Genomic DNA, 113,754 nt, shown 5'->3' with positions numbered 1-113,754 from the left:
GGCCAGTCCACACCTGATGCAGCATCGCGGTCGCGCGGTCGTATTCGAGGATATCGACGACTACAAGGCGAAGATTGGCGACGAGTCTCTCGATATCGATGAAACCTGCATCATGGTCCTGAAGAATTGTGGGCCGAAGGGCTATCCCGGCATGGCCGAGGTCGGAAATATGGGACTTCCGCCAAAGGTGCTCCGCAAAGGCATCAAGGACATGGTGCGTATCTCTGATGCCCGCATGTCCGGCACAGCCTATGGCACTGTCGTTCTGCATGCCGCGCCGGAAGCAGCCGTTGGCGGGCCGCTCGCCATTGTCCGTGACGGTGATATGATCGAGATTGATGTTGCGCAGCGGCGGCTGCACCTCGATATCGCGGAAGATGAGTTGACGCACCGCCTCACCGCCTGGCATCCGACCGTCGAAGCGCCTGCCGGCGGCTATCAGCGCCTGTTCCATACCCATGTCGGCGGCGCCGATACCGGAGCCGATTTCGACTTTCTTGTCGGCTGTCGCGGCAAGGCCGTTCCGCGCGACAGTCATTGAGCGCATAACCGGCATCTCGGTTCTGCCCGGCAACGCGTTTGGCTGGATCCATTACGCTTTCGTACCGCTCCGGCTGCTCACTTAAGCGGTCGTTCTTTCGAAAGGCAAGGGCTTTGTCGGGGGCGATGATGTATGCATCTCCAAAGTTCGAGCCTGATACTATTAAAATCAGGGGAGACTATCCACGTCTGCAAAGAACGTGGGTGATCGCAGGCATGGGATGATATCATCCGAACGCATATTATCGATGATCATATTGGCAATCCAGCCAGGGAAGAGTTTCTCGGATCGGCATAATTCTGGTGTTCATACTTGGAATCGGCTCACGGCAAGAAAGATGTCTCGCAGGTCTCGACACTTTTACACCTTCACTCAGCCTTGTCATACCCGCCACCGGTGCGTGACATCACGGTAGTGGCATCGCCTGCCTCCAGCGCCGTTCGATCGCAACCTTGCAATTCTTTTACCCGGCCGTTCCGACGGGTGACGGTGTTGCGATTGCATTCACCTGACCGTAGACGCTATTGGCATAAAGCGGGCGTGGAGAGATCTCCACGCCCGCATTTGTAATGTGTCAGGCCCCCACTTTACGAAGCGTATCGTCGACATATTTCTTGGCGCGCGGCACGTCGTCTTCGTCAAGGTGCTCGATGATCAGCGGGATGTTTGGGTTCAATTCCCGCAAACGGTCGACATAGAGCTCGTAGTTCAGGATACCGAGGCCGGCGGCCGGGAGTTCCACAGCCCCAGCGCCACGGAAGGTGTTGGCTTCCGGTCCGTCGATGGCGACATGCTTTTCGCTCTGGTCCTCGGCCACCTTGCAGTCCTTGGCATGAGCGATCTTGATCCTGTCGCCAAGCGCGTTGAACATCTTGTTGATCGTGCCGTCGACATCGTTGATCGTGGTCTCGTCGAAATAGTTGGTCGGATCCATCAGCATGCCGAGGCCGGGATGGCGCAGATCGGCAAAGAGCCGCAGCACCTCGTCCACCGAGCCGATGACATTGTTGACGTAGTTTTCGACCAGGAAGACCGCGCCGTGGTCATAGGCTTCCTGCGCCAGTTCGGCGATGACCTTCAGCGCTTCCTCGTAACCTTCCTCGGTCTTGTTGCGCGGGTCGTGCACCCAGTCGCTTTCGACATTGTAGGTGCCGGTTTCGGAAATCACGTAGGGCGTGCCGCAATCGCGGGCGTGGCGGATGATTTCCTTCAGATAGCCGACGCGCCGCGCCCGCTCATCCCTGTCCGGATGGATGATGTTGGTATAGCCCGAAATAGCGCAGATCGGCAGGTTTGCGTCACGAAAGGCATTGCGCACGGTGTGGCACTTTTCCTTTGTGATATTGCCGGCGGAAAAATCCATGTCCTTGAATGACAGATCGAGTTGCGCCGTCGAGAAGCCATGTTCCTTGATCTTGGCGATCACCGTATTGAGGTCATAGGGGAAATACCCGGAGAAGATACCGACAGGAATCATGATGTTTCACTCCCTTTTCTGATTGAATTCATGTCTGGCCCTCAGGCCAGAAATTCCGCTTCGATTTCGGCAAGAGGCACCGTTCGCTCCTCCTCGATCGAACGGTAGCAGGCTTCCACGCAGGCCAGTGTCTTGAGATTGTCGCGGCCCGAAATCTCCGGCTCGCCACCGGTCTCGACGGCGCGCAGAAGCTGGGCCATGGTTCCGGCAAAGGCATCGGGGAACCAAACGCGGCCAAGTGTCGGGCTTATCCATCCCTTGGGCATCTGCGCCGTCGTGAACCTGAGCGTCGAGGGAACGAGGATCGGATACCGGAACCAGCTGATCGTACCTTCGGCGAGCCCTTCCGTGCCGACAACGCGCCACTTGATATAGGGATCATCCTCGCAGTCACCGCCGGGACCGACCCAGACGTCATCGAGGCTCGTCGCCATGAAGTCGTCATCATATTTGAAGGTATATTGCGAGATCCCGTCACGGTGCGGAAAAGTCGTACGCGGGTCCTGGCGGACGACAGTCGTGATCTTTTCCGGATCGCCGAAGAGATAACGGAAGCTGTCGATGTGATGAATCCCCATATTGAGGATCTCGATGCGATCGTATTTCTGCAGGAAACCCTGCCAGTCCGGAATTGCCCGCATCTCGATCGTCGCCAGCACCCGCTCGCCGAGAAGCCTTCTGTCTAGCAGCGTCTTCAGCGCGCGGATCGACGGGTCGTAGCGCATATTGGAATTGACGCCGAGCGGAATACCGGCTTCCTCGCAAAGTCGAACGATTTCTCGGGCCTCGGCAAGGTTCATCGCAATCGGCTTCTGGCAGAGAATGCCCTTGATATGGCTCTTCTCTTTCACCGCCTCGCGGATGATCGCCAGTTGCTGGTCCGGTGGCACGGCGATATCAAGGATCTCGACCGCCGGATCGCGCACCACATCCTGCCAGCTGTCATGGACATTCGGGATGCCGCGAAGTTCTGCGACCGCCTCGCTGTTCTTTCTCTCAAGCGAGGTGATCGTGTACGGCGTGAACCCGGCCTCTGCATAAGAGACAAGATGGCAGTCCCGCATGATGAAGCCCGCACCGATGCAGCCAATGCGGAAATCCTTGCGAGTGGGAAGTTCAGGCTCGATGCCGAGATCGAAGGGCAGGATGGATCTCTGTGTCATGGCACTCAGTCCTTCAGTTCAGGAACGACATTTTCGCGCATCATGCGGCGGCGCTCGACGTAAGCAGGCAGGATGTCGATGTCCGGTTCGTTGAACCAGGCGAAGGGATCGGTGGCGGCCACCAGCGCGACATTGGCCCATGCGTTGAACGAGCCTGAGCGGATGATAACCTTGGCCTTGGGTGCAACGACCTCGACCAGTTCCTCATGCGACGTTTCCATGAAGGGCGCCCCGGCACCGGTATAAATTTCCTGAAACGTCTTGTAGAGATCGGGGTGGCGATCACGCACAGCCTTGTCGAAATGAACGGCTTCGACAAACATCTCCTTGCGCAGCACCTTCAGAATATCGATCACATCCGGAAGCCCCTCGTAAAAACCGAGGTCGACGCGGTTGGCGTCCTTCGGGATAGGAAAGCCGGCATCGGTCACCAGCACGATGTCGCCGTGGCCGATGGTTGCCATGGACTGCGCGAGGCCCGGATGCAGAATTCGGTTGGGGATCATTTTCTCCTCCTTATGGTGTGCGATGGATGGATCAGCTTGGCTGCGTCTCAAGGCTCAGGCAGGAAGGCGGCATGCCTGTGAGGACAGCCCGTTCTTCGACCTGAGATTGTTTAAGGAAAAGAAACCGTCAGAAATCGCATTGATGCGCGCGCCGTCCCCATTTTGGTGGTGTGGCGGCAAAGCAGCAACGTTGCGGCACGCGGCAAAAGACATGGCTTCCTCCCGAAATCTTTTGTTCCGGGCCATGGGTGCGGGACCTCCATCCCTAACCATGACCGTGTGCAGGAAACTAGCAGGATGGCCGCTTGCTGCCGATGGCACCGTCTCTCAAAAACATGGACAAAAATCTCATCGGCTTCGTCAGGAAAAAGCAAAGCCTTACCAGCTTTCGCTGACCCTGAAGGCACGCGGCGAAAGGCCGGCATGCTTCTTGAATTCGCGTGAGAAATAGAGAGGATCGGAATAGCCGACAGCCATCGCGATGGTAGACACCGGATCGGCGGTTTCGACCAGGAGGCGCTTGGCCTGCGCCATGCGATAGTCGCGCAACCATGCGAGTGGCGTCTTTCCGAAAGCCGTCTGGAAGAGGCGAAAAAGCTGCGCTTTGCTGACCCGGCAGGCGGCGGCGAGCTTGTCGATATCCCAGTGCTCGTTGTAGTGCGCGTGGATCTGCGCCATCAGGTCGCCAAGCCCCTTGTGGGTGGCCGCTTCAGGCTCCAGAAGGCGGTTCTCGCGGGCTTCCACCAGCGCTTCGACAAGCGCGGAAACATGCCGGTCGCAGGCCGCCTGAATGGCAAGTGACGATCTGTCGAGACGGTCGAGCAATTCGAGCAACAATGTTTCGACGACCACCGGTTCGGCAAAGTGAAACACCGGATCGTCATGCACCGTCAGCACCAACATCAGCCGAGACAGATTGGCGCTGTCGACGCGCAGCCACAGGAGTTCCCAGGGGTTTTCCCGTACCGGACGATGGGCATGCGGCTCGCGCACCGGCAACCACGCCATCTCACCGGCCCGCACGACATGCGTCCGCCCGCGAACGGTTACGACGCCTTCGCCCTTGATGCAGAAGAGGAATTCGTGGCCCGGAACATCCTGTCGCTCGATGCGGTGATCGGGACCCGTACGAATATGCCCAGCGCGCAGCACCTGATAGGCAAACAGACCCAACCACCCCTCGTGAACGGGGAAGTAGGAGCGAAGAATTCGGGTCTGTTGCACAGATGCAGGCGCCATGGCGCGGGCGGTCTCCGGTTTGTCTCTCAAAAGACTTATCACAGAGTTGTCGCCCGGCGTGAAGCGAACAAAGGGCTGAAATCAGAGGCAAATGCGCGTGACGTCACGCGGTCTGGTTCAGGAATGCCTCCACCTCGTCGCGTGTGTGATAGGACGGCACGGTTTCCCATCGTGTGCAGCAAAGCGCGGCAACGGCTGCGGCAAACCGGGCAGCGTCCTTGAGCGTCTTGCCCTCGGAAAGACCGACGGACAGTGCGGCGTTGAAGCTGTCGCCAGCGCCATTGCTGTCGACATGATTAACCCGGAAGGCGGGAATGGTGAATGTCCCCTCCGCCGTTGCACCGAAAACGCCATCTTCCCCGAGCGTCATCACCACGGCTCTGCATCCGGTTTCCATGAGCCGCCGCGCGATCTCCTCGTTCGGCGTCGGATCGTCCGGCGAAAGGCCAAGTGCGACACGCGCTTCCGTCTCGTTCGGTGTCAGGACGTCAACCATGGAAAGATCCTTGCCGACCAAATTCTGGGCAGGCGCGGGATTGAGGATGGTGCGTGCACCACCATCAACCGCCTTCTTCAGGCCGTAAAGCGCAGTTTCGAGCGGGATTTCCAATTGGGCAAGCGCGATATCGGCGGCTTGCGTGACCTCAAGCGCGTGATCGACATCGTCGGGCGAAAACAGTTCGTTGGCGCCCATGTCAACGACAATCACATTGCGTGCGGCATTGTCCTTGATGATCAGCCCCGCGCCTGTCGGTTTTTCTTCCGTCACCCTGAGGGCAGCAATGCCAATTCCCTCTTCCTTCATCAGGTCGATGAATTCATTACCGAAGACATCATTCCCGACAACGCCGGCGAATTCCACCGGGCAGCCGAGCCTTGCGATCTGGACCGCCATATCCGACCCCTTACCACCGAATGTCTGGCGGAAATCGCGGCCGAGCAGGGTTTCTCCCGCCAGCGGTATTCTATCGGCGGTCATGACGAGCGCCTTGGCATAGCTTCCCAATACAAGAACCGACATAATCTTTCCTCCCGAAATCTTTCAATACCAATATACGGGCGGGGGACAGACGATCTTGAGACCGCGCCCCCGCCTGTTCATTCAATCCGGCAGGCATCAGTAGTCGTTCGGATCACCTGCGATACCGTCGACGATGGCCGGACCGGAACTTGTGCCGACCAGTTCGGCACCGGCCGCAAACAGCGACTGCATTTTCTCGCGCGTGTTGACCTTGCCCGAAACCTTGACGCGGCAAGGCGATTTGATGTTGGCCGCGAGGATTTTCACGTCCTCTTCAGTAGCGGCGCAGCCACCCTTGCCCCAGCCGCTCGACTGTTTCACCCAGTCGATCCCGGCTTCATAGGCAAGCTGGGCTACGCGGGCCTTCATCGCATTGTCGGTGATGTAGCCGAATTCCAGCATGGCCTTGACCTGCATGCCTTCTTCATGGGCAACCCTTGTCACTTCCTGCAATTCCCTGGCATAGCCGGCCTCGTCGCCACCCAGCATCAGGCCGGGGTTCGGCGGAAAGTCGAACTGGTCGCAGCCTTCCTTGGCAAGCAGGCGCACGACGGCCAGCTTCATCTCAAGCGTGTCGTTGGCCATCGGGAAGTTGACGGTCGAGGCGACCTTTACACCGGTTCCAGCCAGCGCTTCCTTGGAAAGCTTAACCCAGCATGGTGCCACCATGGCGGCGTCGAAGCCGTATTCGGCGCATTTCCTGACATGGGCCAACAGACCTTCCCGGGTCAGATCCGGATTGACGTTGGTGTACTGGATCGCCTTTGCGACCTGCTCCCGGTTGTTAAAATCGATCATCTTCTTGTACTCCTCAGGGTGACGATGACCCGAATTTTAACGATGTTCCTTCAGCCGCTGGATGGCATGCTTTCTCAAAAACATGGACAAAGCTCTCATTTGGACGATTTCTTCGGATTCAAGAAAAGTTGTTGTTTTACAGATAGTAAAACCTTTCCCATTTCTGTTCTAAAGACGAGAGCAGGCCCGACACGGATGTGCCGGGCCTGCCGAACTCAGTCTCGAAATGAAGTAAAATATCAGGCGGAAAGCTTCTCTACGAGCTGGGACTGCTCCTCGATAGCGCCGGCGGCGACCAGCATGTCGTGGAGGGTCCGGATGCTTTCCGGTGATGCCGGCGAAGCTGGCGGTAGAACGGTGGTCGCGTCGGCGAAGCCGACCATCCTGATGCCTTCCTTGACGACCGCATAGAACGGCGCTTCGAGCGCGGTCATGTAGGAGGTGTGGACAAGCTTCTGCTGCCAGGCGACGGCCGCTGCATGGTCGCCACTGCGATAGGCCTCATAAAGCTCGACCGTCAACTGAGGCGCGAAATTAGCGGAGGCCGGCACGACGCCATCGCCCCCCATGATCAGCGTGCCATGGAGATATTCATCGAATCCGGCAAAAACCAGAAAGTCCGGACGCTGTGCCTTGATGACGTGAATGGCGCGGCGGATGTGGCTCAGCGTATCAACCGTATCCTTCAGACCGATGATGTTCTCGCAGTCGAGCGCCAGTCTCAGCACCAGTTCGGGACTGAGGTCCTGGCCGGTGACGACCGGGAAATTGTAGATCATCAGCGGCAGGTCGACATTGTCTGCGATTTCGCGGAAATAGCGATAGAGATTGTCTTCCGAAAGCCGTGCGTAGAAGGGGTTGATGGCGACCACGGCATCGGCGCCATTTTCTGCAGCGTGCTGTCCGAGCTTGATCGATTCCGTCGTGCTCGGCAGGCCGATGCCGATCAGTGTCGGCACGCGACCGGCAACGTGAGCGATGCAGAATTCGGCAATTTCCAGCCGCATCTCGAAGGGCATGTGCTGCGATTCACCATTGCTGCCCAGGAAGAAGAGCCCGTGCACACCGCCCTCGATCATCCGGTCGATCAGCTTCGCCTGGTTTTCGCGATCAAAGCGGAAGTCCGGGGTGAAAAGGGTGGAAACGGGCGGAATGACACCATGAAATTTCGGCATTTTGGTTCCAATCGGATGGGACCGACCGCGACCTGAAGATTTGGGGCGGCCCGACCGGTCATCTGTTATATTGTTTCAGAGCAGCGAGCGGTAGAGCGCCTTGACCTCGTCGATCTTGGCCTCGCGGGGATTACCGCCGGTGCAGACATCGGCCATGGCGGCTTCCGCCAGCGCATCGATATCTTCTTCCCGGACGCCGACATCGGAAAGTTTGGTCGGGATCTCGACGTCGATGGAAAGCTGCTGAACCGCTGCGACAGCCGCCTTGCGAACGTCTTCAAGGCCCATGGAAGCAGCGCCTTCGACCTTCATGGCGACGGCGATGTCGCGGTACTTCTCGCCGGTATAATCGGCGTTATAGGCCATCAATGTCGGCAGCAGGATCGCGTTGGCGACACCGTGAGGCGTGTCGTAAAAGGCACCGAGCGGATGGGCCATGCCATGGACAAGGCCAAGGCCGACATTGGAAAAGCCCATACCCGCCACGTACTGGCCGAGCGCCATTTCCTCGACGCCCTTCGGGTCTCCGGCGCAAGAGGCGCGAAGCGAGCCGGCGATGATCTCGATCGCCTTGATATGCAGCGCGTCGGTTAGCTCCCAGGCTCCCTTGGTGATATAGCCTTCAATGGCGTGGGTCAGTGCATCCATGCCTGTCGCGGCCTTGAGCGACTTCGGCATCGATTCCATCAGATCGCTGTCGATGATCGCGACCTTGGGAATATCGTGGGGATCGACGCAGACGAATTTCCTGCGCTTTTCCTCATCCGTGATCACATAGTTGATCGTGACTTCCGCTGCCGTGCCGGCGGTGGTCGCAAGCGCGATGATCGGCATGGTCGGTTTTTTCGTCGGCGCGACGCCTTCGAGCGAGCGGATATCGGCGTATTCGGGATTGGCTATGACGATACCGACCGCCTTGCAGGTGTCCTGCGGCGAACCGCCGCCGAGCGCGATCAGATAGTCGGCGCCCGCCGCCTTGAAGGCCTCGATGCCGGCCTGAACAGCGCTGATGGTCGGGTTTGGCATCACCTTGTCGAAGATCTCGTAGGCGAGTCCTGCCTCGTCCAGCATCCCGGTCACCTTGCCAACAACGCCGGCCTTGACCAGCGGCACATCCGTGACGATCAGCGCCTTCTTGAAGCCACGGCGCTCGACTTCACCGACCAGTTCAAATCGTGCCCCCGCACCGAAGTAGGAGGTTTCGTTCAGTATCATGCGGTTCATAATGCTTCCTTCCCTGTGGCGTCAGTCGTCGAGCCGGTAGGCTCTGGCGGCGTTTTCGCCGAAAAACCTTGTCTGCCACGTCGTGCCCCGCCGGTGCGTGGCCGAGATCAAGAAATCGATCCAGGCCCGCGAAGCCGTGCCAAGCTGGTTGACCGGGAAGTTCGAGGCGAACATCACCCGGTCATCGCCAAATCTATCCACAAGTGCATCGATGGCGCCTTGCGATATCTCAGGTGATGTGTGTTCCGGCAGCGTCATGCCGGATATTTTGCAGAAGACGTTGTCGCAGGCGGCGAGGCGCTCAATGCCTTGCAGCCAGTCGGCAAGCGCCAGACTGCCGGCTCCCTCCTTCAGGAAACCATCGCCGGGATTGCCGGCGTGATCGAGGACGATCACCGTTTCCGGAGCGGCTTCGGCCGCACGCGCCAGATCATCGAGTTCGCCCGGACGCATGCAGGCGTCAAAGGCAAGCCCGAGAGAGCCGAGCGTTTTCAGATTGGCAATGAAAACCGGCTCCACGCAAAGCCCGCGCGGGCAGGGTGGTATGTGCAGCACCTGCCGCACGCCCTTCAGCCCGCGTTCCCCAAGCCATGGCCGAAGCTGATCGGCAATATCGCCATCGCTGAGGCTTGCTGCAACCACGGCGCCCATAACCGGGTTCGATGGATCATTCGCCACCGAGAACGCCAGACGGTTTTCCGCTTCCCGGTCCTGCGGCGCAGCGTCGATTTCGACGTAGACGGCGCCGGCAAGCTGGAAATCCTCGCTTGTCCCGGCCGCCTGCCGCCATTCATTGAGGCCGAAGCTCTGATTCAGCTCCGGCACCTCGCGCACCCAGGGCGGAACGATTGTTTCGGGCGACCAGAGATGAATGTGAGAGTCGATAATGTCCAGCATGATGCGGCCCGCTCACTTGCCCGCCTTGCCGCCGCTGCCGGGAAGCACATCCCACCCGGCACCGATGACCGGCTCCAGAACCGCTTCGACATCCTTCAGCAGATCGAGGTCTATGTTTTCACCGGCATAACGGATGTTGCGCATGACATTTTCCGCGCGCGCCGTGCCGATGACGGTGGTGGCGATACCGAAATCGCGGGCTGTCGACAGGGCAAACTTGATCGCGAGCTCTGAAATGTCGCTGCAGCGCGCCTTGCAGAGCCGGGCAGCGGCATTGGCAAGCTCGATCACTCTTTCATTGCCAGGGTGCCAGTCCGGTGCGCCGCGCTCGGTCAAAAGTCCCATGCCGAGCGGCGAGGCGTTGAGAACGCCGATCCCGGCATCGGACAGCCGCTTTGCAACCGGCCCGAGACGGCGGTCCTGCAGCGTGTAGGTGCAATAGGCCATCACGGTGTCGACCTGCTGCTCCTTGGCCACGCTTTCCAGCACATCAAGCAGATAGCCGGTGATACCGATATTGCGGACGACACCTTCCTCCTTGAGCTGGCGCAGGGCCGGCAGCGCTTCGTGGATTAGCTGCTGCCGGTCGCCATATTCGATGTCGTGGCACTGGATGACATCGATATAATCTGTCTTCAGCCGCTTCAGGCTGGCTTCGATGGAACGGCGCGTCGCGTCGGCCGAGAAGTCCCATTCCGCATCGCCGTAGCGACCGATCTTGGTGGCGATGTGGAACGCGCTGCGGTCGCGGCCTTCAAGGGCTGCGCCAAGTGCGGTTTCCGCCGTCGTCATGCCGTAATATGGCGCCACATCGAAATAGTTGACGCCGTTTTCGAGGCCGACGGCAACAGCTTCATTGGCCTCGTCCTGCGAGACATCGAAATAGATACTGCCGAGCGAGGCGGCACCGAAGGTGATTTCCGGCACATCGATGCCGGTCCGGCCAAGCGGATGATACTTCAAGCTGAAATTCCTCCCATGAAACGACATGGTATTCCTCCCGTTCTTACGGCTCGGGAAAGCAGCCTCCGCTGCATTCAAAGCCGTGACATCGAAATATGGGCGGGATTGCACCCGCCCGGGGTTCAAGTTCTGGCCGGCGCCCCCGTGGAGAGGCCAGACTTTCCCGTACGCACATGCGGCCCGGCCTTGTCGGCCCAGACGCCATTGAGCTGACGCCTGGAAATGGCGACCTCATCCACCTCGAAACCGAAGCCCGGCTTGTCGCCAAGGATGATGCCGCCATCGGCAATCTCCTGATCGACGGCGATGCCGAAAGGCGGCGCGATGTTCTGGATTTCGCAGGCGATATGATTGGGCACTGCAGCCGCCGCGTGGGCCACCGGGTTTGCGTTATAGCCGACCGGGCTCACCGGCAGGTCGTGCGCATGAGCCAGATTGGCAACACGCAGGAAATGGCTGATGCCCCAGCAGCTGCCGGCCTGAACGATATCGACGGCGTTCTTCTCGAAGAAAGGTCGGTACTGCTCGAGGCCGGTGAGGTTCTCCCCAGTCGCGATCGAGGCGCGACAGGCACTGGTGAGCACCGCGTGACCATCGGCATCCCAGCGCCGCATCGGCTCCTCTATCCATGTCAGGTCAATCTGGTCTTCAACGGCGCGCATGTATCGAACCGCTTCCTTGCGCGACCAGCTCTCGTTGACATCCAGCATCAGCGAGGGGCGCGGCGCATTGACGGAAAGCACATCGCGCACCGCCTTGAGGCGGGTGATATCACGCGAGGGATCGCCGCCGCCCTTGATCTTGGCCGAAGAAAAGCCGCGCACGGCCCACTGGCCGTAGAAGGCGACAAGCGCCTGATCGTCGAGCGCATAATCGAGGCCCGACGCATAGCCGGGCACGAAGCGGTCGCGCGCGCCGAGAAGTCGCCAGAGAGGCTCGCCCGCAAGCTTTGCCTTGATGTCCCACAGCGCCATATCGGCAACACCGATGGCACCGAAGACCGAACCGCAATGACCGGATTTGAACACATAGCCCTGCATGCGATCGTAGAGCGCTGTGACGGCGCGCGGGTCCTCGCCTTCCAACGCCGGAAAGACCCTTTCAATGTCGCTGTGCCCGCCGAGACCGATGCCGGAAATCCCCTCATCCGTTTCGATGATCAGAACAGGAACGTCCGTGACGCCGTTTTCGATGATTCCATTGATATCGCCGACGGGGCGCCCCCAGTCGCAGACCGTCGTCAGACTGTGGTAACCGGTGATTTTCATCGTATTCCTCATGCCACACGAGCCAGGGCTCGCGGAAAAATCCATCATAAACATAATACGTAATACAAATTTTGCGATAATGCCAGTTGTTTTTGGCACCGGTTGCGATTTTCTATCGAAGTGGCGTGATTGCCCGTCCATCAGGGCTGTCCGGCAAGGGCCGCCCAAATTCTCGGATGTAAAAAAATGATAGAACATTTGCACTTCAAACCTGCGGCGCATATTGCTGAAGTCATGGCGCTTCGCCGCAGCGTTGGCGGACCTGCCCGAACGAAGAGGGCAGGTGGCCCCGGCGAACATGCTTGACTGAAGGAGTATCCGGGTGAGCGAAGAAACAGTGAATGCGGCAACACCCGGAATGCCTGACGGCTCATCCTTCTCAAAACGCGGCCGTCTTGCCGATGCCGTGATCGAGCATCTGACCAACGCGATCGTCACCGGCATCTACCCGGAAGGAAAGGCTCTGCCGACCGAGACCGCGCTTTGCGATATGTACAAGGTCAGCCGCACGGTCATCCGCGAGGTTTCCACCACTCTTGCCGAAAAGGGCCTGATCGTTTCCCAGCAAGGGCGGGGGACGACAGTACAGGAGCAATCGAAGTGGAACCTCTTGGACGCAACCGTGCTCGCCGCCCTGTTCCGCCGCGATGACGGGCTGACCTATCTCGACAGCCTGATCGAGATCCGCCTGCTTCTCGAATGTGCCATGTCTTCACGTGCCGCCGAGCGGATTTCCGATGACGAGGTGGCGGAGTTGCGCTCCATTCTGACACGCCTCAAGTCAGTTTCAGCAGATCCCGTCGCCTATGGCGCAGCCGACCTGGAGTTCCACGACTTCATCATGAAGGTTTCCGGCAACAAGCTCGGCCGCGCCATTATCAACGGTATTCAGGGGCAAGCGCTAGCAACGCGCGATTATCACGGGCATCCGACCCTGAGTGATATCGAGGCCACTCATCAGGCGCATGAAGCCATTGTCAATGCCATCGAGCAGCATGAGCCTGAGGCTGCAGCGCGGGCGATGCATGACCATATCGAAGGTTCCTGGAAGCATCGGCGGCGAACGGCCGGCTGAAATCAGCCCGTCATAAAGTAATGACGGCCGCCTCTTCCTTCTCAATTCTTGTGTTGTGCTGATCTGACGATCAGGCCGCCTTGGCTACCCGCGCGTTTGCGGCCGCACAGCCTCTGCTCCTTAGCAGGCTATCCGGCAGAGGCATGGGGCACACTTTTATCTCTCGCATGGCGCCTCCTTCACCTTGCCCGAAATATCCTCCTGTGCCGGCTTTGCTGCCTCTCGCCGCAATTTTTCACTGGAAGGCAAAAAAACGCTTGTGTCAGTACGCATAAAGGTAATACATATTACATATTATCTAGATTAAGTTCTGCTATCCACCATGGGAGGAGCGTAGCATGACTGTTGAAGTCGCCACTGATATCCCGACGGATCCCGTCCGGGAGGAGCCCGTCAACGACGCCCATGTCACCGGCAATGCGCGTCGAAGACTCCTTTTCTCGCTAATGCTCAACAACTTCGTGTTGCTGGCACTTTACTGCGGCGTTCTCGGCGTTCTTTTGCCGAACCAGATCGCCGCGCTCGATCCGACCAACAAAGCCGCCAATCTCGCGATCCTGTTTGCCATCACTTCGGTCTTTTCAACCCTGACGACACCGATCGCCGGGGCGTTCTCGGACCGCACGCGCAGCCGTTGGGGCCGGCGCACACCCTGGATCGCCATCGGTGCGCTTGTTGGCGCCGCCTGCTTGTTCGGTGTGTCCTTCATGACGACCTTCGTCTCGATCACCGTGATCTGGGTGATGGCCTCAATCGCGCTGAACTCGATGCAGCCGGCGCTGACGACCGTTGTGGCCGACCGTTTCTCCACCAAGCATCGCGGTATTGCCGGCGGCTTCGTCGGCGCAGGCATGACGGCAGGCGTTGCCGCCGGTCCGTTCGTCGCCGGTCGCCTCGCAAACCAGATGGTTCTGGCCTACGGTGTCTTCGCACTGGCCATCGCCGTCACCTGTGTCGCCTTTGTTCTTGTCAACAAGGAAAAGCCGTCGCTGGATGAAGTCCCGCGCGAAAAATTCCAGATCGGCGAATTCCTGCACGGCTTCTGGGAGCCGCTGAAAAGCCATGACTTCGCCTGGGCATTTGCCGGACGGTTCGTCATCTATCTGGGCTATCAGGGGATTGCCACGTATCTGCTCTACATCCTGATGGATTATATCAATCTCTCGAACGATGACGCCAACATCATGATCGGCAACCTTGCCTCGGTCACCTTTGTCTTTGTCGTCATTGCCTCGCTCGGCGGCGGTTATCTCTCCGACTGGATGCAGCGCCGTAAACCGTTCGTCTTCCTCGCCAGCCTGTTCATGACGGCTGCCATGGTCGTGCCGCTTATCATGCCAACCATCCAGGGCATGTATATCTATGCCGCCCTGATCGGCATCGGCTATGGTGCCTTCATGTCCATCGACCTCGCCCTGATGACCCAAGTCCTGCCGAAGACGGAGCGCGGCGACAACGGCAAGGACCTCGGCGTGCTGACCACGGCCGTCAACATCCCGCAGATCATCAGCCCGCCGATGGCCGCCGTTCTTCTCGGCGTTTTCAACGGGAACTATCAGGTCCTGTTCATCGCTGCCGTCATCTTCGTCGGCCTGGGATCCTTCTGCGTCCTGCCGATCCGAACGGTTCGCTAAGGTCGGTTACACACATGAACCGGCCGGGTTCCGGCGGGTTTTTCTTTCAACGGGAGGTCAATATGAGCACAGTTCGCAAATGCTTTGCCGTCGATCTGCACGATGACCCGGAGCTCATTGAACGCTACAAGGAATTTCATAAGCCGGGCGGTCCGCCCAAGGCAGTGACCGACGCCATCCGGGGTGACGATATTCGGGCGCTGGAGATCTACCTCGTCGGCAATCGCATGTTCATGATCATGGAACAGGGGGGTAATTTCGACGCAGAGGCGAAGGCTGCGAGCGATGCCAAAAACTCCGATGTCACGGCTTGGGACGAAATGATGAAATCAACCTACCAGAAACGCCTTCCCTTCGCCCCGGAAGGTACAACCTGGATCGAGATGGAGCGCATCTATTCACTCGACGAGCAATGACGTTGCGTGGACTTGCTCCGCAAAAGTGGAGAGGCGCCTGCCCGTTAGGCGGCAATTTGTTCGCACTGAGCTGGGCTCGGATAGTCGTGTGATGACGGCCTTCTGACGGGATTGTAAAAGCCTTCGATATATCGGGAAATGACTGTTTCGGCTTCCTGTCTGTCAACGGCGGTGTAAAAACCGGCCACGGGGCGGAGCAAAAGTCGGCCACTTTGGACGCAGGCATGAGGGCCGCGGGAGGGCGTAGCCCGAGCGGGGGTCTCATGCCTGCGTTGCGATTTTCTGAAGGGTTTCAGCCGGCCTTTCGGGCGCGGCTTTGGGCGAGACGGTAACTGTCGCCGTTCATTTCGAGAATGTTGACATGGTGCGTGACGCGATCGAGCAGAGCGCCGGTCAGACGCTCGGATCCCAGAATTTCGGTCCATTCGTCAAAGGGCAGATTACTGGTGATCAGGGTGGCACCCCGCTCATAGCGTTGCGAGATCAACTCGAACAGCAGTTCCGCGCCGGTCCTGGAGAGCGGCACGAAGCCGAGTTCGTCAATGATCAGCAGTTTGTAGGCTGCCATCTGCTTCTGGAAACGCAAGAGACGCCGCTCGTCACGGGCCTCCATCATCTCACTGACCATGGCAGCTGCTGTGGTGAAACCAACGGACAGGCCCTTCTGGCAGGCGGAAAGGCCAAGGGCGAGCGCTATGTGGGTCTTGCCGGTTCCGCTGGGGCCGAGAGCGATGACGTTCTCGCGACGCTCGATCCATTCGCAGCGGGCCAGCTCCAAGACCTGCATCTTGTTGAGCTTCGGGATGGCGGCAAAATCGAAACTGTCGAGGCTTTTGACGACCGGGAATCTGGCTGCCTTGATACGACGCTCGACCTTGCGACGATCCCGTTCGATCATCTCCCGCTCGGCAAGCCGGGTGAGGTACCCGATATGATCGACGCCTTCGGTGGCGCAAAGCCGGGCCAGTTTCTGATACTCCCGCTGGAAGGTCGGCAGCTTCAGGCTCTTGAGGTAATGGGCAAGCAGGATCTCGGGTGCTTCGGCGCTCATGCCGCTTCTCCCTTCCCCGATGACAGGAGGCCCATATACGCCTTCGCCGATGTCGTCTCGACGGTTGCTCTCGGCAGGTAGGGATAGATCGACAGATCCAGTCGAGGCGGCCGGCGCTCCACCTGGCAAAGAATCAGATGTTTGATGGCATCGAAGCCGATCGCGCCGAGATGAATGGCCTGCTTCACCGCCGCATGCAGGTCGGCCATATCGAAGCTTTCCAGCAGACGAAGAACCTGCACGTATTCCCGCCTGCCATGTTTTGCCATCTTGTCAATTTGGCGGCCTTCCATCAGGCGGCACAGTGTGGCGAACTCCTCCGGCAGATCCCAGCCCTGCAAAGGGGCTGCCTGATCCAGCGCATTGATCTTCCGCTCGATCAGCGGCAGGTAATGCACCGGGTCGAAGATGACATCTTCCCGATCAAAGCTCCTGGGATGGCGAGCGATGACCTCGCCGCGGCAACCGATCACCACCTTGTCGACATAGCCTCGGACCCAAACGTCCTGATGGCCATAGGCGACGGGTACGGAATAATCGTTCGTCTTGTAGCGAACGAGAGACTGTGCCGTGACCCTGGCGCTGGCCTGATCGCAGGCGTCAAAGGGCGACACCGGCAAGGACTGCATGGCAGCCAGATCGCGCTGCAGCCGTTCACCGATCGTCTCGCTCTCACCGCGCAACCTGTCGCGCTGGCGCTTGCGGCACTGTTCTTCCAGAAAGGCATTGAACGTATCCCAGGTCGCAAACTGCGGGATGGGGACCATGAAGTTACGCCGGGCATAGCCCACGAGGCCCTCGACATTGCCCTTGTCATTGCCCTTACCGGGGCGGCCATAGCGATCCCGGATCAGGTAGTGGGACAGGAACCCGCTGAACAGCGTCGCCCGCTTGCGCGTGCCATCAGGCAGGATCCTCGCCACAAGGCAGCGGTCATTGTCATAGACGATCGATTGCGGCACGGCCCCGAAAAACGCAAACGCATGGACGTGGCCATCGACCCAGGCCTCGGCTACCGCCGCCGGATAAGCCCGCACGTAGCAGCTGTCACTATGCGGAAGATCGAGCACGAAGAAACGGGCTTTCTGCTCGACACCCCCGATCACCACCGTCGCCTCGCCGAAATCGGCCTGCGCATGGCCGGGCGGATGAGAAAGCGGCACGAACACTTCCTGACGGCGTTGTTCCCGCTCCCGGATATAGTCCTTGATAATCGTATAGCCGCCAGTGAACCCGCACTCATCACGAAGCCGGTCAAACACACGCCTGGCCGTATGGCGCTGTTTGCGCGGTACCTTCGCGTCTTCATCCAACCAGTGGTCGATCGTCGAAACAAACGCGTCCAGCTTCGGCCGCCGGACTGGTGATTGTCGCCGATAGCCAGGAGGTGTCGAATACGACAGCATCTTCGCTACGCTGTCGCGCGAGATGTTGAAGTGTTTGGCTGCCTCACGTCGGCTCATCCCTTCCGAGACGGCCAGACGAACCTTCAGATAAAGATCCACGGTATAAATCCTCTGTCCCTCCTGCGCTCATTGCAGAAGGAAGATAGGTGGACGGATTTTACTCCGCCCGCGGACGGTCTATTCCGCCGCTTCCGTGGCCGACTTTTGCACCGCCGTTCTCACGGACGGACGCGGCGGGGTGCCGTCGACGTCTGGCCTGCCATCAGCAGCCCATCAGTATATGAATGCGTATCTATTTTCTAGTAGTGATATTCAATATTTTAGGCATTTTTATAAAATGCATAAAAAATAGTCAAAAAAGACCGATTTTAAGCACTTTTCAGACATGTTAAAAAATATCAGTATTCTAATATAGAAATGAATTTCGTGTTGTACGCGAAGCATCTGTGGCAATCGGATGGGCTTCAGGGATTCGAGCTGTGACACTGAGAATTGAGCGCGATTTCTGCGAATAATACCTATGAAATAAGGTGTTTTATGTTATTTCACTTAGTGAGTGGTGATAGCATGTCGCTGGTATGATGGGGGCGTTTTCGTAACGGATTTGGTTGAAGAAGCGGCAACTGAATTCAGGATAATTGGATTATTGATTAAATAATAGATATCGAATATTTTTTATGATATCTAATTTTGAGAAGATATGTCCGATGGGCGGCCCTTAGAAAACGACGCGCGGCAAATCAGGTTCTGTAAAACTTGAGATCGGAATGCTAATCAGCAATAAGCTGAATTGCTATAATGCCAACACTCAAACGGAGTGAAAATGGAATCCCTGCCCCCGCTGGAAGACAATTTTGTGGTGTTCGAACGTGGCATCAAGGAAGAAGTCGAGGCCGGCGCTACAGTCGAACTTATTTCAGTGGGAGAGCCGGGCTCTTGGGACGTCGAAGGCTGGTACATGATTGTGCGCCGTCCGGACGGGCGGGCATTGCTGCTTCTGACGACGCTCAACCCGAAAGCGAAGTTCATACGGACGACCAAGTCCATCATGCGCCTGTTGCGCCCCCTGCCGCTACGCAACATCAACTTTCCGATGACCCCGATGATCCACCACCATGAGGACATCTGGAATTATCATCACAAGGCCAATCAGCACAGACGCCCGATGAGTTAGCCTCTGTGTCTGTCCGTTGTCGAATGGTTATGGGTAGAATATGGTCTGGCTATCAGGAGCACATGGCTCGTTTGGTTTGTCGATTTAAGCGGCGTTTGCGTGATGGTGCAAGCGCCGGTTCAAAGTGGCCTGTTGCTCGATCCATTTTCTTCGCTCCAGGATTTCTTTCCCCTGCCGAAGTAGACATTCGCTGGCGTGAGGTTGCCGAGGCTCTCGTGGTATCGGCGGTTGTTGTAGGTTCGATGAATGCCCCGATTTGAGCTTCGAGGTGAGATCGGCGGTGCAAAAGTCGGCCACGGAAGCGGCGGAATAGACCGTCCGCGGGCGGAGTAAAATCCGGCCACCTATTTTCCTTCTGCAATGAGCGCAGGAGGAACAGAGGATCTACACCGTGGAACTCTATCTGAAGGTTCGTCTGGCCGTCTCGGAAGGGATGAGCTGGCGTCAGGCAGCTAGACACTTCAATATATCCCGCGACAGCGTAGCCAAGATGCTGATGTATTCGACGCCTTCTGGCCATCAGCAACAATCACCACTCCGGCGACCGAAGCTGAATACGTTCGTTTCGACGATCGATCATTGGTTGGACGAAGACAGGCAAGTACCGCGCAAACCGCGCCATACGGCCAAGCGTGTGTTTGACCGGCTTCGTGCCGCTTTCTTATCCGCCCGGTCACGCGCAGGCTGATTACGGTGAGGCGACGGTCGTGATCTGAGGTGTCGAGCAGAAAGCCCGGTTCTTCGTGATGGATCGTCCGTATAGCGATAACTGTTATGTACGGGCTTATACGGCGGTGGTATCGGAGTCCTGAGCCGATGGCCACGTCTAGGCATACGATCATGGATACGCATCTGCTTCTTCGAAACAGAGAGGAAGTGCTTGGCGTTCTAAAGGCCTTGATCAGAACGTTTCCCGATGACGAGATGGTCGAAGACGGCGTGGCGCCAAGCATTCGCAATACCGGCATTGTTCGCGGCAAATTCGGCTTCGTCGATGCGAAGACTTCGCCCTATCGAGATGCGATCACTCAATTTCCAGACTGATGGCGCGGTTTTCCGGAATGCTATCAGAATATTGCTCGAACGCGCAAAGCTAGCCCCGGCAGACGAATTGTTGGCCCAGGACGAATTCATCAAGATCTTGTTTCACGCGGCCAACTATCGCTTCGGCGTTGCGATGGAAATCACAATCGAAGCGATCGGTGAATGCCTCGGCAGGAAGCGGCGCGAAATCGACATAGGTGAATTTGCCTAGGCCTATGCTGTTCGCATGGACTGCGATGACGAGATGAATCCGTTCTGGGTGGAGGATTGGAGCGTCATCGATACCGATCTGGAGTTGCAGATTCATGAGGCCGATCGATCACTCGAGGAAGCGACGGCGGTCGAAAAATAGAGGTCCCAAAAATCGGGTGTTTGTTCAGGGCTGTTCCTTCGGAGTGGCTTTTTTTCGTGCGTATTTTCGGGCCGGAGGAATAGCTGTTCAATACAGGACGGATTTCAGATGACGGATTCCAAAAAAAACGACTTACCGCAAAACGATGTAAGTAATTGATTCTAATGACCCCGAAAATCAGTCAGAACGACGTTTCCGTGCCGCACGTCATTCATATGCTCGCTGAAGGTTCGATGTCCGAGGCCGCCAGGAGACGTTTGCGCCATTCGAGGAATGCAGGAGTGGCGAACCGCGGCCGGCAGGCCAGGTGGGTATCGACGGTCATCAGTTCATGTGCCTCGACGGAGCCGAGATGGGACAGCGTGTCGGCGACGCTTTTCGGCATGACGCTGACGCAGGATCCTGCCGCAGTGCAGGCGAACATGGCGTGGTAGGAGCCGACCTCCTGTATCTTCAAGCGCGAGCGGGCGGGGCTTCCGCCCATCAGCCACTCCTCCGCCAGCATCCGGTAGGTGCAGCCCGGCGCGAAGGCTGCCAGCGCCATCGGCTCCACGTCCGCTGGCGAGTGAACCGGGCGGTGCCCCTTTGGCACGAGCAGGACGAGCTCCTCGCGAAAGACGGGGATTGTTTCCAGCGCGTCAAGCGCGCTCCAGCTATCGTCCGCCGCGATGGCGATGAGGGCGCAGTCGATACGGTGGGCCTGAACCGCGTCGACAAGCTGGCGTGTCGGCGCCGTCGAGAGCTCGATCGTCACCTCTGGCCAGTCGCGGTTGAAGGCGGCAAGCAGTGAGGGGAGGCGGCTTGCGACTGTGCTTTCCATCGAGCCTATGCGCAGTGTGCCGCCGGGTCCTTCGGGATTGATTTGCTGGCGCGCCTCTTCGGCGAGATTGAGGATGCGTTCGGCATAGTCGAGATAGGTTTTGCCCTCACTGGTCAGCACCATGCGTCGCGTCTCGCGGGCAAACAGCGCCACACCAATCTCCGCCTCCAGCTGCTGGATCCGGGTAGTGACGTTCGATGGCACGCGACCCAGCAGTTCGGCAGCCCGGGTGATGCTCTCCTCTCTGGCGACGGCCCTGAAGACGGCGAGTGTGGCGAGGTCCATCGAAATTCTCCATTGCAGAACCAACAAGAATAATTATTCTTTAAGTGGAAATTAAGGTCAAGGTGCATTCTCCTTCGGGGAATTTGTGCCGACCCGATCGAAAGGAGATGCGAAATGCTTGAAGGACTCGGAATGAAGCTGCCAATCATTCAGGCGCCGATGGCCGGCGTCTCGACGCCGGCACTGGCGGCGGCGGTCTCAAACGCTGGCGGGCTCGGCTCGATCGGCATCGGAGCTAGCGATGTCGCTGGTGCCCGCGCGATGATCGACGAAACCTTCGCCCGAACGGACCGACCCTTCAATGTCAACGTCTTCGTGCATGGCCCTGCCGTGCACGACCCGGAACGGGAGGCGACATGGCTTGCGGCTCTCAAACCGGCCTTCGCCGAATTTGACGCCGCGCCGCCGGCCGGGCTGCGCGTCATCTATAAGAGTTTTACGGATGATCCGGAGATGCTGTCTCTTCTGGTCGAGAAAAAGCCGGCGGTCGTCAGCTTTCATTTCGGCCTGCCGCCGGCTGAAACACTTGCTGCCCTGAAAGGAGCCGGCATCCGGCTTTTTGCAACGGCGACGAATCTTGCCGAGGCTGAAGCCGTCGAGGCTGCCGGGCTCGACGCCGTCATCGCACAGGGGATCGAAGCCGGCGGGCACCGTGGTGCGTTCGATCCGCTTGCACCCGATGACGGCCTTGGCACATTTGCGCTGACACGACTTCTGGTCAGGGAAATCGGCATTCCCGTCATCGCGGCAGGCGGGATCATGGACGGCGCAGGCATTGCCGCCGCCCGCGATCTCGGCGCGAGCGCAACGCAGCTCGGCACGGCGTTCATCGCCTGTCCCGAGTCAGCCGCTGATGATGCCTATCGCGCAGCACTGAGGGGGCCGGGCGCATACCACACGCGGCTGACGACCGCGATTTCCGGACGGCCGGCGCGCGCGCTTGCCAACCGGTTCACGGAACTGGCGGAAACCGCACTTCGCGAAACCACACCGCCCGACTATCCCATTGCCTACGACGCCGGAAAGGCGCTGCACGCCGCCGCCAAAGCCTGCGGCGAAGCCGGTTACGGTGCGCAATGGGCGGGGCAGGGGGCGCCGCTCGTGCGTGCAATGCCTGCGGCGGAGTTGATGGCGACGCTCGTACGTGAATGCGGCTTGGGTGAAGAAACGCTCATCAATGGGCTACGCTAATTCGTGCGGTGCCTGCCTTGCACGCTTATCTGCTCCTTCCGTTACCATCCTCCCGAAAGAGCACGCACATGATTGCTTAGCCTAAAGAATGGGCCGGTTCCCCGGCCCATTCTCGTGTCATATTTCCGACTATCAGCCGATCCGGATCGACTTGATGTTGACGAATTCCTTCAAGCCTTCCGGTCCGTGTTCACGGCCATAGCCGGACGTCTTGACGCCGCCGAAGGGCAGGGTGGGATAGGCGACATCGAAGGTATTGATGAATACCATGCCGGTGTCGAAGTGATCTGCCGCCAGCTTGCGGGCGCGTTCGACATTCCGGCTGAAGATGCCACCGCCAAGACCGTAGCGGCTGCTGTTGGCGATCCGCATGGCGTCCTCGTCGTCTTTCGCGCGAATGATGGATGCCGCCGGACCGAACATCTCGTCCTCATAGGCAGGCTGTCCGGGGGCAACATCGGCGAGCACTGTCGCCGGATAGAACCAACCCGTGCGCTCCGGGATCTTGCCGCCGACCACAAGCCGCGCACCCTTGTCGATGCTCTCCTGCACCTGTTCGTGCAGCGTGTCGCGCTGCTTCTCCGTCACCATCGGCCCGAGGTCGGTGTTCTCGTCGGATGGGTCGCCGAGCCTGATCTCTTCGAAAGCCTCCGAATAGGCTTTGACGAAGGCATCGTAGTTCTTCTCGGTGACGATGAACCGCTTGGCGTTCACGCAGGTCTGGCCGTTATTATAGAGGCGGCCCTGGACGCAGGTCTTCACGGCAAGGTCCAGATCGGCATCATCTAGCACCAGATAGGCGTCGTTGGAGCCCAGCTCAAGCACGGTCTTCTTGACCAGCCCGGCAGCCTTGGCACCGACGGCGCGACCAGCCTTGTCGCTGCCCGTCAGCGTTACGCCGCGCACGCGTTCGTCCTCGATGATCCTGTCCGACTGATCGTGCGAGATCACCAGCACGCCGAAGAGCCCCTTGGGCAGACCGGCGCGCTCGTAAAGATCGCGCAGGAAAAGACCGCTTCCGGTGCAGGCCGAGGCATGTTTCAGCAATACGCCGTTGCCGGCCATCAGGCTGGCGATCGAATAGCGCACGGCCTGATAGGCGGGGAAGTTCCACGGCTGGATGCCATAGACCACGCCGATCGGGGAATGGGTGACATAGCCCTTGCCGCCTTCGACCTCGCGTTCATCGTCCGCCAGTGCATCGGGACCGATCTTCGCCGTGTAGTCGCAGATGGCCGCGCAGAGTTCCACCTCGTCACGACTGTCCTTCAGCAGCTTGCCGACTTCGTCGGTCATCAGCTGGGCGAACGCGTCCTTCGACTTGCGCATTTCCTCGGCAATTGCCGCGATCACTTCGGCACGTTCTTCAAAGCTTTTCAGGCGCCATTCGAGGAAGGCATTGTGACTGGCCTCGACGACAGCCGTCGCTTCCGCATCCGACATCTGCGGATAGGATTTGAGTTCCTGTTCGGTCAACGGATTGATGGTCTTCAGGGAATTGGTCATGTGAAAGGGTTTCCTCGTGTTTCTGTTTTTCGTTTGGCCGGAACATCAGCCGTGTGCGGAACGGTGTCTGGACAGTGTCTTTTCGACTGCGGCCAGTGCATCGGTCACCTCACGTCGCCAGCCGCCCTCCGGCAATTTGCGGATGGATGAGTGGGCCGCACACACGATCGGCGTGCCGGACCAGGCTTCGGCAAGGTCCCGTGCCCACCGGGCGTAATCGTCGGCAGCGCCTGCACGCTTTTGCAGCGCCTTGGAAAGCTGCGGATGGAATTTCAGTTTCGATTGCGGCAGAAGCCGGCCCAGAAAGCCGGGTGCGGCCAGCACATTGAGCGTGTCATCGACGTGGACAATGCCGCTCTGCCGGTCGCGAACGAGAACCGAGGCAACATGTATGCTCTCGTCGTGACTGATGAAATCGACGCCCTGTGGGATAGAGAATGCAAGATCTGCGGCAAACGCATTCTGGGTCTCGGGGTCCTCGATCAGTCCCGGGTCCCATGGTAGACCCGGGGCCTGCTCGTGGTGGCGGCGTGTTCCGATAAGGCGGGCCTGCGGAACAAGCGCATGAACAGCGGCGCAATGAAGCGTGTGGAACGGGTGAACGTTGATGATGGCCTCGATTGCCTGCCCTCCATCTGTCGTGGAAAGCAGGGCATTGCGGTCGTCCTCATCAAGGTCATAGCTGTCGAGAAGCAGGAACCTGCCGTTCGCCCGCCGCACAAGCGACATGTGTGTGCCGAGGTTGATCACCTTGGCGACTTTGAAATCGCCACGGAAAGTCCAGAAATTTTCAGCGAGCTGCTGCATCGTGTGGCGTTCCCTCAGAACCGGATGTTGGACCTGCGATCAGAACCAACGATTCTCAAATGGATGGAGAAGGGAATATGTTCCTGCACACAATGCGATGGCTGAACAGCACGAGCGTTCAGAACAGGTGCTGAGTGCAATACACCGCGCAAATAAAACGCCGTGCCATGCAGTAAAACCTCCGGCCAAAAGCCGGAGGCTTGTCGAGTGTCTGGGCAGCGCAAGAGCGCTTTCTTTGTGTCTTTGCGGGCTGAAGCTCAGCCGATCGGGCAGGAAACGCCGGTGCCTTTCAGGCCGCAATAGCCGGCCGGATTCTTGGCCAGATACTGCTGATGGTAGTCTTCGGCCGGATAAAACGCGCCGGCCTGTGCGATCTCGGTGGTGATCCGGTCGCTGCGGCCATTGTCGGTCAACGCCTGCTGGAAGCGGTCACGTACCGTTTCGGCCAGTTTCAGATCATCCGTGTTGTCGAGATAGATGGCCGAGCGATAGGTGGTGCCGATATCGTTGCCCTGACGCATGCCCTGGGTCGGATCATGCGCCTCGAAAAACAGCCGGAGCAGGCTTTCAAGGCTGACCTCTGCCGGGTCATAGATGACCCGCACGACCTCGGCATGACCGGTCAGGCCGGTGCAGGTCTCTTCATAGGTCGGGTTGGGGGTCAGGCCGCCGGCATAGCCTGCAACGGTCACATAAACACCGGGCGTCTGCCAGAGCAGCCTCTCCGCACCCCAGAAGCACCCCATGCCAAGCTGCACTTCCTTCATGCCGGCCGGATAGGGCGGGGCAAGCGGACGGCCGTTGACAAAGTGCCTTTCAGCCGTGGGGATCGGCGCCGAACGTCCCGGCAGGGCCGTATCGGGCGACGGCATTACGGTCTTTTCCTTCTTGAGGGCGGAAAGAAACATCGGGATCTCCTTTGGGCTGAGCGCAAACGGCGAAGGCGGTCACGAACGTCCGCACTCCAAAACGCGATCATCGTCAAGATAAGTATCGAAAGGCGTTGCGGCAAGGCGGGTTTCCGATGCCGCGCCAATCATGCCCGATCAGCTTAAGGGACGCATATCGACCGCGCAATTCGTCCCGGTAAAGACGTTGGCGGTGAATATGAGGCGAAACAATTCAAAAATCTGTCAGAATCGGGTTGATCATCGCCGCCGCATCGGTATATATCGCGCCGATCCCGCCCTTCGATTTCCCCGAAGCTGGCGCCGGATGGACAGGTGGCCGAGTGGTCGAAGGCGCACGCCTGGAACGCGTGTATACGGGTAACCGTATCGAGGGTTCGAATCCCTCTCTGTCCGCCATTACCTCGTCCCAAGATCATGATTTTATCCGGCTTTGCCGGCTGCTTCGTTGTGCGGGCATATCTTTCTTCATCCCATACAGGGGTCGGGCTTGTTGGTGCCGCGGCGGCGTATCCCATGGGGATGGTCATTGTTCCGACACGAATTACGGTTGTCATCCCGTGCGGGTTCGTTACCTTCCGCGCCAGAGAAAACAGACCGGACAGACCTGCTCCATGAGTGACAACAAGATCGCCCGTATCGTTGCCGATGAAATCAAGGCGCGGCCCGACCAGGTGAATGCAGCGCTGGAGCTGCTCGATGGCGGCGCGACCGTGCCGTTTGTGGCGCGCTACCGCAAGGAGGCGACCGGCGGGCTCGATGATACGCAGTTGCGGCTTTTGTCGGAGCGGGTGACCTACCTGCGCGAACTGGAAGCGCGGCGCACGACAATCACGGAATCGATCCAGAACCAGGGCAAGATGACGGATGAGCTGGCGGACAGGATTGCCGGCGTTGCCACCAAATCCGAGCTTGAAGATCTTTATCTGCCCTATAAGCCCAAGCGCCGCACAAGGGCGATGATTGCCCGTGAAAACGGCCTGCAGCCGCTGGCCGATGCGATCTTCGAGGATCGCGCGGCCGATCCGGAAGCGCTTGCGGCCGCCTATGTGAACGAGACGGTCGCCGATACCCGTGCGGCTCTTGACGGCGCCCGCGATATCCTTGCCGAGCAGTTTGCCGAAAACGCCGATCTCGTCGGCCGGCTGCGCCAGTATCTGCGCGACAATGCCGTGCTCTACGCCAAGGTGGTGGACGGCAAGGCGGAAGCCGGCGCGAAATTTTCCGACTATTTCGAGCATTCCGAAAAATTCGCCACCGCCCCCGGTCACCGTGTGCTGGCCATGCTGCGCGGCTGGAACGAGGAGGTGCTGACGGTGGCGATCGAAGCCGACCGCGACAACCCTTCGCCCGTCAAACCCGCCCAGCAGATGATTGCCCGTTTCTTCGATATCGGCCAAAAGGGCAAGGCGGACGAATTTCTGATGCAGGTGGCCGGCTGGTGCTGGCGGGTGAAGCTTTCCACCTCGCTATCGCTCGATCTGATGCGGGAAATGCGCGAGCGGGCCGAAGACGAGGCAATTCATGTTTTTGCACGCAACCTGAAAGACCTGTTGCTGGCCGCCCCTGCCGGCTCCCGCGTCACGCTGGGGCTCGATCCGGGCATCCGCACCGGCGTCAAGGTCGCCGCTGTCGATGGGACCGGCAAGCTGCTCGACACAGCCACGATCTACCCCTTCCAGCCGCGCAATGATGTTCAGGGGGCGACGGCTGCGCTGAAAGCGCTGATCGCCCGCCACAAGGTCTCGCTGATTGCCATCGGCAACGGCACGGCAAGCCGGGAGACCGAAAAACTGGTCGCCGATCTGCTGAAGGAGATCCCGGAGCCGAAACCGGTCAAGGTGATCGTCTCGGAAGCCGGCGCTTCGGTCTATTCGGCGTCCGAAACGGCAGCGAAGGAATTCCCCGGTCTTGACGTTTCACTGCGCGGCGCGGTTTCGATTGCGCGCCGTCTGCAGGACCCGCTTGCCGAACTGGTGAAGATCGAGCCGAAATCGATCGGCGTCGGGCAGTACCAGCATGATGTCGACCAGATCAAATTGTCGCGTTCGCTCGATGCCGTGGTCGAGGATGCGGTGAACGGCGTTGGCGTCGATCTCAATACGGCGTCTGCTCCGCTTCTGGCGCGCGTTTCCGGCCTTGGGCCTTCGATTGCCGAAGCCATTGTGCTGCATCGGGATGAAAACGGCGCATTCCAGAGCCGCAGGCAGCTTCTGAAGGTCGCCCGCCTCGGGCCGCGCGCCTTCGAGCAGTGCGCCGGCTTCTTGCGCATCCGCGACGGCAAGGAGCCGCTGGATGCTTCTGCCGTGCACCCGGAAGCCTATGATGTCGCCAAGAAGATCGTCGCAGCCTGCGGGCGGGACCTGCGTTCGCTGATGGGCGACAGCGCTGCGCTGAAATCGGTTGATCCGCGCGCCTTTGTTGACGAGCGCTTCGGCTTGCCGACGGTGCGCGACATTCTGGCGGAGCTTGAAAAGCCCGGCCGCGACCCGCGTCCGGAATTCAAGACCGCGAGCTTTGCCGACGGTATTGACGAAATCTCCGACCTGAAGCCCGGCATGGTGCTGGAAGGCACGGTCACCAATGTCGCCGCTTTCGGCGCTTTTGTCGATATCGGCGTGCATCAGGACGGGCTCGTCCACGTCTCCCAGCTTGCCGATCGTTTCGTCAAGGATCCGCATGAGGTGGTGAAGGCCGGCGATGTGGTGACGGTGCGCGTGGTCGATGTCGATGTCCGCCGCAAGCGTATCGGCCTTTCGATGAAGAAGGATGACGGCGCACCGGCCGCCAGAGGCCCGCGCAACAATGAGCGCAAGCCGCAGCGCGGTAACGGGAAAGACGGCGGGAAAAGCCAGGGCGCCTTTGGGGCGGCGCTGGCCGATGCCATGCGCAAGAAGTAGCGCCTGCCGCTCACTCCGGTTTGGAAAAACGGAGCCTGAAGGCGCTCACGCAGAGCGTCTCAATGCTGATTTCGGGGCGAAGTGCACATCCTTTGCGCCTCGAATCAATGCGGTTTTGTGTCCTGTACGATGGGATTTCGCGGCGTGCGGTTTACCGTTCTTTCATGCCGAATTTCCTGCAACTTATTGAAATTAAAGTATTTATCCGTTTTCAGGCAAATGCAGCAAACTGCCTTGTTTCTTGGCATAAAACGAATATTGTACGATTAATAATATGTGACATTAGCAGGCATTCGGGGGATTGTGATGGCTTCACCGCTGTTCAACCTGATCGAAAAGATCATTAAAACCGGGACACTCAAGGTCAAGACGGAAACAGGGGAAATCACCACATTCGGAGATGGTACGGGCGATCCGGTCAGCGTGCGCTTCACGGACAGGCAAGCCCAGGACCTGATTGCCAAGGACCCCGCGCTCACCCTTGGCGAGATGTACATGCAGGGCCGCTTCCTGGTGGAAGAAGGCGATATCTACGACTTCCTGTCGCTCGTCCGGCGCAATACGCTCGATATCGTCTTCAGCCCGTTTATGGCGGCCAAACTGTTCTGGCGCATCGGACTTGCGCAGCTTAATACGCATCTGCCGATCAACAGGAACCGCAAGAATGTTTCCCATCACTACGATCTGACGCCACCGCTTTTCAGCCTGTTTCTCGACGACGACTGGCAATATTCCTGCGCCTATTTCGATCCGCCGGACATTTCGCTCGATGAGGCACAGCTTGCCAAGAAGCGTCATATCGCGGCCAAGCTCAGGCTGAATGAAGGCCAGCGCGTGCTCGAGATCGGTTCGGGCTGGGGCGGGCTCAGCATGTATCTCGCCGAGATGGCCGGTGTGGACTGTACCGGGATCACGCTTTCGCATGAACAGCATGGCATTTCGGAAAGGCGTGCGGCCAAACGCGGGCTGTCCGACAGGGTCCGTTTTCAGCTCCAGGACTACCGCACGATGAAGGCCAAGCCCTTCGACCGGATCGTTTCGGTCGGCATGTTCGAACATGTGGGGATCGGCCGCTACCGGAACTTTTTCGACAAATGTTTCGAACTGCTCGATGATGACGGCGTCATGTTGCTGCATTCGATCGGGCGCGATGTTGCCGGCCACGGCCACACCAACCCGTTCATCGAGAAGTATATTTTCCCCGGCGGCTATATCCCTTCGCTGGCGGAAGTGCTGCCGGCGGTGGAAAAATCCGGCCTTCTGGTGCGCGATACCGAAATCCTGCAGATGCATTATGCCCACACGCTGCGGGCATGGCGGAAACGTTTCGTCGCCCGCAAGGAAGAAGCCATCAAGCTTTATGACGAAAAATTCTTCCGCATGTGGGAATTCTATCTGGCCGGTTCGGAAATGGCGTTTGAATGGGACAAGATGTTCGTGTTCCAGATGCAACTTTCCAAGAGCCAGTTTGCCACGCCGAACAACCGCCGTTATATGTTCGAGGCCGAGGAGAAGCTGAAGGCTGCGGAAGCCGGCAGGGCTCCTCTCGAACCGGTCGAATTCGACTAAGGCATTGCGTGCCCGCTGCGGCTCGCGCAGCGCTTTTTTCGGATTTTGCCAGACGGCGATGCATCGCCTTTGTGTGATGCGTTGGCTTCCAGCATGATGCGTTGAGGATTTATGGGCACTATCAGCGAGGATGACGGCCGCGTTTTCGATGCGCCGTCCGATAATTTCGTCTACAGCCTGCTGCCGCGCTGGCTTTGGCCCTATGCCCAGCTTGCCCGGTGGGACCGGCCGATCGGCTGGCAATTGCTGATGTGGCCCTGTTTCTGGTCGGCGGCGATGGCTGCCGGCGTGACGGCGAATGCCGGTGCGTTTCGGCCCGGCCAGTTCATTGCGCATCTGTTTCTGTTCTGGCTCGGCGCCGTGGCCATGCGCGGGGCCGGCTGCACCTATAATGATCTCGTCGACCACCGGATTGACGATAAGGTGGCGCGCACGCGCTCGCGGCCGCTGCCATCGGGTCGTGTGTCACGGCGGCAGGCCTGGGTCTTCATCCTGTTGCAGGCGCTGACCGGCCTTGCCGTGCTGCTGTCATTCAATTTGTTCGCAATTCTGCTCGGTTTCGCATCGCTGGCGGTGGTTGCGGTCTATCCCTTTGCCAAGCGGTTTACCGACTGGCCGCAGTTCTTTCTCGGCCTTGCCTTTTCCTGGGGTGCGTTGATGGGCTGGGCTGCCGTTTTCGGCACGGTGTCTCTACCGGCGGTTCTGGCCTATGTCGCGGCGATTTTCTGGACCATCGGCTATGACACGATTTATGCCCATCAGGACAAGGAAGACGATGCGCTGATCGGTGTGCGCTCCACGGCGCGGCTGTTTGGGGAGAAGACCAAGCCTTGGCTTATCGCCTTTTACAGCCTCGTGCTGTTGCTGCTGGCCACGGCGTTCAGCCTTGCCGGGCTGGGCTGGCCGGCCTTTGGCGGACTTATCGTTGCAGGTGCCATGCTGTTTTACCAGATCGTCGTTTTGAATATCGACGACGGCGACCAGTGCAAACGGTTGTTCGTGTTCAATAACTATGTCGGCATGGTGATTTTCGCCGGGCTCGTGGCCGCGATCTTCATTGGCTGAAACCGCCGCTCAGGCGGCGATCTCACGGCCCTTGACCTTCATCGTCACGCCGATCGGGCAATCGCGCAGGCGCATTGCAAGACGCTTTATGCCGTGCGCGGCGGCCCGTCGGGCAGGGCCGGCATCGTCATTGGCGGCAACCGCCTGGTGCGGCTTGAAGTCGACCGGGCGGGCAACGCCGTCGGCCTCGACCATCATCATCGGAATATCGTAAAGCAGCGCCCAGTTCTGCCAGTCGGCCACAATCTCGCTCAGATCATGGGCGACAAGCAGCGGAATGCAGAGTTCGGGATCGGCGTGGTGCAGTTCCAGCGTCACGGTGATGCCGCCATCGGCGTGCGCTACGGCACGGGCGGCAACGCCCTTGAAGGCGCGGCCCGGCAGCGCGATGGAAAACGGAAGGTTGCTGGAAGGCAGGTTGCGGCGGACAACAGCGCCGCGCTGATCGAGCTTGACGCCGATGCGGGTTTCGGCCCCCTTGGCGACGTAGGAGAATTTCTGCGGGAAATACGCGGGATCGATTCTGAGAACCGGTTCCTCACTCCCCCTCTTGACCTGCGAATTCGTCATCTGATCACCCTTTGGCTCTGTTGCCGGTATCCGGCTTTTTTCTGCGGACTTTTCCGTCCGTCTGAGGGCCATCATAGGCGCGGTTATTACCAGCCGCCTTAACAAGCAGGGTTAAGAAAATCCAACGCGCATGAATGGTTATCAAAATCCGATTTGTCAGGGTTGAGAGAGCGTGAACGCGTTGGTGAGGAAACGTTAACTGCGGCGCGTAGGGGCTTTGATAAAGATCACAGGAAGCCCCGGCATACTCCCCGTTTCCTTAAGCGCAAACCTCATCGCATAGCCCGCAAGTCTTCTCGCCCCGGAGGGGAGAGATGCCCCGAAAGGGGCAGTGAGGGGCGAGACTATCCCCGCGAGCGCCCTCATCATTCGAAATGCTGCATCACCCTCACTCCCCTTTTCGGGGGTATCTCTCCCGCAAGCGGGAGAGAATATCTGGAGCAAAACGCGGTTTTTCTGCGCATCCCAGGCAAGAAGGCAAAGAGCCTCAGCCGGAAAGCTTAGAGAAATCGGCCACCGTGCCGGTTGCCTCGCGGATCATCGCCAGCAGTGCCAGACGGTTGGCGCGCACGGCCTCGTCTTCGGCGTTGACCAGCACCTCCTCGAAGAAGGTGTCGACCGGGGCACGCAGGGCCGAAAGCGCCTCCATGGCGGAGAAATAGTCTTCTTTCACCGAGGCTTCGCGCGCTTTGGCAGAGGCGGAAACGATAGCCTCGTAAAGCGCCTTTTCCGCATCCGTTTCGAAAAGCGCCGGATCGACCTTTTCGGCCACCCTGGTTTTCTTCTTCTCTTCCGCCGCCAGAAGCTGACCGGCGCGCTTTTCGCCCGCCAGCAGGTTTTGGCCATCTTCGGAATCGAGGAATTTCGTCAGCGCCTCAACCCGGCGGGCGACCGTTTCCAGATCGTCGGCCTCGGGCGAAAGCACTGCGTCGATCAGGTCGTAACGCGCGCCCATGTCGCGCAGGTAAACCTTGAAGCGGTCGTGGAAGAAGGACAGCAGGTCGCGGTCGTCAAAGATGGAGAGCAACGGCAGACGCACGCCGCGTTCCAGAATGATGCGGATGACGCCGAGGGCTGCACGTCTCAGAGCATAGGGGTCGCCGGAGCCGGTGGGCTTTTCGTCGATCGACCAGAAGCCCGTCAGCGTGTCGAGCTTGTCGGCCAGCGCCACCGTCAGGGAAACCTTGCTGCGCGGCACGACATCTGAGGGTCCGAGCGGCTTGTAGTGTTCCTCGACTGCGGCGGCGACATCGTCGCTCTCGCCCTGAAGGACTGCGTATTTGCGGCCCATCAGGCCCTGCAGCTCGGGGAATTCGCCAACGGCTTCCGTGCGCAGATCGGCCTTGGCCAGCACCACGGCGCGGTCGACCGCAGCTGCATCCGCGCCGACGATGGGGGCGAGTTTTGCCGCCAATGCGCGGATACGGGCGACCCGTTCGCCCTGGCTGCCGAGCTTGGCGTGGAAGGTGACATTCAGCGCGTCGAGCTTGGCCATGCGCTGGTCGAGCGGCTTTTTCAGGTCGAGGTCGAACTTTTCGGCCGAGGCCGTCAGCCCGTCCATATCCGGCAGGTCGCGCTGGTCGACATGCCAGAAATGCAGCGCATCGGAAAGACGCGCGCGCACCACCTTGCCGTTGCCGTGGCAGATTTCCTTGCCGCCATCGGTGGCGGCGATATTGGCGACCAGAATGAACTTGTTGGTCAGCTTGTCGTCGCCGTGTTTGCGGGTGACGAAGCATTTCTGGTTGGTCTTGATCGTCAGCCGGGTGATTTCATCGGGGATCTGCAGGAAATCCTCCTCGAATTCGCCAAGCAGCACCTGCGGATATTCGACCAGACCGGCAACCTCGTCCAGAAGCCCCTCGTCCTCCACCACGTCCAGCCCATTGGCAAAGGCGAGATTGGCGGCATCGTCGCGGATGATGTGCTTGCGGCGCTCGGCGTCGAGAATGACTGAAGCCTTTTCAAGCCCCGCTGCGTAATCGTCGAAGCGCTTGACGGTGAAAGGTTCCGGCGCGTGAAAACGGTGGCCACGGGTGACGTTCGAAGCGACAATGCCGTCGATTTCGAAATCGATGACCTCTGTTTCCTCGATTTCGGTGCCGAAGGTGCAGACGATGGATTGCAGCGGGCGCACCCAGCGCAGCGAACCCGGCTCGGCGGACGCCGCCCCCCAGCGCATCGATTTCGGCCAGGGGAAATTGCGGATGATGCCGGGCATCACATCGCGTATGATGGCTTGTGCGTCGCGGCCGGGCTTTTCGATCACGGCCACGTAGAAATCACCCTTTTTCGGGTCCGACTGGATTTTCGCCTCGGCGATATCGGAAAGCCCCGCGCCGCGCAGAAAACCGGCAAGCGCCTTTTCCGGCGCGCCGACGCGCGGGCCCTTGCGTTCCTCGCGCACATCGGCGGAACGCGCCGTCAGCCCCTTGATGTTCAGCGTCAGCCGCCGTGGAGTGAAGAATTCCTTGGCGCCCTCATAGGTCAGCCCCGCATCCACCAGCGCATCGGTGACAAGCTTCTTCAGGTCGCCGGCCGCCTTGGCCTGCATGCGGGCGGGGATCTCTTCGGAGCGGAGTTCAAGCAAAAGGTCGGGCATAGGAGCGGGCTTCTATCATGTTCTGGTCTATGTGGCGCCGGTGTTAGCAAGCTCCGCGAAAAAAGTCATCCGGCAATACTCGTTTTAGCGCTGTCGCCGGAAAAGAACCGCGTTTGCGCCCGTACCCGGCCGTATTTGTCGATATGCTGATGCAACATTGAGGAGAACAATCTTGCGCACCCTGTCCCTTTTACCGCTCCTGCTTGTTGCAGGCACATCCGCTTCCGCCGACCCGCTGCTGCCGCAGGGGCATTTCAGAACCGAATGCCTGCCGATCGGCAAGAACGACCGGCACGGTTTCATCGCCGAGATCAGGATTGAAGGCCGCGATATTTCAGCTTTCGCGCAGAGCTATGCCCATAATGATTGTGACGTGCCGACGGTGCAGGTCGATTATCGCGGCACAATCACCGCCGCCACCGGCAAGGATGATCGCGTCGACTTCACGCAGGAGACCGGTCGCTTTCTCTATACGCTGCTCGCCGATGACGTGACCACCTATTACAACGCCAATGCCGATACCGCCGGATGCGGCATCGATGACTGGCAGACGGATGCACCGCGCGACGTTACCGGACGCACCTGCGCCCCCAACAGCTTTCCGGAAGCCGGAACGGTGCTGAAAGACAGCCTCTGGGGCGATGACGACGCGATCCATTTCGGCCGCATGCCGATGGTCTGGGATGCCGTCACCGGCTATCCCGAAGAACCATCGGCCATACGTTTCACCCGCGTGGAGTGAGCAGCCTACCAGCCGCCGCCGCCACCACCACCGCCGCCGCCGCCGGAGAAGCCGCCGCCGCCGGAAAAGCCGGAGGACGACGAGCTTTGTGTCGGCATCGACGACGACATGGTGGAGGCCATGGACGAGGAGAAGTTGCCGATGTCGCGCGACAGGCTGTCATGGCTGAACGTGCCATAATACCAGTAAGGCGAATAGTAGCCGGTCGTACCCGCCGCAACGGCTGCGGTCAGCCATTTGTCGAAGGTTCTCGACCACGGTTTTTCGACACCGAGCGCGATGGCATAAGGCAAAAGCGTTTCGAAATGCTGCGGCGACATTTCCGGCGTGCCGGTCATGTTCATCCGGTCGGCCTCGGCCAGCGTCAGATATTGTTTCAGCCCGGCAATCTCGTCCATCTTCTTGCGGCCTGCGGGCGTCGGTGCGCCCATGGCGAAGAAGAACAGCACGTTCATCAGCAGGATGCCGCCGAGTGTGCCGACCAGCATCCAGTCATTCGGGCCAAGATCGGGGTTGAAAACGGACATGATCAGTCCGCCGACGATATTGACGGTGAAAAGTCCGGCAAAGCCGATGAAGATCATCGTTCCGAGCACAGAGCCGACGGACCGGCCGCGCCGGCTGAACATCTTGGCAAAGACGCTTGAGAAAATGCCGATGAAAATGGCGGCGAAAACCGACATGAACAGAACCGGCACGATCGCCAGATTGACAGAGCCGAAGGTAAACAGCGCAACGGCCGCCACAACTGAAAGCGCGACCCCGCCGAGGGTGTAGCCCAGGTTGGAAACGAAATAATCGCCGCGGTGCTCGTTGGTGATGGCGGAGGTGAACTTGCTCGCCATCGATGAGACCTTGGAACTGTGCGCCTTGTCGACGATGAACACCCCGCCGGCATCATCGACCGATTTCAGAAAGGCCTTCTGTCCCGGCGGCAGGGTCGGGTCGAAAGGCTTGTCGGTGCGGGTGATCTTCATGCCCTTTTTCGGCTTGTCGATGGTGACGAAGCCCTTCACCGCCAGATCGACAGCCGTTGCGGCAATGGCATCAAAGCGCGACGTCCCGAAACCCTGATTTTCGATATAGGAGACGAGGGCGGGCGACAGGCCTTCCGGCGGGTGCCAGCGCGGCACGATCACGCCCGGTTTCGGGTCGCGGCCGACCGAGGACCATGACCAGTAATAATAGCCGAAGATCACCAGCAGGCCGATAATACCGATGAAATAGTTGCGATAGTCACTCAGGAACCATCCCGCGCTTTCGGAGACCGACGGTGCGTCAATCGCGCCTTTCGGCAAAGCCACGACCACGGAAAGTCCCTCTTGCGGTGCCAGTGGCGCCGTCGTCATGAAGGTAACGACATTGCCGTCGACCTGCGCCCGGGCGTCCTGTGCGGTCGAGCCATAGGCCCCGGTATAATAGGTCACGTCATCAGGCGCCACACCTTCCGGCAGGGTGATGCGGGCATAGGCCTTGTCGATCGGAAAGGCCCAGAAATTGCCGGTCGCGTTCCAGTAAACCTCGTCGTGATCGTCAAAATAACGGATCTGACGGTCGGTTTCGTAATTGATGACGAAGGAATATTCGCCGGGCGCCAGCCTCGTATCGGCGGAGCCGAGATAGATGCGGATGCCGTTGGTGATGCTTTCGGTGTGATAGGCCACCGGCTCGCCATCGAGCGAAGCCGATTTGAGCTTGAAGGTCACATCGCCGGTGCGCCCGTCAGCGGTTTTGAAGCGCAACGGAAAATCACGATAGATACCGCGCCGGATCTGATCGCCCTCGGCATGGACGGTGATCATCTCGCTGACATCGTAAACGCCCGATTTCTTGACGGTCACATCGGAGACGAACTGGCGGATATATTCCGCCGCATGCGCGTGGGAAAACGCGCCGAACGCCATGAAAAGAGCAAGAGACAGAATGGCAAACGCCATCCGTAGCGTGACTGTGACCCTCAGTTCCGTAAAACGGAGGCTTCGGTTCGCTGTCGCCATTATATTTCCTTCAGTCTTTGTATTCCACGCCGAGTGCGGCAAGCGCGTCCCAATAGCCCGGATAGGTCTTGCCCACGCAAAGCGGGTCCAGGATGGTAATGCCGGAAATCTTCAAACCGGCGAGCGCAAAGCACATGGCGATGCGATGATCGGCGAATGTGTCGATTTCAGCGGGCAGGTATTGCCCGGCAAGCGCGGGATCGGCATGGACGATCAGGTCGTCGCCGTCCTCCTCGGCAAGGCCCGCACGAATGTTGTTGAGGCCGAGCGACAGCGCACGGGTGCGGTCGCATTCCTTGACCCGCAGGTTCTCGATGCCGGTAAAGCGTACCGGGTTTTCGTTGAAGGCGGCGAGCACGGCAAGGGTCGGAACCGCATCCTGCATCTGGCTGCCATCGATTTCAGCCGGCATATGCGGAAAGGCGGCAATCACGTCATAGGCCTTGGCATCCGGCTGGGTGAATTTTTCTGCGGGCGTACCGATATCGATCCTGCCGCCGGTGAGTTTTTCCGCCGCCCAGAGATAGGTCGCGGCCGAGGCATCCGGTTCGATATGGAAATCGGCGGCCTGGTATCCGGTCGACAGAACTTTCCATGTCGCCTGATCCACCTGCTCGACCCTGGCGCCGAAGGCGGCCATGGCGTCGAGTGTGAGCGTGATATAGCCGCGCGCGCCGATTTCCGTGCCGGTGAGCGCGATGGTTACCGGTTCGGGCGCAAGCGGTGCGGCCATCAACAGGGCGGAGACATACTGGCTGGAAAGCCCGGCATCGATCTCGACGCGGCCCGTGCCGAAATGACCATTGCCGGAGATGGTGACCGGCGGGCAGCCGGTCGGGGCCTCGGCATCGACGCCGAGCCGCTTTAGCGCATCGACCAGTGGGCCGATGGGGCGTTTGCGCATATGCTCGTCGCCATCGACGATGACCGTACCGTCGACGCTTGCCGCAGCGGCTGTCAGAAACCGCGTTGCCGTGCCTGCATTGCCGAGGAATAACGGCCCGGAAGGCGCTTCGAGCCGGCCGGTGCCGGCCACCACGAATGTGGTCTCGTCAGGCTCATGGACGGTAACGCCCATTGCCCGCAACGCATTCGCCATATGCTTGGTGTCGTCGCTTTTCAGCGCGCCCGTCAGCCGGCTTTTGCCTTTTGAAAGACCGGCGAGCAGAAGCGCGCGATTGGTGATCGACTTCGAGCCGGGCGGGCTCACCTGCCCGTTCAGCGCATGAGCGGGAGGGACGACGGTGACACGGTCTGCATTCATCCTCAAAAACTTTCTTCAAACCCCGCAAATAACGGGATGCTGTCAGAACGAAACGTTCGGCACGGCGCGATCCGCCGCGTCCTCGATCTCGAAATAATCGCGTTTTTGAAAACCGAACTGACCGGCGATGATATTGCTCGGGAAGCTCTCGACCCGGACGTTGAGGTCGCGGGTTGCGCCATTGTAATAGCGCCGGGCCATCTGGATTTCGCTTTCGGTCTTTTCCAGCGCCGCCTGCAGCTCGGAAAAATTCTGGTTTGCCTTCAGGTCCGGATAGGCTTCGGAAAGCGCGAAGAGGCGGCCCAGCGCCTGGGTCAGTTCGCCTTCGGCCTGGGCGCGGCCCGCAACATCGTTGGTGGCAACGGACTGCGCCTTGTTGCGCTTTTCAACGACCTCTTCCAGCGTGCCGCGCTCGTGGCTGGCATAGCCTTTGACGGTTTCAACGAGGTTGGGAATGAGATCGGCGCGGCGTTTGAGCTGCACGTCGATGCCGGACCATGCCTCTTCCGCCATCTGGCGGGCGCGCACGAGTGCGTTGTAAAGCGAGATGACGAAGCCGGCGAGGGCCCCGACGATGACGATGAGAATGATGAATGTCACAAGCATTGGCGCACTTCCGGGTTTGTGGGGCCGTCACAGGCGGACGATCTCGCATCCGTCCGTAACGCCTTCGGGACGTCAGGCTGCCTTGGGTTCAAATCCGCCCGCATCGGTCAGTAGATAGGCCTCGCCACAGGCCTTGGCCAGTGTGCGCACACGCAGAATATAGCTCTGCCGCTCGGTGACCGAAATCACGCCGCGCGCATCGAGCAGGTTGAAGATGTGCGAGGCCTTGATGCACTGGTCATAAGCCGGGAACACGCATTTGTGCAGCATTCCGGGTTCGCCGGGTGCGCCTGCGGCGAGCAGCGCCTTGCATTCGGCTTCCGCATCGAGGAAGTGCCGGTGCAGCATTTCGGTATTGGCGTATTCGAAATTGTGGCGCGAATATTCCTGCTCGGTCTGCAGGAAGACATCGCCATAGGTGACCTTTTCGTCGCCGTCGCGGCCATTGAAGTTGAGGTCGTAGACATTGTCGACGCCCTGCACATACATGGCGATGCGTTCGAGACCATAGGTCAGCTCGCCGGCAACCGGCGCGCATTCAATGCCGCAGACCTGCTGAAAATAGGTGAACTGCGAGACTTCCATGCCGTCGCACCAGCATTCCCAGCCCAGCCCCCAGGACCCGGTCGTCGGGTTTTCCCAGTCGTCTTCGACAAAGCGTACATCATGCAGCAGCGGGTCGAGGCCGATCGCCTTCAGCGAGCCGAGGTAAAGCTCCTGCAGGTCCGGCGGCGAGGGCTTCAGCAGAACCTGATACTGGTAATAATGCTGCAGCCGGTTCGGGTTTTCGCCATAACGGCCATCGGCGGGGCGGCGCGAAGGCTGCACATAACCGACATTCCAGCGTTTGGGACCGAGCGCGCGAAGCGTGGTCGAGGGATGCAGCGTACCGGCGCCCACTTCCATGTCATAAGGCTGCAGAATGGCGCAGCCCTTGTCGGCCCAGTAGGACTGGAGCGTCAGGATAAGCCCCTGAAAGGAGCGCTTGGGGTGCATATGGGGCGGTATTTCGGACATGGCCTACGGTCTCACTGGAAGAATGACCGGTGAGTGCCATTAAAGCGGGGAGGGGTCAAGTAGTGCTGCCCGTGCGAAAGACTTCGCAATCCGCTCATTGTGTTCGCGTGGGCCCGGTGGATTGTCCGGGAGGACGGCGTTGCCGGCTTCACCGCAGGCGTCGCCTCCCGGGTTTTCAACGGGTCGAAACCTCGCTGTTCAGGGTCTGCGGCGCAAAGGCCTCCAACTGGCCTATATATTTTTTGGCCACCGGAGTGGCGTAGGGGCCGCGCTTTGCGGTGGAAAGGCCGAGCCCGACAAGCGCTTCGGCCTGCTTGACCGCTGCCGAAACGCCGTCAATGACCGGAAGGCCGAATTCGCGGGTGAGATCATGCGCCAGATCGGCCATGCCGGCGCAGCCGAGTATGATGGCTTCCGCCCGGTCTTCGCGCGTTGCCGCGTCGATTTCGGAGCGCAGGCGGTCGCGCGCGTTCGATTGCGGGTCTTCCAGAGACAGAACGGAGATATCGGCGGCGCGCACCCTTGCGCTGTCTGCCACGCCGTAGCGTTTCACCAGTTCCTCGATCGGGATGCGGGAGCGCTCCATGGTGGTGACGATCGTGAAACGGCGGGCAATGAAGCTTGCCATCTTCACCGCCGATTCACAGATTCCGACAACGGGAATATCCGCAAAGGCGCGCGCGGCATCGAGGCCGGTATCGTCGAAACAGGCGATCACGACGGCATCGGCGCCCGCCTTCTGCCCCTTGGCGATTTCCATCAGCAGGCCCGGAACCGCAAAGGCCTCATCGTAATAGCCTTCGATGGAGACTGGTCCCATGGGGGAGGTGAGGGCCGAAATCTCGGTATCCCGGCCGGCCACCTGCAGCGCCGCATGGGCGATGGTCTGCGTCATGGACGCGGTGGTGTTGGGATTGACGACAAGAATGCGCATGCGTGTCAGCCTTTGGCGCGGCTGCGGCTGAGGTAACGGATCAGCCCCAGCGCAATGCCGATGACGGCGAAGGAGAAGACCGTCGTGACCGTGCCAAGCGCATAGAGCACCGGCGTCGTCACATTGGTCGTCATCGCCATGATTTCGAGCGGCAGCGTGTTGTAGGTGCCGGCGGTCAGAAGCGTGCGGGCGAACTCGTCATAGGACAGCGTGAAGCCGAAAAGTGCTACGCCGATCAGGCTGGGCGCGATCATCGGCAGGACGACATAACGAAATGCCTGCCACGATGATGCGCCGAGGTCCCGGGCGGCTTCCTCATAGGATGGCGAAAACCGATTGAAGACCGCAAACATGATCAGAACCCCGAACGGCAACGACCATGTCAGCTGCGCGCCGAAGGCGGACGTGAACCAGGCCGGCGCTATGCCCGATTGCTGGAACATGACGCCAATGCCGAGCGACACGATGATGGACGGCACGACAAGGCTGGCAATCGCCAGATAGAACAGAACAGTCGCGCCGACAAATCTGCGGCGGAAGGCAAGGCCGGCCAGAAGCGAGACGACGACGGTGACGATCATCACCATCATCCCGAGCGTGAGGGACCGCTTGAAACTGCCGCCGAAATCGCCGACGGCCTGGGTTTCGAACAGATTGAAGAACCAGTGCAGCGAAACCCCGTTCAGCGGGAAAGTCAGGCCGCCGTTCGGCCCCTGGAACGACAGGATCAGGATTGCCGACAGCGGGCCGTAGAGAAACAGCACAAACAGGATGAAGAAGGCGGCCAGAATATAGAATTCGCGGGTGCGGTTTTCGCTGTTCATGGATCAGAGCTCCTTGCGAATATCGACGACGCGCAGGATTCCGGCGACCATCATCAACACGACGATCAGAAGCACGACAGCGTTGGCCGCCGCTCCCGGATATTGCAACAGCGACATCTGGTTGCGCATCATCAGCGCGACGGAGGCGCTCTGGCCGCCGGACATGACCAGCACGGTGATGAAATCGGCCATCACCAGCGTCACGACGAAAATCGTGCCGATGGCCATGCCGGGCTTGGCCAGCGGAATGATGATATTGGTGAGGATCTGGACGCCGGAGGCGCCGGCGTCGCGCGCCGCCTCGATCAGGGCCCGGTCAATGCGGACCAGCGAATTGAAGATCGGTACGACCATGAACAGCGTATAAAGATGCACCATGGCCAGCACGACCGCGAAATCCGAATAGAGCAGCCATTCCACCGGTTCGCTGACAATGCCCGCATTGACCAGTGCCGAATTGACGATGCCGTGACGCCCGAGAACCGGTATCCACGAAATCATGCGGATGATGTTGGACGTCAGAAACGGCACGGTGCAGATCAGGAAAAGGATGGTCTGCATTGCCGCCGTGCGGATGTGGAAGGCGAGGAAATAGGCGACCCAGAAACCGATCACCAACGTGATGCCCCAGACCATGGCCGCATATTTGACCGTGTTGAGATAGGTCTTCCACGTGACCCAGGACCCGAAGGTTTCGGCATAGTTGAAGGTGTAGAAACCGGGATACATCATCGCGAAGTCGTAATCCCAGAAGCTGACGACGGCGATCAGGATCAGCGGCAGAACCAGGAAGACGCCGAGAATGACGGCAAGCGGAGCGGCCTGCAGCCAGGAAATCAGTCCGGCCGACAGCTTCGGGCCCTTTCGGGCGCGCTTTTGCGGCTTGGCATTTGCGGTCGTGGTCATGGGCTCATCCGTTTTGTCGTTCGCCATGTCATTTCCAAAAGCCTCCGGTCGGGCCTTGGGAAAGGGCATGTCGTCTTTTTAGAGCCTTGCACGTCCGGCATGACCGGACGCAAAGGCGGGAAGGAGCGGCAGGCGCCGTTCCTTCCCGGTTTTCATTACGAAGCGATGAACTCGTTCCAGCGACGAACCATGTAGCGGTCCTCGTCCATGACGGAGTTCCAGCAGGCAACGTGGCCCATGCGCTCTTCGAACGAACCGCCGTCACGCACGGCGCCGGCTTCTTCCATGACCTTGCCCTCGGGCGACAGGATATCCTCGCTCGCCGGCTTGCCTTCGATCCAGTAGCCCCATTCATTGTCGGTCATGTACTGTTTCGCGGTGTCCATGCAGGCGGAATAGTAGCCCTGGCGGTTGAGGTAGGCGCCGACCCAGCCCGACAGATACCAGTTGATGTATTCGTAGGCGGCATCGAGCTGCGCGCCCTGAAGATGGGACGCAAGGCCAAGACCGCCGCCCCATGCGCGGTAGCCTTCCTTCAGCGGCTGGTACTTGCACGGGATGCCCTTGGCGCGAACGGCGGCAACGGCCGGCGACCACATCGACTGGATGACCACTTCGCCCGACGACATCAGGTTGACGCTTTCATCGAAGGTCTTCCAGAAGGCGCGGAACTGGCCGTCCCGCTTGGTCTTGATCAGGAATTCGATCGTCTGGTCGATCTCGTCCTTGGTCATGTTGCCCTTGTCACCATAGGTGATCTGGCCATCGGCTTCCATGATCATCGCGGCATCCATGATGCCGATCGACGGGATGTTGAGGATCGATGTCTTGCCCTTGAAGGCGGGGTCGAGAATGTCGGCCCAGGAATTGATTTCGCGGCCGACGAGGTCGGGCCGGATGCCGAGCGTATCGGCGTTGTAGATGGTCGGAACCATCGTCATGTAACCGGTCTCGGACGAGGCAAAGGTCTTGTCGCCGGGTGCATTGACGAAACCGACCGTATGCGGGGCGGTGCCCTGTGCGATTTCGCTGTCCGGCGTCAGCTTGCCGGTTTTGAACAGCGGCACGATATCGTCGTAATAGGTGAGGCGCTCGACTTCCATCGGCTGGATAACGCCGGTCGGCCAGATCTTTTTCAGGATCCAGTATTCGACATCGGCAATGTCGTAGGAATTCGGCTGGGTTGCGGCGCGCTGGGCGGCGGCATCGGAATCCATCGCCGTCATTTCCAGCGTGATGCCGAGGTCTTCCTTGCACTTCTGGGCAACGGCATTGATGTTGGAAACGCCGGTGCCGAACTGGCGCAGCGTGATCGGGTTCTGCGCCCAGATCGTCGGGAAGCCGGTGATGGCGCCGGAGCCGATGGCGGTGCCGGTGGCGGCCGCGGCGGTCTTGAGCAGTTTGCGTCGGGTCAGGCCCGAGGATTTCTTTTTCGAAGTGTCAGTCACGTTACAGTTCTCCTGTGAAGATCTTTGAAGACGGTTATTGTTGTTTTTGTCCGAGAATGATCGCGTCATAGGCGTTCCAGTGAACGGAAACGGCCTCACCCACACGAACAGGGGTTTCGAAGAAACGGGAATCGGAAAGAATGACGGTGAAATCCTCGACGCCGGCGCCGTTGAGGATCAGCTTCACTGTCGCGCCGAGATATTCGACGGTGGTGACGATGCCGGTAAAGCCAAGCCCCGGCGTTTCGGTCTTGCCGATGCGGATATGGTCGTTGCGCACCGCGATATCGGCTTTTTCACCGACCTCGACTGCGCGGCCGACGGCGGCGAACTGTCCGCCTTCGGCAACCTTGAGCATGATGCCGGCGCCGGTCTTTTCCGCAACCTTGCCGGAAATGACATTGTGATCGCCCATGAAACGGGCAACGAAGGCCGTGGCCGGTTTTTCGAATACCTCACGCGGGGTTGCCGCCTGCTCGATACGACCGTCATTCATCACCACGATCAGGTCGGCAAGCGCCATGGCCTCTTCCTGGCTGTGGGTCACATGGACGAAGGTGATGCCGAGCGATGTCTGCAGCTTTTTCAGCTCCGCGCGCATCTGCACCTTCAAAAACGGGTCGAGCGCGGAAAGCGGCTCGTCGAGCAGCAGGGCTTCCGGATCGGTGATCAGGGCGCGGGCAAGCGCCACGCGCTGCTGCTGGCCGCCCGAAAGCTGTGCCGGTCGGCGCTCGGCATAGGCCTCGAGCTGCATCAGCTTCAGCATGTCGAGCGCCTTTTCATTGCGTTCCGCCTTGGCGACGCCCTTCATCTTCATGCTGAAGGCGACGTTTTCGATCAGATCGAGATGCGGGAACAGCGCATATGACTGAAACATCATCGCCGTGCCGCGGCGCGCCGGCGGCAGGCCGGTGACGTTCTTGGCACCGAGAAGGACATCGCCTTTCGATATCGACTCGTGGCCGGCGATCATCCGCAGCGTCGACGTCTTGCCGCAGCCGGACGGGCCGAGCAGACAGCAATAGGTGCCGGCGGGAATTTTCAGGTCAATGGCATCAACTGCAGTCGTGTGCCCGTAGATTTTGGATACAGAGGCAATCTCTATCGCGGCTGCTTTGGTCATCACAGGTCCCCGTTTCACTGGTAAACTGTGAAGCATCAAACGTGCCAGTTTGACGCATAAAATTTAGAGAATTGATTTTGCTGAATTAATTTATTCCTTGACGTCAGCGTAAACAGACGTGCGATGGTGCATGCGTAAAAAGTAATCTTTGCACGCAATGAGAAGGTCAAATTGTGTGCAATCTGGAGAAAGGTTCAGTTCGACTGTTTGCAAACAAAAAATGCGGCGCTAAAAGGCAGATTATGAAACATCAGATCGAACTCTCGGAGACACCGCAACTTCCGCCGGACGCGTCGCAGGAAGACAGGGCGGCCAGTATTCGCGACGCATTGCGGGATGCGATTGTCGACAGAAGGCTTGCACCCGGAACGCGCCTGCCGGAGGCCGAAGTCGGCACGCTTTTCAATGTCAGCCGCACGGTTGCCCGCTCGGCATTGCAGATGCTGACCTTCGAAGGTGTTGTCCAGACCGAGCGCAACCGGGGGGCATGTGTATCCAATCCGACGCCGGAAGAAGCGCGGCAGGTGTTTGCCGCGAGGCGGCTGATCGAGCCGAGCCTGATCACGATGGCGATCGGGCACATGACGCCCGCCGATATCGCGCGGTTCCGCACGCATCTGGCGCATGAAAACCACCACAAGGCGCAACGCGGCGTGGCGGCGAAACGGCTTGAGATCAAGGCTTCCGGTGATTTTCACCTGATGATTGCCGCCCTTTCCGGCAATGCCGTGCTGGAAAAGTTCATGAACGAACTGGTGGTGCGCTCCTCGCTGGTGATTGCGCTTTACGGCCGCTCCGGTGTGTCGAGCTGCGGTCATTCCGAGCATGAGGATATTCTGAACGCGCTGGAAGCCGGTGATGGCGAACGCGCGACCCAGACCATGCTGCATCATCTCGATCTGATGGAAAGCGATCTCGATCTGCGCCCGCGCGATGGCCTGACGTTGAAAGAGGCCCTGGCGATCTAGGCAAGGACGGCAGGGCACCCGCCCGGAATTTGTGCATTGCCGGGGCTTTTCAACCGCTTTTATGCACGCCATGATCGCCGCGACAGAAGGAGTAGCACCCCCAATGCCGCATATGTTCGTGAACCGCCCGCGCATGCATGACTTCGTTGCTGACGATCCGGCAGTCAGAAAGAACTTTAGATGGGAGACCATCAATGCGGCGGCCTATCAGCTGGGCGGTGCGGTCTTCATTTTCGGCAGTATCTGTTTTTTCCCCTCGCTTTCGGCCTATGCCGATCTCGGGGCGTGGATCTTTTTCTTCGGATCGCTTCTCTATCTGCTCGTCACCGGACATGACCTGATCGAAGTGTTCGCCTATGCCAGAGAGCGCAAGAACTCGGCCACCATCTGGGACCGGCTGGAATTCTGGGCGGCGTGGACCTATGTTTCCGGCACGCTTCTGTTCGTGGCTGGCAGTATCTTTTTTCTCTCCGATGTCGGCTGGTACATCGCCGGTGCCTGGTGTTTCATCATCGGCAGCGTGCTTTTCGTGATCGGCGCCGTGATCAACGTCATCCAGATCGTGCAGGCGGATGACCTCGTCACCCTGCAGATGATGAACCTGACCGCGGTGACCTTCGTGGTCGGATCAACCCTGTTTGCCGTCGCCTCGATCCCCTATCTGTGGAACCTCGCAAACGCGGCCGACGAGGCCAGACTGGATGCCTTCCTCGCCTGGCAGTACCTCGTCGGCAGTGTTCTGTTTTTCGTCGGTGGTCTTCTCAACTATCGTCGTGCCTACCGGATTGTGGCGCAGGCTCTGGGCAAGCCGACCCAGTTTGGCAAATATCCGGTCAAGCCGCTGGCGCCGCACAGGAAAAAGCCCTGGGAACACTAGTTCTTACTTGCGGTAGCAAAGAAATCCATTATTCCCTGAGGTTGCGCTGTGTATGCTAGCCAGGTTGCACGTATTCTGGTAGCGCAGGAAGACAACAAGGAGAGGTTCCCGATGGTTGATATGCTTCTGCGGTGCATCGTGCCGATTGCGGCTGCTTTCTTTACGGTGGTGGCGATTGCGGCCGGATGGTTCTGGATACTGCTGTTCACGATCCCCGCACTTGCCGTTGCGGCCTATGACTGGTTCCAGTCATCCTGGACGATCACCCGGAACTATCCTGCTGCAGGCCGTCTGCGCTGGCTGGCGCTGTCGCTTCGGCCCTTCATTCGCGCCTATGCGGTGGAAGACGATACGCACGGAACGCCCTATTCCTATGCTGCGCGCGAATTGATCAAGACCCGCTCGCACGGGCTTGCCGATACTATTCCCTTCGGGACGGAACTTGATTTCTACGAGGAGCCGCATCACTGGATCTCGCACTCCATGGTGCCGGAGCGGAACCCCGATCTGTCTCCGCGGGTGATGGTCGGCAACGAGCAGAGCTCGAAACCCTATTCGGCCTCGATCCTCAATATTTCGGCGATGAGTTTCGGCGCGCTTTCCGCCAATGCCGTCAAGGCGATGAATATCGGCGCCCGCGACGGTGGTTTCTATCAGGATACGGGCGAGGGCGGTCTCAGCCGCCACCATCTCGAATATGGCGGCGATCTCGTGTGGGAGATCGGTTCGGGCTATTTCGGCGCACGCGACAAGGATGGCCACTTCGATCCGGAAAAGTTCCGTGACAAGGCGGCCAATGATGCGGTCAAGATGACCGAAATCAAGGTCAGCCAGGGGGCCAAGCCCGGCCATGGCGGCATGCTTTTAGGCTCCAAGGTCACGCCCGAGATCGCCGAGGTGCGCGGTGTTCCGGTCTATGAGAACTGTCTGTCGCCGCGCGGGCATTCGGCGTTTTCCACGCCCGCGCAGATGCTGGAATTTGCCGCGTCGATGCGCGAGCTTTCCGGCGGCAAGCCCGTCGGCATCAAATTCTGCGTCGGTCAGCCGCATGAACCCTTCGCTCTGGTCAAGGCGATGATGACCACCGGCATCTATCCGGATTTCATCGTCGTCGACGGTGCGGAAGGCGGTACGGGGGCAGCGCCGCTTGAACTTGCCGACTGGGTGGGCATGCCGCTTTGGGACGGGCTTCTTCTGATGCGCAACGCGCTGGTCGGCGCGGGTCTGAAACAGCATGTCAGGCTGGCGGGCAGCGGCAAGGTGTTTTCCGGCATGGGGCTTGCGCACAATCTGGCGTTGGGCGCCGACTGGTGCAATGCCGCGCGCGCCTTCATGATGTCTGTCGGCTGTATTCAGGCCCAGCGCTGTCACACCGGAACCTGTCCCACCGGGGTGACCACCCAGGACAAGTGGCGCCAGCGCGCCCTTGTGCCCGAGGAACAGGGACGTCACGCCGCTCGCTTTCACAAGAAGACGCTTGAAGCACTGGCCGATATCGTCGCGGCCTGTGGCTATGCCCATCCGCAGGACCTTCAGCCGCACCACATCATGCACCGGGTCGGCTCGCACGAATCCGTGCCGCTTGACAAGCTGCATCCCTTCCTGGCTGAAGGCGTGCTGCTGTCCGATCCGGATTCCACGATCTATGCCGACTGGTGGCGTGCGGCAAGTTCCGACAGCTTCCGCCCGGTCGAAGATCTGGTCAAACTTCGGGCGAGCAATGCCTAGTCCGGGCAATGCTTAGCCCGAGCGCCCTTCTTTCTCCGCAATAACAGCGGAGAATTTCTCGACTTTCGGGTCAAAGTGTCTGTTCACGTCGACAGCAGAATCTGACGGAACGACGCGTAAATAAGTTGACACGAAAATACGTGCGCATGAATACTCATAATTGCAGAAATGCAAATTCACTGTAGTGAGCCAGCAGGGGTGGTCAGCTTCGTTCGATAAAACGCGTTACGCTGGGGGAGCACCAAAATGGCAATGCGACGCGATATTGGCCTGGTTGGACTGACTTTTGTCGCCGTGGGCGGCGTTCTGGGATCGGGATGGTTGTTTGCACCACTCGACACGGCCCAGCTGGCCGGTCCGGCCTCGATTATTTCATGGTTGATCGGGGCGGTGGCGATGCTGCTGATCGCCCTGACCTATGCGGAAAACTCGACACTTTTTCCGATTGCGGGCGGCATCGCCCGTATTCCGCAGTTTTCCCACGGGCGGCTTCTGGCGTTGGCCATGGGGTGGAGCGCATGGGTGGGCTATTGCACCACCGCGCCGATCGAGGTGAAGGCCTCGCTTGGCTATGCCTCGTCCTACCTGCCGTGGCTGACCAATGCCGCCGGCGGGCTGACCCTGGCGGGCTATCTTGCCGCCGCCGTCTTCCTCGCCGTGCTGACGGTGGTCAATGTTTTCGGTGTTGCCTGGTTTGCGCGCATCAACACGACGATGACCTGGTTCAAGCTGGTCGTTCCGGTGATCTTCATCGTCGCCATCATTGCTGCACGGTTCGAACCATCGAATTTCACATCGGCGGGCGGTTTTGCGCCGTTCGGGGTGCCGGGCATCTTTGCCGCGGTTTCGACCGGCGGGGTTGTCTTTGCCTTTATCGGGTTCCGGCATGCCATCGATCTGGCCGGTGAAGTGAAAAATGCGCAACGGGTGATCCCTCTGGCGCTGATTTTCTCGGTGCTCATCTGCCTTGCGATCTATATCGGTCTGCAGGTCGCCTTTGTCGGCGCCATCGACCCGGCGTCTCTGGCCAATGGCTGGCAGACGATCGAGGCCAGCCACGAACTGGGCCCGCTCGGCGCGCTTGCCACATCGGTCGGCGTTCTCTGGTTGCTGAGCATGTTGAATGTCGCGGCCGTGATCTCGCCGGCCGGCAGCGGCCTCGTCTCGGTCGGCTCCAACGCCCGTCTGGCGCTCGCGATGTCGAACAATGGCGTGTTTCCGCGCCTTTTTGCGAGGCTGAATGTCCATGGCGTGCCGCTGTGGGCGCTGATCCTCAACTATGTCGTGGCGCTGTTCATGCTGGTCGTCCTGCCGTTCCAGGAAATTCTCGCGCTCAACAGTGCGGCTGTGGTTCTGTCCTTCATTGCCGGCCCGGTTTCGATGGTCGCGTTCCGCTATCTCGCGCCCAATGCGCACCGTCCCTTTGTGGTGCCGGCAGCCGGGTTCATCGGTGCTGTTGCCTTCATGATTGCAAGCTTGATGATCTACTGGTCGGGCTGGAGCACGATCTGGGTGCTGATTGCGCTTCTGGCCGTTGGCGCGGCGCTGTTCTTCCTCAGACTTGCAGTGATCGGGCGTGAGGACCTCGAACCGATGAGCGCGGTCTGGTTCGGCGTCTATATGGCCGGGATCGCCGTTCTCTCCTATCTCGGCGGCTATGGCGGCGGTCTGGGGGTCATCCCTCATCCGATCGATTCGATCCTGGCGGCCCTGCTGTCGATCCTGGTGTTCCTGATGGCGGTGCGCGGCCGGGTTTCGCAGGAGGTCTTCGACCGGTTCCGCAGGGAACAGCGCGATATCGAGCTTCAGGAATATGACGGCGACGATGTCGAGGATGTCATGTCACGCGGGTAAGCGTTGCGCGACCGGCGAAATCGGGAAAACCGCTCTTTCCAGCAGGAGGGGCGGTTTTTCATTTCCGCGCTCAGTGATGCGGGCGATCTTCGTAAGGCGAATCGAGAGAAAACGGCGGGATTGCCACCTTCAGCAGACGGTTATCGCCGGTGCGCATCACGTAGTGGCCGACCATGATGCCCGAGGCCGTGTCGAGCGGGGCCGCAGATTGATAGGAAAAGCGTTCGCCGCTCGCCAGCACCGGCTGCTTGCCGGCGACGCCGGGGCCGTTGACGACTTCAACAGCCCCGTCGGCATTGGTGATGGTCCAGTAGCGGGAGATGATCTGGACCTCGATTGCACCGTGATTGACGATCTCGATGTCATAGGCCCAGACGAACTGGTCCTCTGAAGGGGAGGAATGCTCGTCGAGAAAACGGGTTTCCACCCTGACTTCGACTTCATCCGTCGTTATGCTCTCCAATGGCCGCCTCCGATCGGTCCCGAGCTGCAATCTTGACGCTTATCCCGGCAGTTTTGCAAGTGCCTGGGCGAAATCGTCTATCAGATCATCGGTATCCTCGATACCGGCGGAAAATCGGATGGTGCCGCCGGTAATGCCGAGTTCGGCGCGTGCCTCGTCGGAGAGGTTCTTGTGCGTCGTGGTCGCCGGATGGGTGATCAGGCTCTTGGCATCGCCGAGATTGTTGGAGATCGAGACGATGTCCAGCGTATCCTGCAGCGCAAAGGCCGCTTCCTTGCCGCCCTTCAGTTCAAAGGCGATCAGCGTCGAACCGGCCGTCATCTGCTTGCTGATGATGTCGGCCTGGGGGTGGTCTGCACGGCCGGGATAGATTACGCGGGCCACCTGTTTCTGATCGGCGAGGAAGTCGGCGATCTTTGCAGCGCTTGCCGTCTGCTGGCGCACGCGCAGCGGGAAGGTTTCCAGCCCCTTCATCAACAGCCAGGCATTGAAGGGTGAAAGTGCCGGACCGGTATGGCGAAAATAGTCCTGCAATTCCTCCTCGATCCATTCCTTCGACGACAGGATGACGCCGCCAAGGCAGCGGCCCTGACCGTCGATATGCTTGGTGGCCGAATAGATGACGACATCGGCGCCGAGTTCGAGCGGTTTCTGGTAGAGCGCCGTCGCAAACACATTGTCGACCACGAGACGTGCACCGGCCTGATGGGCAAGGTCGGCGACGGCCTTGATGTCGACAACTTCAAGCGTCGGGTTGGTCGGGCTTTCGAGGAAGAACAGTTTTGTGTTGGGCCTGACGGCTGCTTCCCAGGCGGCGATATCACGGCCGTCGACCAGCGTGCATTCAATGCCGTATTTCGGCGCAAGCGTTTCCACGACCCAGCGGCAGGAACCGAATAGCGCGCGGGCGGCAACGATGTGATCGCCGGCATTCAGCTGGCACAGGATTGCGGCGGAGACGGCGGCCATGCCAGAGGCAGTGGCGCGGGCGTCTTCCGCCCCTTCCAGCGCACACATGCGCTGCTCGAACATGGCATTGGTGGGGCTGCCGTAACGGGCGTAGATGAAACCGTCGTCCTCACCCTTGAAGCGTGCCTCGGCGGCGGCGGAGTTTTCATAAAGAAAGCCCTGCGTCATGAAGATGCCTTCCGACATCTCGCCATACTGCGAGCGCAGGCTGCCTGCATGAACGAGTTTGGTTTGCGGACGCAAGGACTTCTTCATCTTCTTTCTCCAAACAAAAAAACCGGTCGCGAAGGGACCGGTTACCCGGTCTTTTAGCGAGTTGTTTTACGTGGCTGCAAGCCGACCGGCCAAATCACCACAGGGATAATGCGGCATAATCCCTCTAAGCGCTTGCGTCAATTCTGAAAGATTGGTTTTGTCGGCCAACAGGAGCAAAACATGTCAAAGAAGCCCGGAATACTGGCCGATCACGCCATTGCCGCATTACTCGAACACAACAACCTGACGACTGTCAGTCCGCTCGATCATGACCAGATTCAGCCCGCAAGTCTCGATCTCAGGCTCGGCGCCAAAGCCTATCGGGTGCGCGCCAGTTTTCTGCCCGGCCCGCAGCACCGGGTGAGCGACAAGCTTGAACGGCTCAGCATGCACGAGATTGACCTGACGCAAGGCGCGGTGCTGGAAACCGGCTGCGTCTATATTGTCGAACTGATGGAGGCGCTGAGCCTGCCCGAAAACCTGTCGGCCTCGACCAATCCGAAAAGTTCGACCGGACGGCTCGATATCTTTACCCGGGTGATCACCGATTTCGCACAGGAATTCGATATCATCCCGGCAGGTTACGAGGGACGGCTTTATCTCGAAATCTCACCGCGGACCTTTCCCGTTATCGTGCGGCAGGGCTCGCGGCTTTCGCAGATCCGTTTCCGCTCCGGCCATGCGGTGCTTGCCGAAGACGCGCTGATGGTGCTGCACCGCGCCGAGACGCTGGTTGCCAGCGACATGCCCAATATTTCCGATGGCGGTATCGCGCTTTCGATCGATCTGGAGGGTGACGGGCTTGTGGGCTATCGCGGCAAGCACCACACCGGCGTCATCGATGTCGACCGCAAGGCCGGTTACGATATTCTCGATTTCTGGGAGCCGATCGAGGGGCGCGGCAAGGGGGAGCTGATCCTCGACCCGGACGAATTCTATATTCTCGTCTCGCGCGAGGCCGTCCACGTGCCGCCGCTCTATGCCGCCGAGATGACGCCGTTCGATCCGCTGGTCGGCGAATTCCGCGTTCATTATGCCGGCTTCTTCGATCCGGGCTTCGGCCATGCCGGCGCCGGCGGCAAGGGCGCGCGCGCGGTGCTGGAGGTCAGAAGCCATGAGGTGCCCTTCATCCTCGAACACGGCCAGATCGTCGGCCGCCTGGTCTACGAGCACATGATGGACCCGCCGACAGCGCTTTACGGTTCGGGTCTGGGCTCGAATTATCAGGCGCAGGGGCTGAAGCTCTCCAAGCATTTTCGGGTGGGGTGAGACGCGGCTTCGGGCAAGGGAACCGGGCGGTCGAGCGGCTGGCGTTGCGGCACAGTTCCGGTGTTTCCCAAGCGCGTATTCCCTCCACCTGCGTCATCCTCGGGCTTGTCCCGAGGATCTAACCACGCTTGTCGCGAGAAGAGTTGGCAGGTCTTGCTGCGGCGAACCGACCGCCAGCGCCGACCGTCTGGGAGACAGCCTGGATCCTCGGGTCGAGCCCGAGGATGACGCATCGCGATTGGCGAACCAGTTCTCAGAACTGAACCAGAATGTTCTTGAACTGCCAGGGGTCTTTCTCGTCCTTGCGTTCCTCGAAGAAGGTCTGGCGGTCGGTGAGCGGAGTCCAGTCGGTGTAGTGGCCCTCGACGGGGCCGAGATAGGGAGACTGGATTTCAAGGCAGCGGCGATAGTCCATTTCGTCTGTTTCGACGATACCGGCTTCCGGGTTTTCCAGCGCCCAGACCATGCCGGCGAGAACGGCGGAGGTGACCTGAAGCGCCGTTGCGTTCTGGTAAGGCACCAGATCGCGGGTTTCCTCGATCGAAAGCCTTGAGCCGTACCAGTAGGCGTTCTTGTCGTGGCCGTAGAGCAGCACGCCCAGTTCGTCGATCCCGGTCAGGATATCGGCTTCTTCCAGCACCAGGCTTTCCGCCTGCGCATTGCCGCCATTGCCGAACATTTCATCAAGGGAGAGCACGGCGACATCGGCCGGATGGTAGGCATAGTGGCAGGTCGGCCGGTAGGTCACCTTGTCCTTGTCGTTTTTCACCGTGAAATAGTCGGCAATCGAAACCGATTCATTGTGGGTGACGAGGAAGCCGTACTGGGGGCCTGGCGTCGGGCACCAGCTTCTCACCCGCGTATTGGCGCCGGGTTGCTCGAGATAGATCGAGGCCTTGCAGCCCTTCTTGTGGTTCCTGGCATTTTTCGGCATCCATTTTTCGTGCGTGCCCCAGCCAAGTTCGGCGGGCTGCATGCCCTCGGCCACGAAGCCTTCGACCGACCATGTGTTCCAGAATGTGTTCTGCGGGCGCAAGAACTTGGAGCGCTGGGTGTCGCGCTCGGCGATATGAACGCCCTTGACGCCGGCATCCTTCATCAGCTGCGCCCAGCCCTCGCGGTCGTCCGCCATCGGCTCGACGAAATTCATGGCCGTATCGCGGGCGAGATTGACGAGCGCCTGCTTGACGAACCACGACACCATGCCGGGGTTGGCGCCGCAGCAGGAAACAGCGGTGGTGCCGCCCGGGTTCTTGCGCTTTTCCTTGCGCACCGTTTCGCGCAGCGCGTAATTGGTGCGTGCGGCATTGTCCGCGTTTTCGTCGAAATAAAACCCGAGCCAGGGTTCGATCACGGTGTCGATGTAAAGCACGCCGAGCGAGCGGCAGAGCTTCATCAGGTCGAGCGAGGAGGTGTCGACGGACAGGTTCACGCAAAAGCCCTGGCCATCGCCTTCGGTCAGAAGCGGTTCCAGCAGTTCCTCGTAATTGTCCTTGGTCACGGCGGCATGGATGAAGCGGACGCCGTGGTTTGCCGCGATATTGGCGTGGGCATCGTTGGGGTCGATAATCACCATGCGCGACTTGTCGAAATTGAAATGCCGCTCGATCAGGGGCAGGGCGCCTCTCCCGATGGACCCGAAACCGATCATGACAATGGGTCCGGTGATTTCGGCGTGGATCGGGTATTCCTGAAGCATTTCCGTTTCCTTCTCGGTTGGTGCCAGCGCACGAAGCGATTGCCGCGAACGCAAGGGAAATCGTGGCGCGGCTGTTTTGTTCCCCGACGCCTTCTGTCGCGCATGAAGCGTGACCACAGCGTCGCGCAACAGTAAAGCGGATTTGTTGCCGCCATTCCAGAAGTCAGTTCAAAACTTCTCCAAGATGACCGCGAAGGGCATCGATATCGGCGTCTTTCATACCCTTGTAGGATCGGGCACAGGGCAACATCCGGAAGGGGCGTTCGCTGGTCATGTCGTCACGACGACTTCAGCCCTTCGGCGCTGGCGATGGTTCTGGAAAAATCCACTTCGGTCAGTTCGTAGGTTGCCACGCCCTCGCTGACGAAGGGGTCGGTTTCGCAGATCGTGCGCACCGCCTCCAGGCTGCCGCGCGCGATGATGACGCCGCCGGTGCGGGGAACCTTGCGTCCCGAGGCGATGAAATCGCCACTGGCATAATGGCGGTTCAACCATTCGATATGGCCGTCGAAATGTTTCTCGACTGCTTCCATGGGCGCCACATAGGTCAGCGAAATCAGGATCATCGCGGTCTCCTCAACCAGCCGGCGCGGCGGACAGGTCGCCGGCGGCAAAACGGGCTTTCAGCAAGGCTTCTTCATATTCGGCGCGTGCGGTCGAATCAACAACAACGCCGCCGCCGACATTGAACACCGCCCGCCCGTCATCGAACAGCGTGATCGTGCGAATGGCGACATTGAAGCGCATGGTGCCGTCCGGCGCGATATGGCCGATCGCGCCGCAATAGGCGCCACGTGGTCCGTCTTCCAGCGCCTGCAGGATTTTCATCGCCGATATTTTCGGCGCGCCGGTGATCGAGCCGCAGGGAAACAGTGCGGCGAAAATCGATTGCAGGTCGGCATCGGCATTCAGCTTCGCACGCACATGGCTGACCATCTGGTGGAGGGTCGGATATGTCTCGATTGCAAACAGTTTCGGCACATGCACGCTGCCCGGTTCGGCAATCCGCGAGATGTCGTTGCGCAGCAGGTCGACGATCATGCAGTTTTCGGCAAGCGTCTTGTCGTCATCCAGCATTGCCGCGATGATCGCCTCGTCTTCGGCCGGAGTGGCCCCGCGCGCGGCCGTTCCCTTCATCGGATGGGTCTCGATGAAACCGTCGCTGTCGACCGAAAAGAACAGTTCCGGCGAACGCGAGAGAATGCGCGGTCCGGCAAGATCGACATAGGCGCCGTAGCGCACCGGCTGACGTTCGGCAAAGCCATGGAAGGCTTCAACGGGATCGCCGCTCCAGCGGGCATGAACCGCGAATGTCAGATTGCCCTGGTAGCAGTCGCCGGCCATCAGATGGGCGTGCAGGGTTTCGAAACGTTGGCGATAGGCGGCAAAATCCCAGGCAGGTCGGAAATCGGAGAGGAACGGGTTTTTCGCGCTGGCCGTTGCGAGGCCGGCCTCCTCGGGCGCATCGAAAACCCCGAAACAGATATAGGGCGTTTCCCCCTTTTCGAGGGGACGCGCGGAAAAGGCGGGGTCCAGCAGAAACCCCGCCTCGTAAGAGATGTAGCCCGCCAGCCAGTGGCCTGCGGCGCGGGCTTCTTCCATGCGGGCGAAGGCGCCCGGCACATCTGCCGGGGTTTCGGCCACAATCAGCGCATGCGGGTCGCAAAAGCTCAGCATGCGACCGGCAAGGTCGTCCCGGAAGACGGCGCGCTTCATCCTATTCCTTGTCGAGTGCTTCGAGTTCGTCGATCAGGCCCTCGATCATCGAAAGCCCCTTGCTCCAGAAGGCCGGGTCGGATGCATCGAGGCCGAACGGCTTCAGCAGTTCGGAATGGTGCTTGGTGCCGCCGGCCTTCAGCATCTCGAAATACTTGTCCTGAAAGCCGCTTTCGGCATTCTGGTAGACGGCATAGAGCGAGTTCACCAGGCAATCGCCGAAGGCATAGGCATAGACATAGAACGGCGAATGGATGAAGTGGGGCACATAGCTCCAGTAGGTCTCGTAGCCATCGGCAAGCTTGATCGCCGGGCCGAGGCTTTCGGCCTGCACCGACATCCACATGTCGTTGATCTGGTCTTCCGTCAGTTCGCCCTCGCGGCGGGCGGTATGGACCTTGCGCTCGAACTGGTAAAAGGCGATCTGGCGCACGACCGTGTTGATCATGTCCTCGACCTTCTGGGCGAGCATGGCCTTGCGCTTGGCCTTGTCGGTGGTCTGCGCAAGCAGTGCACGGAAGGTCAGCATTTCTCCGAAGACGGAAGCCGTTTCAGCCAGCGTCAGCGGGGTCGAGCACATCAGCGCGCCCTGTTTGGCCGCCAGCACCTGATGCACGCCATGGCCGAGCTCGTGGGCGAGCGTCATCACATCACGCGGCTTGCCGAGATAATTGACCAGAACATAAGGATGGGCGGAGGGCACGGTCGGATGGGCAAAGGCGCCGGTGCGTTTTCCCTGGCGGATCGGGGCATCGATCCACTGCTCGTCGAAGAAGCGTTGGGCAATGCCGGCCATTTCCGGCGAAAACGCGCCATAGGCGGAAAGCACCGTGTCGCGTGCCTCGTCCCAAGGAATGACGCGCTCGGCGGTATCCGGTAGCGGCGCGTTACGGTCCCAGTAGTTCATCTGGTCCATGCCGAGCCATTTCGCCTTCATCGCGTAGTAGCGATGGGACAGGCGCGGATAGGCCTCGCGCACGGCTTCGCTCAGCGCATCGACAACCTCGCGCTCGACCCGGTTGGACAGGTGACGGCTGTCGGCGATATCCTCGAAGGCATGCCAGCGGCTGTTGATCTCGGTGTCTTTTGCCACCGTGTTCATGATCAGCGAAAATGTCGGCAGATTGTCCTTGAAGGTGGCTGCCAGCGCTTCCGCCGCCTTGCGACGCACCGGTTCCTTGGTGTCGCTCAAAAGATTGAGCGCCTTTTCGATCGGCATCTCCTCGCCGTCCACGGTAAAGCGCATGCGGTCCATGGTCTGGTCGAACAGGCGGTTGAAGGCCTGATTGCCGGTCGTGGATTTCTCCATGAACAGCTGTTCGATCCGGTCATCGAGCTGATGCGGCTTTTCCAGCCTGAGGTCCAAAACCCAGGGGCGGTAGCGGGCAAAGCGCGGATCGGCTTCAAGCGCCTTGTTGATCGTGTCCTCGTCCAGCCGGTTCAGTTCCAGTTCGAAGAACAGAAGGTCGGCATAGATTTCGGTAATCCGTGCAGAGGTGTCGCCGTAAAGCTTGCGCAGCGCCGGGTCTGCGGCGTTGGCGTAATAGGAAAGGCCTGCAAACGAACCGAGACGTCCGAGCGTGTCGCCAAGCGCTTCATAGGCTTCGATGGCGGCGCCGAGGCCGTCATCGCCGGTTTTGGCGGCGGCTTCTGCAAGCTTGCCCTTCCAGCGGGTTGAAAAGGAGCGGGCCTGCTTGGCGGCTTCATCGAAAGCATTGTTGAACTCGGGCGAGGACGCGCCGGGATAAAGATGGGTGAGATCCCATTCGGGCAGCTGGCCCAGGGCCTCGTCGCCGGTCTCGGCCGCCTGAGCGGAGCTGTCAGCCGGAATGCGCGGAAATGAAGCGTTGAACATGGATCTGTCTTTCCTGTTTTTTATGCGGTCGTCGCCGTTGGACTTGGCTTCAACATATGTGTCACGATGTCGCCCCGCAATCGCAAGCGCGGAAAATATCGCGCCAGACTTTTATTGATGAAAATCGGCCCCGGCGGAGGAAATGTCGGGTTGATTTGCGACAAGGACTTAACACTTGCGAAAGGTTAATCGGTTATCGATGGCTCTAGGAATTTAACCAAATATTGCCTATAAAATGGCAAGCTGAAAGTCAGGCGGGAAATCTGCCTCGTTTGCGCCGCATTGGACCTTCAAAAAAGGGTCGCTGTCCGGGACCTTTGAAGAGCGCGGACAAAGCGGGGCCCCGATCAAGACATTCAGAGTATCCAGGGAGAGTTCGGTTTGACTGACCGTCCATCAAGCATATTCCTGAAACGGACCTTTGCCGTTCTGGCGATGCTTGCGGCCATGTTCTGCGTTTTCGGATTTGATCAGGCACGGGCGGAAACCCGGTCGCTGAAACTCTATTTCCTTCACACAGGCGAAAAAGCCGAGATCACCTTCAAGCGCAATGGCCGCTATGACAAGAAGGGGCTCGAGCAACTCAACTGGTTCCTGCGCGACTGGCGCCGCAAGGAGCCGACCACGATGAACCCCAAGCTGTTCGATCTGGTCTGGGAAGTTTACCAGCAGGTCGGCGCGACGGATTATATCAATGTCGTCTCCGCCTATCGTTCACCGCAGACCAACGCGATGCTGCGCAAGACATCGTCCGGCGTGGCCAAGAAGTCCCAGCATATGCTCGGCAATGCGATGGACTTCTTCATTCCCGGCGTGCCGCTGGCAAAACTGCGCGCGACCGCGATGAAGATGCAGCGCGGCGGTGTGGGCTATTATCCGCGTTCCGGGTCACCCTTCGTGCATCTGGATGTGGCGAGCGTGCGTGCATGGCCGCGCATGAGCCGAAGCCAGCTTGTCTCTTTGTTCCCGGAAGGGCATACGCTTCACCTTCCAGCCGATGGCAAGCCGTTGCCCGGATATCAGCAGGCTCTGGCTGAATACAAGGCCAAGGGCAGTGTGTCCGGCTCGCAGCCCGTGCGTGTCGCCAGCAATAACAATACCGCGGATGACGGTGACGAAGACGAAGGGCGGACCCTGCTTTCGATGCTGTTCAACCGCGATCGCTCCGGCAATGACAGCAGCAGTTCCGGCGGCTCCCAGCAGCGTGCGGCAACCCCCACGCGCCAGACGGCGCCGGCGCAGCGGCCGGTCGATATCCTGACGGCGGCCGTCAGCTTCGACAATCTTGATATCCCTCTGCCGCTGACCCGTCCGGGCGCGGATAATGCGGAACTCGGTACACCGCTTGCAACGGCCCTCGTCGATCCCAACCCGCCGGAAGCGCAACCTGGATTGGCGATCGCGGCCAACATCCCGCTTCCCCGCTCTCGCCCCGCCTCGCTTGGTCCGGAGCAGGGCATGACGGTGGGGGATGTGCTTGTGGCCGATGCTGCAGCACCTGTCGAGCCGGAGCCGGTTGAGGTCGCTTCGCTTGGCGATGGTGGCGGTTTCGAAAATGATCGCTTTGGCTTCATCGATGGCGAAGTGCCCATTCCAAGCCCGCGTCTTGCTTATGCCGGGCTGGATGAAGGCGCGCAGATCACGCCGGAGCAGATCCAGGCGGCCAGCCGCACGTCTTCTGCCGGCGTGCCCGAGCCGACGCGTGACCCGCGCAAGTCAGCGCATAGCGAACTGGCGCGCAAGCTGTCGGTCATGGGCGAAACCACCGAAGTGGCCTATAACGAGGACAACGACTTCAGAACCCTGTTCCGCCCGAGTGTCGCGCGCATCAACGCGACGACGCCCGAAGCGCCGGTCAAGGGTGACCGTCCGGGCTCGGTTCTTTCGGGCAGTGCCGGTGCGGGTGCTGATACGTCAGATATAAGTAATGAAACAAGTAATGGATATCAGTCTGCAAGTTTAGAAAGAAAAGCAGGCGAAAATACAAATCAACGTTCCATTGTTGAGTATTTCGATCAGGATAGGTTTTAACGTCTACTTTTGCATAAAAGAAGTACTTGTGGTGCCCGTAACTTTGACGTAATGTGCGGGCATGACCACGTTTGATCCTTTTGTCGCAATCGCCGACCCCAATCGCCGCCATCTTCTGATGGCTATGCGGCGCGAGCCAAAAACGGTGACCGAGCTATCGGAAGGGTTACCGATCAGCCGGCCGGCGGTGTCCCAGCACCTCAAAGCCTTGCTGGACAGCAAGCTTGTCCGAGTGACTCCGGTCGGCACGAAGCGTTTCTATGCCATTAATCCTGAAGGATTTTCGGCACTCAGCAGCTGGATCCGGCAGTTCTGACATCATTTTGAAGACGGGCATGTGCGCCTTTGAAGCCGGACGGTTGGTTTTTCCTCTATGGCTCAGGTGGCAATGCGGGTTTTCGTGACTGGGTGCGGCGCTATGCCCGCCAGGGTTATGTCGTTCGGAGCTGCTCAACGGAAGGCTGTTTTGGCTTTGCTACCTGCCAAAATTTTTACTTTGCAAAATAGCGCGTTTCTTGAAAGAGGTGCAGGTTATTCAGGAGCCCGGCCTGTCGAGGCGCGCACCACAAGTTCAGGGCGCCACAATTCCTGGGTCTCGTCTTTTTCCAGCCCGTTGATACGGTGAATCAGCCTTTCGGCAATGCGCTTGCCCGCCGTGCGCAGCGATGAACGCGTGGTCGTCAGCGGCACGGAAAACAGTTCCGGGCGCAGCAGGGGCAGGACATCGTCATAGGATATCAGCGAAACGTCCTTGCCGAGCTGCTTGCCGGAATGCGCGACGGCCCGCACGATGCCGAGCGCCTGCACCATGCTGGAGCACAGCATGGCGGTCGGCGTTTCAGGACCGTCCAGAAAGCGTTCGGCCGCGCGCTGGCCATCAGCCTCGGTCATCTGCGCGGAAACGTGGAAATCCTCGCTGAGGCTGAGGCCGGCCTCCGCCAGCGCCTTGATCACACCATCGCGCCGTCTGATCGCAAACCCGAATTTCTCGTCACCATTGATAAGACCGATGCGACGGTGGCCGAGCTGCAGCAGAAGCCGCGTGGCGTCATAAAATGCCGCTTCGTTATCGACATCGAGCGAGGGGTAGGGGTGCGGGGGGTCGAAAAAACGGCCGTGAACGATGAACGGCAGCCCGAAGGATTCCATCAGGTCGATCCGGCTGTCGCTCTCGCGGATATAGGCGAGGCACAGCCCATCGACGTAACCGCTGGTCGCCAGACTTTGAAGCGCGGAGACCTCGTCGGCGGGATTGGCCGGCATGACAACAAGGTGGAAATCTTCCGCCTGGGCCTTTTCGCCCAGCCCGTTCAGAAACTCCCCGAAATGCAGGTCGGAGATCACCTGATCGCCGATCGGCATCAACAGGCCGATCGAGCCGGCCTTGCCGGTTGCAAGCCGCTGTGCCGTGCGGTTGGGTCTGTAGCCCGTTTCGCGTGCAGCCTTCAGCACGCGTTCGCGGGTCGCGGCGTTAACCTCTGGATATCCGTTCAGGGCCCGGCTCACAGTCGTCGGCGAAAGACCGAGCTGCGCCGACAATTGTTTCAGATTCACTCCCGTGTCCTCCCTGGAGGCGCGCTACACATTGAAAATTCTGTGAAACTTCCTGCGCTCCAAAACGTTTACCGGCAAGGTTGGTTCTGGGAAAATATGTTCTGCACGGTTCCGGCGCGTCGCGCTTAACGTGCAGCGGTTCCCTCACTGTCTTTCCAAAGCGGTTTGAGTTTTTTATCAACCCTTGTGGCGGTGTGGAAAGCCCTTTTTGGGAAAAATCGATTAAAAAGCGTCCCAACTCCGAAAAAACGGCAAAATTTGGTCTTGTTTTAGGGAAAGGGGTTGACTCAAGCCCATCACGCGCGAATTCTCTGGAGATGTCAAAGCGCTTTGAATTGAGCGCCGAATGACAACCGAGACCTTCGAGAGGGTCGAATGTGATGGGAGGTAAATCACATGCATAAAGTTCTGTTGACGGGCGTCGCTACGCTCGCCCTCGTTACCGGTGCGGCCCAGGCTGCCGACCTGAAGTTCGCCCCCGGCGAGGATTCCCGCTTCAACTGGGACAGCTTTACCCAGTTTTCCGATTCCCACGATCTGAGCGGCCAGACGCTGACGATCTTCGGTCCCTGGCTCGGGCCCGACAAGGATCTGATCGAAAGCGTTCTGGCCTATTTCGAGGAAGCCACCGGCGCGAATGTCGAATATTCCGGTTCCGACTCCTTCGAACAGCAGATCGTCATCGACACGCAGGCCGGCAGCCCGGCCAATATTGCCGTGTTCCCGCAGCCCGGCCTTGCCGCCGACCTCGCAGCCAAGGGTTTCCTGACGGAACTTCCGGATTCCGCCGGCGAATTCCTGTCGGAAAAATACGCTGCCGGTCAGTCCTGGGTCGATCTGTCGACCTATGAGGGATCCGATGGCGAGCCCGGTCTCTACGTCTTTCCTTATAAGGCCGACCTGAAATCGCTGGTCTGGTATGTGCCGGACAATTTCGACGATGCCGGCTACGACGTTCCCGAAACCATGGAAGAGCTGAAGGCGCTGACCGAACAGATCGTTGCCGACGGCGGCACGCCCTGGTGCATCGGTCTCGGTTCCGGCGGCGCGACCGGCTGGCCGGCGACCGACTGGGTCGAGGACATGATGCTGCGCACGCAGCCGCCGGAAGTCTATGACCAGTGGGTCACGAACGAAATTCCGTTCAACGATCCGCGTGTCGTCAACGCAATCGACGAGTTCGGCTGGTTTGCCAAGAACGATCAGTTCGTTGACGGCGGCGCCGATGCCGTTGCCTCGACCGACTTCCGCGACAGCCCGAAGGGCCTCTTCGACAGCCCGCCGAAGTGCTACATGCACCACATGGCATCGTTCATCCCCTCATTCTTCCCGGAAGGCACCGAACTCGGTCTTGATGCCGACTTCTTCTACTTCCCGGCCTATGAGGGCGAAGATCTCGGCAGGCCCGTTCTCGGCGCCGGCACGCTGTTCGGCATCACCGAGGACAGCCCTGCGGCCCAGGCTTTCATCGAGTTCCTCGAAACGCCAATCGCACATGAAGTCTGGATGGCCCAGTCCGGCTTCCTGACACCGTTCAAGGACGTCAACCCGGAAGCCTATGCCAACGACACGCTGCGTGGCGAAGGCGAAATCCTGACGGAAGCCACGACCTTCCGCTTCGACGGTTCCGACCTGATGCCCGGCAAGATCGGCGCAGGCGCATTCTGGACCGGTATGATCGATTATGTCGGCGGCCAGTCTGCCGAAGATGCGGCGACCGAAATCCAGAACTCCTGGGACACGCTCAAGTAACGGTCGTCAAACGGCTTGCGTTTTGTCATACTGCACCGGGCCCGGGAGGGGCCGGTGCGCTACTCCTCGAAAATGAGATAGCGCGGCAGCGCACTGTTCCGAAGACGCGCATGGACAGGAAGATGTGCGTCTTGCGGCTGGGTTGGTCTTGCCGCGCGCGTGTCGAAAAGCTGAGAAGACAAGAACAGAACGGTCCGGCGAACTCAGTTTCATATCCGTTCTGGAGCAATTCCGGGAGCAGTGGACACCGGTTCACCGTCCGGAATTGCTGAAAAACAAAGAGATCGAGCCTTTTCGCTAATCCGGGAAACACGGAAAGGTTCCAGGGAGACAAACGGCGTGGAACAGATTTTAATAGCCTTGTTGGCTGTGGTCGCGGGCGTTTTGGCTGCCGTGGCCTATTTCTACGGCTCCAACAAGTTACTCGACCTGATTTTTCCGTCGCAGACCAAGGACCCCGCCGAGGGCGCAAACAATCTGCGCATCTCCGGCATGATACGCCCCTGGCTGTTTCTCGGTCCCGCACTGCTGTCGCTTGGCATCTACCTCGTCTATCCGGTCGTTGCCTCTGCCTGGATATCGTTCAGGGGGCCGACCGGCGACAATTTTGTCGGGCTTGCCAACTACCGCTGGATGTTCGGCGATTCCGAATTCCGCCAGTCGATGTTCAACAACATGCTCTGGCTGATCTTCGTGCCGGCGCTGTCGACCTTTTTCGGGCTGATCATCGCCTGGCTGACGGACCGGATATGGTGGGGCTCCTTTGCCAAGATGATGATCTTCATGCCGATGGCGATCTCCTTCGTCGGCGCCTCGGTCATCTGGAAATTCGTCTATGACTATCGCGGCGAGGGCAGTGAGCAGATCGGCATTCTGAACGCCATTGTCGTGGCCATGGGCGGCGAGCCGCATGTGTGGATCGCCATGCCGTTCTGGAACAATTTCTTCCTGATGATCATCCTTTTGTGGATCCAGACCGGCTTTGCCATGGTGCTGCTGTCGGCCGCACTGCGCGGTATTCCCGAAGAAACCATTGAGGCTGCCGTCATCGATGGCGCCAACGGGGTGCAGATCTTCTTCAAGATCATGATCCCGCAGATCTACAACACCATCGCGGTCGTCTGGACCACGATCACCATCATTGTCCTGAAGATCTTCGATATCGTTCTCGCGATGACCAACGGGCAATGGGATACGCAAGTGCTCGCCAATCTCATGTTCGACTGGATGTTCCGCGGCGGCGGCGATTTCGGCCGTGGCGCCACGATCGCCATCGTCATCATGGTCCTGGTTATTCCGATCATGGTCTGGAACATCCGCAATGCGCGCAAAGAGATGGAGGGCCGGTAAATGTATTCGCACAAGAAATCGCCGCTTGTCTGGTTCTCGCACATCACCGTTCTCGTGCTTGTCGTGCTGTGGACCATCCCGACCTTTGGCCTTCTGGTGACGTCGCTGCGTGACAAGGACCAGATCGTCGCCTCCGGCTGGTGGACGTCTCTGTCCACTTCGACGCAGAACCTGATTTACCGCACGCCGGGCGAGGCCGGGCAGACCGAGGAGGGCGGGCTCTACATCAATACCGGCAATGCGCTGGAAGATGGTGCGGGCAAGGTTTCCCGTTTCGGCACGTCCTCGCTGCGTCCGCAGGAGTTCGAGGTCGGCCAGACCGTCGATCTCGATGACGGGATGCAGCTGACCGTCGAGGAAAACGGCGACTATCGTCTGACCTCGCCGGAATCCTTCAGCCGACGGGGCGAGCGCATCTTCGTCACCGCAGAAATTCCGCCGCGCTTCACCTTTGAAAACTATCGCAACGTGCTGACGGCGGAGGGGATCGGGCAGTCCTTCCTCAATTCGCTGACGGTTGCCATTCCCTCGACCATCATTCCGGTTCTGGTGGCGGCCTATGCGGCCTATGCGCTGTCCTGGATGAAATTCCCCTTCCGCAACCTGCTTCTGGCAATCATTGTCGGCCTTCTGGTCGTGCCGCTGCAGATGTCGCTGATCCCGCTTTTGAAGATGTACAACGCCATCGGTCAGACCTTCGATGTGCCGGCGAAGACCTATGTCGGCATATGGCTGGCGCATATGGGCTTCGGTCTGCCGCTGGCGATCTATCTGTTGCGCAATTATATCGCCGGCCTGCCGCGTGAACTGATGGAATCGGCGCGTGTCGACGGGGCCAATGACTTCATGATCTTCAACAAGATCATCCTGCCGCTGTCCTATCCGGCACTCGCCTCCTTTGCGATCTTCCAGTTCCTGTGGACCTGGAACGACCTGCTGGTGGCAACCGTGTTCCTCGGCAATTCCGAGCAGACGATCGTGCTGACGGCGCGGTTGCGGGAATTGCTCGGCTCGCGCGGCGGCAATTGGGAAATCCTGACGGCCTCCGCCTTCGTGTCGATCATCGTGCCGCTGGTCGTGTTCTTCGCCCTGCAGCGCTATCTCGTGCGCGGCCTTCTGGCCGGTTCGGTCAAGGGCGGCTGATGCCGCCCCGATGGACAATCGCGACATCAGAAACAGAAAAGAAAAACAATGACCGACAGCAATCTCAATGAGGCGGACAAGGACTGGTGGCGCGGCGCCGTCATCTATCAGGTCTATCCGCGTTCGTTTCAGGATTCATCCGGCGATGGCGTCGGTGATATCCGCGGCATTGCCGACCGACTCGACTATATTGCCGGGCTCGGGGCCGATGCCGTGTGGATCTCGCCGTTCTTCACCTCGCCGATGAAGGATTTCGGCTATGACGTGTCGAACTACAAGGACATCGACCCGATGTTCGGCACGCTGGCGGATTTCGACGCGATGATCGAGAAGGCCCATTCCCTCGGCCTCAAGATCATGATCGATCTGGTGCTCTCGCACACCTCCGACCAGCATCCCTGGTTCGTGGAAAGCCGCGCAAGCCGCGACAATCCCAGATCCGACTGGTATGTCTGGGCCGAAGCCAGGCCCGACGGCTCGCCGCCCAATAACTGGCTGTCGATTTTCGGCGGTTCTGCATGGCAGTGGGATTCGCGCCGGCTGCAATATTACATGCACAATTTCCTGGTCTCACAGCCCGACCTCAACTTCCACAATCCGGATGTTCAGGACGCATTGCTGGATGCGGCGAAGTTCTGGTTGGAACGCGGCGTTGACGGTTTCCGCCTCGATACGATCAACTTCTATTTCTGCGACAGGGAACTGCGCGACAATCCGGCGCTGGCGCCGGAACTGAGAAACGACAGCACCGCGCCCGCCGTCAATCCCTACAATTATCAGGAACATCTCTACGACAAGAGCCGGCCTGAAAATCTGGAATTCCTGAAGCGCCTGCGTGCCCTGATGGAGGAATATCCGGCGATCGCCGCCGTCGGCGAGGTCGGCGACAGCCAGCGCGGGCTTGAGATCGTCGGCGAATATACCTCCGGCGACGACAAGATGCAGATGTGCTACGCCTTCGAGTTCCTGGCGCCGCAGCGCGTGACGCCGAAGCGGGTGGTCGATTCGATCAATGCCTTTGATGCCGCTGCTCCCGAAGGCTGGGCCTGCTGGGCGTTTTCCAACCATGACGTCGTGCGCCATCTGACCCGCTGGGGCGCGGATATCGCCGACCAGACGGCCTATGCGAAAATGCTGGGCAGTCTTTTGATGACGCTGAAAGGTTCGATCTGCCTTTACGAAGGCGAGGAACTTGGCCTGACCGAGGCCGATATCGCGTTCGAGGACCTGCAGGACCCCTACGGCATCGAGTTCTGGCCCGAATTCAAGGGCCGCGACGGTTGCCGCACACCGATGGTGTGGCAGGCGGGCGCCAAGAATGCCGGCTTTTCGACGGCGGAGCAGACCTGGCTTCCGGTCTCTGCCGACCATGTGATGAAAGCGGTCGATGTGCAGGCCGGCAATCCGGCGTCCGTGCTGGAGCACTATCGGCGTTTCCTCACCTTCCGCAGGGCGCATCCGGCGCTTGCCAAAGGCGCGATCCGCTTCCTGCCGTGCGATGACGAGACGGTGCTGGTCTTTGCCCGTGATCTTTCGGATGAAACGATCCTGTGCGTGTTCAATATGTCGGCCGAGCCGGCAACGGTCCGCCTGCCCGAAGGTGCATGGACTGCTTTTTCAACCGACGATCATGGTTTTTCCTACGAGGAGGATGGGACCATGGTAAAACTTCCTGCCTGGGGCGGCTATTTCGCCCGCCAAGGACAATAGGGGAAAGGGGCGAAAGATGACTGGTGTAACCCTCAATAAGGTCAAGAAATCCTACGGCAATGTCGAGGTTCTTCACGGCATAGACCTTGAAATCAACCCCGGCGAATTCGTGGTGTTTGTCGGCCCTTCGGGCTGCGGCAAGTCCACCCTGCTGCGTATGATCGCCGGTCTGGAGGAAATCTCCGGTGGCGAGATCTCGATTGACGATCAGGTGGTCAACCAGATCCCACCGTCGAAGCGCGGCATCGCCATGGTGTTCCAGACCTATGCGCTTTATCCGCATATGTCGGTCTATGACAACATGGCCTTCGGCATGCGGATCGCCAAGGAAAGCAAGGCCGAGATCGACCGGCGCGTGCGGGCTGCCGCCGATATGCTGCAGATCACGCCTTACCTCGATCGTCTGCCCAAGGCGCTTTCCGGCGGTCAGCGCCAGCGCGTCGCCATCGGGCGGGCCATCTGCCGCGATCCCAAGGTGTTCCTGTTCGATGAGCCGTTGTCGAACCTCGATGCCGCGCTGCGCGTCGCAACCCGTATCGAGATCGCCAAGCTCAACGACCAGATGCCCGATACGACGATGATCTACGTGACCCACGACCAGGTGGAGGCGATGACGCTTGCCGACCGGATCGTGGTGCTTTCGGGCGGCTATATCGAGCAGGTCGGCGCACCGCTTGAGCTTTACGAGCGCCCCGCAAACCTGTTTGTCGCCCAGTTCATCGGCTCGCCGGCGATGAACATCATGCCTGCCAGGATCACCCGGACCGGCGAGGTCACGGAACTCGAACTTCGTGACGGCAAGCGCCTTGAGGTGCCGGTTAAGACCGGTGAACAGGAGATGGGCAAGGATGTAAGTTTCGGCGTGCGCCCGGAAGATGTGCGCGAGGCCGCAGAGGGCGATGACTTCCTGTTCGAAGGCAAGATCTCGATCATCGAAGCGCTCGGTGAAGTGACGCTTATCTATATCGAGGGCGACCTCGTCGATGACGATCCGATCATCGTCAAATTGCCCGGTATCCACGAGGGCAAGCCGGGTGACACGATGCGCTTCGTCGCCGATCCGGAAAAGCGCCATATCTTCGACGAAAACGGCCGCAGCTACCTCTACCGCTGACCCGAACACACATAATCGGCGCATATAAAAAACCCCGGCGGCAATACCGTCGGGGCTTTTTCTTTCCTGGCGCAATAAAGGGAGGAGGGAGCGCCGGGAAAATGTGACAGGGCGGGAGGGTGCCCTGTCAGCTTTATCAGAACTTGTAACCAACGCGGGCCATGACGCGGTTGGATTCGAAGTCCTTGGCTTCGAAACCGGAAAGAGCGCCGTCGAAGCTCTTCTTGCCGAAGTCGGTGTAGCGGTATTCAAGACCACCGAAGAGGTTTTCGGTGAAGGCGTAGTCGAGACCGGCGCCGACCGTCCAGCCGCTGAAGGTCTGGTCCTGATCCAGGCCATCACTTTCGACGTAACCGTTGGCAAGCGCCCAGCCACCCGTTGCATAAAGCAGGGCGTTGTCGAAGGCATAACCGAGACGACCACGGACAGAACCTTCCCAATCAGAACCGGCCTTGACGCCGGGAGCGATGGTTTCTTCATTCCAGCCGTAGTCGAGTTCACCTTCAACACCGACAACGATGTTATTGTCGAACTGGTAGTTGTAGCCGGCAAAGCCGCCGAGCTTGGCGCCGTCGAAGTCTTCGCTGCCGACTTTGACGCCGTTGTTGTGCAGGTTGGCGCTAGCCCAGTCATAACCGGCGGTGCCACCAAGGTAGAAGCCCGACCAGTCAAAGCTCTGCGGGACAACCTGCGGTGCAACATAGGGTTCTGCCGGTGCCTGGGTCACGACATCCGCAGCTTCTGCGGTGGCGGCCATTGCGACGATCGCGGCGGAAGCGAGAAGAATCTTTTTCATAACTGTCTCCATCTTGACTTTCGATGAGGGATAAATGGTTCGAATGATCAATCGTTCAATTAAAATATTGCCTTAAGCGTGAAATCGATCGGCCGTGTTGCCGGAATGTAACACCCCTAGGGCTGCCCGATTGCATTCATGTCTCCCAAACGAAAAGGACCGGGAAATTGTTTCCCGTGGCCTCCGATTAGAGAGCGGTTATGTCTATTTAGTGGCAGCAAGACGTGCGCATTGCGGCGGGCGATCACGGATTGAGTCAGTCTGTTAACGAGCCCGGGAACATCTTCAAACCGTCGGCAGATCAGAGGGGTAATGTGCAGCCTATTGCCGCCGTTCTCCAGCTCTTGTTCGCGCCGAAGAGCCCGCGCTTGTTCTGTCAGCCGAGGACTTTGCCACACTTGATGCGGCAGGCTGCAAACCGGATTGACGATAAGATCAGGCCACCGGCTGATCAGCCGATGGCCCTTCATGTTTATCCGAAGACGACGCTTGCGCCCTGATCGGCGGTGCCGACGTGGTGGCGGAAGGGGGCGAAGAGTTCGCGGCCCATGCCGAATTCATTGCCGGAGAGGTCGGCGGTGGCCACGTCGCGGGCATCGAATTCCGCAGCCGGAACGAGGGCTTCCAGCGTGCCGGTTTCGGCGTCGAGCCGCAGCATGTCGCCATCGCGGATTTTGGCGATCGGTCCGCCATCCTTGGCTTCGGGGGTGACATGAATGGCGGCCGGAACCTTGCCCGAAGCGCCCGACATGCGGCCGTCGGTGACAAGCGCCACCTTGTAGCCGCGGTCCTGCAGCACGCCGAGCGGTGGCGTCAGGCGGTGTAGTTCGGGCATGCCGTTCGATTTCGGCCCCTGGAAGCGCACGACGGCGATGAAATCGCGATTGAGCTCACCGGCCTTGAAGGCATCCTGAAGTTCCTGCTGGTCGTGGAACACCACGGCCGGTGCCTCGATGACACGGCGCTCCGGCTTGACGGCGGAAATCTTGATGACCGCCTTGCCGATATTGCCGGTCAGCATCTTCAGCCCGCCATTGGGCTGGAATGGTTTGTCATGGGTCGTCAGCACTTTCGGGTCGGCACTCGGGCCGTTGCCGATTGTCTCACGCTTGACTGTGCCATTCTCCCCGAGCTTGACGTCGATGGCATAGGCTTCCATGCCTTCGCCGAACACGGTGCGGACATCGTCATGCAGGTAGCCGGCATTCAGAAGCTGGCGGATCAGATACCCCATGCCGCCGGCGGCGTGGAAGTGGTTCACGTCGGCAAGCCCGTTCGGATAGACCCGCGCCAGAAGCGGCACGATGTCGGAGAGGTCGGAAATGTCCTGCCAGGTGAGCTGGATACCGCCGGCCCGCGCCATGGCGATCAGGTGCATGGTGTGGTTGGTCGAACCGCCCGTGGCATGCAGCCCGACCACGCCGTTGACGATCGAGCGTTCGTCGATCATCTGGCCGACGGGGGTGAACTCGTTGCCGTTGACGGTGATGGCGAAGGCGCGTTTGACCGCTTCCTTGGTCAGCGCATCGCGCAGCGGCGTATTCGGGTTGATGAAGGAGGAACCCGGCATATGCAGGCCCATCATCTCCATCAGCATCTGGTTGGAGTTGGCCGTGCCGTAGAAAGTGCAGGTGCCGGGGCCGTGATAGGATTTCGATTCCGATTCCAGCAGTTCCTTGCGGCCGACCTTGCCTTCTGCATAAAGCTGGCGGATCTGCGATTTCTCGTCATTGCCCTGGCCGGTGGTCATCGGGCCTGCGGGAATGAAGATCGTCGGCAGGTGGCCGAAGGTCAGCGCCGCCATGGCAAGGCCGGGCACGATCTTGTCGCAGACGCCGAGATAGACGGCGGCATCGAACATGTTGTGCGACAGGCCGACGGCGGCCGACATGGCAATCAGGTCGCGGGAGAAAAGCGACAGTTCCATGCCCGGTTGGCCCTGGGTAACGCCGTCGCACATGGCCGGAACGCCGCCGGCCACCTGTGCCACGCCACCAGCCTCACGCGCGGCGGTGCGGATGGTTTCCGGGAAGGTTTCGAACGGCTGATGCGCCGAAAGCATGTCATTATAGGCGGTGATGATGCCGAGATTGGGCACGCTGTCACCCGACAGCGCATCCTTTTCGGCGGGGGAACAGACGGCAAAGCCATGGGCAAGGTTACCGCAGGACAGAACCGAACGGTGCACGCCCTTGGAAATGGCTTGGCTGACGCGATCGAGATAGGCTTCGCGCGTGGGTTTGGACCGCTCGACAATGCGGGCGGTGATCTCTGCAATGCGGGGATCGGCGGTCATGGGCTTTTCCTGTTTTCAAAAGAAACGCGGAAGGCGCCCGGCAGAACTGTCAGGGCGCCCAGTAGATATTAACGGGGGAGGATGCCCGGGAAAGAACGGCGCGGATGGGCATTTCCGTTTCGTCGTTACCCTCAAGGGCCTTGTTCAGAACATCCATTTTTTCCTGGCCTTCGATGTGAAGGATCAGAAGGCCGGCATTTTCCAAGCTGGAGAAGGTGAAGGTGAGGCGGGCCTCGCCGGCGCCTTCGGCATGCATGGCCATCACGCCGGCAGGCGTGTTGATGTCGAGCGCCTTGGCCAGCGTGTCGCCGCCGGGAAAGAACGAGGCCGTGTGACCGTCGGTTCCCATGCCGAGCACCACGACATCGAAGGGCAGGCTTGTCGCCGACACCTTGTTGGTGACGATTTCGGCCGCTTCCCCGACATTTTCGACATTCTGGTAAAGCGGAATGAAACGGGCCTGGGCGGCCGGGCCCAAAAGCAGGTTTTCCTTGACCAGCTTGTGGTTCGAACGCGGGCTGTCTTCCGGCACGAAGCGTTCGTCGACGAGGGTGACGGTCACCTTTTCCCAGTCGATCGGCGCGGACGAGAGCGCCTTGAAGAATGCCTTCGGCGTCGAGCCGCCGGAAACGGCGAACGATGCCGTCCCCTTGTCTGCGATGGCGAGCGCGAGCTTGTCGGCAACTTCGGCGGCAAGCGCTGCCGCCAGCGCACTGCCGTTTTCAAACTTATGCATTTTCTCGGTCATGATCTTCTCTGCATGCTCTCAACGGGTTTGGTGCGGCGCTATTCGTGCCAGGTCCGGCCGTCACGCTCGATCAGGGCGATCGACTTGCTTGGACCCCAGGTGCCGGCGGTATACCCTTGAACCGGCTGGCTGGTTTCCTCCCAGGCTTTCAGAATCGGATCGACCCAGTTCCAGGCGATTTCAACCTCGTCGCGGCGCATGAACAGGGTCTGGTTGGCGCGGATAACGTCGAGCAGCAGCCGTTCATAGGCATCCGGATTGCGCACGTCGAAGGCTTGCGCAAAGCTCATGTCGAGCGCGACTTCGCGCAGGCGCATGCCGCCGGGGCCGGGATCCTTGATCATCAGCCACTGTTTCACGCCTTCGTCGGGCTGCAGACGCAGCACCAGCTGGTTGGAGGCAATCCGTCCGGCATTGGGACCGAAGATCGAATGCGGAATCTGCTTGAAGGTGATGACGATTTCCGAAAGCCGGTTTGCAAGCCGCTTGCCGGTGCGCAGATAGAAGGGAACGCCCGCCCAGCGCCAGTTTTCGATCTCGGCCTTGATGGCCACGAAGGTTTCGGTGTTGGATTCGCCGTCGAGTTCTTCCAGATAGCCCTTGACCGGCCCACCCTTGGAAGCGCCGGCGCGATACTGGCCGCGCACGGTCAGATAACCGGCATTTTCGGCGGTGATCGGCTTCAGCGAGCGCAGAACCTTGAGCTTCTCGTCGCGGACGGCTTCGGATTCCATCGAATGCGGCGTTTCCATCGCCACCATGCAGAGCACGTTGAGGATGTGGTTCTGCACCATGTCGCGCAGCGCACCGGACTTGTCATAATAGCCGGCGCGGCCTTCCAGCCCGACTTCCTCGGCCACGGTGATCTGCACGTGGTCGATATGGTTGGCGTTCCACAGCGGCTCGTAAAGAGCGTTGGCAAAGCGCAGCGCCATCAGGTTCTGCACGGTTTCCTTGCCGAGATAGTGGTCGATACGGAAGACCTGTTCTTCCCTAAACACCTTGCCGATCGTGTTGTTGAGCTCGAGCGCCGATTCGAGGTCGCGACCGAGGGGTTTTTCAACGACAATGCGGGTCTGTTTGGTGATCAGCTTGTGGTCGCGGATGCCGTCGCAGATCGGCCCGAAAATGCTCGGCGCAACCGCCATGTAGAAAGCGCGGACCCGGTCCTTGCCTTCCTCAAGCATCTTCTTGAGCGCGTCCCAGCCCTTGTTCGTCGTCGCGTCGACAGGCACATATTCGATGCGCGCCAGGAACTTGGCCACCTGGTCGTTGTCGTATTCGCCGTCCTTGAGATGTTCCTTCAGCGCCTGTTGGGCGCGCTTGCGGAAATCGTCGGAGGTCAGTTCCGAACGGGAGGCGCCGATGATGCGCGTCGGCTCGGTAAACTGGCCGGCAATCTGCCTGTGATAGAGCGCGGGCAGAAGCTTCCGCTCCGTCAGGTCGCCGGTGGCGCCGAAGACGACATAGTCAAAGGGTTCAACGGGGATCATTTGACTGCTCATGGTCAGTCCTCTCAATCGTCAACAGGGTTGGAGTTGTTTTATCAAATCGATTTAAAAATGCCAGTCCCAATCCGAAAAATCGGATTTTTTGTGTTTTCGGCGCTTCGAACGCAGCATCTCCGGCTAGAAACGGTCGCGCAGGGCGAACCATGTGAGCGCCAGAAACAGCAAGGGTTTGCGCAGCGGACCGCCACCCGGAAATGATGGTATATCCAAATCCCGGTAAAGTTCCAGATCACGCGAACGTCCGGCAACCTCGTCGGCATACAGTTTGCCGCAATAGTTTGACAGCATCACGCCATGGCCGGAAAAACCGCCGATCGAGGTGACGCCGGGCATGATTTCCTCGACCAGAGGGCGCCGGGGCATGGTGATTCCGACCGAACCACCCCAGGCATGGGTAATCTCGACGTCCTTTAATTGCGGATAGACCTCGGCAATCTGTTTTCGCAGGTGTTTGGAGATGTTCTTCGGATTGTCTGCCGAATAGACCTCGCGTCCGCCGAACAGCATTTCGCCGGTCGGTGCCTTGCGGAAATAGCGCACCACGAATCGGCTGTCGTCAACGGATTCGCCGCCGGGCAGGATCTTGCTTTCCCTGGCAACGGGCGTCGTCGCGGCGATGAACGAGCGGATCGGCATGATTTTCGATGCCGTCTTCGGCTCCAGATGGTCCTCGATATAGCCGTTGCAGGCAACCAAAACGCGCTCGGCAGTGATTGTGCCGCGGGCCGTCTCGATCACGTTCCTGTCGTCAACACGGTCGATATTGTCCGCCTTGGTCATTTCGTGAAGGCGTGCGCCGGCGGCGGCTGCGGCTCTGGCTGTGCCGATCAGAAGTTTCAGCGGGTGGATATGGCCGGTGCCGATATCGCGAATGCCGCAGAAAAAGCGGTCCGAGCCGAGCCTTTCGGCCGTCTCGTTTTTGCTCATGAAGGAAAGGTGCGGATAATCGTAGCGCTCGGCCAGTGCATCGACATGGTGGCGATAGGTGTATTCCATGCCCTTCTTGTGGGCGACACTGAGCTGTCCGGGTGTGAAGTCGATATTGATCTCGTGGTTGCGCGCGAAATCCAGCAGATGTGACTTGGCGTCTTCGGCAACCCGGAAAAACGCCTGGGAGCGCTCCTTGCCGAGATGGTTTTCAAGCTCCTCAGGCCACCAGTGCTGGCCGGTGCCGAGCTGGCCGCCATTGCGCCCGGAAGCCCCGTCGCCGAAGCGGGCGGCATCGATCAGCACCACATCAACGCCGTCCTCGGCAAGCTGACAGGCGGCCTGCAGACCGGTGAAGCCGCCGCCGATGATCGCCACATCCGCCGTCGTCGAGCCGTCAAGGGCGGGATAGGTCGGGCGTTCGGGAAGCGTCGCCTGATACCATGAAATGCCTGGTGCGATCGGGCTTTGCCATACCATTCTGTTGGTCGCTCCATTGTCTATGAGAGGATGATGGTCGCTTCATCATACATGAAGAAGCAGAAATTCCCTCTCCCAGGGACTGATCACCTGCATGAAGGTTTCGAATTCCCCACGCTTGATCCCGGCATAAATATCGACAAACTCGCGTGAAAGCACGGGTGCGAGCGCCAGTTCTCCCTCCATCAGCGCCACTGCTTCCAGAAGACCGCGCGGCAGGTCGATCGCGCCTTCATTGGCTGTATCTGCTGTCGGGGCCGAAGGGTCGACCAGGTTTTCGATGCCGAGATAGCCGCAGGCAAGCGAGGCGGCGAGCGCCAGATAGGGATTGGCATCCGAACTCGGCAGCCGGTTTTCCACGCGCCGCGCCTGCGGATCGGATACCGGGATGCGGAACGCCGTGGTGCGGTTGTCATAGCCCCAGGCAGTGTTGACGGGACAGGCCATGTCGGGCGTCAGACGGCGGTAGGAATTGACATAGGGCGCCATCATCACCAGCGTTGCCGGCACATATTTCTGCATCCCGCCGATAAAGTGGAAAAATTCCGGCGAGGGCTCGCCGTTGTCCAGCGAAAATACGCTCCGGCCGGTCTCGATGTCGACGACTGACTGATGGATGTGCATGGCCGAGCCCGGCTGCCCCTGCATCGGCTTGGCCATGAAGGTTGCGAATGTGCCGTGCTTGATGGCCGCCTCGCGGATGGTGCGTTTGAAGTAAAACACCTGATCGGCAAGCTCCAGCGGGTCGCCGTGGCGCAGGTTGATTTCAAGCTGCGCAGGCCCTTCCTCATGGATCAGCGTGTCGATTTCCAGACCCTGATCCTCGCAGAACTGGTAGATATCGTCGATCAGCTCGTCGAATTCGTTGATGCCGGCAATCGAATAGGCCTGACCGGCGACAATCGGGCGGCCCGAGCGGCCGACCGGTGGGGTCAGCGGCAGGTCCGGATCGTCGTTCTGGGCCACGAGATAGAATTCGATTTCCGGCGCCACCACGGGCCGCCAGCCGCGTTGTGCATAAAGGTCAACAACCCGCTTCAGCACGTTGCGCGGCGTATAGGGCACTTCCTCGCCATCGGCGCCGACGATATCGCAGATCACCTGCGCGGTGGGGTCTGTCTCCCAGGGCACGGTGGTCAGCGTCGACAGGTCCGGCACCAGTTTGAGGTCGTTGTCCCGCGGTTCGTAACGGAAGCTGCCGGTTTCCTCAGGGTAATCACCCGAAATGGTGTGGCGGTAGAGCGCCGAGGGCAGGGCGAGCGAGGTGTTCGAGGTGAATTTTGAAGACGGCATCATCTTGCCGCGCGGCACGCCGGCAAGATCAGGCGTGATGCATTCGATATCCTCGATCCCGCGCTGTTTCAGCCAGCGGGCGGCAGCCTTCCAGTCTTCGACACCACGGGGCGGTGTGGGTGGTTGGGGCGTTGCCGGTTTCTTGGCCCGCTTGGCCTTGCTGGTGGGTGTTCTGCTTGCGGCTTTGATTGTGGCTTTTTTTGCTGGCATTTCCCTGGCCGGTTTGTCATTGCGCGTGGGCGTATCATAACCACAGTGTGCGTCTTGGCGAGGGGGGCTTGTTGACTTTCTGCACCGCGCCGGGGCAGGACACTGCATGAACGGGCAGGGACACCATGAACGAATTTGATGTGATCGTCGTCGGCGCCGGGGCTGCAGGCCTGATGTGTGCGGCACGTGCGGGCCTGCGCGGCCGCAAGGTGCTCGTTATCGATCATGCCAGAAAGCCTGCCGAAAAGATCCGCATATCGGGCGGCGGTCGCTGCAACTTCACCAATATCGGTACCGGTCCGGGGAATTTTCTGAGCGAAAATCCGCACTTCGCCAAATCGGCGCTGGCGCGCTACACCCCCGCCGATTTCATTGCCCTTGTCGAACGCTATGGCATTGCATGGCACGAGAAAACGCTGGGGCAGCTTTTTTGCGATGGTTCGGCACGGCAGATCATCGACATGCTGCTGGATGAATGCACTGCTGGTGGTGTCGAGGTCCGGCTCGAAACGGCCGTCTCCGAGATTGAGCATGTCGGTGAGCGGTTCCGGCTTTCCGTTGGCGGCAGGGCCGTGATTGCGCATTCGCTGGTGCTTGCCACCGGTGGCAAGTCCATTCCCAAGATGGGGGCCACGGGATTTGCCTATGACGTTGCCGCCAGGTTTGGCATCCGCGTCATAGAACCGCGCCCGGGGCTGGTGCCGTTTACGCTCGACCCCGGGCTTCAGGCCGAACTCAAGCCGCTTTCGGGCATTGGCGTGCCGGTGGAAATGACCTGCGGTGCGGGACGGTTTCGCGAGGCAATGTTGTTTACGCATCGCGGCCTGTCCGGCCCCGCCGTGCTGCAGACTTCCTCATACTGGTCGCCGGGTGACGAAGTGGCCGTCCGGATCAGGCCCGATATCGCTCTGGCAGAGGTGCTCACGGCGGCGAAACGGGAAAATGGCCGCCAGGGCGCAGCCGGCGTGCTCGCAAATCATCTGCCGAAACGGCTGGCACAGTATTTTGTCGAACAGGCCGGATTGAACGGCCAGCTTGCCGATGTCTCGGACAAGGCGCTCGGGCGGCTTGCGGCATCGGTTCAGGACTGGCGGTTCAAACCTGCAGGCACCGAGGGCTACCGCACTGCCGAAGTCACGCTCGGCGGTATCGACACCGCCGCGCTGTCGTCGCGGACCATGGAAGCGCGCTCCCTGCCGGGCCTCTATTTCATCGGCGAATGTGTCGACGTCACCGGCTGGCTCGGCGGCTACAATTTCCAGTGGGCATGGGCATCGGGCGTTGCCGCCGGCGATGCCGCGTGAGGCATTCCGAGCCAGGCTAGGTTAGGTCGGTGGGGGCTATTCCGTAAGCAGTTCCGGTGGCGTGTCGATCCGGCGTGCCAGTGCGGCAAGGGCGTTGCCGTTGATCCTGACGGAAATCGGATTGTCTTGCGGGGTTTTTCCCCAGGTCGTCATCATTGCCTGAATCTCGCCGGTGCCGATATCGACATCACCGGCAAGGCGGATCCTGCCTTCGGCCGTTTCCATCTCCAGCGTTTCGAGATGGACCATGGTTCCCGAAACGCTGCCGCGACCCGCAATCGACGTGAACGCGAATGGCACCCGTTTCAACGGTGAGAACGCAAAATTGTCGCTGGTCCGGATAGACTGAAGGATCGCACCGAGATCAAGCCATGATAGGTTGCCCGCGCGCGCGGTGAACTGGAAATGGCCCGTTGGGTCATCCTGCCCGCCCTCGCTCAGAGGCAATTCGGCGTTGTACGACATTTCCAGATCAAAGCTTTCGCTTTCAAGCGGCACGGATAGGCCCAGCTGCTTGAACAGCGGCCCCGAGCGCACATTCTTCGCGTTCATGCGGACACTGGCTGTACCGTCATTGCGCACGACCACATGGGCGAACAGGGAGCCGTCATCGAGGCGGCTGTCGGCAATGTCAAAACTCGTCTGCTCTCTGGTGCGCATGATACTGGCGGCGACGTCGCGCAGTGTCACATCGGAAAGCCGCACGGAACCGGCCGAAACGCGCAGGTCGAGGTCCGGCAGGGGCAGATCGGCATCGACGCTGTCTTCCAGACCGGTGGCGACGGCATCGATCCAGGCCGGAAAAGAAGATTGCGCATCGAAAAGCGGAACGTCCTGAAAGGCCATTGTCGCGGAAATGCCCACCGGACCGTCCGGTGAGGCGGGAACGATATCCAGAACGCCATTGCCTTCGGCAGCGCCGATGGTCAGTTCCACCGGCGAAAAACGCAGCGAATCGCCACTGCGCGATACCTTGCCGTTGAGGGATGCATTGTCGACGTGGCTCAAAAGGCGCGACTCGACGCCCAGTTTGGCCATCAGGTCCTGAAGCGCGTTCGTGGAAAGCGAGAACGTGCCGTCAAGCAGATAGGGGCGGTTTCTGGAGGCGGTGCCGTCAAAGTTGATATTTGCCGTGTCGCTGGAAATGCCCAGCTGGATCGGTGAAGAGCGGCCCGCGAGAATGGCGGCAGCCTGTCCGGCGTCAAGGTTCACCTGTGTGTTCCGGTCGGCAAGCAATGCCGAACCGGAAAGATGTGCCCGGCCGGACAAAACGGGCCAGTCGAGCTCGGCATTGACGTTCTTCACGATGGTTGTCTCGCCATGCTGCGTGAAGCCGAGGGTGCTGTTGGTGATATAGAGTTCGTCGGGACCGTTGGCCTGCGCCGACACGTCGTTTCCGCTTTGGATATCGGCCAGCGTCCTGCCCAGCGCGTTTGCCGGCTGCCCTTGCGACGCATCCGATTGCTCGAGGATGATCACGGCACCGTCAAGTGCGATATCGGAAAAGGAAAGATGTCCCAAAAGCGCGCCCGGCAGCCCGAAATTGGCGGTCAGTCGCGAGGCGTTGCCGTAAACCAGCGGTCCGGTTCCATCCGGGCGGGAAACCGATACCGCCGTGGCCGTAACACTGGGCCGCGGCCAATAGCTGATGACGGTATCGCCCTCGATCCTGGCCGGCGCCCCGAGCTTTTCCGACAGCGCCTGTTCCAGGCCATCCGACATCGCCTGCGGTGTAATGACATAGGGCGTGAGATAGTAAACCATCACGCCAAGCAGCAGAACGGAAGCCAGAAGAATACGCCGCGGGCGGCTCATGCGCCTTGTGGAACGGGTGGTTCCGGTGCCGTTTTTTGTTTTGCTCATCGGGACGGTTCTTGTGTTGAGGGCGTCATGGTGCCGCGATAGCCGAAAATAAGCAGCGATACAATCACGGACGTTTTTTGTGCGATGTGTTCCACGCCCGTCAGAATCGACCGGTGAAATTTTTCACAATTAATAACATGTACCGGGAAATATCCGGAACCAAGGGGCAGATCTTGCGTAGCAGTCCGGTCTCGGCGTTTTAAGGCAGGCGGCGGTTGATGAAGTGCGTTATTGCGGTTTTCTCTGTTGAGTTTCAATAATTTCAATGGGTTAAGAGGATGGTAGCGAGGGCGTTCCGGATTATTCCGCCTCTTGCCATTGCAATCTGCAGGGCAAGGGCCTATATCACCGTCATCGACCATTGCTTGTGACGTTGTCCGAGGGCCTTTGGCCCCGTCTGATTTCCTCTCAAAATCGATCGAATTCCGCGAGGTATTGCGGAAAATATGACGATGAAAGGAAATCGTGATGAATAACGGCACCGTTAAATGGTTCAATGCCACCAAGGGCTTCGGTTTTATCCAGCCCGATGATGGCGGCACGGATGTTTTCGTGCATATTTCTGCCGTGGAGCGCGCTGGAATGCAGTCGCTGAATGACGGTCAGAAGATAAGCTACGATATCGTTCGCGATAATCGCTCTGGAAAGAGCGCGGCCGACAACCTTCAGGCGGCTTGATTATTTGCTTTCCCGGTTGACCACGGATGTACTGGCAGCTGGATCGTGCAAGATGGGAAACTCCCTGATTTCAAGCTCGACGTAATTTGTCATCGATGTCGCTGACCACGGATGTACTGGCAGTGACACAGAGGAGGTCGGGTTAGTCCCGGCCTTTTTGTTTTCGCTTTGCCCTCGCGCGCCTGGTTTCGGGCATGCGCGGTGGGTGAATGCGGAAGAACCGAAACTGAAACAAGGAGGTTTTCTTGCAGGTACTGGTAAGAGATAACAATGTCGATCAGGCGCTTCGCGTCCTGAAGAAGAAAATGCAGCGCGAAGGCATCTTTCGTGAGATGCGTGCGCGTCGTTCTTACGAGAAGCCTTCGGAAAAGCGTAACCGTGAAGCAGGTGAGGCCGTACGCCGCCTGCGCAAGCTGAAGCGCAAGCAGCTTCAGCGTGAAGGGCTGATCCCCGCACGCAAGAAGCGGTAAGGCACCCGCGACGGGTCTGCCTGCCGGATCGCCATACCTCCAGATCAAGGAGACCGTGCATGACCGCAACCAAAGATGAATTCTTCAAGCCGGGCCGGATGTCGGCAAGCGACAAGGCTTCGATAACCGACCGTGCTGCAAGAGCGATCATTGCGGAAGAGGCGACGCAACTGCAAAGCAAGACCGAACGGCTGCGCCGGCTGCGGCTGGAGCGCGAAGCCACCGAGGCTGCGCCCGAGCCGAAAAAGAAAAGAACAAGAAAGCATACCGCCTGAGGCGGATTTCGTTTTGCTGTTTTTCATCGGCCCGCAATTTTGCGGGCCGTTTTGCATTAAGGCCTGTTGTTTTCCGGTTGAGCGGGGGAAACACAGTGTTCATCGCTGCGGGAATTGAAGTGTGGTGTTGATAGATACACATTCCGATACAACTGACACCGCGTAAGATCGGGGTGCGCCCCTGATCAGGTCGGGTGCTTCGTTCACCCTTTCGGAAAGGTATGCCCACCATGAAAAACATCGGATTCCTGTCCTTTGGCCACTGGACCCCGTCGCCGCAATCGGGCACCCGCTCGGCCGCCGATGCCCTTCTCCAGTCGATCGACCTTGCTGTCGCAGCCGAAGAGCTTGGCGCGGACGGTGCCTATTTCCGCGTTCATCATTTCGCCCGCCAGCTGGCCTCGCCGTTTCCGCTGCTCGCCGCCATTGGTGCGAAGACCAGCAAGATCGAGATCGGCACCGGCGTGATAGACATGCGCTACGAAAACCCCGCCTATATGGTCGAGGATGCCGGTGCTGCCGATCTGATCGCCGGCGGGCGCCTGCAGCTCGGCATTTCCCGTGGCTCGCCCGAACAGGTCATCGACGGCTGGCGGCATTTCGATCATGTGCCGGCAGAAGGCGAAGATGACGCGGCCATGGCCCGCCGCCATACGGAAGTCTTCCTCGACAGGCTGGAAGGCAAGGGCTTTGCCCAGCCCAATCCGCGCCCGATGTTTCCGAACCCGCCCGGCCTTCTGCGCATCGAGCCGCATTCAGAGGGCTTGCGCAAGCGCATCTGGTGGGGATCGGCCACCAATGCCACGGCCGAATGGGCCGCGCGGCTGGGCATGAACCTGCAGAGCTCGACGCTGAAATTCGACGAAACAGGCGAGCCGCTGCACAAGCAGCAGGCTGACCAGATCCGCGCGTTTCGCGCCGCCTGGAAGGAGGCCGGCCACGACTTCAAGCCGCGCGTTTCCATCTCCCGTTCGATCTTTGCAATCGTCAGCGATATGGACCGCGCCTATTTCGGCCGTGGCGGCAATGAGCAGGACACGATCGGCTATATCGACGAAAAGACCCGTGCCGTCTTCGGCCGGTCTTATGCGGCGGAACCCGACCGGCTGATCGAGCAGCTGAAAGCCGATGAGGCGATTGCCGAGGCCGACACGCTGCTGCTGACAGTGCCGAACCAGCTGGGCGTTGCCTATAACGCCCATGTCATCGAGGCGATCCTGAAATATGTCGCGCCGGGCCTTGGCTGGCGCTGACCGGCGCCAGCTAAAACCTGCCAAATTCCATGGCGCGCTACGTTTGGAAACGTGGCGCGCCATTTTTGGTGTTAAAGGCATAAAAACCGGTTTGCGGGCCTATCAGCGCTTGCTGAAACGCCGGTTCGAATCTACGCTATTGTAAATAAAGGCAAAACGAGACCAGTGTTTTGCCTGTTTCCGGGTGGGGGCTCGAGGAAGGTGGGATCGTGCAGATTTTTTGCACGGGCGTCACTGCATGCGTAGCGGAATACAAGGGGGACATGGTTTGCAATTCTTCGATTCACTTTTCAGTTACGTCAACGATTTGACGTGGGGATGGGCGCTTGTGCCCTTTCTCGTGGTGTTCGGTGTGTTTTTCACCGTCGCCAGCGGCTTCATCCAGTTCCGCTTCTTCAAGCGCATGTTCGGTGTGCTCTGGGGCGACGAAGATGGGGATCCGAGCAAGATCAGCGCCCGCGAGGCGCTTTTTGTTTCTGTTGGCGGTCGTGTCGGCGGCGGCAATATCGCCGGTGTCGCGGTGGCGATCACGGCCGGTGGCCCGGGCGCGGTGTTCTGGATGTGGGCGATTGCGCTTATCGGCATGTGCTCCGGCCTGATTGAGGCAACCCTGGCGCAGGTGTTCAAACGAACCACGCCCGAAGGCGACTATCGCGGCGGTCCGGCGCGCGCCATCATCCACGGTCTCGGTGAGAACTATCGCTGGCTGGCGATCATCTATGCTGTCTGCCTGATCGCGTCCTTTGCCATCGGCTTCAACGCCTTTCAGGGCAACACCGTTGCCGGGGCGGCGGCTGACAGTCTCGGCATTCCGCGCTATGCGACAGGCATTCTGCTTGCGGCCGCCACCGGTTTCATTGTTTACGGCGGTATCCATCGCATCGCCAAGGCCTCCGACATCATCATCCCGATCATGGCATTCGGCTATATCGCCATGGCGCTGGTGATCATCCTGATGAATATCACCGCCTTGCCGGGCGTGATCTGGGAGATCGTGGCCAATGCCGTTGGTTTGCGTGAAGCGGTTGCCGGCGGCGTCGGTGCTGCGGTTGCCAATGGTCTGAGGCGTGGCCTGTTTTCGAATGAGGCCGGGCTGGGGTCTGCACCCAATGTCGCCGCCACCGCCTATGTGCGGCATCCCGTCAGCCAGGGGATTACGCAGAGCTTTTCGGTGTTCATCGATACCATGATCATCTGCTCCTGCACGGCTTTCGTGATCCTGCTCGGCGATGTCTATCAGCCGGGGCAGACGGATGTGGATGGCGTCATCCTTACCCAGCAGAGCATGGTTTCTCATGTCGGATCATGGGCGCAGTATTATCTGACGGCCGCGATCTTCCTGTTCTCGTTCTCGTCGATCATCTACAATTATTACCTCGGCGAAAACGCACTGGCCTTCATGACGGAAACACCGAGTGCCGTTCATATCCTGCGCATCGTCATCGTGGCGATTGTGTTCATCGGTGCCGTGGCGCCCGGGGCGACGTCGGTGTTCAACTTCTCCGATCCGATGATGGGCATTCTGGCGGTGGTCAACCTGCTGGCCATGATGATGCTGTTCCCGGTCGCACTCCGGCTGATCAACGATTTCCGCAAACAGTTGGCGTCAGGCATAAAGCGTCCGATCTTCGATCCGAAGAAGTTTCCGGATCTCGATACCGACGAGACGGCCTGGCCCGACGCCAAATAACAGGCGGATATACCGAAACTGCACGACGCGGCGGCGATATCCGCCGCGTTTATTTTGAATTGATGCTGAGGAAAACTCTCATGATGACACTGCCTTTTTTCATTTGCGCGGGCGCGCTTTATAGTGCCTGGCGCGGGCAGCGCAGCGTTGCGGTGCTTTTGACCGTGATTGCCGTTCTGGTGCTTTTCGTTTTGTTCAGACTGCACGCGACAGACGTGCTCGACATCGATCTTTGAGGTGATCCATGCCCGTCCGTATTGCCTATCTTCTGAATGTGCTGGCGCTTCTGGCCATTTCCTTCGTGCTTCTGTTTGCCTTTTATGACCAGTTTGCCAATGGCGAACTGCCGTGCCCGCTCTGCCTGTTGCAGCGTGCCGGTTTCGTCATCGTCGGCACCGGGCTGGCGCTCAATGTGCTGCTCGGCGTTGATGCCCGCAACTATGGGCTGATGCTTCTGGGTGCCGTCGCCGGTGGCGCGGCGGCGCTGCGTCAGGTCGCATTGCATGTCGTGCCGGGAACCGGCGGCTATGGCGCGCCCTTCCTCGGCATGCACTTCTACACGTGGGCCTTCGTGCTGTTTGCCGTTGTTGTGCTCGGCACGGGCGTGATGCTGATGCTCGGGCCGGCACGAGTTTCCGAGCGCGTCCACCGCGGCGGGCTCGGCATTCTCGCCGTTGCCCTTTTCGCGGTGATGGCGCTTGGAAACGGGGTTTCCACCCTTGCCGAATGCGGTGTCGGGCTGTGCCCGGACAATCCGACGAGCTACGAGGCGCTGGATTCGCTTCTCGGACGCTGAGCGGCGTTGCGGGAAACGGCGGGGCCGGCCTCGTACCAGCCCTTGCTGCGGTTGACGATGGCAACCACCGAGAGCATGACCGGCACTTCGATCAGCACGCCGACCACCGTTGCCAGTGCCGCGCCGGAATTGAAGCCGAAGAGCGAAATGGCGGCGGCAACGGCGAGCTCGAAGAAATTCGATGCGCCGATCAGGGCGGAGGGGCCGGCAACGCAGTGCTCCTCGCCCGATGCCCGGTTGAGGACATAGGCCAGGCCGGAGTTGAAATAGACCTGGATCAGGATCGGCACCGCCAGCAGTGCGATGATCATCGGCTGGGCCAGGATCTGTTCACCCTGAAAGGAAAACAGCAACACCAGCGTGGCCAGAAGCGCCACCAGCGAGGCCGGCTGGATCCTTGCCAGCAGCGCATCGAGCCTTGCCGTCGAACCGTCCCTGATCAGGCTCTTGCGGATCACCTGCGAGATGATCACCGGAATCACGATGTAAAGCGCCACCGACAGCACCAGCGTCGACCACGGCACGGTGATGGCCGAAAGCCCGAGCAGCAGGGCCACGATCGGGGCGAAGGCGACGATCATGATTGCGTCATTCAGCGCCACCTGGGAAAGCGTAAAATGCGGCTCGCCCTTCGTCAGGTTCGACCAGACGAACACCATGGCGGTGCAGGGGGCGGCCGCCAGAATGATCAGGCCTGCGATATAGCTGTCGATCTGGTCTGCCGGCAGCAGCGGGCGGAACAGCCAGCCGATGAACAGCCAGCCGAGCAGCGCCATCGAAAACGGCTTGACCGCCCAGTTGACGAACAGCGTGACGGAGATGCCGCGCCAGTGGCGCCCGACTTCGGCAAGGGCCGAGAAATCGATCTTCAGCAGCATCGGGATGATCATCAGCCAGATCAGCACCGCGACGGGCAGATTGACGCGCGCGATCTCGAGCGCGCCGATCGCCACGAAAACGGCCGGGAAAAAATGGCCAAGCGCGATGCCGACAACAATGCACAGCGCGACCCACAGGGTCAGATAACGTTCGAATGTGGACATGTCAGTCTGCCTTTTCGGCAATTTGCGCACCGCAGCAGGGTGCAAGGTCTTCAATCAGCGGGGCGCACAGGTCAGGATTGCCGCCGCAGCAGTCGCGCAGCAGAAAAACCACGGCCGCGCGCAGCCTTCCGAGATCCGCGCGGTAGATGATAGAGCGCCCCTGTCTCTCACCGATGACAATGCCAGCATGGGTCAACGTGTTGAGATGAGCCGACATGGTGTTTTGCGGTATCTCGAGCCTGCGCGCGAGTTCACCGGCGGCTATCCCTGCCGGCTCCGCTGCAACGAGCGTGCGGAAGGCCTGAAGCCGGGTGGGTTGGGCGAGGGCGGCGAGCACGGCGATTGTTTCAGTGTTATCCATATATCCAGAATAATGGATATAATGATCCGGTCAATCTTTTTTTCCATGCGGAAGCGGCGATTTCGATGAAGCGAACATCTGGCGTCCGGCCGGGCCTTGCGCTTTTCACCATTGCCGTGACACAGCTGCCATGCGGAAATTATGCCGAGGAGGGCGCGATGAAGCCGACGCTGATGCTTGATGTGGATGGGGTGCTGGTGCATTCCGCTCACGCCGGATCGTGGGCCACTGACATCGAGCAGGATCTCGGCATCGACCCGCAGCGGCTCGCCGAAGACTTTTTCGCCCGGCAATGGCCGGACGTCATTGTCGGCAAGAAGGCCCTGATGCCGGTGCTGGAAGAATGCCTGCCGACATTGTCACCCGATGTGAGGCCCGAGACCTTTATCGATTACTGGTTTTCCCGCGACAGCACCATTGATGACGTCGTGCTTGCCGATGTCGGCACGCTCAGAAGCAACGGCGTCGCCGTATGGCTGACCACCAATCAGGAACACATGCGGGCCCGCTATCTGATGGAGACAATGGGGCTCGGCGACCATGTCGAGGGGATCATCTATTCTGCTGCGCTCGGCACCAAAAAGCCGGAGCGGCCCTTCTTCAATGCGGCCGCCCGCCGGACCGGTGCCACGGTGGATCGGCATGTGCTGGTGGATGATTCCAAAGCCAATGTCAGCGCCGCGCGTGAGGCCGGTTGGCATGCCTTCCACTGGACACGGGATCAAAGCCTGTTGCAGATTTTCGATCAACTTGGCTGAATGCCGGTACGACGCAGATCAGTCTTTCGCATCGCTGTCATATCGATTGTGCCGATAATGCTGCTCAAGCGGGAAGGGCGGCAGCCAGCTTTCCCGCCGCACCGTCCATAATTCGTAAGTGGGCGCGAGCTGGTCCGGCGCATCGAGCGCGCCGAGATTGATTTCGGTTTCGCCATCGGAACAGGAGAAAACCGACGAGCCGCAATGTGGGCAGAAATGCCGGTCCTGATAGGCGTGAGTTTCGCCATCGATATGCACGGCATCGCTGGTGAAGATCGCGGATGCGTGGAAAAGCGCGCCATGGAATTTGCGGCAGTCCAGGCAGTGGCAGAGGCCGACCCGTTTCGGTTTTCCCTGTGCCCTGAAGCGAACCTTGCCGCACAGACAGCCACCGGTGAAGGTGTCCATTGTTCTCTCCTCCCGGGCGCGTCTGCTGTGGCAGGCGTCTTCAGATATTGGTGCGCGACCTGAGCGCTGCCACCAGCGTGCCCTCGTCAAGATAGTCAAGTTCGCCGCCGACCGGTACCCCATGGGCCAGCCGCGTCACCTTGATATCCATGCCCTCGAGCTGGTCGGTAATATAATGGGCGGTCGCCTGGCCCTCGACCGTGGCGTTGACGGCGATGATCAGTTCCTTGACCTCGCCCGCTTTCACCCGGTCGACAAGGGCGGCAATCGTCAGGTCATCCGGGCCGATGCCGTCAAGCGGGGAGAGCGTGCCGCCGAGCACGTGATAGGCGGCGTTGAGCGCCGCGGCCCGTTCCAGCGCCCACAGGTCACCGACATCTTCCACGACGATGACCAGGCTCTGGTCGCGCGTCGGGTCGGTGCAGATGGTACACGGATCGGCGGTATCGACATTGCCGCAGACCGAGCAGACCTTCACCTTGTCATAGGCTTCCTGCAACGCGCCCGAAAGCGGGCCCATCAACTGGTCGCGCTTCTTGATCAGGTGCAGCGCCGCACGCCGCGCCGAACGCGGCCCAAGCCCCGGCACCTTGGCCAGAAGCTGGATCAGTTTTTCGATTTCGGGACCGGTGACTCGTTTTGCCATGGCTCTCCCTAACGCATCGGCGGGGAAAACGGAATCCGTTTTTGCGGTTGCTGATTTTGACAGCGATGACTTTCGGAGCGAGAACGATGCGGGAGGAGAGCCGGGATGAAAATACGAGATGTTTGCATCGGTGAGACGGCAACGCTTGACGGCGTGCGCCATCGCACCGGCATTTTCAAGCGCCCCGTCGCTGGACCGGTGCAGGTCGGACCAGAAGGGTTTGATGGTGATCATATCGGTGACCGCCGGAACCATGGCGGGATCGATCAGGCCGTCTATATCGAAGGTTCGGTCTCGCTCGATTGGTGGGAAGATGAACTCGGTGTTCCCTACCAATCGGGAATGTTCGGGGAAAATCTCGTGGTTGAGGGGCTCGACAATCGTATGGTTCTTGTGGGCGATCGTTTCGTTATCGGCGATGTGGTACTGGAGGTGACCTCATGCCGCATTCCCTGCAACACCTTCGCGCGCCGCATGGAGGATCCGAAATTCGTCAGGCGCTACCGGCAGGCGGCGCGTCCGGGTGTCTATTGCCGGGTGATTGCGTCGGGCACGATCGCCGCCGGGCAGGCGATCGATTACCACAGGTTTGAAGGAACGCGTGTTCCGCTCCCGGAAATGATGGAAAATTACGGACGGAAACTCTCGCCACAGGACAAGGCGCGCTATCTGGCAGCGCCGGTTCACTGGAAGCTGCGCAAGGAACTCGAGAGGCAGGCCGATTGATGCTGCCCGTCAGCGCGTCGCAATCGCGGCCGCAGCGCTGCCGATCATGCCGGCGGAGATGCGGTTGGCGATTTTCATTGCGCGCGGGCTTTTCAGAAGGCGCCGTGTTTTTGCCGCCATGAACACCCAGGAAAGATCGACGATCGCCAGCACGGTCAGAAGCGTGGCCGTCAGTTCGATCCAGCCCAAAAGCGTAACACTGCCGAGATCGATGATCGTCGGCAGCAGCGCGACGTAGAACATCATGATCTTCGGATTGCCGAGCGTAACGCTCATGCCGGTCAGGAACATCTTCCAGCCGGAGCCGGCGTCCGGCAGTGCCTCGCCATCGGCGGCCGGTTCGGTAAACCACATTTTCCAGGCCAGCCAGACGAGATAGGCCACGCCGGCCCATTTGATGGCGATGAAGACTTCGTGGAAGGTTGACGCCACGGCCACCAGCCCGAAGACGGCAAGCGTCAGCCACAGCGCCTCGCCCAGCCACATCGCCGCCAGAAACGGCAGCACATCGCGATGTCCGCGCGCAAGAACGCGGGCGACGAGGGCTGCCACGCTCGGCCCCGGCGAACCGGCGGCCACAAACAGCGTGATGGCGAAAAGAGCGAGCGCGCCGAGGGTCATGGCCGCAAGCCTAGAACGGCAGCTTCATGCCGGGCGGGATCGGCAGGCCGGCGGTGATTTCCTTGGTCATTTCCTCGGCCTTCTGCTCGGCGCGGTCCTTGGCGTCGCGGTGGGCGGCAACGATCAGGTCTTCGAGCATTTCGGCGTCGTCTTCGGACAGCAGCGTGGGATCGATCTTGATGGAGATCATCTCGCCCTTGCCGGTCATTTTCACATTGACCATGCCGCCGCCGGAAACGCCATCGACTTCCACTGCAGCAATGTCCTGCTGCAACTGCTCCATCTTGGCCTGCATTTCCTTCATCTTGCCCATCATGCCCATCAGGTCGCGCATGCAATTCTCCTCATGTCCTGTTCGAAATCAAAAGGTTTGGTGTCACTCGTCGAGATCGTCTTCGGGAAGCACGTCGCCATCTTCGTTGACGGCCGCATCGGGCATGCCGTCGGCGCTGTCTTCCGTCGTCTCCGCCTCTTCCGCCCGCACCCGCACATCGGTGATCTTGGCGCCGGGGAAGGACTTCAGGATCGAAGCCACTTCGGGGTCTTCGCGGGCATCCCGGAACAGTTTTTCGCGGGCCGCCGTTTCCGCTTCGACCAGTGTCGGCGCGCCCGGTTCGCGGCTGAGGCTGACGAACCAGCTCTCGCCGGTCCATTCCCGCAGTTTGGTGCCGAGTTCGTTCAGGAATGTCTGCGAGGCGCCGTCTTCCAGATTGACCTCGATCCGTCCCGGCTCAAGGCGTACGAGCCGGACGAAATTGCGGATCTGCGCGCGGAGCAGCGGCATGCGATGTTTGGAACAAAGGTCGGTAATGTCCTGCAGCGATTTGATGGCCGATGTTCTCGCCGCTTCAGACGCCACGGCGGCGGCCGGCTCCGCTTCCGGTTCTGCGGCCGGTTCCGGCGCACGCTGCGGTTCCTCTTCGGCCGGGACGATGGCCTGCTCGGGTTCCGGCTGCGGTGTTTCCGAGGCCTGCGGACGCAGCATGGTCACGGTCGCCGAGGGCCTGCCGGATGGTTGTGCGCCTGTCGTTGTTGCCGATACCGCCTGTGCCGACGTGCCGCCGCCGCCTTGCGGGGCCGACGACGGGGAGGGGGGCGATGGCGGGCTCTGTTCCTCGCCGCTTTCCAGCGCGAGCAGACGTCTGGCGGCATCTTCCGGCGATGGCAGACGGGCGGCATGCGCCAGCCGGATCAGCACCATTTCGGCCGCGCCATAGGGGCGGGCGGCGTTTTCCGTTTCGGGAATGCCCTTGAGCAGCATCTGCCAGATCCGCGACAAGGCGGAAACGGCCACCGCGTCGGCAAATTCCTGACCGCGTGCCCGCTCGACCTCGCTCAGCGAGACATCTTCGGTCCCTTCGGGGACATATTTCAGGCGCGTCACCAGATGGGTAAAATCGGCAAGGTCATTGAGCACGACCACCGGATTGGCGCCGGATTCATATTGCGCATAGAATTCCTGCAGCGCTGCCTTCACGTCGCCGCTGACGACATGGCCGAACAGATCGACGATCCGGGCGCGGTCGGCAAGGCCGAGCATGGTGCGCACGATGGCCGCCTCGACACGGCCATTGCCATGCGATATCGCCTGATCGAGCAGGGAAAGGCCGTCACGGGCGGAGCCTTCCGCCGCGCGCGCGATCATCGACAGGGCCTCGTCCTCGATCTCGACGCCTTCCCTGGCGGCAATCGTGGAATAAAGCCGGACCAGATCGGCCGCGGGAATGCGGCGCAGGTCAAAACGCTGGCAACGCGACAGGACGGTGATCGGAACTTTCCGAATTTCGGTGGTGGCGAAGATGAATTTCACATGCTCCGGCGGCTCTTCCAGCGTCTTCAGCAGGCCGTTGAAGGCCTGGGTGGAGAGCATGTGCACTTCGTCGATGATGTAGACCTTGTAGCGCGCCGTCGAAGGCCGGTAGTGCACCTGATCGATGATCTCGCGAATGTCGTCGATGCCGGTATGGGAGGCAGCGTCCATCTCGATGACGTCGACATGGCGGCCATCCATGATCGCCTGACAATGCTCGCCGATCTCCTTCAGGTCGATCGTCGGCTTGTCCACCGTGGCCGTCTTGTAATTGAGGCCGCGCGCCAGAATGCGCGCCGTCGTGGTCTTTCCGACCCCGCGTACGCCCGTCAGCATATAGGCCTGTGCGATCCGGCCGGTCTCGAACGCGTTGGTCAGCGTTCGCACCATCGGCTCCTGACCGACCATCAGGTCGGTGAAGTCGTTCGGACGGTATTTGCGCGCCAGAACGCGGTAGCCGCTGTCGCCGGCAGCGTCCTTCTTCGGTTCAATATCGGATGCGTCGTCGTCGGCCATTGCCACTCATATCGGTTGTTGCCCGGTCTGCTTCAATGACCGGAAGGTGGCGAGAATAGCTGCCTCCTGGCGCCAGTGTCACGGACGCGGCGGCAGTTTGACAGAGCTTCCGGCAAAATGCACAGGAATTTTGCGCTCTGCCGCCACTTCACATTACGCTGCAGGGTCCTGGCAAACATCGACCCAGTCGGCGCCGGTGATTTCGGCAATCCGCTCGGGGGTGATCCGGATTGCGGCATTACGCGCGCCGGCAGCCGGATAGACTTCATCGAAAGCCTGCAGGCTGACATCGCAGTAAACCGTGATCGGCTGTGCAAGGCCAAAGGGGCAGACACCGCCGACGGGATGGCCGGTGATGGTTTCCACATCGTCCAGCGACAGCATGCGGACCTTGCCGCCGAAAGCCGCCTTGGCCTTCTTGTTGTCGATGCGGGCATCGCCGCGGGCAACCAGAAGAAAGCGGTCATCCTTGACGGAAAACGAAAGCGTCTTGGCAATCTGCGCGGGCGCGACGCCGTGAGCGGCTGCGGCTTCTTCCACAGTGGCGCTGCTGGCCTCCGTCTCGATGATGGTGATTTCGGGGGCAGCCTCGCTCAGATGAGCGCGAACGCTGTCGATACTCATGGGGCGCGTCTCCGACAGGACCGGGAAAAACAAAGGTGGGAGACCGGCACGATGACCCGTGCACAACTCGTTGGGGCTGCTTCCTTCCGGACCTGACCCGGTTGGCGAGGGGCACGTCCATCACCAGCCTCCCGGCCACACATATCGTCAATTTGCGTTTTGAATGCAAGCAGAACGCGGAAAAAATATCCGCCGGCAAGCGAATGGCGGGCCGGGATGTGCTTTTGCGGTTGTTGCCCCGCGTCCATTTGATACACATGTCTGAACTGCTAAGGAAAAGTGAACCGGAAATGGTCCGGGGCCGACGACCGGAATAAGGGACGACATGCAGGACTTCATGCTCGATGAACGTTTGGAGACGGAAAGCGCGGCCATTGCCACGCTGGGGCTGTCGCAGCTCCGGCTGATGCGGGACGGTCGCTGGCCCTGGCTGCTGCTCGTGCCGCAGCGCGCCGGCGTAAGCGAGGTGTTCGAGCTTGCGCCGCTGGACCAGACCATGCTGACCTTCGAAACCAACGAGGTCGCCAAGGCGCTGAAACAGGTCACCGGCGCCGACAAGATCAATATCGCCGCCATCGGCAACCAGGTGCGGCAGCTTCACGTTCATGTGGTGGCGCGCTTTGAAGGCGATGCCAACTGGCCGGGGCCGATCTGGGGCTACGGCAAGGCGGAGCCGCGCAGCGATGAAGACGTGGCCGCACTGGCCTGCAAAATCACAGAGGGAATGGCCCGCTCATGACATCTCTTTTTGAAAAGGCCGGTCCTCACGACGACCCGAGTGCGCTGACCGCCTTTGCGAACTGTCGCATCGTTCGCGATTCCGAACACCGTGCCGATGACGCCCTGACAACAGCGGCGCGCACGCCGGGCGCCCGTTTTCTGGCGTTTGCCGGCGGAAAACCGCTGGTCAAGCACGAGCGTCAGGTGCTCGATCCCTATTTCGCCCGCTATGAAATTCTCGAACTTTCGCCGGATCGCGAAAGTGCCGTTCTTCTCGGCCATGATGCCAACGGCCTTCCGCTGATTTCGATCGAACTCGGGCTCGATCCGGACACCCTGCCATCATATCTGAAGGCAACCAGTGCCAGGGCCATCTATTCCGAGGGGCTTTTTGACGAAGAGACGCAAGGCGCTTTCGCGCTTGCCACCAGCATCAATGTCTGGGCGCGCAACCATCGTTTCTGCGGGCGCTGCGGCGAGAAGGCGGAAGGGGCGGCGGGCGGTTTTCGCCGGCAATGCACGGCCTGCGGCCACATGATGTTTCCGCGTACCGATCCGGTGGTGATCATGCTGATCGTTGACGAGGCGCGCGACCGTGTGTTGCTGGGCCGCAATCCCAACTTTCCGGAAGGGCGCTATTCCTGTCTGGCAGGCTTTCTGGAGCCGGGAGAAACCGTGGAAGATGCCGTGCGCCGCGAAACGCTGGAAGAATCGGCAATCAGGGTGGGGGCCGTGCGCTATCACGCCTCCCAACCGTGGCCGATGCCCTATTCGCTGATGCTTGCCTGTTATGCGAAAGCCGAGACCTTCGAGATCAGCCGTGATGACGCGGAGCTTGAGGATTGCCGCTGGTTTTCCCGCGACGAACTGAAAGCCATTGTCGAAGGGCGGCACGAGGGCGGCATCAATGCGCCGCCCGAAGGGGCCATTGCCTTTCGGCTGATGCGCGATTTCCTCGACTGGCGTTAGGCCGGATGGTTACACCATCCTTCAGCCGCTGATCACCGCGGCTTTCGGGCCGACCTTCGTGATCGCCGATCCCGACGGACACCGCATCCGCATCTGCGAACCGGACAGGTAAATCCGGTTTCTGCCCTTTCCGTTCAGGGGATCGGGATCATGCATGAAGCGCTGCCGGTTTCGTTTTCAGCCGGCAGCGTTTTTATGCCGCGCTTGAAGGGGCTTCGGGGCCGGTCCTGGCGTCGCGCATGGTCGCCTTGATGAAATCGGCCGACGCGGCAAGCTTCTGCTCTTCCCATCCATTGAGGCTGACCGGCAATGTCCTGATGATGCCGGCGCGGCCGATAACGCACGGCATGCTGAGCGCGACATCACCGTCAAAGCCGTATTCGCCGTGTAATGTGGTCGAGGCCGGATAGATGCTGCGTTCGTCCAGCAGGACGGCCTTTGCCATGGTGACCGCCGATTGGGCGACGCCGGCATTGGTCCAGCCCTTGCCGTTCAGCACCTCATAGGCCGCGCTGACAATACGCGCCTTTACCGTATCCGGGTCGCGGATATCTTCCTTCGCAGCGAGATAATTGTCGAGTTCGGCAAAAGGAATGCCGCCGACGGTGACGTGGCTTAAAACCGGAAAGGCGGTGCTGCCGTGTTCGCCCATCATGTAGCCGGAAACCGATTTGGGATCGACATCATAGGTGTCGGCGATCAGCTTTCTGAGACGGGCGGAATCGAGCATGGTCCCGGTGCCGAAAATGCGGCCCTTCGGATAGCCGAATTCGTTTTCGGCGATATAGACCATGGTGTCCAGCGGATTGGTGATCAGGATGACGATGGCGTCTGTGGTGTATTTCGTGATCCCGGCCATGACGTCGCGGATGACTTCGCAATTGGTTCTGGTCAGCAGGGTGCGGTCGGGCTCGGCCTTCGGATTGTCGGGATCGGGAATGACGCTCGGGCCGGCGGCGATGACGATCACATCGGCATCGGCGCACTGCTCGTAGCCGCCGGAGCGGACGTCGACATTGTTCATATAGGTCAGCGCGGTTGCCTGTGCCTGATCGAGCGCTTCGCCATAGGCCACGTTCTCGAGAATATCGATCAGGCCGATTTCGGCAAACAGGCCGGTCTTCATGGCATCGGCCAGAACGTACGAGCCGACATGTCCGACGCCGACGACCACAAGTTTATTCTTGTTGTGCATGATGTTTTCTCATTCCTTTAGGCATGGCACGCGGTTGGGAGGGGTTGCATGCGTTTCGCCCTTTGACGCGTTTATGCCCCGGCAGGGGCATCATCAATGCGTTTTGAAAGATGAGGCTTCAATTTCCGGAAAAATACCGGCGGCCGTTTTCCCGGAGCGGTACGCTCACTCTTCCAGCATCAGCTGCAACTGCCGGCGCATGGGATGACCTTCGTAAACGCCCAGAATGCGCACTTTTTCGGAAAAGAACGCCAGTTCCTCCAGCGCGCGCGCCACGGCCGGATCGTCGGGATGGCCCTCGATATCGGCGTAAAACTGGGTGGCGACGAACTTGCCGCCGATCTGGTAGCTTTCGAGCTTGGTCATGTTGACGCCGTTGGTGGCGAAACCGCCCATGGCCTTGTAGAGCGCTGCGGGAATATTGCGCACATTAAAGACGAAAGTGGTGACGATCGCCGTGTCCGGACCGTTTTGTTTCGCACGCGTCTCCTTGTCGGAGAGGATGACGAAACGGGTGATGTTGCTGTCGGAATCCTCGACGTTTTCCGCCAGGATATCCAGCCCGTAAAGCGAGGCCGCCAGACGGGGCGCAAGGGCCGCCATGGTGCGGTCGTTCTTTTCCTTCACCAGCATGGCAGCGCCGGCCGTGTCGCCCGCGATCACGGGGTTCCATCCGTTGCGGCGGATGATCTTGCGGCACTGGCCGAGTGCGTGGATATGGCTGTGGACGGTCTTGATCTCGTCAAGCGAAACACCCGGCAGCGCCATCAGCTGAAACCGGATCGGCATGAAATATTCACCGACGATCGAAAGCCGGGAATCGGGCAGCTGATAATGAATATCGGCAACGCGGCCGGCCAGCGTGTTCTCGATCGGGATCATCGCCAGATCGGCATCGCCGTTTTCAACCGCCAGAAACGCATCCTCGAATGTCTTGCAGGGCAGCGGTTCCATGTCAGGATAGAAGTCGCGGCAGGCCATGTCGGAATTGGCGCCGAATTCGCCCTGAAACGAAATGCGGTTGGTCTTCATGATCATGACTGGACCTCTTTGCCTTCCAGTATCCTGCGCGCCTTTTCAAGGTCTTCCGGGGTATCGACGCCGAGCGGTTCGCTTTTGACGATTTCGACATCGATACGCATGCCGTGTTCCAGCGCGCGAAGCTGTTCGAGTTTTTCACGCTCCTCGAGAAACGAGCGCGGCAGCGAGACGAAACGTTCAAGCGCGGCGCGGCGATAGGTGTAAAGCCCGATATGGTGATAGAGCGGGCCCTCGCCCCACGGGGCGGTGGCGCGGGTAAAGTAAAGCGCGCGCAGCCTGTAGGCGCCGATCGGCGCACCGACGACCTTGACCACCTGCGAGGCGGTCTTTTCGTATTCGTCGGTGATCTCGACGGCCAGTGTCGCGATATCGACCTCCGGGTTTTCCAGAGGCCTGAGGGAAGCCTGGATCGTTGCCGGATCGAGCGTCGGCAGGTCGCCCTGCACATTGATGACGGTCTTCACGGTCTTGTCCGGGTCGATTTTTTTCAGCGCTTCGAAAATCCGGTCGGAGCCGGACTGGTGCTGGTGTCCGGTCATCACGACCTCGTAGCCGGCGTTTTCCACTGCTGCGTAGACATCAACGTCATCGACGGCGACGACGACCCGGCCCATGCCGGATTCGCGGGCACGATCGGCGACATGAATGATCATCGGCTTACCGTCGATATCGGCGAGCGGCTTGCCCGGCAGGCGGGTCGAGGTCATGCGCGCCGGGATAAGGATAATGGTTTCGTCGATTTTGTTTATCGCCACTTGCAAGCTCCTCGTCAGTTCGCCATCCACAATCGTGGAGAACGGATACACGCCGGATGCAGCGTTGCATCGTGGCACCAAAAGACATAGGTTCTTCAAGATTGCAAGGTGGTCCGGTAGAGAGGCCGGGGTAAGGGGAGCGCAACGCAATGAAATTCAATCTCAATATGGTCTTGGCGGCCCTGTTGGGGACGATCTTCGTCCTGATGACGGTTTCTTTTGTATCCGAGGCGATTTTCGATCCGAGGCCACCGGAACAGGAGGGGTATGTCATTGCGGTGCCTGAAAGTGACGCGGGCGGCGCGCCGGCAAAACCGGAAGAAACGCCGATTGCCGTGCTGCTTGCCAATGCGGATGCGGACGCCGGTGCGCGCGTTTTCAAGCGCTGTCAGGCCTGTCACACCGACACCGAGGGCGGCCCAAACAAGGTGGGGCCAAACCTCTGGAATATCGTCAATCGTCCGATTGCGACCCATGAGGGCTTCTCTTATTCCGCCGCGATGCAGGAATTTTCCAATGGCGGCGAGAAACAGTGGACCTACGAAAATCTTGATGTCTTCATCAAGGCGCCAAAGAAGGATGTGCCGGGAACGGCCATGGGCTTTGCCGGGCTTTCCCGGGATGAGGACCGCGCCGATCTGATTGCCTATCTTTCCACCATGTCGAATGATCCGGTACCGTTCCCGGAACCGCCGGCGCCGGATGAAACCGCGGATGCCGGCGCAGCGGACGGCGGTGAAACCGGGGATGCTGCCGCACCGGCAGACAGCAGCGAGGCGGCTCCGGCGGCAGATGACAGCGAGGCAACGCCGGCAGCAGACGACAGCGCCTCCGGTGATGCCGATGCAGGCCCTGCGAATGCCGAGAGCACGACGGCCGAGCCCGCCGATGACGCAGAGGCAACACCACCCGGCTCCGCCGACAGCGAACAGCCGGAAAACAGCCAATAGGCAGAGCAGGGAAGGTGGGGGCACCCGACTCAGTTTATTGACAAAGGTTGCCCTACACTCCGGGTCATTCTCGGGCTTGATGTAAAGCCCGGAGACATCCCTGACAGGTGTTCGGAAACATGCCTGACAGTTATTCGTCTTTGTTGAGGTCGATTAGGGCGACCTGGTTTGCTGCGAAGAACACGCCATGTTGGCCGTCGATTTCGAGGGGTCTGATGGCAAGGGTTTCCCCTTGAAAGGCCTTCGGCACACGCCATGCTTTGCCGTTGAATGCGACATAGGCCTTTGTGCTGCTGACACGCCTGACGATTTCGCCTGGATCATAGACGGGCTCGGGAACAGTGGCGGGAAAGCTTCGGGGCGACGGGCTGTAGCGGCTTGCGGGCACGGCCATGGCGATGCCCTGATGCGGCCGATGATGGTTATAGAGGTCGCGCCAGCGATCAAACGCCCTTTGCGCCTGCCTGAAGCCCGACAACGGTTGAAAGGCGAGAACTTCAGCCTTGAAACTGCGGTGGAAGCGTTCGTTCTTGCCGCGTCCCTGTGGATGGTAGGGGCGGGCGTGAATGAGCTCTATCCCCAGCTTGAGGAGCCAGACGCGCAAGCGTGTCCAGCCGTGCGGAACGCCGGTTCCCCAAGGGTTGCCATTGTCGGTATAGATTGCCATCGGCAGCCCGTGGTGACGAAAGATGCGTTCCAGCCGACTGCGAACCGTCATCATCCGTTCGTCGGTGCAGGCCTCAAGCCCGAGGGCAAACCGCGAATGATCATCGAGGACGGTGAGCGGATGACACCAGTCTCCCGAGACGAGCTGAAAACGTCCCTTGAAGTCCATTTGCCACAGTAGGTTTGGCGCTTCGCGCTCGAAACGTCCATAGGCCGGGCCGGCGCCCTCAGGCGTTGCGATCCGCTTGTGTCGGACCAGGATGGCATGGATTGTCGACGCCGCCGGCGGATCGATCCCCGCTCGTTCCAGCCGGCACGCAATCTTGCGGGCGCCCCAGGCCGGATGCGCATCGCGCACCTCAAGCACAGCCTGTTCAAGCGCCTGATCGGTGCGCCGCGGACTGGCGTGCGGCCGCCGCGAGCGATCCTGCATCCCCTCGCAGGCCCTGAAACGCTTCAGCCAGACATAGCCCGTCTGGCGAGAAATCCCGAAACGTCGGCACAATTGCGAAACATTCGCGCCCTCAAGCGCACAAAGCCGGCAAAACTCCAACCGCTGATCCACCACAGACTTCGTCTCCCACCCCATCCGAACCTCCCAGATTGCAATCCGGGAAGTGTCAGGCATGTCTCCGAACATCTGTCAGGTATGTATCAAGGCCGTACACTTGACCCGAGGATCCAGGGCTACACGATGTATGCTTGCTTGAAGTCCTTTCTTATCAACGGGTTGAGCGGAATGGATGCTCGGATCGCGTCCGAGCATTGTTTGTCGGATCTGGGTTATTGTTGTGATGCAGCTGCGGGCTGTTAGCTTGCCCGCAGCTGCTGCAACAGGCGACCGTCCGAGCATTGGGTGAGACACCCGCTGTCATCAAGGTTACTGTTGCACCGAGCAACCGCTTGAAGAGTTGATTGGGCCGCTGATTGCCACGCCCGCAAACAACCCCAAGCATGCCTTGAAAGGATAGCATCGCCATGGCCGTTTTGCACCATCCTCCACACACCTGTCTCGGCTGCGACATTGCAAAGGACACGATTGCCGTTTCCTGCGGCGACCAGGCCACCGTCATCGCCAATCGCAGCAAGGATATTCGTCGCTTCCTGCGCAGCTGCAAGGCAGATCTGGTCATCTGCGAACCCACCGGCGGGTATGAAGCCGTCCTGATCGAAGAGTGTCTGCGTCGCGGCCTTCCCGTTCACCGGGCCGATACGCGCAGGCTCAAGGCCTTCATCCGTTCGCGCGGACGCATCGGCAAGAGTGATGCGATCGATGCCCGGGAAATGGTCGCCTATGGCATGGAACGCTGGGCAAGCCTGTCCCTGTGGCGGGCCGAAAACCCTAATGACGCAAAGCTCAGGGCTCTTGTCCGCCGCCGCGCTGATCTGGTCGCCATCAGGGTCGCCGAGCAAAACCGCGCCATGGCGCCGGGCGGACGTGAACTGGCCGTCACCTTCGAGGCCATGCTCGCCGCCATCAATCGCCAGATCGCACTTCTCGACAAGGAAATCCGCAGGCTCATGCGCAGCGAAGCCTTTGCGGCCAGAGCCAGCATCGCAATGGCGATGACCGGCATCGCGGACACAACCGCAGCCGCCCTGATCGCCACAATGCCCGAGCTCGGGACGCTGGATCGAAAGAAAGCAGCGGCACTGGCCGGCCTGGCACCTCATCCAAACGAGAGCGGCAATAAAATCGGCTACCGGAGAATGCGCGGCGGAAGACCGGTCATGCGAACCATCCTGTTCATGCCGGCCATGCAGGCAGCCTGTGGAAGAGGCGAGTTCGCCATCTTCTATAAACGCCTTGTCGAAGCCGGCAAAAAGCCAATCATTGCTATCGCCGCAGTCATGCGAAAAATCGTCGTAACCCTCAATGCAAGGTTCAGAGATCAAATCATCCAACAGAGTTGATGACACCTGTGGGGACGGATGACGGAGGCAACAACCCGCACATCTTCGCGTTTGTCAGCAGTCTGAATCGGGTTCACCCGCCTTTTGCTCAATAGCCGAGCAACAATACCCAGACGCTGACCGTCAGAACGCCGAGCGCGGTTGTCAGGGTGATGGTGGATGCGGCGACGTTTTTTCCTGTGCCGAACTGGTTGGCCAGTACGAAGGCATTGACGCCGGTGGGTGCTGCGGCTGCCAGCACGATGCCGGCGATTGTCGGCTGTGAAAGCCCGAGGGCGGAGGCGATAACAAAAACCGAGCCCGGCATGAGCAGCAGCTTGATGAAGGTGATTGTCGAAAACAGACCGACATTGCCGGCCACCTTGTATTGCGTCAGCGTCATGCCGATGGCAACGAGTGCGACGGGGGCCGCCATGCCGGCGAGCATGTTGATCACGGTTCCGACCGGCCCGGTGATCGGCACGTTGAAGAGGTGTATCAGCGCGCCGGCCGCAAGGCCGATGACGATCGGGCTGGTGGCCAGATTGTATGCGACTGTTATGAACACCTTCAGGGGGTTGCTGATCGCGCCGCCCTCATGTGTCTTGGCGCGTTCGACAAGCACTGTCGCAGTCACCATCATCACCGGCATGTGAATGGCCAGCACCAGCGAGAGCGCCACGAGGGCTGCATCGCCGGCGACATGGCTGACCAGCGGAATGCCGAGAAGCGCGATGTTGGAGAAGGTGCCGGACAGGCCGATGATCACGGCTGCGGCGCGGTCGCGATGGAAAACCAGCCGCGAGACGAGAGCGGCTGCGGTCCAGGCAATGGCGACGCCGCCAAAATAGGACAGCCAGATCTTGAACGGCCCGGCATTGTGAAAATCGGCGCTGGCAATGGTGCGCAAAAGCAGCAGCGGCAATCCGATCTTGAAGACGAAACTGGTCAGGACCCCTGCCTGATCGGCGCTCATATAGCGCGTGCGAACCGCCAGCCAGCCGATCAGGATCAGGGAGAAGATCGGGACGACATTATTGAAAATTTCATACATGGCGGGCTTTCGCGCGGGGCGGGCGGCGGAATGACGCTGGTGGAGAGGAGACCGTTCCAGCGAAAATGTTCGCCATTCTCCGGGGTGTCAAGCCTGTCGGCTTTCTGCCCGCCCCTGCCGGTCAGCCCTTGAGCGCGGAAGCGGGCGGCTGGCGATAGGCGAGAAATGCCGGCAGTGCGGAAAGAATGGCTGCCGCGATAACCAGGATCAGCGCGTTGCCGGCATCGCTTGCGGCAAAGCCGACCGGCATATCGATCCCGCGATCGGCCATGATCGACTGTGAGATCATGCGGGCGGAAAAGAAGCCGGCGATATAACCGATCAGGATGCCCAGCCCCACGAGTGAGAACAGTTCGAGCCAGACAATCGTGAAAACCGCGCCCCGCGGCGCGCCGAAGGCCCTGAGTGCGCCGATCTCCCGTTTGCGCTGGGAGACGTGAATGACGGTCACCAGCAACAGGGCGCCTGCCACCAGTATCTGCGCGCCGATTGCGATTGCCGTGAGCACCTGACGCGCATCCCCCAGCGTCGCGTAAAGCCGTGTCAGGACCTCCGCCGGGAAAACCGCAACCGTTCCATCGGCCTCGCGATATGACTGCCGCAGCCGGTAGGCATCGGAAATCGACTTCGGTTTCACCAGGATTGCGGGCAGTCCGGGCGTTTCGCCCCGATGCCAGTCTTCGTCAAGCGGCGCATTGGCGTTGACGTGGTGGTGCTCGTCTTCATCGTGCTCATGCCCGGCGTCGTCCGCTGCATGGTCTTCGTCATGGGCCTCGCCGGCTTCATCGTCATCATGGTGATGCTCGTCCTCGTCGTCATGTCCGAGGCCGTGGATATGCCAGACAGCCTGAATCGGCACGAGAATGGCGCGGTCCCAGGGCGTTCCGGTAGGCTCCGCCTTTCCGGAGACGTGGTAGACGAGTTCGGTATGGGTATGGCCGCCCGTTTCTGCCGCGCCGTGCATCGGCTTGATCTCGGCGCCGACGTCAAGATCAACGGCGGAGCCGACCACTGCCTCGCCTTCGCGGGTGAAGATATCGCCTTCGGCAAAGCCCGGCACGGTGGCGTGAATGAGTGCGGTGGTGGTTCCCACGATCGGATAACCGGCATAGCTGTCGCCGAAGCCGATGGGGGCGGCCCAGTCAACGCGCGGGTCTTCGTTGAGGGTCGGCAGCACATCGCCATCCATCAGCGGAAGGTCCGAAGGCTGGAGGAAGACGGAGGACAGCACCAGTTGCGTCTCGCTGCCGGGCGCGCCGACCACGAGGTCGAACTTTTCCGAGGCCCGCGCCGAACCGAGGCGCAGCGCGCGTTCCTGAAGGGTGATGGTGACGCCGAGCGCGGTTGCAAGGGCGATCAGCAGGACGATGACGGCCGATCCCGCCCAGAGCCTTCTGAGGTCGGAGAAAATGAAGCGGAACACAGCTCAGCCCTTTCTTTCGTCGGCGATAACGGCGCCCGACAGAAGCGAAATCCTGCGTGCCATGGGGGCAACCAGCCGCTCATCATGGGAAACGACGATCAGCGTGCTGCCGAGGGTTTCGGCCAGTTCGCGCAGCAGCCGGCCGACCACCGCGCCGGATGCGCTATCCAGGCTTGCCGTCGGCTCATCGGCAACGATGATCGCCGGTTCGCGCAACAGCGCACGGGCAACGGCGACGCGCTGCATCTCGCCGCGCGACATGGTTTCGATCTTCTGGTCATGCCGGTCGATGCCGACCTGATCGAGCAGGGCCTTTGCCCGCGCAAGCCTGCCGTGACCGGCAGCGTAGGCCAGACGGGCGGGCAACAGCACGTTGTCATAGGCCGAGAGACCGGGAAACAGGTGAAAATCCTGCATCACCAGCCCGATATTCTTGCCGCGCCAGCGGTCGCGCCTGCCTTCCGCAAGGCCGGCAAGGTCTGTTTCGCCCCAGCGGGCATGGCCGGATTGCAGCCGCTCAAGCCCCGTGACGATATTGACGAACGTGCTTTTGCCGGAGCCGGAAGGCCCGGTCACGGCCACCGTCTCGCCGGGTGCGATCTCAAGGGAGGGGATGGACAGCACCGGTGCCGGAAGGCCGGGGAAGGTGACGGCAATATCTTCAAGACGAAGGGGCAGCATGGAGGCGCGGCTTTCGGGGTTCGGCGGGAGAGGCGTTTCAGACGGTCTTGTAGCGCGCGTCCCTGAGGCGCAGTTGGCTGACAAATCCGGTTTCGGGGTCCACCCAGGAACCACGGTCGAGCGTGCCGGTCACCTCGATCATCTGGTTGGGCTGAACGAATGTCTGCTTTCTGTCGAGGTAGACGACAATGATGTTGTCCGGCCAGTCGGCATCCGACGAGCAGAACGGGCACAGCGCCATCGGTATTTCGGAGAGCACAAAAAACTGCGCCTCGGCCTTCAGCGGCGGCGCCATGAAGCCGCGGATGGAAATCTTTTCGCCGGTGAGGTTCTTGACCTTGTCGGAAAACTCCAGACCCAGCGGGCTGAATGTGCCGTAAAGATCGTCAAAGGCCAGTTCGGCGGTGGCGGCATGGGCGGAGCGAAAGGCAAGGCCGGCGCCAAGCGTCAGCGCGGTGGCCAGCAGGCTGCGGCGGGAAAGGGTAGAGCGAGAAGTGTCGGTCACGGTGTGGTCCTCCATGCAGTTGCAGGAGAGGACCGGGCGAAAGCCGCCCGGTCCCGTTTCTTAAAAAACGCGTTTACTGTTTCTGGCTGGTGCCGAGGGCAAAGGCGTCGGCGAGAACTTCGTAGACGTCCGACTGTTCCATATAGCCCTTGAACTCTTCCGAACCGGGGCCGGTGGCCTGAAGCACGACATCATCGACGGCGTGAACGCCGGTGGAGGCATTGTGCGGCAGGTTGCCGGTGCGCAGAACCGCACCGGGCACGTCCTTGTACTGTTCGTTGGCGACGTAGTTGCCGTTTTCGTCCTTCACGGCCGGCTCGAACGGACCATCCATTTTCGGACGGAAGGTCTCGTAATAGTCCGGGAAGTTGTTGGAGAAGATGGCCAGGCGGCGGGATACGTCGATCTTGTCCGGGTAGCCGTCGCCGTTTTCGTCGGTGTAGTTCGGGAAGCCGGCGTCGTCATAGGTCATCACCTTGTCGCGCATATCGTCGGCCTCAACCTCGTCATCGATCGTGCCGATCAGCGAAACGCCGTGCGTATGGTCGCCGGTCACGACGATCATGGTGTCGGGATGCGTTTTGGCGAAATCCATGGCCTGACCGATGGCCTGGTCGAACTCGATGGTGTCGACAACGGCGCGGTCCCAGTCGAGCGGATGGCTCATCTTGTCGATCGACGCGCCCTCGACCATCAGGAAGAAGCCGTCCTTGTTCTTTGAAAGACGATCCAGCGCCACCTTGGTCATTTCCGGCAGACCGGGCTGATCGGAGAACTTGTCGACGCTGCCCTTTTTCAGGAAGGAGCGATCAAGCTTGGTGTCCATGTTGCCGGTGTGGAACAGGCCGAGGATCTTGTCCGGGTTCTGGCCTGCGACCTCCTCAAGCGAGGTGGCGTCGGTGGCAACCGTGTAACCGGCATCCTCGAACATGGCGATATAGTCGTTATCGTCCTTGCGCTTGGAGCCGGGAATGTCGGACTTCAGGAAATAGGCAGAGCCGCCGCCGAGGATGACTTCCGGCTGAATGCCGTAGAACATGCCGACGATATCGGCCTTGTCGGCGCGCCTGCGGGTGTGGGCAACGGTGGCCGCCGGCGTCGCATCTTCGATTTCAGCGGTGGAAACGACGCCGATCGCCTTGCCGGTCTGGCGGCGCAGCGCTTCGGCAATGGTCTCGACTTTGGGGTCGTCCTGGCTGTCCGGCGTACGGTCGGCATAAACGCCAAGCGCATTCACGCGGGTCTTGTGGCCGGTCATGTAGGCCGACATGGTGTTGGCGGAATCGGTGGCGATGGCGTGGGTCGACGATGTGCCGATGAAGGCCATGCGGTCGAGATCGTCCATGCTCAGGCGGCCATCGGCCTTGCCCTCGGTCATGCCCTTGGACATGATGCGGGCGGCCGTGCGGTGGGCAACGGAAAGGCCGTCGCCAAGGAAAAAGACGATGTTCTTGGCTTTCGCCACGGAGGGCGTGTCGTAGACGGTCCAGGTAACCGACTTCTCTTCGTCACCGGCCTTGACGGCCACGGTGTAATCGCCGGGGTTGGCAAGCGAAAGATCGCGCAGGATCAGCGCCGAGCCGAGGCTGGCGTCGTCTTCGCCCTTTTCATCGGCGATGAATTCGGCATCGGCGCCGAAGACATCGGCATAGGCCTTGCCATTGACCGTGACGTCGACCTGCCCGGGTTCATAGACCTGATCCAGCTCGACCTTGAAGTCGAACGGCGAGCCGACCAGAACGGTGGCGCGGTCGAGCGGGTAAATGGTGGCGGCATTGGCTGCGCCGGCGAGGAAGGTTGCGGCTGCGAGTAATGCAAGACGTGCGCGCATGAAAACCTCTCATGTCAGGGTTTGCGGAAATAGCTGCGCTCTTGCGATAGTCCTGCCGCATTACACTGAGATGACGTTTTCGCTGCGTTTTGATGACGGTGCACGCGCTTGCCGCTCACCGCGTTCGCTCTAACGGCGCTGGCGCCTGCCGCGCGGTTTCAGGTAGCGTCTGCGCCTGCGTTTCAGCGAGAAATGAAGGACGCGGGTGATGTACCAGCCGATTGCCAGCGTGACCACGCCCGCTGCCAGAAAGCCGCTGGCATTGCCGACGATCTGTGCCACGGCGAAGATGTTGTGGGAAAAGATGAAGCCGAGCAGCGTATAGATCATCACATAGAGCATCTGGCCGGGAATGGCGGCGGTGATGAACATCTTCCAGCGCATGCCGGCGGCCCCGGCAACCGGGTTCATGTAGGGACCGATCATCGCCAGAAGCCAGCGGGTGAAGAAGATCGCCATGATGCCCCGGCGCTCAAGGTAGTCGCTGGCCCTGTCGACAAGGCGCTGCCGCTTCGGCCCGCCTGCGGCAAAGCGCTCGACATAGCCTGTTCCGCCGATCCTTCCGGCCCAGTAGCCGACCTGGTCGCCGCAGCAGGCGGCCAGCAGGCAGGACAGGTAGATCGCCCAGAAAGACAAATCGCCCGTGGCAACGAGCGATCCGCCGAACAACATGATCACGGCGGTTGGCAAGGGAATGCCGCAGCAGGCCAGAAATACGGAGAATGCGATTGCCGGAATACCATAGACCGGCAGGAGCGCCAGAAGCTGCTCACTCATCGGCGTCGGCCTTTTCTTCCTCGTATTCATCGAGGGCTTCGGCGATTTCGTCTTCCAGCTCGTCGAGCGATATCCCCTTCATGCGGGCGATCTGGCGCAGCATCATGCGCCGGCTTCGGCTGTCGGGTGCAAGGTCCAGTTCTTCGGCAAGCTCCGATGCGGGAATGTCGTGAACAACGGCGACATGGCCAAGCGTCATCCATCCCTTCAGTTCGAGATTCCGGTTTTCGGGATTGTGCCAGTAGAACACCGAGAAGATGAACTGCAGGGCAAAGACAAGCGTGATGAAGGCCGTCGCCAGAAAGGCGATGCAAAGACCCCTGTGCCGCCCCCACAGCGCACGGAGAGGAAATGTTATCCTGCTTTTCATCGCTTTAGCCTTTCGCGCGTGCGATTTTCCCGTTCCCCGATAACCGCTGTGGACTGCCGGCACAACACCTTCGCCGGCGGGTTGATCGCTCTCGGTCGGTCTTTTCGGCTATCGTCTTTTGCTCTGATCCGCTATGACCCGACAGGATTGCAGGAACAAAGCCCATGGAGAAGAACGGATGAACGATACGATCCGCGTCCACAAAAACGACATCTCGGCCGAGGATGCCGCGCGCTATACCGGTGCGATTGCCATCGACACCGAAACGCTTGGCCTGATACCGCGCCGCGACCGGTTGTGCGTGGTGCAGATATCGCCGGGCGACGGAACCGCCGACGTCATCCAGATCGCCGCCGGCCAGAAGGACGCACCGAACCTTGTCTCCATGCTGGCAGACCCGGCGCGCCAGAAGATTTTCCATTTCGGTCGCTTCGATATCGCGGTTCTTTATTATACCTTCGGCGTGACAACCGAAAACGTGTTCTGCACCAAGATCGCCTCGCGCCTGACCCGCACCTACACCGACCGTCACGGGCTGAAGGACAATCTGCGTGAAATGCTGGAAGTCGACGTTTCCAAGGCGCAGCAGTCTTCAGACTGGGCGGCGGAAACCCTTTCCGACGCTCAGCTTGCCTATGCGGCTTCCGACGTTCTCTATCTGCATCGCCTGCGCGACAAGTTGATGGAACGGCTGATGCGCGAGGACCGCATGGCGCTTGCCGGCGCCTGCTTCGATTTCCTGCCGACACGGGCCAAGCTCGATCTTCTCGGCTGGGAGGAAACCGACATTTTCGCCCATAGCTGAAGGGGATAGGTGGTGTTGCATATCAGCAACAAATTCTCCGGCAGACCTCTTTAAAGCCTTCATGCCTGCACCCATATCTGACCTTGAGCGGCGGCAACGCCGCGTAATCAGGACCCGCCTCAAAGAGGGGGTTTATTCAGGTCATCGTTCTGTCGCTTCAAAAGGTCGGAACGAGGAATGGAGGCGAAGATATGAACATCGAAAAATATTCCGAACGGGTGCGTGGCTTTTTGCAGTCGGCGCAGACCTATGCGCTCGGCGAAGGTCATCAGCAGTTCGGTGCCGAGCACCTGTTGAAGGTTCTGCTCGATGACGAGCAGGGCATGGCCGCATCGCTGATCGAGCGGGCAGGGGGCGATGCCAAAAAGGTGCGCCTTGCCAATGATGCAGCACTGGCGAAAATTCCGAAGGTTTCCGGCGGTAACGGCCAGATTTACCTTTCCCAGCCGCTCGCCAAGGTTTTCAACACAGCCGAAGAGGCCGCCAAGAAGGCCGGTGACAGTTTCGTCACCGTCGAGCGTCTTCTGTTGGCACTGGTGATCGAAAAGAGCGCTTCGACCTCGAAGTCGCTTTCCGGCGCAGGCGTGACGCCGAACGGGCTGAATGACGCCATCAACGAAATCCGCAAGGGCCGCACCGCCGACAGCGCCAGTGCCGAGGAAAGCTATGACGCGCTGAAGAAATATGCGCGCGACCTGACGGCCGACGCCCGCGATGGCAAGCTCGATCCGGTGATTGGCCGTGATGATGAAATCCGCCGCACCATTCAGGTGCTGTCGCGCCGGACCAAGAACAATCCGGTCCTGATCGGTGAACCCGGCGTCGGCAAGACGGCGATCACCGAAGGCCTTGCGTTGCGCATTGTCGATGGCGACGTGCCGGAGAGCCTGAAGGACAAGAAGCTGATGGCGCTCGACATGGGCGCGCTGATTGCCGGTGCGAAATATCGCGGTGAGTTCGAGGAGCGTCTGAAGGCTGTCCTGAACGAGGTTCAGTCCGAAAACGGCAATATCATCCTGTTCATCGACGAGATGCACACGCTGGTCGGGGCCGGCAAGACGGATGGCGCAATGGATGCGTCGAACCTTCTGAAACCGGCGCTGGCGCGCGGTGAACTGCACTGCGTTGGTGCAACCACGCTCGATGAATATCGCCAGCATGTGGAAAAGGATGCCGCTCTGGCGCGTCGTTTCCAGCCGGTCATGGTTGACGAGCCGACGGTGGAAGACACGATCTCCATTCTGCGTGGTCTGAAGGAAAAATACGAGCAGCACCATCAGGTGCGGATTTCCGACAGCGCGCTGGTGGCGGCCGCCACGCTTTCCAACCGCTATATCACCGACCGTTTTCTGCCGGACAAGGCCATCGACCTGATGGACGAAGCCTCCAGCCGCGTGCGCATGCAGGTGGATAGCAAGCCGGAAGAACTGGACGAACTCGACCGCCGTATCATCCAGCTCAAGATCGAGCGGGAAGCGCTGAAAAAGGAAACCGACCGGGCTTCGAAGGACCGCCTTGAAAAGCTCGAGGGCGAACTTGCGTCCTTGCAGGAACAGGCCGATACGCTGACGGCGCGCTGGCAGTCGGAAAAGAACAAGCTCAACAAGGCTGCCGACCTGAAGAAGCAGCTCGACGCGGCCCGCAACGAACTGGCCATTGCCCAGCGCAGCGGTGAGTATCAGAAGGCCGGTGAACTGGCCTATGGCTCGATCCCGAAGCTGGAAAAGGAACTGCAAGAAGCCGAGGCCGAAGACAATACGGTGACGGATTCCATCCTTCAGGAGGTTGTCACTCCCGACAACATCGCGCAGGTCGTTTCCCGCTGGACCGGTATTCCGGTCGACAAGATGCTGGAAGGCGAACGTGAAAAGCTGCTCAGGATGGAAGACGAACTGGCCCGCTGGGTTGTCGGCCAGGGCGATGCCGTGCAGTCGGTCTCCCGCTCTGTCCGCCGTGCGCGTGCGGGGCTGCAGGATCCGAACCGGCCAATCGGCTCGTTCATCTTCCTCGGTCCCACCGGCGTCGGCAAGACCGAGCTGACCAAATCGCTGGCCCGCTTCCTGTTCGATGACGAGACCGCGATGGTCCGCATGGATATGTCGGAATATATGGAGAAACACTCCGTCGCCCGGCTGATCGGTGCGCCTCCCGGCTATGTCGGCTATGACGAGGGCGGTCTTCTGACGGAAGCGGTGCGCCGCAGGCCGTATCAGGTGGTGCTGTTCGACGAGATCGAAAAGGCCCATCCGGATGTCTTCAATGTGCTGTTGCAGGTGCTTGATGACGGACGGCTGACGGACGGGCAGGGCCGCACGGTCGATTTCCGCAACACGATCATCATCATGACCTCCAATCTGGGTTCGGAATTCCTCACCCAGCTTGGCGAGAATGAGGACAGTTCGGCTGCGCGCGATCAGGTGATGGAGGTCGTCCGGGCATCGTTCCGGCCGGAATTCCTCAACCGTGTGGACGACATCATCCTGTTCCACCGGCTGCATCGTGACGATATGGGCGCGATTGTCGACATCCAGCTGACAAGGCTCGAAAAGCTGTTGTCGGACCGCAAGATCGAACTTGATCTGACGCCAGATGCCCGCAACTGGCTGGCGGAAAAGGGCTATGACCCGGCCTATGGCGCGCGCCCCCTGAAGCGCGTGATCCAGACGGCGGTTCAGGACCCGCTGGCCGAGAAAATCCTTGGCGGCGAGATTTCCGACGGCGCCCACGTCAAGGTCGACGCCGGCTCCGACCGGTTGCTGTTTTCGCTCAGCGGCGCGTTGAAAGACGTCGCCTGATCGATACGGCAAATGCCGGACAGAAACGAAAAGGCCGCCTTGCGGGGCGGCCTTTGGTTTGTTGATAAAGCTGCCCCTCCCTCCGGGTCATCCTCGGGCTTGACCCGAGGATCCAGGGCCACACAATGTACGCTTGCTTGAAACCCTTTCTTATCAAAGGGTTGAATAGAATGGATGCTCGGATCACGTCCGAGCATGACACCTGTGGGGACGGCTGACGGAGGCAGCAATCCGCACGTCTTCGGGGTTGTCACAGTCTGAAGGCGGCCTTGCGGGGCAGCCTTTGGTGTATTCAGCACTGGAAGGTGATCGTCTTCGGTGCTCAATTGCCGCTGTTTGCTGCAACCTTGGTGGTGTCTTCATTGCCGAGCAGGGCATCAATGCGTTTGCGCTCGGATTCGAAACGGGCAAGCTGGGCGCCTGCCAGCGCGTCGGAATTCGGGAAGCGAACCTTCATTGGATCGACCTTGGTGCCGTTGACGATCATCTCGTAGTGAAGATGCGGTCCGGTCACGAGGCCGGTGGCGCCGATATAGCCGATGACCTGGCCCTGTTTGACCCGCGCGCCTTTCTTGACATCCGGAGCGATCTTGCTCTGGTGATTGTAGGATGTCTCATAGCCATTGGCGTGGCGGATGATGGTCTGGTTGCCATAGCCGGAAGACGACCAGCCGGCCGTTTCGACAATGCCATCGCCGGCGGCAATGATCGGGGTTCCTGTGGGGGCAGCCCAGTCGACACCGCTGTGCATGCGGGAATATTTAAGGACCGGGTGGCGGCGCATGCCGAAACCTGATGTGAACTTGCCGTTGGGCACGGGATTGCGCAGCAGGAAACGGCGGATGCTGCGGCCCTTCGCATCATAGAAATCGACGGCGCCGGTCTCCTGATCGGCGAAACGGTAGAGGCGGATGTCCTGACCGCCGATCTTGGCGTCGATGTAGAAAAGTTCCGATGTCGCGGTTGCCCGTCCGTTCGGGTCGGCATCGGAGAAGAACAGTTCAAGCTGATCATCCGGGGACGCCATGGACTGCAGATCGACCTTGCTGGCAAGCAGATTGATCAACTGGCTGGCCATGTCGTTGGTCAGTCCGTAGGTCAGCATGGCGCGGAAAATACCGTCATAGACCCGCACGGGTTTCTGTGCCGTTCCAAGCAGAAGGTCGGTATCGTCGGCGGAGGCGTTCGCGACCGCGTCGCTCATCGGCGGTTCAACACCGTCGACGAACTGGCCATCATCATTAAGCGCCATCGTCATCAGATGCTCGCCGTCACGATAGAGGCTGAGACGGACAACCCGCATATTGCGCCCCATACGCATCAGGCCGATACGCAGGATATCGCCGGCCTTCAGCATCGGCGTGTCGGTGCCCTTTTCAACCTGATGGCTGAGTTCGGTTGCAAGC

The 113,754-nt window shown here is 60.0% G+C and carries 101 protein-coding genes, 1 tRNA gene, 1 other RNA gene, 3 pseudogenes and 1 riboswitch (2 of these 107 only partly in view); of the genes and pseudogenes, 41 read left to right on the top strand and 65 right to left on the bottom strand.

The window, feature by feature from the left end; genetic code table 11:
* On the top strand, positions 1 to 541 hold the final stretch of the coding sequence (araD, locus tag ACHZCU_RS04490) for an L-arabinonate dehydratase (RefSeq protein WP_319517817.1). The gene continues 1,202 nt to the left of window position 1, outside the view; 541 of the gene's 1,743 nt are visible here — the last part of the coding sequence; the start codon falls outside the window, past its left edge; it ends in the stop codon at positions 539 to 541.
* A 574-nt stretch (positions 542 to 1,115) separates the two neighbouring features.
* On the opposite strand, the gene ACHZCU_RS04485 is transcribed toward araD, so the two are convergent.
* From ACHZCU_RS04485 to ACHZCU_RS04435, 11 genes are all read right to left on the bottom strand, one after another.
* A complete protein-coding gene (locus ACHZCU_RS04485; protein ID WP_106302916.1) occupies positions 1,116 to 2,018 on the bottom strand; it encodes a sugar phosphate isomerase/epimerase in 903 nt (300 codons plus the stop codon).
* Between the two features lie 41 nt (positions 2,019 to 2,059).
* A complete protein-coding gene (locus ACHZCU_RS04480; protein ID WP_319517816.1) occupies positions 2,060 to 3,181 on the bottom strand; it encodes a Gfo/Idh/MocA family oxidoreductase in 1,122 nt (373 codons plus the stop codon).
* A gap of 5 nt (positions 3,182 to 3,186) precedes the next feature.
* On the bottom strand, positions 3,187 to 3,687 hold the full coding sequence (locus ACHZCU_RS04475) for an RbsD/FucU domain-containing protein (protein WP_106302911.1): 501 nt from the start codon (positions 3,685 to 3,687) through the stop codon (positions 3,187 to 3,189).
* A 378-nt stretch (positions 3,688 to 4,065) separates the two neighbouring features.
* Positions 4,066 to 4,926 carry an AraC family transcriptional regulator gene (locus tag ACHZCU_RS04470; RefSeq protein WP_319517815.1) on the bottom strand — a complete coding sequence of 287 codons (861 nt, stop codon included), beginning with the start codon at positions 4,924 to 4,926 and terminating at the stop codon, positions 4,066 to 4,068.
* A gap of 103 nt (positions 4,927 to 5,029) precedes the next feature.
* A complete protein-coding gene (locus tag ACHZCU_RS04465; protein ID WP_319517814.1) occupies positions 5,030 to 5,947 on the bottom strand; it encodes a ribokinase in 918 nt (305 codons plus the stop codon).
* A gap of 96 nt (positions 5,948 to 6,043) precedes the next feature.
* Positions 6,044 to 6,745, bottom strand: a complete 702-nt coding sequence (deoC, locus tag ACHZCU_RS04460) for a deoxyribose-phosphate aldolase (RefSeq protein ID WP_319517813.1) — start codon at positions 6,743 to 6,745, stop codon at positions 6,044 to 6,046.
* 239 nt (positions 6,746 to 6,984) lie between these two features.
* Positions 6,985 to 7,920 carry a dihydrodipicolinate synthase family protein gene (locus tag ACHZCU_RS04455; protein ID WP_319517812.1) on the bottom strand — a complete coding sequence of 312 codons (936 nt, stop codon included), beginning with the start codon at positions 7,918 to 7,920 and terminating at the stop codon, positions 6,985 to 6,987.
* Between the two features lie 75 nt (positions 7,921 to 7,995).
* Positions 7,996 to 9,144 carry a lactaldehyde reductase gene (gene fucO / locus ACHZCU_RS04450; protein ID WP_319517811.1) on the bottom strand — a complete coding sequence of 383 codons (1,149 nt, stop codon included), beginning with the start codon at positions 9,142 to 9,144 and terminating at the stop codon, positions 7,996 to 7,998.
* 21 nt (positions 9,145 to 9,165) lie between these two features.
* Positions 9,166 to 10,041 (bottom strand): amidohydrolase family protein, encoded by an 876-nt coding sequence (locus ACHZCU_RS04445; protein WP_319517810.1) that lies wholly within the window; start codon positions 10,039 to 10,041, stop codon positions 9,166 to 9,168.
* 12 nt (positions 10,042 to 10,053) lie between these two features.
* Positions 10,054 to 11,004, bottom strand: coding sequence for an aldo/keto reductase (locus tag ACHZCU_RS04440; protein ID WP_319517809.1), 951 nt, complete (start codon positions 11,002 to 11,004; stop codon positions 10,054 to 10,056).
* 122 nt (positions 11,005 to 11,126) lie between these two features.
* Positions 11,127 to 12,272, bottom strand: coding sequence for a mandelate racemase/muconate lactonizing enzyme family protein (locus ACHZCU_RS04435; RefSeq protein ID WP_319517808.1), 1,146 nt, complete (start codon positions 12,270 to 12,272; stop codon positions 11,127 to 11,129).
* 322 nt (positions 12,273 to 12,594) lie between these two features.
* Here ACHZCU_RS04435 and ACHZCU_RS04430 point away from each other — a divergent pair, with 322 nt between their 5' ends.
* The 3 genes from ACHZCU_RS04430 to ACHZCU_RS04420 all read left to right on the top strand — a co-directional run bounded on the left by ACHZCU_RS04430 (position 12,595) and on the right by ACHZCU_RS04420 (position 15,397).
* Entirely contained in the window at positions 12,595 to 13,347 is a 753-nt protein-coding gene (locus tag ACHZCU_RS04430) for a FadR/GntR family transcriptional regulator (RefSeq protein WP_319517807.1), read from the top strand.
* A 338-nt stretch (positions 13,348 to 13,685) separates the two neighbouring features.
* Positions 13,686 to 14,981: an MFS transporter gene (locus ACHZCU_RS04425; RefSeq protein WP_319517806.1), complete on the top strand. Its 1,296-nt coding sequence runs from the start codon at positions 13,686 to 13,688 to the stop codon at positions 14,979 to 14,981.
* A 62-nt stretch (positions 14,982 to 15,043) separates the two neighbouring features.
* Positions 15,044 to 15,397: an L-rhamnose mutarotase gene (locus ACHZCU_RS04420; protein WP_319517805.1), complete on the top strand. Its 354-nt coding sequence runs from the start codon at positions 15,044 to 15,046 to the stop codon at positions 15,395 to 15,397.
* Positions 15,398 to 15,689: 292 nt separating this feature from the next.
* On the opposite strand, the gene istB is transcribed toward ACHZCU_RS04420, so the two are convergent.
* Together istB and istA are read right to left on the bottom strand one after the other, a co-directional pair.
* Positions 15,690 to 16,448, bottom strand: a complete 759-nt coding sequence (gene istB, locus ACHZCU_RS04415) for an IS21-like element helper ATPase IstB (protein WP_319517804.1) — start codon at positions 16,446 to 16,448, stop codon at positions 15,690 to 15,692.
* Positions 16,445 to 17,953: an IS21 family transposase gene (gene istA / locus ACHZCU_RS04410; RefSeq protein WP_319517803.1), complete on the bottom strand. Its 1,509-nt coding sequence runs from the start codon at positions 17,951 to 17,953 to the stop codon at positions 16,445 to 16,447. The genes istB and istA overlap by 4 nt, the downstream gene beginning before the upstream one ends.
* A gap of 724 nt (positions 17,954 to 18,677) precedes the next feature.
* Here istA and ACHZCU_RS04405 point away from each other — a divergent pair.
* Positions 18,678 to 19,028 (top strand): hypothetical protein, encoded by a 351-nt coding sequence (locus ACHZCU_RS04405; RefSeq protein WP_319517802.1) that lies wholly within the window; start codon positions 18,678 to 18,680, stop codon positions 19,026 to 19,028.
* A gap of 84 nt (positions 19,029 to 19,112) precedes the next feature.
* Here ACHZCU_RS04405 and ACHZCU_RS04400 read toward each other — a convergent pair.
* Positions 19,113 to 19,302: pseudogene (locus ACHZCU_RS04400) on the bottom strand (integrase core domain-containing protein); the annotation flags it as partial.
* Positions 19,303 to 19,461: 159 nt separating this feature from the next.
* Between ACHZCU_RS04400 and ACHZCU_RS04395 the strand changes: the two are divergent.
* Positions 19,462 to 19,837: pseudogene (locus tag ACHZCU_RS04395) on the top strand (IS21 family transposase); the annotation flags it as partial.
* A gap of 7 nt (positions 19,838 to 19,844) precedes the next feature.
* Positions 19,845 to 20,072: a hypothetical protein gene (locus tag ACHZCU_RS04390; protein WP_319517801.1), complete on the top strand. Its 228-nt coding sequence runs from the start codon at positions 19,845 to 19,847 to the stop codon at positions 20,070 to 20,072.
* Between the two features lie 49 nt (positions 20,073 to 20,121).
* Here the strand turns inward: ACHZCU_RS04390 and ACHZCU_RS04385 are convergent, their stop codons facing one another.
* On the bottom strand, positions 20,122 to 20,379 hold the full coding sequence (locus ACHZCU_RS04385; protein ID WP_319517800.1) for a hypothetical protein: 258 nt from the start codon (positions 20,377 to 20,379) through the stop codon (positions 20,122 to 20,124).
* A gap of 256 nt (positions 20,380 to 20,635) precedes the next feature.
* A complete protein-coding gene (locus ACHZCU_RS04380; protein ID WP_319517799.1) occupies positions 20,636 to 21,529 on the bottom strand; it encodes a LysR substrate-binding domain-containing protein in 894 nt (297 codons plus the stop codon).
* 114 nt (positions 21,530 to 21,643) lie between these two features.
* On the opposite strand from ACHZCU_RS04380, the gene ACHZCU_RS04375 reads away from it, so the two are divergent.
* Positions 21,644 to 22,720: a nitronate monooxygenase gene (locus ACHZCU_RS04375; RefSeq protein ID WP_319517798.1), complete on the top strand. Its 1,077-nt coding sequence runs from the start codon at positions 21,644 to 21,646 to the stop codon at positions 22,718 to 22,720.
* Positions 22,721 to 22,852: 132 nt separating this feature from the next.
* On the opposite strand, the gene ACHZCU_RS04370 is transcribed toward ACHZCU_RS04375, so the two are convergent.
* The 3 genes from ACHZCU_RS04370 to msrA all read right to left on the bottom strand — a co-directional run bounded on the left by ACHZCU_RS04370 (position 22,853) and on the right by msrA (position 25,941).
* The gene (locus ACHZCU_RS04370) at positions 22,853 to 24,226 is read right to left on the bottom strand and encodes an NAD-dependent succinate-semialdehyde dehydrogenase (RefSeq protein WP_319517797.1); all 1,374 of its coding nucleotides are present in this window, start codon (positions 24,224 to 24,226) and stop codon (positions 22,853 to 22,855) included.
* 45 nt (positions 24,227 to 24,271) lie between these two features.
* Entirely contained in the window at positions 24,272 to 25,033 is a 762-nt protein-coding gene (locus tag ACHZCU_RS04365; protein ID WP_319517796.1) for a hypothetical protein, read from the bottom strand.
* Positions 25,034 to 25,290: 257 nt separating this feature from the next.
* Positions 25,291 to 25,941 (bottom strand): peptide-methionine (S)-S-oxide reductase MsrA, encoded by a 651-nt coding sequence (msrA, locus tag ACHZCU_RS04360; protein WP_319517795.1) that lies wholly within the window; start codon positions 25,939 to 25,941, stop codon positions 25,291 to 25,293.
* A gap of 309 nt (positions 25,942 to 26,250) precedes the next feature.
* Between msrA and ACHZCU_RS04355 the strand changes: the two genes are divergently transcribed.
* The 4 genes from ACHZCU_RS04355 to ubiA all read left to right on the top strand — a co-directional run bounded on the left by ACHZCU_RS04355 (position 26,251) and on the right by ubiA (position 31,475).
* A tRNA-Ser gene (locus ACHZCU_RS04355) sits at positions 26,251 to 26,340 on the top strand.
* Between the two features lie 215 nt (positions 26,341 to 26,555).
* Entirely contained in the window at positions 26,556 to 28,841 is a 2,286-nt protein-coding gene (locus ACHZCU_RS04350; RefSeq protein ID WP_319517794.1) for a Tex family protein, read from the top strand.
* A gap of 306 nt (positions 28,842 to 29,147) precedes the next feature.
* Positions 29,148 to 30,410, top strand: coding sequence for a class I SAM-dependent methyltransferase (locus tag ACHZCU_RS04345; protein WP_106308230.1), 1,263 nt, complete (start codon positions 29,148 to 29,150; stop codon positions 30,408 to 30,410).
* Positions 30,411 to 30,521: 111 nt separating this feature from the next.
* A complete protein-coding gene (gene ubiA / locus ACHZCU_RS04340; RefSeq protein ID WP_319517793.1) occupies positions 30,522 to 31,475 on the top strand; it encodes a 4-hydroxybenzoate octaprenyltransferase in 954 nt (317 codons plus the stop codon).
* Positions 31,476 to 31,484: 9 nt separating this feature from the next.
* On the opposite strand, the gene ACHZCU_RS04335 is transcribed toward ubiA, so the two are convergent.
* Positions 31,485 to 32,045 carry a DUF6101 family protein gene (locus tag ACHZCU_RS04335; protein ID WP_106308224.1) on the bottom strand — a complete coding sequence of 187 codons (561 nt, stop codon included), beginning with the start codon at positions 32,043 to 32,045 and terminating at the stop codon, positions 31,485 to 31,487.
* 487 nt (positions 32,046 to 32,532) lie between these two features.
* Positions 32,533 to 34,647 carry a glycine--tRNA ligase subunit beta gene (glyS, locus tag ACHZCU_RS04330; RefSeq protein ID WP_319517792.1) on the bottom strand — a complete coding sequence of 705 codons (2,115 nt, stop codon included), beginning with the start codon at positions 34,645 to 34,647 and terminating at the stop codon, positions 32,533 to 32,535.
* A 172-nt stretch (positions 34,648 to 34,819) separates the two neighbouring features.
* Here glyS and ACHZCU_RS04325 point away from each other — a divergent pair, with 172 nt between their 5' ends.
* Complete coding sequence (locus ACHZCU_RS04325) at positions 34,820 to 35,389, top strand: hypothetical protein (RefSeq protein ID WP_319517791.1); 570 nt, start codon at positions 34,820 to 34,822, stop codon at positions 35,387 to 35,389.
* 5 nt (positions 35,390 to 35,394) lie between these two features.
* Here the strand turns inward: ACHZCU_RS04325 and ACHZCU_RS04320 are convergent, their stop codons facing one another.
* From ACHZCU_RS04320 to ACHZCU_RS04280, 9 genes are all read right to left on the bottom strand, one after another.
* Positions 35,395 to 37,326 (bottom strand): DUF2207 domain-containing protein, encoded by a 1,932-nt coding sequence (locus ACHZCU_RS04320; protein ID WP_319519741.1) that lies wholly within the window; start codon positions 37,324 to 37,326, stop codon positions 35,395 to 35,397.
* Between the two features lie 70 nt (positions 37,327 to 37,396).
* Entirely contained in the window at positions 37,397 to 38,650 is a 1,254-nt protein-coding gene (locus ACHZCU_RS04315) for a 3-phosphoshikimate 1-carboxyvinyltransferase (RefSeq protein ID WP_319517790.1), read from the bottom strand.
* Between the two features lie 42 nt (positions 38,651 to 38,692).
* Entirely contained in the window at positions 38,693 to 39,256 is a 564-nt protein-coding gene (locus ACHZCU_RS04310) for a LemA family protein (protein ID WP_106308209.1), read from the bottom strand.
* A 72-nt stretch (positions 39,257 to 39,328) separates the two neighbouring features.
* Positions 39,329 to 40,273: a glycine--tRNA ligase subunit alpha gene (locus ACHZCU_RS04305; protein WP_106308206.1), complete on the bottom strand. Its 945-nt coding sequence runs from the start codon at positions 40,271 to 40,273 to the stop codon at positions 39,329 to 39,331.
* Between the two features lie 175 nt (positions 40,274 to 40,448).
* A complete protein-coding gene (locus ACHZCU_RS04300; protein WP_319517789.1) occupies positions 40,449 to 41,207 on the bottom strand; it encodes an aspartate/glutamate racemase family protein in 759 nt (252 codons plus the stop codon).
* Positions 41,208 to 41,212: 5 nt separating this feature from the next.
* On the bottom strand, positions 41,213 to 42,031 hold the full coding sequence (locus tag ACHZCU_RS04295; protein ID WP_106308200.1) for an ABC transporter permease: 819 nt from the start codon (positions 42,029 to 42,031) through the stop codon (positions 41,213 to 41,215).
* Between the two features lie 3 nt (positions 42,032 to 42,034).
* The gene (locus ACHZCU_RS04290; protein ID WP_106308567.1) at positions 42,035 to 42,937 is read right to left on the bottom strand and encodes an ABC transporter permease; all 903 of its coding nucleotides are present in this window, start codon (positions 42,935 to 42,937) and stop codon (positions 42,035 to 42,037) included.
* Between the two features lie 155 nt (positions 42,938 to 43,092).
* Positions 43,093 to 44,385, bottom strand: a complete 1,293-nt coding sequence (locus ACHZCU_RS04285) for a PotD/PotF family extracellular solute-binding protein (protein WP_106308197.1) — start codon at positions 44,383 to 44,385, stop codon at positions 43,093 to 43,095.
* A 34-nt stretch (positions 44,386 to 44,419) separates the two neighbouring features.
* Complete coding sequence (locus tag ACHZCU_RS04280; protein WP_319517788.1) at positions 44,420 to 45,508, bottom strand: ABC transporter ATP-binding protein; 1,089 nt, start codon at positions 45,506 to 45,508, stop codon at positions 44,420 to 44,422.
* Between the two features lie 242 nt (positions 45,509 to 45,750).
* On the opposite strand from ACHZCU_RS04280, the gene ACHZCU_RS04275 reads away from it, so the two are divergent.
* The 4 genes from ACHZCU_RS04275 (at position 45,751) to ACHZCU_RS04260 (ending at position 50,935) form a co-directional block, all read left to right on the top strand.
* On the top strand, positions 45,751 to 46,476 hold the full coding sequence (locus tag ACHZCU_RS04275) for a GntR family transcriptional regulator (protein WP_106308191.1): 726 nt from the start codon (positions 45,751 to 45,753) through the stop codon (positions 46,474 to 46,476).
* A gap of 103 nt (positions 46,477 to 46,579) precedes the next feature.
* Complete coding sequence (locus tag ACHZCU_RS04270) at positions 46,580 to 47,353, top strand: YrhK family protein (protein WP_319517787.1); 774 nt, start codon at positions 46,580 to 46,582, stop codon at positions 47,351 to 47,353.
* A 111-nt stretch (positions 47,354 to 47,464) separates the two neighbouring features.
* The gene (locus ACHZCU_RS04265; RefSeq protein ID WP_106308185.1) at positions 47,465 to 49,081 is read left to right on the top strand and encodes an FMN-binding glutamate synthase family protein; all 1,617 of its coding nucleotides are present in this window, start codon (positions 47,465 to 47,467) and stop codon (positions 49,079 to 49,081) included.
* A gap of 246 nt (positions 49,082 to 49,327) precedes the next feature.
* The gene (locus tag ACHZCU_RS04260; protein ID WP_319517786.1) at positions 49,328 to 50,935 is read left to right on the top strand and encodes an APC family permease; all 1,608 of its coding nucleotides are present in this window, start codon (positions 49,328 to 49,330) and stop codon (positions 50,933 to 50,935) included.
* A 70-nt stretch (positions 50,936 to 51,005) separates the two neighbouring features.
* On the opposite strand, the gene apaG is transcribed toward ACHZCU_RS04260, so the two are convergent.
* Positions 51,006 to 51,398, bottom strand: coding sequence for a Co2+/Mg2+ efflux protein ApaG (apaG, locus tag ACHZCU_RS04255; protein WP_106308179.1), 393 nt, complete (start codon positions 51,396 to 51,398; stop codon positions 51,006 to 51,008).
* A gap of 39 nt (positions 51,399 to 51,437) precedes the next feature.
* Positions 51,438 to 52,622 carry an O-succinylhomoserine sulfhydrylase gene (locus tag ACHZCU_RS04250; protein ID WP_319517785.1) on the bottom strand — a complete coding sequence of 395 codons (1,185 nt, stop codon included), beginning with the start codon at positions 52,620 to 52,622 and terminating at the stop codon, positions 51,438 to 51,440.
* A gap of 33 nt (positions 52,623 to 52,655) precedes the next feature.
* Positions 52,656 to 52,733: riboswitch (SAM riboswitch) on the bottom strand.
* 69 nt (positions 52,734 to 52,802) lie between these two features.
* Here ACHZCU_RS04250 and ACHZCU_RS04245 point away from each other — a divergent pair.
* Positions 52,803 to 53,891, top strand: a complete 1,089-nt coding sequence (locus tag ACHZCU_RS04245) for a 2'-deoxycytidine 5'-triphosphate deaminase (protein WP_319517784.1) — start codon at positions 52,803 to 52,805, stop codon at positions 53,889 to 53,891.
* A gap of 253 nt (positions 53,892 to 54,144) precedes the next feature.
* Here the strand turns inward: ACHZCU_RS04245 and ACHZCU_RS04240 are convergent, their stop codons facing one another.
* The 4 genes from ACHZCU_RS04240 to ACHZCU_RS04225 all read right to left on the bottom strand — a co-directional run bounded on the left by ACHZCU_RS04240 (position 54,145) and on the right by ACHZCU_RS04225 (position 59,161).
* Positions 54,145 to 55,590: a homospermidine synthase gene (locus tag ACHZCU_RS04240; protein ID WP_106308564.1), complete on the bottom strand. Its 1,446-nt coding sequence runs from the start codon at positions 55,588 to 55,590 to the stop codon at positions 54,145 to 54,147.
* 278 nt (positions 55,591 to 55,868) lie between these two features.
* Positions 55,869 to 56,156 (bottom strand): YciI family protein, encoded by a 288-nt coding sequence (locus tag ACHZCU_RS04235; RefSeq protein ID WP_319517783.1) that lies wholly within the window; start codon positions 56,154 to 56,156, stop codon positions 55,869 to 55,871.
* A gap of 10 nt (positions 56,157 to 56,166) precedes the next feature.
* On the bottom strand, positions 56,167 to 57,306 hold the full coding sequence (locus tag ACHZCU_RS04230; protein WP_319517782.1) for an aminodeoxychorismate synthase component I: 1,140 nt from the start codon (positions 57,304 to 57,306) through the stop codon (positions 56,167 to 56,169).
* Position 57,307: 1 nt separating this feature from the next.
* Positions 57,308 to 59,161 (bottom strand): M3 family oligoendopeptidase, encoded by a 1,854-nt coding sequence (locus ACHZCU_RS04225; protein ID WP_319517781.1) that lies wholly within the window; start codon positions 59,159 to 59,161, stop codon positions 57,308 to 57,310.
* A 381-nt stretch (positions 59,162 to 59,542) separates the two neighbouring features.
* Here ACHZCU_RS04225 and ACHZCU_RS04220 point away from each other — a divergent pair, with 381 nt between their 5' ends.
* Positions 59,543 to 61,192, top strand: a complete 1,650-nt coding sequence (locus tag ACHZCU_RS04220; protein ID WP_394706018.1) for a DUF882 domain-containing protein — start codon at positions 59,543 to 59,545, stop codon at positions 61,190 to 61,192.
* A 61-nt stretch (positions 61,193 to 61,253) separates the two neighbouring features.
* Positions 61,254 to 61,508 (top strand): helix-turn-helix transcriptional regulator, encoded by a 255-nt coding sequence (locus ACHZCU_RS04215; protein ID WP_106308161.1) that lies wholly within the window; start codon positions 61,254 to 61,256, stop codon positions 61,506 to 61,508.
* Between the two features lie 215 nt (positions 61,509 to 61,723).
* Here the strand turns inward: ACHZCU_RS04215 and ACHZCU_RS04210 are convergent, their stop codons facing one another.
* A complete protein-coding gene (locus ACHZCU_RS04210; RefSeq protein WP_106308158.1) occupies positions 61,724 to 62,746 on the bottom strand; it encodes a LacI family DNA-binding transcriptional regulator in 1,023 nt (340 codons plus the stop codon).
* Positions 62,747 to 63,142: 396 nt separating this feature from the next.
* Here ACHZCU_RS04210 and ACHZCU_RS04205 point away from each other — a divergent pair, with 396 nt between their 5' ends.
* The 5 genes from ACHZCU_RS04205 (at position 63,143) to ACHZCU_RS04185 (ending at position 69,815) form a co-directional block, all read left to right on the top strand.
* Positions 63,143 to 64,498 (top strand): ABC transporter substrate-binding protein, encoded by a 1,356-nt coding sequence (locus ACHZCU_RS04205; RefSeq protein ID WP_319517780.1) that lies wholly within the window; start codon positions 63,143 to 63,145, stop codon positions 64,496 to 64,498.
* A 339-nt stretch (positions 64,499 to 64,837) separates the two neighbouring features.
* Positions 64,838 to 65,848, top strand: a complete 1,011-nt coding sequence (locus ACHZCU_RS04200; protein WP_319517779.1) for a sugar ABC transporter permease — start codon at positions 64,838 to 64,840, stop codon at positions 65,846 to 65,848.
* Complete coding sequence (locus ACHZCU_RS04195; RefSeq protein ID WP_319517778.1) at positions 65,849 to 66,991, top strand: carbohydrate ABC transporter permease; 1,143 nt, start codon at positions 65,849 to 65,851, stop codon at positions 66,989 to 66,991.
* Between the two features lie 48 nt (positions 66,992 to 67,039).
* A complete protein-coding gene (locus tag ACHZCU_RS04190) occupies positions 67,040 to 68,701 on the top strand; it encodes an alpha-glucosidase family protein (RefSeq protein WP_319517777.1) in 1,662 nt (553 codons plus the stop codon).
* A 16-nt stretch (positions 68,702 to 68,717) separates the two neighbouring features.
* Positions 68,718 to 69,815 (top strand): sn-glycerol-3-phosphate ABC transporter ATP-binding protein UgpC, encoded by a 1,098-nt coding sequence (locus tag ACHZCU_RS04185; protein ID WP_319517776.1) that lies wholly within the window; start codon positions 68,718 to 68,720, stop codon positions 69,813 to 69,815.
* A 136-nt stretch (positions 69,816 to 69,951) separates the two neighbouring features.
* Here the strand turns inward: ACHZCU_RS04185 and ACHZCU_RS04180 are convergent, their stop codons facing one another.
* The 6 genes from ACHZCU_RS04180 to ACHZCU_RS04155 form a co-directional block, all read right to left on the bottom strand.
* Positions 69,952 to 70,611, bottom strand: coding sequence for an outer membrane protein (locus tag ACHZCU_RS04180; RefSeq protein ID WP_319517775.1), 660 nt, complete (start codon positions 70,609 to 70,611; stop codon positions 69,952 to 69,954).
* 472 nt (positions 70,612 to 71,083) lie between these two features.
* The gene (gene edd, locus ACHZCU_RS04175; protein ID WP_319517774.1) at positions 71,084 to 72,907 is read right to left on the bottom strand and encodes a phosphogluconate dehydratase; all 1,824 of its coding nucleotides are present in this window, start codon (positions 72,905 to 72,907) and stop codon (positions 71,084 to 71,086) included.
* Positions 72,908 to 72,956: 49 nt separating this feature from the next.
* Positions 72,957 to 73,655, bottom strand: coding sequence for a 6-phosphogluconolactonase (gene pgl / locus ACHZCU_RS04170; RefSeq protein ID WP_319517773.1), 699 nt, complete (start codon positions 73,653 to 73,655; stop codon positions 72,957 to 72,959).
* Between the two features lie 38 nt (positions 73,656 to 73,693).
* On the bottom strand, positions 73,694 to 75,160 hold the full coding sequence (gene zwf, locus ACHZCU_RS04165) for a glucose-6-phosphate dehydrogenase (RefSeq protein ID WP_319517772.1): 1,467 nt from the start codon (positions 75,158 to 75,160) through the stop codon (positions 73,694 to 73,696).
* Between the two features lie 123 nt (positions 75,161 to 75,283).
* Positions 75,284 to 76,573: an FAD-binding oxidoreductase gene (locus ACHZCU_RS04160; protein WP_319517771.1), complete on the bottom strand. Its 1,290-nt coding sequence runs from the start codon at positions 76,571 to 76,573 to the stop codon at positions 75,284 to 75,286.
* 45 nt (positions 76,574 to 76,618) lie between these two features.
* Entirely contained in the window at positions 76,619 to 78,076 is a 1,458-nt protein-coding gene (locus tag ACHZCU_RS04155; protein WP_319517770.1) for a glutamine synthetase family protein, read from the bottom strand.
* Positions 78,077 to 78,201: 125 nt separating this feature from the next.
* Between ACHZCU_RS04155 and ACHZCU_RS04150 the strand changes: the two genes are divergently transcribed.
* Positions 78,202 to 79,380: an NAD(P)/FAD-dependent oxidoreductase gene (locus ACHZCU_RS04150; protein WP_319517769.1), complete on the top strand. Its 1,179-nt coding sequence runs from the start codon at positions 78,202 to 78,204 to the stop codon at positions 79,378 to 79,380.
* A 36-nt stretch (positions 79,381 to 79,416) separates the two neighbouring features.
* Here ACHZCU_RS04150 and ACHZCU_RS04145 read toward each other — a convergent pair whose 3' ends face one another.
* Positions 79,417 to 81,243 (bottom strand): AsmA-like C-terminal region-containing protein, encoded by a 1,827-nt coding sequence (locus ACHZCU_RS04145; RefSeq protein WP_319517768.1) that lies wholly within the window; start codon positions 81,241 to 81,243, stop codon positions 79,417 to 79,419.
* Positions 81,244 to 81,711: 468 nt separating this feature from the next.
* Here ACHZCU_RS04145 and ACHZCU_RS04140 point away from each other — a divergent pair, with 468 nt between their 5' ends.
* From ACHZCU_RS04140 to ACHZCU_RS04110, 7 genes are all read left to right on the top strand, one after another.
* Complete coding sequence (locus tag ACHZCU_RS04140; RefSeq protein ID WP_106308113.1) at positions 81,712 to 81,921, top strand: cold-shock protein; 210 nt, start codon at positions 81,712 to 81,714, stop codon at positions 81,919 to 81,921.
* Between the two features lie 245 nt (positions 81,922 to 82,166).
* Positions 82,167 to 82,391 (top strand): 30S ribosomal protein S21, encoded by a 225-nt coding sequence (gene rpsU / locus ACHZCU_RS04135; protein ID WP_106308110.1) that lies wholly within the window; start codon positions 82,167 to 82,169, stop codon positions 82,389 to 82,391.
* A gap of 59 nt (positions 82,392 to 82,450) precedes the next feature.
* Complete coding sequence (locus ACHZCU_RS04130; protein ID WP_106308106.1) at positions 82,451 to 82,666, top strand: hypothetical protein; 216 nt, start codon at positions 82,451 to 82,453, stop codon at positions 82,664 to 82,666.
* A gap of 230 nt (positions 82,667 to 82,896) precedes the next feature.
* Positions 82,897 to 83,919, top strand: a complete 1,023-nt coding sequence (locus tag ACHZCU_RS04125) for an LLM class flavin-dependent oxidoreductase (RefSeq protein WP_319517767.1) — start codon at positions 82,897 to 82,899, stop codon at positions 83,917 to 83,919.
* 268 nt (positions 83,920 to 84,187) lie between these two features.
* The gene (locus tag ACHZCU_RS04120; protein WP_319517766.1) at positions 84,188 to 85,609 is read left to right on the top strand and encodes an alanine/glycine:cation symporter family protein; all 1,422 of its coding nucleotides are present in this window, start codon (positions 84,188 to 84,190) and stop codon (positions 85,607 to 85,609) included.
* Between the two features lie 83 nt (positions 85,610 to 85,692).
* Entirely contained in the window at positions 85,693 to 85,845 is a 153-nt protein-coding gene (locus ACHZCU_RS04115) for a DUF5993 family protein (protein ID WP_394706017.1), read from the top strand.
* A gap of 8 nt (positions 85,846 to 85,853) precedes the next feature.
* The gene (locus ACHZCU_RS04110) at positions 85,854 to 86,405 is read left to right on the top strand and encodes a disulfide bond formation protein B (protein ID WP_319517765.1); all 552 of its coding nucleotides are present in this window, start codon (positions 85,854 to 85,856) and stop codon (positions 86,403 to 86,405) included.
* Here the strand turns inward: ACHZCU_RS04110 and arsB are convergent.
* Together arsB and ACHZCU_RS04100 are read right to left on the bottom strand one after the other, a co-directional pair.
* Entirely contained in the window at positions 86,372 to 87,448 is a 1,077-nt protein-coding gene (gene arsB / locus ACHZCU_RS04105) for an ACR3 family arsenite efflux transporter (RefSeq protein WP_319517764.1), read from the bottom strand. The genes ACHZCU_RS04110 and arsB overlap by 34 nt on opposite strands.
* Before the next feature lies 1 nt (position 87,449).
* Positions 87,450 to 87,809 carry a metalloregulator ArsR/SmtB family transcription factor gene (locus tag ACHZCU_RS04100; RefSeq protein WP_319517763.1) on the bottom strand — a complete coding sequence of 120 codons (360 nt, stop codon included), beginning with the start codon at positions 87,807 to 87,809 and terminating at the stop codon, positions 87,450 to 87,452.
* 65 nt (positions 87,810 to 87,874) lie between these two features.
* Here ACHZCU_RS04100 and ACHZCU_RS04095 point away from each other — a divergent pair, with 65 nt between their 5' ends.
* The gene (locus ACHZCU_RS04095) at positions 87,875 to 88,567 is read left to right on the top strand and encodes an HAD-IA family hydrolase (RefSeq protein ID WP_319517762.1); all 693 of its coding nucleotides are present in this window, start codon (positions 87,875 to 87,877) and stop codon (positions 88,565 to 88,567) included.
* Between the two features lie 18 nt (positions 88,568 to 88,585).
* On the opposite strand, the gene ACHZCU_RS04090 is transcribed toward ACHZCU_RS04095, so the two are convergent.
* Positions 88,586 to 88,975, bottom strand: coding sequence for a GFA family protein (locus ACHZCU_RS04090; RefSeq protein ID WP_319517761.1), 390 nt, complete (start codon positions 88,973 to 88,975; stop codon positions 88,586 to 88,588).
* 40 nt (positions 88,976 to 89,015) lie between these two features.
* Positions 89,016 to 89,621, bottom strand: coding sequence for a recombination mediator RecR (gene recR, locus ACHZCU_RS04085; RefSeq protein ID WP_319517760.1), 606 nt, complete (start codon positions 89,619 to 89,621; stop codon positions 89,016 to 89,018).
* Between the two features lie 105 nt (positions 89,622 to 89,726).
* On the opposite strand from recR, the gene ACHZCU_RS04080 reads away from it, so the two are divergent.
* Positions 89,727 to 90,347, top strand: a complete 621-nt coding sequence (locus ACHZCU_RS04080; protein WP_319517759.1) for an MOSC domain-containing protein — start codon at positions 89,727 to 89,729, stop codon at positions 90,345 to 90,347.
* A 9-nt stretch (positions 90,348 to 90,356) separates the two neighbouring features.
* Here the strand turns inward: ACHZCU_RS04080 and ACHZCU_RS04075 are convergent, their stop codons facing one another.
* The 5 genes from ACHZCU_RS04075 to ffs form a co-directional block, all read right to left on the bottom strand.
* Positions 90,357 to 90,968: a LysE family translocator gene (locus tag ACHZCU_RS04075; RefSeq protein WP_319517758.1), complete on the bottom strand. Its 612-nt coding sequence runs from the start codon at positions 90,966 to 90,968 to the stop codon at positions 90,357 to 90,359.
* A 10-nt stretch (positions 90,969 to 90,978) separates the two neighbouring features.
* A complete protein-coding gene (locus tag ACHZCU_RS04070) occupies positions 90,979 to 91,302 on the bottom strand; it encodes a YbaB/EbfC family nucleoid-associated protein (RefSeq protein WP_106308080.1) in 324 nt (107 codons plus the stop codon).
* Positions 91,303 to 91,344: 42 nt separating this feature from the next.
* The gene (locus ACHZCU_RS04065; RefSeq protein WP_319517757.1) at positions 91,345 to 93,294 is read right to left on the bottom strand and encodes a DNA polymerase III subunit gamma/tau; all 1,950 of its coding nucleotides are present in this window, start codon (positions 93,292 to 93,294) and stop codon (positions 91,345 to 91,347) included.
* A 153-nt stretch (positions 93,295 to 93,447) separates the two neighbouring features.
* Complete coding sequence (locus ACHZCU_RS04060; RefSeq protein WP_319517756.1) at positions 93,448 to 93,918, bottom strand: YbaK/EbsC family protein; 471 nt, start codon at positions 93,916 to 93,918, stop codon at positions 93,448 to 93,450.
* A gap of 35 nt (positions 93,919 to 93,953) precedes the next feature.
* An RNA gene (gene ffs, locus ACHZCU_RS04055) (signal recognition particle sRNA small type) lies at positions 93,954 to 94,050 on the bottom strand.
* A gap of 193 nt (positions 94,051 to 94,243) precedes the next feature.
* Here ffs and ACHZCU_RS04050 point away from each other — a divergent pair.
* Together ACHZCU_RS04050 and nudC are read left to right on the top strand one after the other, a co-directional pair.
* Positions 94,244 to 94,657, top strand: a complete 414-nt coding sequence (locus tag ACHZCU_RS04050) for an HIT family protein (RefSeq protein ID WP_106308071.1) — start codon at positions 94,244 to 94,246, stop codon at positions 94,655 to 94,657.
* On the top strand, positions 94,654 to 95,607 hold the full coding sequence (nudC, locus tag ACHZCU_RS04045; RefSeq protein ID WP_319517755.1) for an NAD(+) diphosphatase: 954 nt from the start codon (positions 94,654 to 94,656) through the stop codon (positions 95,605 to 95,607). The genes ACHZCU_RS04050 and nudC overlap by 4 nt, the downstream gene beginning before the upstream one ends.
* 193 nt (positions 95,608 to 95,800) lie before the next feature.
* Here the strand turns inward: nudC and ACHZCU_RS04040 are convergent, their stop codons facing one another.
* The 3 genes from ACHZCU_RS04040 to ACHZCU_RS04030 form a co-directional block, all read right to left on the bottom strand.
* Entirely contained in the window at positions 95,801 to 96,802 is a 1,002-nt protein-coding gene (locus ACHZCU_RS04040; protein WP_319517754.1) for a hypothetical protein, read from the bottom strand.
* A 165-nt stretch (positions 96,803 to 96,967) separates the two neighbouring features.
* Complete coding sequence (locus ACHZCU_RS04035) at positions 96,968 to 97,840, bottom strand: prephenate dehydratase (protein ID WP_106308057.1); 873 nt, start codon at positions 97,838 to 97,840, stop codon at positions 96,968 to 96,970.
* Positions 97,837 to 98,598, bottom strand: a complete 762-nt coding sequence (locus ACHZCU_RS04030) for a 3-deoxy-manno-octulosonate cytidylyltransferase (protein ID WP_319517753.1) — start codon at positions 98,596 to 98,598, stop codon at positions 97,837 to 97,839. The genes ACHZCU_RS04035 and ACHZCU_RS04030 overlap by 4 nt, the downstream gene beginning before the upstream one ends.
* Positions 98,599 to 98,747: 149 nt before the next feature.
* On the opposite strand from ACHZCU_RS04030, the gene ACHZCU_RS04025 reads away from it, so the two are divergent.
* On the top strand, positions 98,748 to 99,548 hold the full coding sequence (locus tag ACHZCU_RS04025) for a c-type cytochrome (protein ID WP_319517752.1): 801 nt from the start codon (positions 98,748 to 98,750) through the stop codon (positions 99,546 to 99,548).
* Positions 99,549 to 99,577: 29 nt separating this feature from the next.
* Here ACHZCU_RS04025 and ACHZCU_RS04020 read toward each other — a convergent pair.
* A pseudogene (locus ACHZCU_RS04020) lies at positions 99,578 to 100,803 on the bottom strand (IS481 family transposase).
* 389 nt (positions 100,804 to 101,192) lie between these two features.
* Between ACHZCU_RS04020 and ACHZCU_RS04015 the strand changes: the two are divergent.
* A complete protein-coding gene (locus tag ACHZCU_RS04015; RefSeq protein ID WP_319517751.1) occupies positions 101,193 to 102,128 on the top strand; it encodes an IS110 family transposase in 936 nt (311 codons plus the stop codon).
* Positions 102,129 to 102,216: 88 nt separating this feature from the next.
* Here ACHZCU_RS04015 and ACHZCU_RS04010 read toward each other — a convergent pair whose 3' ends face one another.
* The 7 genes from ACHZCU_RS04010 to ACHZCU_RS03980 all read right to left on the bottom strand — a co-directional run bounded on the left by ACHZCU_RS04010 (position 102,217) and on the right by ACHZCU_RS03980 (position 108,748).
* The gene (locus ACHZCU_RS04010; protein ID WP_181190789.1) at positions 102,217 to 103,161 is read right to left on the bottom strand and encodes an AEC family transporter; all 945 of its coding nucleotides are present in this window, start codon (positions 103,159 to 103,161) and stop codon (positions 102,217 to 102,219) included.
* Positions 103,162 to 103,282: 121 nt separating this feature from the next.
* Entirely contained in the window at positions 103,283 to 104,584 is a 1,302-nt protein-coding gene (locus ACHZCU_RS04005; RefSeq protein ID WP_319517750.1) for an ABC transporter permease, read from the bottom strand.
* Between the two features lie 3 nt (positions 104,585 to 104,587).
* Positions 104,588 to 105,265 carry an ABC transporter ATP-binding protein gene (locus tag ACHZCU_RS04000; RefSeq protein ID WP_319517749.1) on the bottom strand — a complete coding sequence of 226 codons (678 nt, stop codon included), beginning with the start codon at positions 105,263 to 105,265 and terminating at the stop codon, positions 104,588 to 104,590.
* A 37-nt stretch (positions 105,266 to 105,302) separates the two neighbouring features.
* On the bottom strand, positions 105,303 to 105,770 hold the full coding sequence (locus tag ACHZCU_RS03995) for a hypothetical protein (protein ID WP_394706016.1): 468 nt from the start codon (positions 105,768 to 105,770) through the stop codon (positions 105,303 to 105,305).
* 73 nt (positions 105,771 to 105,843) lie between these two features.
* Positions 105,844 to 107,601, bottom strand: coding sequence for an alkaline phosphatase (locus ACHZCU_RS03990; RefSeq protein WP_319517748.1), 1,758 nt, complete (start codon positions 107,599 to 107,601; stop codon positions 105,844 to 105,846).
* Between the two features lie 129 nt (positions 107,602 to 107,730).
* Positions 107,731 to 108,378, bottom strand: a complete 648-nt coding sequence (locus ACHZCU_RS03985; RefSeq protein WP_181190788.1) for a DedA family protein — start codon at positions 108,376 to 108,378, stop codon at positions 107,731 to 107,733.
* A complete protein-coding gene (locus tag ACHZCU_RS03980; protein WP_106308025.1) occupies positions 108,371 to 108,748 on the bottom strand; it encodes a hypothetical protein in 378 nt (125 codons plus the stop codon). The genes ACHZCU_RS03985 and ACHZCU_RS03980 overlap by 8 nt, the downstream gene beginning before the upstream one ends.
* 178 nt (positions 108,749 to 108,926) lie before the next feature.
* On the opposite strand from ACHZCU_RS03980, the gene ACHZCU_RS03975 reads away from it, so the two are divergent.
* Both ACHZCU_RS03975 and clpB read left to right on the top strand, forming a co-directional pair.
* Positions 108,927 to 109,553, top strand: coding sequence for a ribonuclease D (locus ACHZCU_RS03975; RefSeq protein WP_106308022.1), 627 nt, complete (start codon positions 108,927 to 108,929; stop codon positions 109,551 to 109,553).
* Positions 109,554 to 109,744: 191 nt separating this feature from the next.
* Positions 109,745 to 112,348 carry an ATP-dependent chaperone ClpB gene (gene clpB, locus ACHZCU_RS03970; protein ID WP_319517747.1) on the top strand — a complete coding sequence of 868 codons (2,604 nt, stop codon included), beginning with the start codon at positions 109,745 to 109,747 and terminating at the stop codon, positions 112,346 to 112,348.
* 322 nt (positions 112,349 to 112,670) lie between these two features.
* Here the strand turns inward: clpB and ACHZCU_RS03965 are convergent, their stop codons facing one another.
* Positions 112,671 to 113,754 carry the 3' portion of a M23 family metallopeptidase gene (locus ACHZCU_RS03965; RefSeq protein WP_319517746.1) on the bottom strand. 860 nt of this gene lie beyond the right edge of the window, so only the last 1,084 of its 1,944 coding nucleotides appear in the window; its start codon lies off the right edge, out of view — the gene reads right to left on this strand; its stop codon occupies positions 112,671 to 112,673.

This window comes from uncultured Martelella sp. (assembly GCF_963677965.2).
Taxonomy (GTDB): Bacteria; Pseudomonadota; Alphaproteobacteria; order Rhizobiales; family Rhizobiaceae; genus Martelella; species Martelella mangrovi.
The sequence above is the reverse complement of the archived record's forward strand: the minus strand, read 5'-3'. Positions and strand labels throughout refer to the sequence as shown.

Bases quoted from the DNA above. Each gene is read 5' to 3' on its own strand.
- ACHZCU_RS04195 (WP_319517778.1), top strand. From the start codon at position 65,849: ATGTATTCGCACAAGAAATCGCCGCTTGTCTGGTTCTCGCACATCACC.
- ACHZCU_RS04455 (WP_319517812.1), bottom strand. From the start codon at position 7,920: ATGCCGAAATTTCATGGTGTCATTCCGCCCGTTTCCACCCTTTTCACC.
- ACHZCU_RS04350 (WP_319517794.1), top strand. From the start codon at position 26,556: ATGAGTGACAACAAGATCGCCCGTATCGTTGCCGATGAAATCAAGGCG.
- ACHZCU_RS04270 (WP_319517787.1), top strand. From the start codon at position 46,580: ATGCCGCATATGTTCGTGAACCGCCCGCGCATGCATGACTTCGTTGCT.
- ACHZCU_RS04225 (WP_319517781.1), bottom strand. From the start codon at position 59,161: ATGTTCAACGCTTCATTTCCGCGCATTCCGGCTGACAGCTCCGCTCAG.
- glyS (WP_319517792.1), bottom strand. From the start codon at position 34,647: ATGCCCGACCTTTTGCTTGAACTCCGCTCCGAAGAGATCCCCGCCCGC.
- ACHZCU_RS04000 (WP_319517749.1), bottom strand. From the start codon at position 105,265: ATGCTGCCCCTTCGTCTTGAAGATATTGCCGTCACCTTCCCCGGCCTT.
- ACHZCU_RS04345 (WP_106308230.1), top strand. From the start codon at position 29,148: ATGGCTTCACCGCTGTTCAACCTGATCGAAAAGATCATTAAAACCGGG.
- ACHZCU_RS04015 (WP_319517751.1), top strand. From the start codon at position 101,193: ATGGCCGTTTTGCACCATCCTCCACACACCTGTCTCGGCTGCGACATT.
- ACHZCU_RS04310 (WP_106308209.1), bottom strand. From the start codon at position 39,256: ATGCTTGTGACATTCATCATTCTCATCGTCATCGTCGGGGCCCTCGCC.
- ACHZCU_RS04115 (WP_394706017.1), top strand. From the start codon at position 85,693: ATGACACTGCCTTTTTTCATTTGCGCGGGCGCGCTTTATAGTGCCTGG.
- ACHZCU_RS04050 (WP_106308071.1), top strand. From the start codon at position 94,244: ATGCAGGACTTCATGCTCGATGAACGTTTGGAGACGGAAAGCGCGGCC.
- ACHZCU_RS04125 (WP_319517767.1), top strand. From the start codon at position 82,897: ATGAAAAACATCGGATTCCTGTCCTTTGGCCACTGGACCCCGTCGCCG.
- ACHZCU_RS03980 (WP_106308025.1), bottom strand. From the start codon at position 108,748: ATGAAAAGCAGGATAACATTTCCTCTCCGTGCGCTGTGGGGGCGGCAC.
- ACHZCU_RS04080 (WP_319517759.1), top strand. From the start codon at position 89,727: ATGAAAATACGAGATGTTTGCATCGGTGAGACGGCAACGCTTGACGGC.
- fucO (WP_319517811.1), bottom strand. From the start codon at position 9,144: ATGAACCGCATGATACTGAACGAAACCTCCTACTTCGGTGCGGGGGCA.
- ACHZCU_RS04375 (WP_319517798.1), top strand. From the start codon at position 21,644: ATGCTTGAAGGACTCGGAATGAAGCTGCCAATCATTCAGGCGCCGATG.
- ACHZCU_RS04405 (WP_319517802.1), top strand. From the start codon at position 18,678: ATGGAATCCCTGCCCCCGCTGGAAGACAATTTTGTGGTGTTCGAACGT.
- zwf (WP_319517772.1), bottom strand. From the start codon at position 75,160: ATGAGCAGTCAAATGATCCCCGTTGAACCCTTTGACTATGTCGTCTTC.
- ACHZCU_RS04385 (WP_319517800.1), bottom strand. From the start codon at position 20,379: ATGAATCTGCAACTCCAGATCGGTATCGATGACGCTCCAATCCTCCAC.
- ACHZCU_RS04090 (WP_319517761.1), bottom strand. From the start codon at position 88,975: ATGGACACCTTCACCGGTGGCTGTCTGTGCGGCAAGGTTCGCTTCAGG.
- ACHZCU_RS04315 (WP_319517790.1), bottom strand. From the start codon at position 38,650: ATGAATGCAGACCGTGTCACCGTCGTCCCTCCCGCTCATGCGCTGAAC.
- ACHZCU_RS04160 (WP_319517771.1), bottom strand. From the start codon at position 76,573: ATGGTATGGCAAAGCCCGATCGCACCAGGCATTTCATGGTATCAGGCG.
- ACHZCU_RS04185 (WP_319517776.1), top strand. From the start codon at position 68,718: ATGACTGGTGTAACCCTCAATAAGGTCAAGAAATCCTACGGCAATGTC.
- ACHZCU_RS04040 (WP_319517754.1), bottom strand. From the start codon at position 96,802: ATGCACAACAAGAATAAACTTGTGGTCGTCGGCGTCGGACATGTCGGC.
- ACHZCU_RS04010 (WP_181190789.1), bottom strand. From the start codon at position 103,161: ATGTATGAAATTTTCAATAATGTCGTCCCGATCTTCTCCCTGATCCTG.
- ACHZCU_RS04190 (WP_319517777.1), top strand. From the start codon at position 67,040: ATGACCGACAGCAATCTCAATGAGGCGGACAAGGACTGGTGGCGCGGC.
- istB (WP_319517804.1), bottom strand. From the start codon at position 16,448: ATGAGCGCCGAAGCACCCGAGATCCTGCTTGCCCATTACCTCAAGAGC.
- ACHZCU_RS04070 (WP_106308080.1), bottom strand. From the start codon at position 91,302: ATGCGCGACCTGATGGGCATGATGGGCAAGATGAAGGAAATGCAGGCC.
- ACHZCU_RS04250 (WP_319517785.1), bottom strand. From the start codon at position 52,622: ATGAAGAAGTCCTTGCGTCCGCAAACCAAACTCGTTCATGCAGGCAGC.
- arsB (WP_319517764.1), bottom strand. From the start codon at position 87,448: ATGTCCACATTCGAACGTTATCTGACCCTGTGGGTCGCGCTGTGCATT.
- ACHZCU_RS04065 (WP_319517757.1), bottom strand. From the start codon at position 93,294: ATGGCCGACGACGACGCATCCGATATTGAACCGAAGAAGGACGCTGCC.
- nudC (WP_319517755.1), top strand. From the start codon at position 94,654: ATGACATCTCTTTTTGAAAAGGCCGGTCCTCACGACGACCCGAGTGCG.
- ACHZCU_RS04180 (WP_319517775.1), bottom strand. From the start codon at position 70,611: ATGAAAAAGATTCTTCTCGCTTCCGCCGCGATCGTCGCAATGGCCGCC.
- ACHZCU_RS04420 (WP_319517805.1), top strand. From the start codon at position 15,044: ATGAGCACAGTTCGCAAATGCTTTGCCGTCGATCTGCACGATGACCCG.
- ACHZCU_RS04465 (WP_319517814.1), bottom strand. From the start codon at position 5,947: ATGTCGGTTCTTGTATTGGGAAGCTATGCCAAGGCGCTCGTCATGACC.
- ACHZCU_RS04390 (WP_319517801.1), top strand. From the start codon at position 19,845: ATGGCCACGTCTAGGCATACGATCATGGATACGCATCTGCTTCTTCGA.
- ACHZCU_RS04260 (WP_319517786.1), top strand. From the start codon at position 49,328: ATGGCAATGCGACGCGATATTGGCCTGGTTGGACTGACTTTTGTCGCC.
- ACHZCU_RS04235 (WP_319517783.1), bottom strand. From the start codon at position 56,156: ATGATCCTGATTTCGCTGACCTATGTGGCGCCCATGGAAGCAGTCGAG.
- ACHZCU_RS03985 (WP_181190788.1), bottom strand. From the start codon at position 108,378: ATGAGTGAGCAGCTTCTGGCGCTCCTGCCGGTCTATGGTATTCCGGCA.
- ACHZCU_RS04370 (WP_319517797.1), bottom strand. From the start codon at position 24,226: ATGACCAATTCCCTGAAGACCATCAATCCGTTGACCGAACAGGAACTC.
- ACHZCU_RS04155 (WP_319517770.1), bottom strand. From the start codon at position 78,076: ATGCCAGCAAAAAAAGCCACAATCAAAGCCGCAAGCAGAACACCCACC.
- ACHZCU_RS04265 (WP_106308185.1), top strand. From the start codon at position 47,465: ATGGTTGATATGCTTCTGCGGTGCATCGTGCCGATTGCGGCTGCTTTC.
- ACHZCU_RS04060 (WP_319517756.1), bottom strand. From the start codon at position 93,918: ATGAGTATCGACAGCGTTCGCGCTCATCTGAGCGAGGCTGCCCCCGAA.
- ACHZCU_RS04470 (WP_319517815.1), bottom strand. From the start codon at position 4,926: ATGGCGCCTGCATCTGTGCAACAGACCCGAATTCTTCGCTCCTACTTC.
- ACHZCU_RS04290 (WP_106308567.1), bottom strand. From the start codon at position 42,937: ATGACCACGACCGCAAATGCCAAGCCGCAAAAGCGCGCCCGAAAGGGC.
- ACHZCU_RS04380 (WP_319517799.1), bottom strand. From the start codon at position 21,529: ATGGACCTCGCCACACTCGCCGTCTTCAGGGCCGTCGCCAGAGAGGAG.
- ubiA (WP_319517793.1), top strand. From the start codon at position 30,522: ATGGGCACTATCAGCGAGGATGACGGCCGCGTTTTCGATGCGCCGTCC.
- ACHZCU_RS04145 (WP_319517768.1), bottom strand. From the start codon at position 81,243: ATGAGCAAAACAAAAAACGGCACCGGAACCACCCGTTCCACAAGGCGC.
- ACHZCU_RS04100 (WP_319517763.1), bottom strand. From the start codon at position 87,809: ATGGATAACACTGAAACAATCGCCGTGCTCGCCGCCCTCGCCCAACCC.
- recR (WP_319517760.1), bottom strand. From the start codon at position 89,621: ATGGCAAAACGAGTCACCGGTCCCGAAATCGAAAAACTGATCCAGCTT.
- ACHZCU_RS04140 (WP_106308113.1), top strand. From the start codon at position 81,712: ATGAATAACGGCACCGTTAAATGGTTCAATGCCACCAAGGGCTTCGGT.
- ACHZCU_RS04110 (WP_319517765.1), top strand. From the start codon at position 85,854: ATGCCCGTCCGTATTGCCTATCTTCTGAATGTGCTGGCGCTTCTGGCC.
- ACHZCU_RS04320 (WP_319519741.1), bottom strand. From the start codon at position 37,326: ATGGCGTTTGCCATTCTGTCTCTTGCTCTTTTCATGGCGTTCGGCGCG.
- ACHZCU_RS04240 (WP_106308564.1), bottom strand. From the start codon at position 55,590: ATGCTTCAGGAATACCCGATCCACGCCGAAATCACCGGACCCATTGTC.
- ACHZCU_RS04305 (WP_106308206.1), bottom strand. From the start codon at position 40,273: ATGTCCGAAATACCGCCCCATATGCACCCCAAGCGCTCCTTTCAGGGG.
- ACHZCU_RS04095 (WP_319517762.1), top strand. From the start codon at position 87,875: ATGAAGCGAACATCTGGCGTCCGGCCGGGCCTTGCGCTTTTCACCATT.
- ACHZCU_RS04205 (WP_319517780.1), top strand. From the start codon at position 63,143: ATGCATAAAGTTCTGTTGACGGGCGTCGCTACGCTCGCCCTCGTTACC.
- msrA (WP_319517795.1), bottom strand. From the start codon at position 25,941: ATGTTTCTTTCCGCCCTCAAGAAGGAAAAGACCGTAATGCCGTCGCCC.
- edd (WP_319517774.1), bottom strand. From the start codon at position 72,907: ATGACCGCCGATCCCCGCATTGCAGAGATCACCGCCCGCATTGTCGAG.
- ACHZCU_RS03975 (WP_106308022.1), top strand. From the start codon at position 108,927: ATGAACGATACGATCCGCGTCCACAAAAACGACATCTCGGCCGAGGAT.
- ACHZCU_RS04365 (WP_319517796.1), bottom strand. From the start codon at position 25,033: ATGCAGCAGCTCGCTGAAAATTTCTGGACTTTCCGTGGCGATTTCAAA.
- ACHZCU_RS04425 (WP_319517806.1), top strand. From the start codon at position 13,686: ATGACTGTTGAAGTCGCCACTGATATCCCGACGGATCCCGTCCGGGAG.
- ACHZCU_RS04245 (WP_319517784.1), top strand. From the start codon at position 52,803: ATGTCAAAGAAGCCCGGAATACTGGCCGATCACGCCATTGCCGCATTA.
- ACHZCU_RS04275 (WP_106308191.1), top strand. From the start codon at position 45,751: ATGAAACATCAGATCGAACTCTCGGAGACACCGCAACTTCCGCCGGAC.
- ACHZCU_RS04150 (WP_319517769.1), top strand. From the start codon at position 78,202: ATGAACGAATTTGATGTGATCGTCGTCGGCGCCGGGGCTGCAGGCCTG.
- ACHZCU_RS04295 (WP_106308200.1), bottom strand. From the start codon at position 42,031: ATGAACAGCGAAAACCGCACCCGCGAATTCTATATTCTGGCCGCCTTC.
- ACHZCU_RS04230 (WP_319517782.1), bottom strand. From the start codon at position 57,306: ATGAAGCGCGCCGTCTTCCGGGACGACCTTGCCGGTCGCATGCTGAGC.
- deoC (WP_319517813.1), bottom strand. From the start codon at position 6,745: ATGATCGATTTTAACAACCGGGAGCAGGTCGCAAAGGCGATCCAGTAC.
- ACHZCU_RS04075 (WP_319517758.1), bottom strand. From the start codon at position 90,968: ATGACCCTCGGCGCGCTCGCTCTTTTCGCCATCACGCTGTTTGTGGCC.
- pgl (WP_319517773.1), bottom strand. From the start codon at position 73,655: ATGACCGAGAAAATGCATAAGTTTGAAAACGGCAGTGCGCTGGCGGCA.
- ACHZCU_RS04485 (WP_106302916.1), bottom strand. From the start codon at position 2,018: ATGATTCCTGTCGGTATCTTCTCCGGGTATTTCCCCTATGACCTCAAT.
- ACHZCU_RS04300 (WP_319517789.1), bottom strand. From the start codon at position 41,207: ATGCGCATTCTTGTCGTCAATCCCAACACCACCGCGTCCATGACGCAG.
- ACHZCU_RS04435 (WP_319517808.1), bottom strand. From the start codon at position 12,272: ATGAAAATCACCGGTTACCACAGTCTGACGACGGTCTGCGACTGGGGG.
- ACHZCU_RS03990 (WP_319517748.1), bottom strand. From the start codon at position 107,601: ATGCGCGCACGTCTTGCATTACTCGCAGCCGCAACCTTCCTCGCCGGC.
- ACHZCU_RS04280 (WP_319517788.1), bottom strand. From the start codon at position 45,508: ATGACCAAAGCAGCCGCGATAGAGATTGCCTCTGTATCCAAAATCTAC.
- ACHZCU_RS04025 (WP_319517752.1), top strand. From the start codon at position 98,748: ATGAAATTCAATCTCAATATGGTCTTGGCGGCCCTGTTGGGGACGATC.
- ACHZCU_RS04035 (WP_106308057.1), bottom strand. From the start codon at position 97,840: ATGATCATGAAGACCAACCGCATTTCGTTTCAGGGCGAATTCGGCGCC.
- clpB (WP_319517747.1), top strand. From the start codon at position 109,745: ATGAACATCGAAAAATATTCCGAACGGGTGCGTGGCTTTTTGCAGTCG.
- ACHZCU_RS04480 (WP_319517816.1), bottom strand. From the start codon at position 3,181: ATGACACAGAGATCCATCCTGCCCTTCGATCTCGGCATCGAGCCTGAA.
- ACHZCU_RS04445 (WP_319517810.1), bottom strand. From the start codon at position 10,041: ATGCTGGACATTATCGACTCTCACATTCATCTCTGGTCGCCCGAAACA.
- ACHZCU_RS04130 (WP_106308106.1), top strand. From the start codon at position 82,451: ATGACCGCAACCAAAGATGAATTCTTCAAGCCGGGCCGGATGTCGGCA.
- ACHZCU_RS04215 (WP_106308161.1), top strand. From the start codon at position 61,254: ATGACCACGTTTGATCCTTTTGTCGCAATCGCCGACCCCAATCGCCGC.
- ACHZCU_RS04335 (WP_106308224.1), bottom strand. From the start codon at position 32,045: ATGACGAATTCGCAGGTCAAGAGGGGGAGTGAGGAACCGGTTCTCAGA.
- ACHZCU_RS04475 (WP_106302911.1), bottom strand. From the start codon at position 3,687: ATGATCCCCAACCGAATTCTGCATCCGGGCCTCGCGCAGTCCATGGCA.